The sequence below is a fragment of the Methylovorus mays genome (assembly GCF_020531915.1).
In the GTDB taxonomy this organism is placed as follows: domain Bacteria; phylum Pseudomonadota; class Gammaproteobacteria; order Burkholderiales; family Methylophilaceae; genus Methylovorus; species Methylovorus mays.
In genome coordinates, this window is record NZ_JAJAVG010000008.1 from 400,173 (window position 1) to 515,515 (window position 115,343).

The 115,343-nt window shown below is 55.1% G+C and carries 100 protein-coding genes (2 of these 100 cut by a window edge); 46 read left to right on the forward strand and 54 right to left on the reverse strand.

Translation table 11 applies throughout. From position 1 onward, the window contains the following. Positions 1-273, forward strand: the 3' end of a protein-coding gene (locus tag LG203_RS12355) for an efflux transporter outer membrane subunit (RefSeq protein ID WP_230346035.1). 1,152 nt of this gene lie to the left of the window's left edge; 273 of the gene's 1,425 nt are visible here — the last part of the coding sequence; the start codon falls outside the window, past its left edge; the stop codon is at positions 271-273. Positions 274-348: 75 nt separating this feature from the next. On the opposite strand, the gene LG203_RS12360 is transcribed toward LG203_RS12355, so the two are convergent. The 8 genes from LG203_RS12360 to LG203_RS12395 all read right to left on the reverse strand — a co-directional run bounded on the left by LG203_RS12360 (position 349) and on the right by LG203_RS12395 (position 11,323). Continuing rightward, positions 349-1,215 (reverse strand): AraC family transcriptional regulator, encoded by an 867-nt coding sequence (locus LG203_RS12360; protein WP_230346036.1) that lies wholly within the window; start codon positions 1,213-1,215, stop codon positions 349-351. A gap of 254 nt (positions 1,216-1,469) precedes the next feature. Further along, positions 1,470-4,712, reverse strand: a complete 3,243-nt coding sequence (locus LG203_RS12365; protein ID WP_230346037.1) for a type I restriction endonuclease subunit R — start codon at positions 4,710-4,712, stop codon at positions 1,470-1,472. 7 nt (positions 4,713-4,719) lie between these two features. Then, positions 4,720-5,742: a virulence RhuM family protein gene (locus LG203_RS12370; protein ID WP_230346038.1), complete on the reverse strand. Its 1,023-nt coding sequence runs from the start codon at positions 5,740-5,742 to the stop codon at positions 4,720-4,722. Between the two features lie 81 nt (positions 5,743-5,823). After that, entirely contained in the window at positions 5,824-6,351 is a 528-nt protein-coding gene (locus tag LG203_RS12375) for an REP-associated tyrosine transposase (protein ID WP_230346039.1), read from the reverse strand. Positions 6,352-6,518: 167 nt separating this feature from the next. Next, positions 6,519-7,697 (reverse strand): restriction endonuclease subunit S, encoded by a 1,179-nt coding sequence (locus LG203_RS14440; RefSeq protein WP_230346040.1) that lies wholly within the window; start codon positions 7,695-7,697, stop codon positions 6,519-6,521. Continuing rightward, a complete protein-coding gene (locus LG203_RS12385; protein ID WP_230346041.1) occupies positions 7,694-9,238 on the reverse strand; it encodes a type I restriction-modification system subunit M in 1,545 nt (514 codons plus the stop codon). Before LG203_RS12385 ends, LG203_RS14440 begins: the two co-directional genes overlap by 4 nt. Before the next feature lie 208 nt (positions 9,239-9,446). After that, the gene (locus LG203_RS12390; RefSeq protein WP_230346042.1) at positions 9,447-9,944 is read right to left on the reverse strand and encodes a single-stranded DNA-binding protein; all 498 of its coding nucleotides are present in this window, start codon (positions 9,942-9,944) and stop codon (positions 9,447-9,449) included. Between the two features lie 2 nt (positions 9,945-9,946). Further along, positions 9,947-11,323 (reverse strand): MFS transporter, encoded by a 1,377-nt coding sequence (locus tag LG203_RS12395; RefSeq protein ID WP_230346043.1) that lies wholly within the window; start codon positions 11,321-11,323, stop codon positions 9,947-9,949. A 227-nt stretch (positions 11,324-11,550) separates the two neighbouring features. Here LG203_RS12395 and uvrA point away from each other — a divergent pair, with 227 nt between their 5' ends. Continuing rightward, positions 11,551-14,364: an excinuclease ABC subunit UvrA gene (uvrA, locus tag LG203_RS12400; protein ID WP_230346044.1), complete on the forward strand. Its 2,814-nt coding sequence runs from the start codon at positions 11,551-11,553 to the stop codon at positions 14,362-14,364. A gap of 64 nt (positions 14,365-14,428) precedes the next feature. Here the strand turns inward: uvrA and LG203_RS12405 are convergent, their stop codons facing one another. The 4 genes from LG203_RS12405 to LG203_RS12420 form a co-directional block, all read right to left on the reverse strand. Continuing rightward, a complete protein-coding gene (locus tag LG203_RS12405; protein ID WP_230346045.1) occupies positions 14,429-15,256 on the reverse strand; it encodes an HDOD domain-containing protein in 828 nt (275 codons plus the stop codon). Between the two features lie 66 nt (positions 15,257-15,322). Then, complete coding sequence (mtgA, locus tag LG203_RS12410) at positions 15,323-16,015, reverse strand: monofunctional biosynthetic peptidoglycan transglycosylase (protein WP_230346046.1); 693 nt, start codon at positions 16,013-16,015, stop codon at positions 15,323-15,325. Further along, positions 16,012-16,836: a shikimate dehydrogenase gene (aroE, locus tag LG203_RS12415; RefSeq protein WP_230346047.1), complete on the reverse strand. Its 825-nt coding sequence runs from the start codon at positions 16,834-16,836 to the stop codon at positions 16,012-16,014. The genes mtgA and aroE overlap by 4 nt, the downstream gene beginning before the upstream one ends. A gap of 17 nt (positions 16,837-16,853) precedes the next feature. Then, positions 16,854-17,309 carry a rhodanese-like domain-containing protein gene (locus LG203_RS12420; RefSeq protein ID WP_230346048.1) on the reverse strand — a complete coding sequence of 152 codons (456 nt, stop codon included), beginning with the start codon at positions 17,307-17,309 and terminating at the stop codon, positions 16,854-16,856. A 267-nt stretch (positions 17,310-17,576) separates the two neighbouring features. On the opposite strand from LG203_RS12420, the gene glnA reads away from it, so the two are divergent. The 4 genes from glnA (at position 17,577) to ntrC (ending at position 22,231) form a co-directional block, all read left to right on the forward strand. Then, the gene (gene glnA, locus LG203_RS12425; RefSeq protein ID WP_230346049.1) at positions 17,577-18,986 is read left to right on the forward strand and encodes a type I glutamate--ammonia ligase; all 1,410 of its coding nucleotides are present in this window, start codon (positions 17,577-17,579) and stop codon (positions 18,984-18,986) included. A 114-nt stretch (positions 18,987-19,100) separates the two neighbouring features. Further along, complete coding sequence (locus tag LG203_RS12430; protein ID WP_230346050.1) at positions 19,101-19,592, forward strand: DUF4124 domain-containing protein; 492 nt, start codon at positions 19,101-19,103, stop codon at positions 19,590-19,592. A gap of 123 nt (positions 19,593-19,715) precedes the next feature. After that, the gene (gene glnL / locus LG203_RS12435) at positions 19,716-20,798 is read left to right on the forward strand and encodes a nitrogen regulation protein NR(II) (protein WP_230335398.1); all 1,083 of its coding nucleotides are present in this window, start codon (positions 19,716-19,718) and stop codon (positions 20,796-20,798) included. Between the two features lie 44 nt (positions 20,799-20,842). After that, a complete protein-coding gene (ntrC, locus tag LG203_RS12440) occupies positions 20,843-22,231 on the forward strand; it encodes a nitrogen regulation protein NR(I) (protein ID WP_230346051.1) in 1,389 nt (462 codons plus the stop codon). 39 nt (positions 22,232-22,270) lie between these two features. Here ntrC and LG203_RS12445 read toward each other — a convergent pair whose 3' ends face one another. The 11 genes from LG203_RS12445 to LG203_RS12495 all read right to left on the reverse strand — a co-directional run bounded on the left by LG203_RS12445 (position 22,271) and on the right by LG203_RS12495 (position 33,204). Continuing rightward, positions 22,271-23,428 carry a tetratricopeptide repeat protein gene (locus LG203_RS12445; RefSeq protein WP_268867399.1) on the reverse strand — a complete coding sequence of 386 codons (1,158 nt, stop codon included), beginning with the start codon at positions 23,426-23,428 and terminating at the stop codon, positions 22,271-22,273. Positions 23,429-23,520: 92 nt separating this feature from the next. After that, positions 23,521-23,769, reverse strand: coding sequence for a hypothetical protein (locus LG203_RS12450; RefSeq protein ID WP_230346053.1), 249 nt, complete (start codon positions 23,767-23,769; stop codon positions 23,521-23,523). A 68-nt stretch (positions 23,770-23,837) separates the two neighbouring features. Further along, complete coding sequence (locus tag LG203_RS12455) at positions 23,838-25,070, reverse strand: porin (RefSeq protein WP_230346054.1); 1,233 nt, start codon at positions 25,068-25,070, stop codon at positions 23,838-23,840. Between the two features lie 370 nt (positions 25,071-25,440). Next, on the reverse strand, positions 25,441-26,568 hold the full coding sequence (locus LG203_RS12460; RefSeq protein ID WP_230346055.1) for a deoxyguanosinetriphosphate triphosphohydrolase: 1,128 nt from the start codon (positions 26,566-26,568) through the stop codon (positions 25,441-25,443). Then, positions 26,565-27,644 carry a 3-dehydroquinate synthase gene (aroB, locus tag LG203_RS12465; RefSeq protein ID WP_230346056.1) on the reverse strand — a complete coding sequence of 360 codons (1,080 nt, stop codon included), beginning with the start codon at positions 27,642-27,644 and terminating at the stop codon, positions 26,565-26,567. The genes LG203_RS12460 and aroB overlap by 4 nt, the downstream gene beginning before the upstream one ends. Positions 27,645-27,649: 5 nt before the next feature. Continuing rightward, positions 27,650-28,156 carry a shikimate kinase AroK gene (gene aroK, locus LG203_RS12470; protein ID WP_230346057.1) on the reverse strand — a complete coding sequence of 169 codons (507 nt, stop codon included), beginning with the start codon at positions 28,154-28,156 and terminating at the stop codon, positions 27,650-27,652. Positions 28,157-28,221: 65 nt separating this feature from the next. Beyond that, positions 28,222-30,366 carry a type IV pilus secretin family protein gene (gene pilQ / locus LG203_RS12475; RefSeq protein ID WP_230346058.1) on the reverse strand — a complete coding sequence of 715 codons (2,145 nt, stop codon included), beginning with the start codon at positions 30,364-30,366 and terminating at the stop codon, positions 28,222-28,224. Positions 30,367-30,375: 9 nt separating this feature from the next. Beyond that, entirely contained in the window at positions 30,376-30,909 is a 534-nt protein-coding gene (locus tag LG203_RS12480) for a pilus assembly protein PilP (RefSeq protein ID WP_230346059.1), read from the reverse strand. A 14-nt stretch (positions 30,910-30,923) separates the two neighbouring features. Beyond that, positions 30,924-31,556 carry a type IV pilus inner membrane component PilO gene (locus LG203_RS12485; RefSeq protein ID WP_230346060.1) on the reverse strand — a complete coding sequence of 211 codons (633 nt, stop codon included), beginning with the start codon at positions 31,554-31,556 and terminating at the stop codon, positions 30,924-30,926. Further along, positions 31,553-32,134, reverse strand: a complete 582-nt coding sequence (locus LG203_RS12490) for a PilN domain-containing protein (RefSeq protein ID WP_230346061.1) — start codon at positions 32,132-32,134, stop codon at positions 31,553-31,555. The genes LG203_RS12485 and LG203_RS12490 overlap by 4 nt, the downstream gene beginning before the upstream one ends. Further along, on the reverse strand, positions 32,131-33,204 hold the full coding sequence (locus LG203_RS12495) for a pilus assembly protein PilM (RefSeq protein WP_230346062.1): 1,074 nt from the start codon (positions 33,202-33,204) through the stop codon (positions 32,131-32,133). The genes LG203_RS12490 and LG203_RS12495 overlap by 4 nt, the downstream gene beginning before the upstream one ends. 160 nt (positions 33,205-33,364) lie before the next feature. Between LG203_RS12495 and LG203_RS12500 the strand changes: the two genes are divergently transcribed. Both LG203_RS12500 and LG203_RS12505 read left to right on the forward strand, forming a co-directional pair. Further along, complete coding sequence (locus tag LG203_RS12500; RefSeq protein WP_230346063.1) at positions 33,365-35,728, forward strand: penicillin-binding protein 1A; 2,364 nt, start codon at positions 33,365-33,367, stop codon at positions 35,726-35,728. Positions 35,729-35,837: 109 nt separating this feature from the next. After that, a complete protein-coding gene (locus tag LG203_RS12505) occupies positions 35,838-36,497 on the forward strand; it encodes a hypothetical protein (protein ID WP_230346064.1) in 660 nt (219 codons plus the stop codon). Between the two features lie 32 nt (positions 36,498-36,529). Here the strand turns inward: LG203_RS12505 and hemB are convergent, their stop codons facing one another. The 8 genes from hemB to rpe form a co-directional block, all read right to left on the reverse strand. Beyond that, positions 36,530-37,534 carry a porphobilinogen synthase gene (hemB, locus tag LG203_RS12510; RefSeq protein WP_230346065.1) on the reverse strand — a complete coding sequence of 335 codons (1,005 nt, stop codon included), beginning with the start codon at positions 37,532-37,534 and terminating at the stop codon, positions 36,530-36,532. Between the two features lie 13 nt (positions 37,535-37,547). Then, positions 37,548-38,336 carry an indole-3-glycerol phosphate synthase TrpC gene (gene trpC / locus LG203_RS12515; RefSeq protein ID WP_230346066.1) on the reverse strand — a complete coding sequence of 263 codons (789 nt, stop codon included), beginning with the start codon at positions 38,334-38,336 and terminating at the stop codon, positions 37,548-37,550. A 42-nt stretch (positions 38,337-38,378) separates the two neighbouring features. After that, a complete protein-coding gene (locus LG203_RS12520) occupies positions 38,379-38,840 on the reverse strand; it encodes a DUF3465 domain-containing protein (protein ID WP_230346067.1) in 462 nt (153 codons plus the stop codon). Next, positions 38,837-39,862 carry an anthranilate phosphoribosyltransferase gene (gene trpD, locus LG203_RS12525; protein WP_230346068.1) on the reverse strand — a complete coding sequence of 342 codons (1,026 nt, stop codon included), beginning with the start codon at positions 39,860-39,862 and terminating at the stop codon, positions 38,837-38,839. The genes LG203_RS12520 and trpD overlap by 4 nt, the downstream gene beginning before the upstream one ends. Further along, complete coding sequence (gene pabA, locus LG203_RS12530; RefSeq protein ID WP_013443224.1) at positions 39,862-40,428, reverse strand: aminodeoxychorismate/anthranilate synthase component II; 567 nt, start codon at positions 40,426-40,428, stop codon at positions 39,862-39,864. The genes trpD and pabA overlap by 1 nt, the downstream gene beginning before the upstream one ends. A 2-nt stretch (positions 40,429-40,430) precedes the next feature. Then, positions 40,431-41,945 (reverse strand): anthranilate synthase component I, encoded by a 1,515-nt coding sequence (trpE, locus tag LG203_RS12535; protein ID WP_230346069.1) that lies wholly within the window; start codon positions 41,943-41,945, stop codon positions 40,431-40,433. A 144-nt stretch (positions 41,946-42,089) separates the two neighbouring features. Further along, entirely contained in the window at positions 42,090-42,782 is a 693-nt protein-coding gene (locus LG203_RS12540; RefSeq protein WP_230346378.1) for a phosphoglycolate phosphatase, read from the reverse strand. A 52-nt stretch (positions 42,783-42,834) separates the two neighbouring features. Further along, the gene (gene rpe / locus LG203_RS12545; RefSeq protein ID WP_013443227.1) at positions 42,835-43,533 is read right to left on the reverse strand and encodes a ribulose-phosphate 3-epimerase; all 699 of its coding nucleotides are present in this window, start codon (positions 43,531-43,533) and stop codon (positions 42,835-42,837) included. Between the two features lie 171 nt (positions 43,534-43,704). Here rpe and hemA point away from each other — a divergent pair, with 171 nt between their 5' ends. From hemA to prmC, 4 genes are read left to right on the forward strand one after another with little or no spacing between them, the layout of a single operon-like run. Beyond that, positions 43,705-44,952, forward strand: coding sequence for a glutamyl-tRNA reductase (gene hemA, locus LG203_RS12550; protein ID WP_230346070.1), 1,248 nt, complete (start codon positions 43,705-43,707; stop codon positions 44,950-44,952). A 9-nt stretch (positions 44,953-44,961) separates the two neighbouring features. Beyond that, entirely contained in the window at positions 44,962-46,044 is a 1,083-nt protein-coding gene (gene prfA, locus LG203_RS12555; protein WP_230346071.1) for a peptide chain release factor 1, read from the forward strand. 9 nt (positions 46,045-46,053) lie between these two features. After that, positions 46,054-46,494 carry a DUF2127 domain-containing protein gene (locus LG203_RS12560; RefSeq protein ID WP_230346072.1) on the forward strand — a complete coding sequence of 147 codons (441 nt, stop codon included), beginning with the start codon at positions 46,054-46,056 and terminating at the stop codon, positions 46,492-46,494. A 3-nt stretch (positions 46,495-46,497) separates the two neighbouring features. Further along, the gene (gene prmC / locus LG203_RS12565) at positions 46,498-47,391 is read left to right on the forward strand and encodes a peptide chain release factor N(5)-glutamine methyltransferase (RefSeq protein WP_230346073.1); all 894 of its coding nucleotides are present in this window, start codon (positions 46,498-46,500) and stop codon (positions 47,389-47,391) included. A gap of 126 nt (positions 47,392-47,517) precedes the next feature. Here the strand turns inward: prmC and LG203_RS12570 are convergent, their stop codons facing one another. After that, on the reverse strand, positions 47,518-48,063 hold the full coding sequence (locus tag LG203_RS12570; RefSeq protein ID WP_013443232.1) for a DUF6806 family protein: 546 nt from the start codon (positions 48,061-48,063) through the stop codon (positions 47,518-47,520). A gap of 41 nt (positions 48,064-48,104) precedes the next feature. Continuing rightward, the gene (locus LG203_RS12575) at positions 48,105-48,668 is read right to left on the reverse strand and encodes a gamma carbonic anhydrase family protein (RefSeq protein WP_159354948.1); all 564 of its coding nucleotides are present in this window, start codon (positions 48,666-48,668) and stop codon (positions 48,105-48,107) included. A gap of 28 nt (positions 48,669-48,696) precedes the next feature. On the opposite strand from LG203_RS12575, the gene metX reads away from it, so the two are divergent. Beyond that, entirely contained in the window at positions 48,697-49,836 is a 1,140-nt protein-coding gene (gene metX / locus LG203_RS12580; protein WP_230346075.1) for a homoserine O-succinyltransferase MetX, read from the forward strand. Continuing rightward, the gene (gene metW, locus LG203_RS12585; RefSeq protein ID WP_230346076.1) at positions 49,833-50,453 is read left to right on the forward strand and encodes a methionine biosynthesis protein MetW; all 621 of its coding nucleotides are present in this window, start codon (positions 49,833-49,835) and stop codon (positions 50,451-50,453) included. The genes metX and metW overlap by 4 nt, the downstream gene beginning before the upstream one ends. A gap of 31 nt (positions 50,454-50,484) precedes the next feature. Here metW and LG203_RS12590 read toward each other — a convergent pair whose 3' ends face one another. Next, positions 50,485-51,150 (reverse strand): sulfite exporter TauE/SafE family protein, encoded by a 666-nt coding sequence (locus tag LG203_RS12590; protein ID WP_230346077.1) that lies wholly within the window; start codon positions 51,148-51,150, stop codon positions 50,485-50,487. Between the two features lie 47 nt (positions 51,151-51,197). On the opposite strand from LG203_RS12590, the gene LG203_RS12595 reads away from it, so the two are divergent. Beyond that, positions 51,198-52,463 (forward strand): AmpG family muropeptide MFS transporter, encoded by a 1,266-nt coding sequence (locus LG203_RS12595; protein WP_230346078.1) that lies wholly within the window; start codon positions 51,198-51,200, stop codon positions 52,461-52,463. Between the two features lie 18 nt (positions 52,464-52,481). Here LG203_RS12595 and LG203_RS12600 read toward each other — a convergent pair whose 3' ends face one another. Beyond that, positions 52,482-53,276, reverse strand: coding sequence for an exodeoxyribonuclease III (locus tag LG203_RS12600; protein WP_230346079.1), 795 nt, complete (start codon positions 53,274-53,276; stop codon positions 52,482-52,484). Between the two features lie 6 nt (positions 53,277-53,282). Here LG203_RS12600 and pyrE point away from each other — a divergent pair, with 6 nt between their 5' ends. Continuing rightward, positions 53,283-53,942 carry an orotate phosphoribosyltransferase gene (pyrE, locus tag LG203_RS12605; RefSeq protein WP_013443240.1) on the forward strand — a complete coding sequence of 220 codons (660 nt, stop codon included), beginning with the start codon at positions 53,283-53,285 and terminating at the stop codon, positions 53,940-53,942. Positions 53,943-53,970: 28 nt separating this feature from the next. After that, a complete protein-coding gene (locus LG203_RS12610) occupies positions 53,971-54,504 on the forward strand; it encodes a DNA-deoxyinosine glycosylase (RefSeq protein WP_230346080.1) in 534 nt (177 codons plus the stop codon). A gap of 59 nt (positions 54,505-54,563) precedes the next feature. Here LG203_RS12610 and gatB read toward each other — a convergent pair whose 3' ends face one another. From gatB to gatC, 3 genes are read right to left on the reverse strand one after another with little or no spacing between them, the layout of a single operon-like run. Then, the gene (gatB, locus tag LG203_RS12615) at positions 54,564-55,994 is read right to left on the reverse strand and encodes an Asp-tRNA(Asn)/Glu-tRNA(Gln) amidotransferase subunit GatB (RefSeq protein WP_230346081.1); all 1,431 of its coding nucleotides are present in this window, start codon (positions 55,992-55,994) and stop codon (positions 54,564-54,566) included. 2 nt (positions 55,995-55,996) lie between these two features. After that, complete coding sequence (gene gatA / locus LG203_RS12620) at positions 55,997-57,460, reverse strand: Asp-tRNA(Asn)/Glu-tRNA(Gln) amidotransferase subunit GatA (RefSeq protein WP_230346082.1); 1,464 nt, start codon at positions 57,458-57,460, stop codon at positions 55,997-55,999. A 24-nt stretch (positions 57,461-57,484) separates the two neighbouring features. Further along, positions 57,485-57,772, reverse strand: coding sequence for an Asp-tRNA(Asn)/Glu-tRNA(Gln) amidotransferase subunit GatC (gene gatC / locus LG203_RS12625; protein WP_230346083.1), 288 nt, complete (start codon positions 57,770-57,772; stop codon positions 57,485-57,487). 199 nt (positions 57,773-57,971) lie between these two features. Here gatC and LG203_RS12630 point away from each other — a divergent pair, with 199 nt between their 5' ends. The 11 genes from LG203_RS12630 to lipA all read left to right on the forward strand — a co-directional run bounded on the left by LG203_RS12630 (position 57,972) and on the right by lipA (position 68,484). Then, positions 57,972-59,015 (forward strand): rod shape-determining protein, encoded by a 1,044-nt coding sequence (locus tag LG203_RS12630; RefSeq protein ID WP_013443245.1) that lies wholly within the window; start codon positions 57,972-57,974, stop codon positions 59,013-59,015. A gap of 127 nt (positions 59,016-59,142) precedes the next feature. Then, entirely contained in the window at positions 59,143-60,087 is a 945-nt protein-coding gene (gene mreC, locus LG203_RS12635; RefSeq protein WP_230346084.1) for a rod shape-determining protein MreC, read from the forward strand. 6 nt (positions 60,088-60,093) lie between these two features. Next, positions 60,094-60,570 (forward strand): rod shape-determining protein MreD, encoded by a 477-nt coding sequence (gene mreD, locus LG203_RS12640; protein ID WP_230346085.1) that lies wholly within the window; start codon positions 60,094-60,096, stop codon positions 60,568-60,570. Between the two features lie 6 nt (positions 60,571-60,576). Further along, on the forward strand, positions 60,577-62,508 hold the full coding sequence (gene mrdA, locus LG203_RS12645; RefSeq protein WP_230346086.1) for a penicillin-binding protein 2: 1,932 nt from the start codon (positions 60,577-60,579) through the stop codon (positions 62,506-62,508). Then, entirely contained in the window at positions 62,501-63,595 is a 1,095-nt protein-coding gene (gene rodA / locus LG203_RS12650) for a rod shape-determining protein RodA (protein ID WP_230346087.1), read from the forward strand. The genes mrdA and rodA overlap by 8 nt, the downstream gene beginning before the upstream one ends. Beyond that, the gene (locus LG203_RS12655) at positions 63,595-64,566 is read left to right on the forward strand and encodes a septal ring lytic transglycosylase RlpA family protein (protein WP_230346088.1); all 972 of its coding nucleotides are present in this window, start codon (positions 63,595-63,597) and stop codon (positions 64,564-64,566) included. The genes rodA and LG203_RS12655 overlap by 1 nt, the downstream gene beginning before the upstream one ends. Before the next feature lie 18 nt (positions 64,567-64,584). After that, on the forward strand, positions 64,585-65,721 hold the full coding sequence (locus LG203_RS12660; RefSeq protein WP_230346089.1) for a D-alanyl-D-alanine carboxypeptidase family protein: 1,137 nt from the start codon (positions 64,585-64,587) through the stop codon (positions 65,719-65,721). 4 nt (positions 65,722-65,725) lie between these two features. After that, positions 65,726-66,598 carry a D-amino acid aminotransferase gene (locus tag LG203_RS12665; RefSeq protein WP_230346090.1) on the forward strand — a complete coding sequence of 291 codons (873 nt, stop codon included), beginning with the start codon at positions 65,726-65,728 and terminating at the stop codon, positions 66,596-66,598. After that, positions 66,591-66,857, forward strand: coding sequence for an HP0495 family protein (locus LG203_RS12670; RefSeq protein WP_013443253.1), 267 nt, complete (start codon positions 66,591-66,593; stop codon positions 66,855-66,857). Before LG203_RS12665 ends, LG203_RS12670 begins: the two co-directional genes overlap by 8 nt. A 2-nt stretch (positions 66,858-66,859) precedes the next feature. Next, positions 66,860-67,501: a lipoyl(octanoyl) transferase LipB gene (lipB, locus tag LG203_RS12675; protein ID WP_230346091.1), complete on the forward strand. Its 642-nt coding sequence runs from the start codon at positions 66,860-66,862 to the stop codon at positions 67,499-67,501. Continuing rightward, positions 67,498-68,484, forward strand: coding sequence for a lipoyl synthase (gene lipA, locus LG203_RS12680; protein WP_230346092.1), 987 nt, complete (start codon positions 67,498-67,500; stop codon positions 68,482-68,484). The genes lipB and lipA overlap by 4 nt, the downstream gene beginning before the upstream one ends. Before the next feature lie 163 nt (positions 68,485-68,647). Here lipA and LG203_RS12685 read toward each other — a convergent pair whose 3' ends face one another. After that, positions 68,648-68,803: a hypothetical protein gene (locus tag LG203_RS12685; protein WP_230346093.1), complete on the reverse strand. Its 156-nt coding sequence runs from the start codon at positions 68,801-68,803 to the stop codon at positions 68,648-68,650. A gap of 688 nt (positions 68,804-69,491) precedes the next feature. On the opposite strand from LG203_RS12685, the gene LG203_RS12690 reads away from it, so the two are divergent. Both LG203_RS12690 and LG203_RS12695 read left to right on the forward strand, forming a co-directional pair. After that, a complete protein-coding gene (locus LG203_RS12690) occupies positions 69,492-70,832 on the forward strand; it encodes a sensor histidine kinase (protein WP_230346094.1) in 1,341 nt (446 codons plus the stop codon). Between the two features lie 62 nt (positions 70,833-70,894). After that, the gene (locus tag LG203_RS12695) at positions 70,895-71,530 is read left to right on the forward strand and encodes a response regulator transcription factor (RefSeq protein WP_230346095.1); all 636 of its coding nucleotides are present in this window, start codon (positions 70,895-70,897) and stop codon (positions 71,528-71,530) included. A 239-nt stretch (positions 71,531-71,769) separates the two neighbouring features. Here LG203_RS12695 and LG203_RS12700 read toward each other — a convergent pair whose 3' ends face one another. After that, complete coding sequence (locus LG203_RS12700) at positions 71,770-74,049, reverse strand: prealbumin-like fold domain-containing protein (RefSeq protein WP_268867423.1); 2,280 nt, start codon at positions 74,047-74,049, stop codon at positions 71,770-71,772. A gap of 426 nt (positions 74,050-74,475) precedes the next feature. Next, positions 74,476-75,969 (reverse strand): aminotransferase-like domain-containing protein, encoded by a 1,494-nt coding sequence (locus LG203_RS12705; RefSeq protein WP_230346097.1) that lies wholly within the window; start codon positions 75,967-75,969, stop codon positions 74,476-74,478. Positions 75,970-76,445: 476 nt separating this feature from the next. On the opposite strand from LG203_RS12705, the gene LG203_RS12710 reads away from it, so the two are divergent. After that, complete coding sequence (locus LG203_RS12710) at positions 76,446-78,317, forward strand: methanol/ethanol family PQQ-dependent dehydrogenase (protein WP_328487131.1); 1,872 nt, start codon at positions 76,446-76,448, stop codon at positions 78,315-78,317. 111 nt (positions 78,318-78,428) lie between these two features. Here the strand turns inward: LG203_RS12710 and LG203_RS12715 are convergent, their stop codons facing one another. After that, positions 78,429-78,662, reverse strand: a complete 234-nt coding sequence (locus LG203_RS12715; protein ID WP_013443261.1) for a DUF2171 domain-containing protein — start codon at positions 78,660-78,662, stop codon at positions 78,429-78,431. 274 nt (positions 78,663-78,936) lie between these two features. Here LG203_RS12715 and LG203_RS12720 point away from each other — a divergent pair, with 274 nt between their 5' ends. Continuing rightward, positions 78,937-79,263: a hypothetical protein gene (locus tag LG203_RS12720; RefSeq protein ID WP_230346098.1), complete on the forward strand. Its 327-nt coding sequence runs from the start codon at positions 78,937-78,939 to the stop codon at positions 79,261-79,263. 79 nt (positions 79,264-79,342) lie between these two features. Then, positions 79,343-79,534, forward strand: coding sequence for a hypothetical protein (locus tag LG203_RS12725; protein WP_230346099.1), 192 nt, complete (start codon positions 79,343-79,345; stop codon positions 79,532-79,534). 252 nt (positions 79,535-79,786) lie between these two features. On the opposite strand, the gene LG203_RS12730 is transcribed toward LG203_RS12725, so the two are convergent. Then, positions 79,787-80,782: a methyltransferase gene (locus tag LG203_RS12730; RefSeq protein WP_230346100.1), complete on the reverse strand. Its 996-nt coding sequence runs from the start codon at positions 80,780-80,782 to the stop codon at positions 79,787-79,789. 205 nt (positions 80,783-80,987) lie between these two features. Between LG203_RS12730 and LG203_RS12735 the strand changes: the two genes are divergently transcribed. The 8 genes from LG203_RS12735 (at position 80,988) to LG203_RS12770 (ending at position 96,775) form a co-directional block, all read left to right on the forward strand. Further along, complete coding sequence (locus LG203_RS12735) at positions 80,988-82,436, forward strand: iron-containing redox enzyme family protein (protein WP_230346101.1); 1,449 nt, start codon at positions 80,988-80,990, stop codon at positions 82,434-82,436. 483 nt (positions 82,437-82,919) lie between these two features. After that, the gene (locus LG203_RS12740) at positions 82,920-85,067 is read left to right on the forward strand and encodes an alpha-1,4-glucan--maltose-1-phosphate maltosyltransferase (protein WP_230346102.1); all 2,148 of its coding nucleotides are present in this window, start codon (positions 82,920-82,922) and stop codon (positions 85,065-85,067) included. After that, positions 85,068-88,667, forward strand: a complete 3,600-nt coding sequence (gene treS / locus LG203_RS12745) for a maltose alpha-D-glucosyltransferase (RefSeq protein ID WP_230346103.1) — start codon at positions 85,068-85,070, stop codon at positions 88,665-88,667. Further along, positions 88,639-90,591: a malto-oligosyltrehalose trehalohydrolase gene (gene treZ / locus LG203_RS12750; RefSeq protein ID WP_230346104.1), complete on the forward strand. Its 1,953-nt coding sequence runs from the start codon at positions 88,639-88,641 to the stop codon at positions 90,589-90,591. The genes treS and treZ overlap by 29 nt, the downstream gene beginning before the upstream one ends. Continuing rightward, positions 90,588-93,419, forward strand: coding sequence for a malto-oligosyltrehalose synthase (gene treY, locus LG203_RS12755; protein WP_230346105.1), 2,832 nt, complete (start codon positions 90,588-90,590; stop codon positions 93,417-93,419). The genes treZ and treY overlap by 4 nt, the downstream gene beginning before the upstream one ends. A gap of 283 nt (positions 93,420-93,702) precedes the next feature. After that, positions 93,703-95,145, forward strand: coding sequence for a hypothetical protein (locus tag LG203_RS12760; protein ID WP_230346106.1), 1,443 nt, complete (start codon positions 93,703-93,705; stop codon positions 95,143-95,145). Further along, complete coding sequence (locus LG203_RS12765; RefSeq protein ID WP_230346107.1) at positions 95,142-96,143, forward strand: hypothetical protein; 1,002 nt, start codon at positions 95,142-95,144, stop codon at positions 96,141-96,143. The genes LG203_RS12760 and LG203_RS12765 overlap by 4 nt, the downstream gene beginning before the upstream one ends. Before the next feature lie 182 nt (positions 96,144-96,325). Further along, entirely contained in the window at positions 96,326-96,775 is a 450-nt protein-coding gene (locus LG203_RS12770) for a hypothetical protein (RefSeq protein ID WP_230346108.1), read from the forward strand. A 94-nt stretch (positions 96,776-96,869) separates the two neighbouring features. On the opposite strand, the gene LG203_RS12775 is transcribed toward LG203_RS12770, so the two are convergent. Then, positions 96,870-97,445: a hemerythrin domain-containing protein gene (locus LG203_RS12775; protein ID WP_230346109.1), complete on the reverse strand. Its 576-nt coding sequence runs from the start codon at positions 97,443-97,445 to the stop codon at positions 96,870-96,872. A gap of 142 nt (positions 97,446-97,587) precedes the next feature. Continuing rightward, complete coding sequence (locus LG203_RS14380) at positions 97,588-97,710, reverse strand: hypothetical protein (protein WP_268867400.1); 123 nt, start codon at positions 97,708-97,710, stop codon at positions 97,588-97,590. A 343-nt stretch (positions 97,711-98,053) separates the two neighbouring features. Here LG203_RS14380 and ku point away from each other — a divergent pair, with 343 nt between their 5' ends. Next, positions 98,054-98,935, forward strand: coding sequence for a non-homologous end joining protein Ku (gene ku / locus LG203_RS12780; protein WP_230346110.1), 882 nt, complete (start codon positions 98,054-98,056; stop codon positions 98,933-98,935). A 9-nt stretch (positions 98,936-98,944) separates the two neighbouring features. Next, positions 98,945-101,545 carry a DNA ligase D gene (gene ligD, locus LG203_RS12785; RefSeq protein WP_230346111.1) on the forward strand — a complete coding sequence of 867 codons (2,601 nt, stop codon included), beginning with the start codon at positions 98,945-98,947 and terminating at the stop codon, positions 101,543-101,545. A gap of 36 nt (positions 101,546-101,581) precedes the next feature. Here ligD and LG203_RS12790 read toward each other — a convergent pair whose 3' ends face one another. The 3 genes from LG203_RS12790 to LG203_RS12800 all read right to left on the reverse strand — a co-directional run bounded on the left by LG203_RS12790 (position 101,582) and on the right by LG203_RS12800 (position 103,568). Beyond that, positions 101,582-101,944 (reverse strand): hypothetical protein, encoded by a 363-nt coding sequence (locus LG203_RS12790; protein WP_230346112.1) that lies wholly within the window; start codon positions 101,942-101,944, stop codon positions 101,582-101,584. Positions 101,945-102,183: 239 nt separating this feature from the next. After that, positions 102,184-102,987 (reverse strand): 2OG-Fe(II) oxygenase, encoded by an 804-nt coding sequence (locus LG203_RS12795; protein ID WP_230346113.1) that lies wholly within the window; start codon positions 102,985-102,987, stop codon positions 102,184-102,186. Positions 102,988-103,271: 284 nt separating this feature from the next. Next, positions 103,272-103,568 (reverse strand): hypothetical protein, encoded by a 297-nt coding sequence (locus tag LG203_RS12800; RefSeq protein ID WP_230346114.1) that lies wholly within the window; start codon positions 103,566-103,568, stop codon positions 103,272-103,274. 284 nt (positions 103,569-103,852) lie between these two features. Here LG203_RS12800 and LG203_RS12805 point away from each other — a divergent pair, with 284 nt between their 5' ends. Together LG203_RS12805 and LG203_RS12810 are read left to right on the forward strand one after the other, a co-directional pair. Further along, a complete protein-coding gene (locus LG203_RS12805; RefSeq protein WP_230346115.1) occupies positions 103,853-104,509 on the forward strand; it encodes a pyridoxamine 5'-phosphate oxidase family protein in 657 nt (218 codons plus the stop codon). Positions 104,510-104,620: 111 nt separating this feature from the next. Beyond that, a complete protein-coding gene (locus LG203_RS12810; protein ID WP_230346116.1) occupies positions 104,621-105,034 on the forward strand; it encodes an HIT family protein in 414 nt (137 codons plus the stop codon). 19 nt (positions 105,035-105,053) lie between these two features. On the opposite strand, the gene LG203_RS12815 is transcribed toward LG203_RS12810, so the two are convergent. The 3 genes from LG203_RS12815 to mpl are packed head-to-tail and all read right to left on the reverse strand — an operon-like array spanning position 105,054 to position 107,754. Beyond that, entirely contained in the window at positions 105,054-105,371 is a 318-nt protein-coding gene (locus LG203_RS12815) for a (2Fe-2S) ferredoxin domain-containing protein (RefSeq protein WP_013443281.1), read from the reverse strand. Between the two features lie 56 nt (positions 105,372-105,427). Then, positions 105,428-106,372 carry an energy transducer TonB gene (locus LG203_RS12820; RefSeq protein ID WP_230346117.1) on the reverse strand — a complete coding sequence of 315 codons (945 nt, stop codon included), beginning with the start codon at positions 106,370-106,372 and terminating at the stop codon, positions 105,428-105,430. Positions 106,373-106,380: 8 nt separating this feature from the next. Further along, complete coding sequence (gene mpl / locus LG203_RS12825) at positions 106,381-107,754, reverse strand: UDP-N-acetylmuramate:L-alanyl-gamma-D-glutamyl-meso-diaminopimelate ligase (RefSeq protein WP_230346118.1); 1,374 nt, start codon at positions 107,752-107,754, stop codon at positions 106,381-106,383. Between the two features lie 185 nt (positions 107,755-107,939). Here mpl and LG203_RS12830 point away from each other — a divergent pair, with 185 nt between their 5' ends. Beyond that, positions 107,940-109,208, forward strand: a complete 1,269-nt coding sequence (locus LG203_RS12830; RefSeq protein ID WP_230346119.1) for an EAL and HDOD domain-containing protein — start codon at positions 107,940-107,942, stop codon at positions 109,206-109,208. Between the two features lie 101 nt (positions 109,209-109,309). On the opposite strand, the gene metH is transcribed toward LG203_RS12830, so the two are convergent. The 3 genes from metH to LG203_RS12845 all read right to left on the reverse strand — a co-directional run. After that, entirely contained in the window at positions 109,310-113,179 is a 3,870-nt protein-coding gene (metH, locus tag LG203_RS12835) for a methionine synthase (RefSeq protein WP_230346120.1), read from the reverse strand. Between the two features lie 248 nt (positions 113,180-113,427). Beyond that, entirely contained in the window at positions 113,428-114,471 is a 1,044-nt protein-coding gene (locus LG203_RS12840) for a VIT1/CCC1 transporter family protein (protein ID WP_230346121.1), read from the reverse strand. A gap of 13 nt (positions 114,472-114,484) precedes the next feature. Beyond that, positions 114,485-115,343: the 3' portion of a YifB family Mg chelatase-like AAA ATPase gene (locus LG203_RS12845; RefSeq protein WP_230346122.1), read on the reverse strand. Its footprint extends 632 nt past the window's final position; 859 of the gene's 1,491 nt are visible here — the last part of the coding sequence; its start codon lies beyond the right edge, outside the window; it ends in the stop codon at positions 114,485-114,487.

Below are 115,343 nucleotides of genomic sequence, written 5' to 3' on the forward strand. Positions count from 1 at the left end.
GTGGAAAACAACCTGAGCGGCCTGCGCACGCTGGACCGGCAGATCGACTACCAGCGCCAGGCTATCGCCTCCGCCAGCGTCGCCGAGCGCCTCGCCAACACCCGCTACAAAAACGGCTCCGCCAGCTACTTTGAAGTCATCGACGCGCAACGCACCAGCCTCTCCGTGCAACGCGCCGAAGTGCAAACCGCCGGGCTCAGAATGCTGACGTCCGTGGGCTTGATACGGGCACTGGGTGGGGGATGGTCGGACACACCAGAAAAGTCCTCATGATGTAAACGGACTGATGTAAAAACAAAGGTGCAAGAGACTGACGTTTCTTGCACCTTTGTCTTTTTTACAACGGCTCTATTTCAATGGCAGATAGATGTCGGTTATCAAGTCGGCTTCAGGCGTCTCCGGCAACAGATTCACGTAATGAAAATAAAGCGGAAAATCACGCAGTTCCTCACCACTCTCTGGCAACCACTCCCGGTACAAGGGATAAATACTTTCCCCAATCCGCGTATGCGAGCCATGGTGCCGGACTCTTGCACAACGTCCACCCGGAATAGACTTCATCACAATCGCTTGTTCATTCACTGCGATATCGGTTTTGATTTCCCCGGCAATATCAAAGCGAAATTCTGAGGGCTCCGTCGTATCGGGGTTGTCATATGCAATACCAAATGTCCTGGAGCTGTTTTTAGGGGAAGACCCCGTCTGTTTGCGCCACGCAATGAAATCCCCAACAGAATGATTCAATTTATCGGGTGCGCCGCGATGCTCCTTTACGGCAATCATCGTCGTTTCAACATTCACAATCTCGACCTGCATTATTTTATTTCCTTCTGGTAATCGGAAGCTGTAGACCGCATGCCAGGCTTCCCAATCAGGATTCTTCCTGAACGCGGATGGGGATAGCCCAAAGATATTACCGAAGGCACGGGTAAAGGATTCCGGAGTTTCAAACCCGGCATTTAAGGCGATGTCGATAATTTTGACCTTTGCATCAAACGCCAGTTGATAAGACGCGTGGCGCAGACGCAGCAGCAAAATATACCGGGCAACGGTAATACCGATGTAATCGCCAAATTGCCGGTGGAAATGGAATCTGGAAAACCCCGCGATATCGCATAAAGCATCCATGCTCAAAGATTGATCCAGGTGCTGCTCAATGTGATCAAGCACCTTTTGAAATCTCATTGCATACACTTCTGCCCTGCGTTGACTCATGTTGGCTCCGTTCTCCACAAACCGAACTATGCCCAAGATGTTGGGCGAAAACCTGACCGAAATTGCTAATTCAGTCTTTAGGTGGGCTGACAATAGGAGGCTCAACGGTGAATGGTCGTTGCAATTAAATGTTGGGCCTCATCCTTCTGCCCAACCTGATGTGACTATTTGCTTTTGTATTGACCCCATATTTAAAAACCAAAGACCAGATTGACGATAGCCAGGGGAATCATCTGGCGATGGGGAATGTTGAATCAAGGCGCAAGACTAGAAGCAATCATTTCTGCTTGCTTTAATACTGTTTCTGTCGCCAATAACTCCATATCCGGTGGATAACCAAACTGCCGTAATGTCCGCTTAACCATCACCTTGAGCTTGGCTTTGACGTTTTCCTTGATGGTCCAGTCTAGCGTCGCATTTTCACGTACACGCTGAGTCAACACCACCGCCAGCTCACGCAGCTTGTCCTGTTGCATAAGTTCTCGCGCACTGTCGTTATTAGCCACTGCGGTGTAAAAGGCAAACTCCACCGGGCTCAATTTCATACGCTCGGCTTCGTTATCGCCATGTACGATTTCCTTGCTGATGCGTATCAACTCATCCATCAATTCAGCGGCGGTTAAAATTTTGTTCTGATATTTCTTAATCGCCGCTTGCAGCATTTCCATCAGGCTTCGGCTTTGTACCAGATTGGTTTTTTGGCGGACCTTGATTTCATCATTGAGCAGTTTTTTCAACACTTCCAGCGCGATATTTTTGTGCTCGTGATTCTTCAGTTCCAGCAAAAACTCATCACTCAGGATCGATATATCCGGCTTTTTAATGCCTGCGGCATCAAACACATCAATCACCTGCTCACTCACCAGTGCTTGATCAATCACCTGCCGAATCGTGGTTTCAATCTCCTCATTACTTTTACCCTCACCCGTCGCATCAAACTTGGCGAGCCGTGCTTTCACCGCCTGAAAAAACGCCACCTCATCCTTCACCGCAATGGCGCGCTCATGCGGGATAGCAATGGCAAACGCCTGCGAGAGCAAAGTCACTTCATTGATATACCGCTTTTTGCCATCGTCCAGCCCAAGAATATGCTCTTCGGCAGCCAAAATCAGGGATAGCTTTTTTGAAGTGTCAGCAGAGAAATACAGCTGATAATCAAAGCCATGATAAAACTGTTGCAGGACTTCCAGTTTTTCATCCATTAAACCAATCGCCTGCTCTTGCGCAATCGCAGGATCACCTTTACCGCCTGCGTCAGAATAAAACGAGAGCGCATGTTTCAAATCAGCGGCAATGCCCAGATAATCCACCACCAGGCCTGCCGGCTTGTCTTTATATACCCGGTTCACCCGTGCAATTGCCTGCATCAGGTTATGGCCTTTCATCGGTTTGTCGATGTACAGGGTATGCATGCTTGGCGCATCAAACCCGGTGAGCCACATATCACGCACAATCACCAGTTGCAGGGGGTCGTTGGGGTCTTTCATACGGTCTGCCAGCACGCGGCGCTGCTGCTTGGTCGTATGATGTGCCGCCAGTGCCGCCCCATCACTTGAGGCCGCTGTCATCACCACTTTAATCACACCCTGGTTCAGGTCTGACGCATGCCATTCTGGCTTAAGCTTGATAATCTCATCATACAAAGCAACCGCAATCCGCCGCGACATGCTCACGATCATGCCCTTGCCTTTAAACACCTCCTGCCGCTGCTCAAAATGGCTAACGATGTCGCGCGCAATATTGGCAATGCGTTGCTGGCTGCCAATCAAGGCCTCAATTTGAGTCCAGCGAGCTTTGGCTTTTTGTGTTTCCGTCAGCTCATCCTGTTCCAGCTCTTCATCCAGCTCAGCCACCAGTCTGCGGCCCTCATCAGACAAGGTCACTTTAGCCAGGCGACTTTCGTAGTAAATCTTGACCGTGGCACCGTCTTCCACCGCCTGCGCGATGTCATAAATATCTACATAATTGCCAAACACCGCAGGCGTATTCACGTCTGTGCCTTCAATCGGCGTGCCGGTAAAGCCCAGATACGTCGCATTGGGCAAAGCATCTCGCATGTACTTGGCAAAGCCATACACAATCTTTTGCCCAACCACCTCACCGGCATCATCCCGTTCTTCCACCGTTTTGGCTCTAAAGCCATATTGGGTGCGGTGCGCTTCATCGGCAATCACCACAATATTGCGTCGCTCAGAGAGCATGTCGTAAACATTGCCCGACTCCGGCTGAAACTTTTGTATGGTGGTAAAAATCACGCCACCTGCGGCCACTTTCAGCAGGTCTTTGAGCATCTGGCGGTCTTCAGCCTGTATCGGTGCCTGCCGCAACAATTGTTTGGAGGCGGCAAAGGTATCAAACAACTGATCATCCAGATCATTGCGATCAGTGATAACGACAATGGTCGGGTTATCCAGCGCCAGCACAATCTTGCCGGTATAAAACACCATGCTCAGTGATTTGCCACTGCCCTGTGTGTGCCACACCACCCCGGCCTTGCGGTCCCCCGCCGGTTGGCTATGCACCCCAGGCATGCCATAACTGGCCGGACTTTGTTCCACGCCAGGGCTATGTGCTGCTGCGCGCAAGGTTGAAGCCACGGCGGCATTTACCGCGTAATACTGGTGATATGCCGCCAGCTTTTTCACCGTGCTGATGCTGATCTGTTTGCTGACGGGGTCTTCTTTGGAGGATTTTTCAAACACAATAAAGTGGCGTATCACGTCCAGCAGGGTAGCCTTGTTCAGCATGCCGCTAATTAGCGTTTCCAGTTGCCCCGTCAAATTGCTGGCTTCGGTTTTGCCGTCGGCACTTTTCCACGCCAGATAACGGCTAAAGTCTGCTGAAATCGAACCCGCCTTCGCTTCCAACCCATCTGAAATGACATTAAAGGCGTTATAGGTAAATAAGCCGGGAATGGTGGATTTGTAGGTGCCGATTTGCTCATAAGCGGTTTTCACCGTGGCGTTTTCATCCGCCGGGTTTTTCAGCTCCAGCACCACCAGCGGCAAGCCATTCACAAACAGAATCACATCGGGACGTTTGTTCTGATTGTTTTCAATAATGGTGAACTGGTTCGCCACCACAAATTCGTTGTTGTCGATATTTTCAAAATCCACCAACCAGACCAGATCGCCGCGTGAGCTGCCTTCTTTCTGATAGCTCACATTCACGCCTTCCGTCAGCAAGCGGTGAAAGGCCTCATTGTTGGCAAGCATCTCCGGCGAGTTAATGCGCAGTATGGTATTGATCGCCTCGTCCAGGGAGGCAGGTGGCAGGGTTGGGTTGATGCGGGCAATGGCATTGCGCAGTCGCTTTGTAAGTAAGACCTCGGCAAAGCTTTCTCGCTCCGGGCTTGCGCCATACCCTAGGGCACCCTCTCTGGCACCGCCATTCACCTTGTCTGGCGCGATATCAGGGGCATACACATAGTCAAAACCCAGCGCTTGCAAGCGTTCAATCGCTAAGGTTTCAATGGCTGACTCTGTGAGTTTATGCATGCTTAATTTACTTTTTGTCTTTTTTTGCCACATCTGCAAGCTGATTAAAATAATCTGCTTCTGCCTGCTTTTCTTTTAAAGCGCGTCTTGATTCCGCAAACTTATCATATTCCAACGTCGCTTTAGCCTCCGCCTGCTTTTTACTCACGCGCCCAGCATTATTTAAAACCGCTCTATCGTTAAAGCGCAAAAAGTCATCCAGCTTATCTGACCAATCCTGCATAAATACCTGCTTACGCCTTGTTGCCTGGTCTTCTGCAAAATCGAGCCACATGGTGACGATGCGGTTTAGCTCACTCACTTCATTCTCGGCAAGATAATTTTTAGCAATCATCACATCGGTTTTGCGCACCTCATCTTTTTGCCAAGTATTCAAGCCCATATTCGGTTTGGCATGGTCAGCCCTGCTTGCAATCAACTCAGCCGCCGTCATCCCGGTGGCAGCAAAATGCAACTTGTTTTGAATCACACTAAAGAACCTCGTCGTTTCAGCCAGCGTGGGCGCATAGTCTGCCGCCAATGCAAAAATCTCCCGTACACGCAGATACATACGCCGCTCGCTCGCACGTATATCACGCACGCGCTCCAGCATTTCAGCAAAATAATCTGGTACAACAGACTGACCAACGGGGGGATTTTTCAGCCGCTCATCATCCATCACAAAACCTTTAATGATGAACGTTTTTAATTGTTGCGTAGCCCAGATTCTAAAGCGGGTGGCTATAACACTTTTAACGCGATAGCCAACGGAAATCACCATATCCAGATTGTACGTATCCAACTCTCGCTCTACTTGTCGTTGCCCCTCCTGGCGAACCCACAAGGATTTCTTGTGAGTTGCACTTTGCAACAACTCACCCTCCTCATAAATGTTTTGAATATGCAAACTTATGTTTTGCTGAGTGGTTTGAAACAACTCCGCCATTTGGCTTTGCGTCATCCAAAGAGTCTCATTTTCCAAACGCGTTTCGAGACGGATTTTTCCATCTTCGCTTTGGTAAATAATCATTTCAGATTGGCTACTCGTCATGTTTATCGACTTTTAGAAATTATTTATAGTTTAACTTGTAGGTTGGGCTGACTTCAGGAAGCCCAACATCCACCACACAAATCAACGCTCACCACCCGCTTCTATATTCACCATGCTATCGCCCCAATCTGCTGACAAAATCTCTCGCTCAACATATTTGTGAAACGTTGAAAACGGCCAATCAATCACTCGGCGCACATACCCATGCTTCACAGGGTTGTAATGAATATAATCCACATGCCGTTCAAAATCGTTTTCATCCCGGATGCAATGCTCCCAATACCGGCGTTGCCAAATACCACGCTCACGTTTTGCTAGGCGGCTGGCGCGTATCGTTTCAGTTTTAGCCATACGCCGCGAAAACCCCGCTTTAATCAAACTCCACCGCATGGGGAAATCCACATCATCGTGCGGCAAACGCCAAATCGCATGCAAATGTTCGGGTAACACCACCATTGCCTCAATCACAAACGGGTGCGCCTGCTTTACCTGCTGCATCACCTCGCGCAAGACATCAATATGGCGCGTGAGTAAATCGGCTTTTCTATCCGCCAAATTCACCGTAAAAAAATAAGTGCCGCCTGCCACATCTGCCCGTCGATAACGCAAAACATGACCTCCAAATTTTCCTCATTTTGTAGGTTGGGCAGAGGAACGAAGCCCAACGGTTAACCCAAACCGTATCACCCAACACCCTGCATTTGTAGGTTGGGCTGACATTTGGAAGCCCAACGGTTAACGTATGTGTCATTGTCTGTTGGGCTTTTCAGCCCAACCTACGAGTTAACCCTTACCTCTCCGCTCATCAGCTTGGGGAGCAAGTTATCACGGAGTTTTTCTAGGGTTTGGATTTGCTTTTTATTGTTATTTATTTTTATAAGCATTGGTTTTGTTAGGCTATTAAACTCAACTACCAAGTGCTCTGGCAATTTGGGAAAATCCAAAGCCTTGAGATTGCCTTGATTAATTTTTGGCTGAACAGCGCCAGTGACTATTTCATCAATGTTTTTCTTTGATAAATAGTTCCAAATTAAAAAATTGCTATAAGGTGGTTTTGCCTTTAATACATGCGTGTGGTTATTTACCCAGAATTTACCAGTTGCATATTGCAACACTGGAAACCCCTCATCGGTTCTAACTGTGCCATCCTCGCCCATTAAAATGTATTCACCATCAAAAATGTAGTCATTGATGTAATCCATTATTTGCGCGGCACCATAATAGGGATATAAAACACCACCTTTCTTTTTATCTCTTTCCATTTTTGAAAGTGGTATTCGCATATTATCAAAGATTTCCACAACCTCACCGAGCGTACCATCCTCCCAATCCTCCTGCACTTCTTCTACAAACCACTGTCTAAAAAGCGTTTCGGCCATGCGTTCTAGGGTGGTGTTTTGGCGGTGGAGCAGGTCGATTTTGTCATCCAAACTGCTGAGGACTGAGGCGATGGCTTTTTGTTCTTCGGGGCATGGCAATGAAATTGGAATTTGCTCAATATCCGTTTTGGATATGTTGGCTTGATTCGCGCTACCTGATGATTGACTAGCTAAATATTGATGTGTATTTTTATCAATTAAAAAGTAATAAATAAAATCTTGCGCTAAAAGACTTTCATCTTTTGTCACAATTTTCGCTACTCGTTGGTTAAGTAACGCTTTTTCATTTAGTTTGTATCGTGATGCAATTCCGACAACTTGTGACTCTGCTTGCGGGTGGTTACCAGTCAGTGCAATTAGTACGTCTTTGTTTTCAACTAAATACTTAGATAATGAAGCATCGAAAATATGATGTTGCGCGCCATTTAAATGAACATTTCCATTTGCTACATTCTTGATTTTAATTATGGGTAATGTTTCGCTTGTCCCTGCATCAAGAAAATTTGATGATTTAAAAGCGTATCCATTGATTACATTAATGTAATCGCCAAAGTAAGTTTCAAGCCATTCACTCACAGCCTCACCCTCGCCAAATTCTCTGCAATGGCTTTATTGAGTTTTTCTTCCTCCACCAACTGCGCTTCAAATTCTGCTTTTAAGGCGTTAAAGCGCTCTGCAAAGTTAAAGTCCTCTTCGTCATCGGGCAGGCCAACATAACGGCCTGGGGTGAGCACGTAATCGAGTTCTTTTACGCGCTCTAAACTCACAGAGGCACAAAAGCCTGCAATGTCTTGGTAATCCCCATTCGGGTTGCGCCAGTTGTGGTAGGTATTGGCGATTTGTTTAATGTCCTCATCGCTTAGTTGTTTTGTACGGCGGTTGATGAGGTGGCCCAGGTTGCGGGCGTCAATAAACAGAATCTCATTGCTGCGGTTTCTGAATTTTCCATTTTTACGGTTGCGGCTCATAAACCACAAGGCCGCGGGAATCTGCGTATTTAAAAACAGCTTGGCGGGCAGGTTGACGATGCAATCAATGACGTTGCCTTGCTCGATGAGCGCTTTGCGGATGTCACCTTCGCCGCTGGTTTTGCTGGTAAGTGCGCCTTTGGCCAGCACTACGCCGGCTTGGCCGGTGGGCGAGAGGTGGTAGATAAAGTGTTGCAGCCAGGCAAAGTTGGCATTGCCTGCGGGTGGGGTGCCGTATTGCCAGCGGCCATCGTTACGTAGCAGCTCGCCTGACCAATCACTGACGTTAAACGGCGGGTTGGCAATGATGTAATCGGCTTTGAGGTCTTTGTGGGCATCGTTTAAAAAGCTGCCTTCGTTGTTCCATAACACTTTGGAGGCATCAATACCACGAATGGCGAGGTTCATTTTTGCCAGGCGCCACGTGGTCTGGTTGCTCTCCTGACCGTAGATGGAAATATCATTGACCTTGCCTTGATGCTCCACCACAAACTTTTCTGATTGCACAAACATGCCACCAGAGCCGCAGCATGGGTCAAACACGCGGCCTTGGTAGGGCTCCAGCATCTCGACCAATAGCTCAACCACCGAACGGGGTGTATAGAACTGGCCGCCCTGCTTGCCCTCGGCCAGCGCAAACTCGCCCAGAAAGTATTCAAACACATGGCCAAGCACATCGGCGCTAAGCTCTTTTGCGTCTTGCAGGGCGATATTGCTGACCAGATCAATCAACTGGCCGAGGCTGGTGGGGTCCAGATTATCGCGGGCATAGACTTTGGGCAGCACGCCTTTGAGCGATGCGTTTTCACGCTCGATGGCATCCATGGCTTCATCCACGGTTTTGCCGATGGTGGGTTGCTTGGCGTGGCTTTGCAAAAACTTCCAGCGGGCTGAAGGCGGCACAAAAAATACATTCTCGGCGGTGTATTCGTCTTTGTCTTCGGGGTCTGCCCCGGCATATTCACCCTCGCCTGCCTGCAACTTGGCATGCTGCGCCTCAAAGGCATCGGAGATATAACGCAAAAATATCAGGCCCAGCACCACATGCTTGTATTCGGCGGCGTCTATGTTCTTGCGCAGCTTATCTGCAGCTTTCCAGAGTTGTTTTTGCAAAGGTTCTTGTTTGGTTTCTTTTGAAGCTTTTGCCATGCGGATTTTTCTTTATTTTCTTTTTTTGTATGACGGATTAAATAAATAGTACGGGGTAATGCTTTTTACATCATGTTTGGCGATGCTAACTCACACTTATGGGTAGCACAATGTAAACTGCCAGCCGAAAATAAAAAAGGCCCTTGCAGGGCCTTTTCCTTTTCATATCTGCTACTTAGACGTCCAGCTCTATGCTTAGAGGATGTCCTTAGAACGGAATATCGTCATCAAAATCATCAAAGCCTGAACCACCCGCTGGCTTGGATGCAGCCGCAGCTGGGGCAGGACGGGCTTGGGCTGGAGCGGCGGATTGACGTGGCTGGTAAGACGCTGACTGATCTTCGTCCATGACTTCGTAGGCATTGCCGCCGCCGCTGCGGGCGCCGAGCATTTGCATGCGGTCGGCAACCACTTCGGTGGTCTGGCGTTCGTTGCCTTCTTTATCCTGCCATTTGCGGGTTTGCAAACGGCCTTCGATGTAGACGCTGGAGCCTTTTTTCAGGTACTCGCCAGCGATTTCGGCTTGCTTGCCAAACATGGAGATGCGGTGCCACTCGGTGCGCTCCTGTTTCTGGCCGTTTTTGTCTTTCCAGGTGTCGGTGGTGGCGATGCTGAAGGATGCCAGCGCGTCGCCGGATGGCATGTAGCGCATTTCGGGGTCACGCCCCAGATTGCCGACCAGAATGACTTTGTTCACAGATGCCATGGTTAATCCCCTATTAATCTTAAAACTTCAGCTTCATCGAATGCGTGTTGCAGATCGACCTTGAGCATGAGCATGCTTTCGTCGGGCAGCACTACCACTTCGCGCACGCCACTGACGGCGGCCAGGCGGGTGGAAAGCTGCTGCGCATCCGCTGAACTCATATCGCGTAAATGATACATTTTACTCTTAACTGCGGGCGGGCTTGTCATACTCAAGGCAAAAATTAACCAAAGGCCCATCAGCACACTACAGAAAATGAAGACCGCGGCAAAGCCATGGTAGTGCGATAAATAGCCGCCCATCACACCGCCGAGAAACACCCCGAAAGATTGCGAGGTATTGTAAACACCGATGGCGGTGCCTTTGGAGGCGGCAGGCGCAATCTTGGAAATAATCGATGGCAGCGTGGCTTCCAGCACGTTGAAGGCAATGAAGTACAGCGCCAGTGAAGCGACGATGCCCCAGAAGTGGCTGATGGAGTTTGCCAGCATGAGCTGGGCAACCAGCATGAGGCCAATCGCAGAAACAAACACCTGCTTGAGCTTGGCGCGTTTCTCGCCATAAATAATGGCGGGCACCATGAGAATAAAGCCCACCAACACCACCGGCAGGTAAATCTGCCAGTGATCGTTTTCGCCCATGCCGCTGCTTTGCTTGATGGCAAAGGGGACGACGACAAACATGGCCATCTGCGCCGCATGCAGGGCAAAAATGCCGTAATTGAGGCGCAGGAGCTGGGTGTTCTTCAGCACATCGCGCAGCTTGGAGGTCGAGGCTTCGGCATCGGAGTGAAAGCGGCTGACGATAGGATCAGGCACCATGAATTTCACATCCAGAATCGCCAGCGCAGCGAGCGCACCGGTGAGCAGGAATATGCCTGGCACGCCTATCCATTGATTCAGCGCAGGCCCCAGCACTAGCGAGGCGGCAAATGTCACGCCTATGGTGCCGCCTATCATGGCCATGGCTTTGGTGCGGTGCTCTTCACGCGTGAGATCGGCCACCAGCGCGGTCACCGCGGCAGACACCGCCCCGGCGCCCTGAATGGCGCGGCCAATGATGACGGTGGTGAGGTCATGCGCAAAGCCTGCCACCAGACTGCCGATGACGAACAGGATCAAGCCGGCATAAATGACTTTTTTGCGCCCAAAGTGATCGGAGGCCATGCCAAACGGCAACTGGAAGATCGCTTGCGTCAAACCATAGGCACCCAGCGCCAGACCAATCATCAGATGGCTATCGCCCCCAGGCAGGGTTTCGGCATAAATGGCGAAAATCGGCAGGATCAAAAACATGCCCAGCATGCGCAATCCATAGATGGAAGCCAGGCTCATGCTGGCGCGCAACTCCTGGGCGGACATACGTTCATTAGATGACATGGAAATAGATTGGGTTGGGACCGAAAATTGCGTATATTAACAGGTTGCCTCCACTCAGCCCTAGATTCACTCGGGCTATTTTGGTTGCCGCCGAATATAAGCGCCTGGGGGCAGACCAGCCAGGCCGAATACATCAACAGTCATGGCCTGCACAAACATTAGTCCACAATTAGGGAAGCCTCTTCGGCTGCGGATTTTCACGGATTTGATTAGGTGATTGGATTTGCATGGAATACATACGGATACGCGGCGCTCGCACGCATAACCTGAAAAACGTTTCACTCGACCTGCCACGCAACAAGATGATCGTCATCACCGGGCTTTCCGGTTCCGGCAAATCCTCGCTGGCGTTCGACACGCTGTATGCCGAAGGGCAACGCCGGTATGTGGAGTCACTCTCTGCCTACGCCCGCCAGTTTCTGGCCCGTATGGATAAACCAGATGTTGACCTGATTGAAGGCTTGTCGCCCGCGATTTCGATTGAACAGAAATCCACTTCGCACAACCCGCGCTCCACCGTGGGCACGGTGACCGAAATTCATGATTACCTGCGGCTGCTGTATGCACGGGCGGGCGACCCGGAATGCCCGGATCATGGCATCAAGCTGGAAGCACAAACCGTCTCGCAAATGGTGGATAGCGTGCTGGCCTTGCCGGAAGAAACCAAGCTGATGATCCTGGCGCCTGTGGTCAGCAACCGCAAGGGCGAACAGGTGGACCTGTTTGAAGAACTCAAGGCCCAGGGCTTTGTGCGCGTGCGGGTGGATGGCGAGACTTATGAGCTTGACGCCGTGCCCAAGCTGGCAAAAACCACCAAGCATAATGTGGATGTGGTGGTGGACCGCTTGAAGGTACGCGCTGACATGAAGCAGCGCATTGCCGAATCCTTTGAAACCGCGTTGCGGCTGGCGGAAGGCAAGGCAATTGCGGTGGAAATGGATACCACCAAGGAACATCTGTTCTCGGCCAAATTCTCCTGCCCGGTGTGCGATTACTCGCTGGCCGAGCTGGAGCCACGCCTGTTTTCGTTCAACAACCCCATGGGCGCCTGCCCCAAGTGCGATGGCTTGGGCCAGATCAGCTTTTTTGACCCCAAACGCGTGGTCGCCTTCCCGCATCTTTCGCTGGCGAGTGGCGCCATCAAGGGTTGGGACAGACGCAACCAGTTTTACTTCCAGCTGCTGTCGTCCCTGAGCCAGCATTATGGCTTTGACCTGGAAACCGCCTTTGAAGAGCTCCCCGCCCATGTGCAGCATATTTTGCTGCATGGAAGTGGCAAGGAAGAAATCAGCTTTAGATACCTGAACGAGCGCGGCAATTTCTATCAGAAAACCCATACTTTCGAAGGCATCCTGAATAACCTGCAGCGTCGCTATCACGAGACCGATTCGGTGACCGTACGCGAAGAGCTGGCGAAATACCTCAACTCGCAGGCTTGCCCGGAATGCGGCGGCACCCGCCTGCGCCGCGAGGCCCGCCATGTCAAAGTCGGCGGTCGCAATATTCATGAAGTCTGCGAAATCGCGCTCAAGCATGCGCTGGTGTTCTTTGACTCATTGGAGCTCACCGGCCAGAAACTGGCGATTGCCGACAAGATCGTCAAGGAGATCAGCAGCCGTCTCAAGTTCCTGACCAATGTCGGGCTGGAGTACCTGTCACTATCCCGCTCGGCAGAAACCCTGTCCGGTGGCGAGGCGCAGCGCATCCGCCTGGCATCGCAGATAGGCTCCGGCCTCACCGGCGTAATGTATGTGCTGGATGAACCTTCCATCGGCCTGCATCAGCGCGACAATGACCGTCTGCTGGAAACCTTGATGCGCCTGCGCGACATCGGCAATAGCGTGATCGTGGTAGAGCATGACGAAGATGCGATCATGGCGGCGGATTATGTGGTCGATATCGGCCCGGGCGCGGGTGAGCACGGCGGGCATATTGTGGCGGCGGGCACTCCGAAGGAAATCCAGGACAATGCCAACTCGCTGACCGGCCAATACCTCAGTGGCAAAAAAGCCATCGCCATCCCCAAGAAGCGTCACCAGCCTGACCCGGAGCGCTGGCTGAAATTAACCCATGCCACCGGCAACAACCTGAAAGATGTCGATCTGGCTATCCCGGTCGGCCTGCTGACCTGCGTCACTGGCGTCTCCGGCTCCGGTAAATCCACGCTGGTGAATGACACCTTGTATCGCGTGGTGGCCAAGCATCTGTATGGCAGCTCCACCGAGCCGGCTGAATTTGCCGAGATTGATGGGCTGGCATTTTTTGACAAGGTGGTCGATGTAGACCAAAGCCCGATTGGCCGCACACCACGCTCCAACCCGGCGACCTACACCGGCCTGTTTACGCCCATACGCGATCTGTTTGCCGGCGTGCCGGAAAGCCGTGCGCGTGGGTATGGCCCTGGCCGTTATTCGTTCAACGTCAAAGGTGGCCGCTGCGAAGCCTGCCAGGGCGATGGCGTGCTGCGGGTGGAAATGCACTTCCTGCCGGATGTGTACGTGCCTTGTGACGTCTGCAAAGGCCAGCGCTATAACCGCGAAACCCTGGAAATCCAGTACAAGGGCAAGAACATCCACGAAGTGCTGGGCATGACGGTAGAGCAGGCACGCGCCTTCTTTGACGCCGTTCCTGTAGTGGCGCGCAAGCTGCAAACCCTGCTGGATGTGGGCCTGGGTTACATTACACTGGGGCAGTCCGCCACCACGCTCTCCGGCGGCGAAGCCCAGCGCGTCAAGCTGGCCCTGGAGTTATCCAAACGCGATACCGGCCGCACGCTGTACATTCTTGATGAGCCGACCACGGGTCTGCACTTTGCTGATATTCAGTTGCTGCTGGACGTGATTCATCGCCTGCGCGATGCGGGTAACACCATCGTCATTATCGAGCACAACCTGGATGTGATTAAAACCGCAGACTGGCTGATCGACATGGGCCCAGAAGGTGGGGATGGCGGTGGCATGGTAGTGGCAGAGGGCACGCCCGAGCATGTGGCTACTATTGCCAAAAGCTATACCGGCAAATATCTCAAGGATTACCTCTAATCATCAACAAAAAGCCCATGCGGCTCGCGCTGCATGGGCTTTTTTTAAACAGTCACGTCAGGTCTTAAAGAAAGCTTTCGGCTTCCGGTATCAGCGGACGATAACTGTCGATGCGCTCTATCCATTCAATACGGTCCACGCCCAGCGCTTTTGCCACTTCCGGCTTCAGCGTTTCGGCAATGTGCGCTGACTCTTCCAGATTTTCCAGACCAAACGCGATGTGCGCTGCCATGAACACCACGGGCGCCAGATCGCATGCCATTTTATCCAGCGGGTCAGCGTAGTAGCGAATCACGCGCTGAATATCCTCAGGGAAATTCCAGCGACGTGCCAGCTCGGCACCCACCTGGCAATGATCCAGTCCCAGCGTGGCGTTTTCCAGGGCTTTGCGCTCAATCACACTCAGGCCTTTGCACTCTTCATCGATCTCGGCCGCCTGGACGGGGAACACGATATGAATGAGCAATTGGCCGATGCTGTGCATAAGGGCGGCAAGGTAGGCAGTCTCGGTGGGCTTTTTCAGCTCCTGACTGATTTTGCCGGCAACGGCCGCAGTCACCAGACTATGGCGCCAGAAGCGATTGATATCGAGCCCGGGCAAGGTGGTGAATGTACCCGTCACACCAGAGGCAATCACCAGCGTCCGCAGCTTGCTGACACCGATCACCGAGATGGCATCGGGGATAGTCTTGATGGTGCGACTAACGCCGTAATAGGAAGAGTTGGCCATGCGCAGCACTTTGGCCGAGAGCACCTGATCATGCGCAATGCGCGCACCCAGCTGACCGAGGTCCACATCCTCATTGTCCAGCATCAGAATGACTTCCTGCACGACCTTGGGCAAGGTTGGCAGGTTGAGTATTGAATGGAAAAACTTGTCTACCACGTCCATCTTGAAATCACCCCCACTAATTGTTGTTGCCGGGATTGCTTCCGGTCTTCTGATTACGGCTGGCGCTCAAGGAACACTGACAGCATTCATCCGCGCCTGGATGATGCCGGTTTTTTTCAGCAAGCCGCGTGCATTTCGATGGCTGTCATAATAGCGCGGATTTGGCACCATGGCAGCGAGTTTGGCGGCTTGCGCCGATGTCAGGCCTTTTGCAGAAGTATGAAAGTAATACCTTGCAGCAGCTTCGGCACCAAATACGCCATTGCCCCACTCAATCACATTCAGATAAATCTCATAGATACGCCGCTTGCTCATCATTTTTTCCAGCATGAGCGTGATCATGGCTTCTTCCAGCTTGCGCCAAGGTGTGCGGCGCGTCGACAGAAACAGATTTTTGGAAAGCTGTTGGCTAATGGTAGATCCGCCCGCCACGATACGGCCTTTTTTCAGGTTTTTCTCATAGGCTTTCTGGATGCCATCCCAATCAAAGCCTTCATGCTCGACAAAACGCGAATCCTCGGCGGCAATCACCGCCCGTTTCAGATGGATGGATATCTGGTTATAGGGCACCCACTGATGCCGCAACTCGGCGCCGGGTTTGTCTTCCTGCAGCAACTCCAGGCGATCGCGCATGAAAGCACTGCTATCTGGATTGTGCTGCACCCACCAGCAGATATGCAGGAATATCCAGAGCTGATACAACACGATCAGCAAGAGCAAGGCCAGGAGGCCACGCCATATCCATTGGCGCCATGTCATGATTTGAAATGTGCAATCACGGGGGCGGTATCAGGCCGCACCTGACGCCACAGATAAAACGATTCGGCGGCCTGTTCAATCAACATGCCGAGCCCATCGACCACGTGCTCAGCACCATGCGCGCGGGCAAAGGCCATAAAGGGCGTCTCCCGGCCATACATCATGTCGTAGGCCAGGGATCCTGCCGCAAACATGGTGGGCGGCAAGGGCAACTGAGCGTCGGTCAATCCGGCAGAAGTGGCATTCACGACCACATCAAACGCCTGGCCCGGCAGATCTTCGAACGCCAATGCTTGTACCGAGACATAGAGCAGTTCACCCTGCGCTTCCACCTTGCGCACCATGGCAAGCGCCTTGTCCAGCGTACGATTGGCCACGATAAGCAATGCAGGCTGCTGCGCCAGAATGGGATGCAACACCCCTTCCGCCGCACCACCTGCACCAATCAGCAGAACCCGCTTGCCTTGCAGAGAAATCCCCAGATTATGCTGGATATCCTGCACCAAACCGGCGCCATCGGTATTATCGCCAATGATGTGCTCGCCCTGAAACATCAGGGTATTAACGGCGCCGGCATCATGGGCGCGCTCAGTCAGCTGCGTTGCCAATGCATATGCCTGCAGTTTGAATGGCACCGTGACGTTGGCGCCTTTATAGCCTTGGGCCCGCATGGCCTGCACAGTCTCAACGAACGCATCCAGGGGAGCCAGCACACGGCCGTATTCGAGTGGCTGCGAGGTTTGCTCGGCAAACATGTGGTGTATCAGCGGCGACTTGCTGTGCTCGACCGGGTTGCCGATCACGGCATAACGATCCATCATCACGACCCTGTCTGTATTTAACTATTCGTCCAGGGCAGGCCAGCCGCTTTCCAGCCATTAATCTTGCCACGCTGACCGGTTTGAGGATCAGTAGCACCTTCAAAACCTTCCAGTATGTTGTAAGCCTCGGTATATCCCATGGAATTAGCCAGCACTGCTGCATTGTGCGAACGGCCACCGGTACGGCACAAAAACATCACCAAGGCTTCGCGATCGACCTGCTTGTCGAGATGAGCAGCAAAATCAGGATTGGCTACCATGCCGGGATAAAATGCCCATTCAATGCTCAAGGCCTGAGGTACACGCCCCACCAACTCAAGCTCGGCGCGGCTTCTTACATCCACCAGACGGGCGCCTGGCGCAGATGACATGATGTACTGCGCTTCTTCGGGTGTCAGGGCGCCTGCGTAAGGCAAATTATTCGCCTGAGCACGCTGCTTGGCTTTTTGTAATATTTGATTGATAGTTTCCATAGTGCGCTCGAATATTCTGTAGATTTACCCCGAAGTATAGCGATAAATTTGCCGGACAAGTAGAAAGCACCAAATTGGTGCAATCAACCCATTGGCCGCCCCCATTCGGTGCCCAGCTTTTTTATTCTCTTTTCTAAGTGATTATGTGAAAATGAGAATCTCGGGGTTTCCGATGGCACGTTTCCTGCTAGATATATTCAGCAGTTTTTCTATCAAACCGTAGTGTTTGATTACTTAATTTACGCTTTTACGTTTTAGGAGAATGAAATGGCGGTAGCCGACGTAATGAAAATGGTGAAGGAAAATGACATCAAGTTTGTTGATTTCCGTTTCACCGACACCAGAGGTAAAGAACAGCACGTAACTGTACCCATCTCAGCGTTCGATGAAAGCAAATTTACCGAAGGCCACGCATTCGACGGTTCATCTATCGCTGGCTGGAAAGGTATTCAAGCTTCCGACATGCAATTGATGCCTGATCCTGAAACTGCCAACATCGATCCATTCATGGACGAACCTACTCTGATTCTGAGCTGTGACGTGGTAGATCCTACCGACGGCAAGGGCTATGACCGTTGCCCACGCAGCTTGGCAAAACGCGCTGAGGCTTATCTGAAGTCCAGCGGTCTGGGCGACACCGCCTACTTCGGTCCAGAACCCGAATTCTTCATTTTCGATTCCATTCAGTGGAATGCCAGCATGGAAGGCTGTTCCGTCAAGATCAACTCCGAAGAAGGTGCATGGGCATCTGGCGAGAAGTTCGAAAGCGGCAACACCGGTCACCGCCCTGGCGTCAAGGGCGGCTACTTCCCAGTACCTCCAGTCGATTCATTGCAAGACCTGCGTTCCGCCATGGTCATTGCTCTGGAAGGCATGGGCGTTCCTGTTGAAGTGCATCACCACGAAGTGGCGACGGCTGGTCAATGTGAAATCGGCACCAAGTTCAGCACCCTGGTACAACGTGCTGACTGGACCCAAGTGCTGAAGTATGTGGTACTGAACACCGCCCACGCTTACGGCAAGACCGCCACTTTCATGCCTAAGCCTATCGTTGGCGACAACGGTTCCGGCATGCATGTGCACCAATCCGTATGGAAAGACGGCAAGAACCTGTTCGCAGGTAACGGCTACGCTGGCCTGTCCGAGTTCGCCCTGTACTACATCGGCGGCATCATCAAGCACGCTCGCGCTTTGAACGCCATCACCAACCCAGGCACCAACTCCTACAAGCGTCTGGTTCCTGGCTTTGAAGCTCCGGTGAAACTGGCATACTCTGCCAAGAACCGTTCGGCTTCGATCCGCATTCCTTTCGTGCATTCCGACAAGGCTCGCCGTGTTGAAGCTCGCTTCCCTGATCCTACAGCCAACCCATACCTGGCATTCAGCGCCTTGCTGATGGCTGGTCTGGACGGCGTACAGAACAAGATTCATCCAGGTGAACCAGCGACCAAGGATCTCTACCATCTGCCTCCTGAAGAAGATGCAGCGATCCCAACCGTTTGTTCCTCACTGGAACAAGCACTGGAATACCTGGACAAGGACCGCGAGTTCCTTACCCGCGGTGGTGTGTTCTCCGATGACTGGATCGACAGCTACATTGCATTGAAGATGGAAGAAGTCACCAAGATGCGCATGACTCCTCACCCAATCGAATTTGCCATGTACTACAGCTGCTAATCACAGCATGTTAAAAAAGGCGGGGCGACCCGCCTTTTTTATTGTCTGTCACTCTTGCGCACATCTTCACCGGCGCGCGTTGCCACCTCGTAGCTTCTCATCTAAACTCAATGCATGAAATTTCTATTGCTGTGTTACGGCTTGCTGCTTTGTTTTACGGTGCAAGCGGCCGATATCTACAAGTGCGTTGATGAGTCGGGGCAACCGACATTCACGGACGCCAAGACTCGAACGCTCTACAAAAATTGTCATCTTTTCCTGAAGGGCGACAATGCCTTGCCCGTACCGCAAACAAAAAAAGAGCGAGCAAGAACACCCACACCTTCAGATTTTCCCAAAGTCGACAAAAACACCCAAACGCGACGCGATGATACGCGCAGGCAAATTCTGCAAGACGAGTTGGCCAGCGAAAAAAAGGCTCTGGAAGAAGCTCGACAGGCTTATGACGAGGGTAGCGCCAAGCCCGAGGTGTACCGCACTGCCGATGGCAAGACCCTCAGGAACGTAGCAAAATTTGAAGAGAAAATGCGCCGCCTCAAAGCGGATGTTGATACCCATGAAAACAATGTGAAGTTACTGCAAAAAGAACTTGATGGCATGAAATAAGCATATTTTTCATTGGGTTGCGTGTTGCACATGCACATTTAAAACTGAGGCGCCCTATCTTATGCAACGCTTTTCCTCCCATTCAAAGCCCGGCTCTGGCCTGGCTTTTGCTTAAGCACTGCCATGGTACATATTATTCCTCCTACATTTGCTGGTCTTGAACATCTCGCTACTGCCGTCATTCTTCTGGATGACTCCCGCAAGGTTCTATATGCCAATCCTGGCGCTGAAATCCTCTTTGCGCTAAGCGCAAAACAAATTACCGGACTGGATATTTTCCAGGTATTTCCTGAATGCGAAATCCTGCATTCAGCGGTGGAAAACGCCATTAGCAATCGCAGTCCATTCCGTGAACATGAGTTTCTGATTACCACCATGCGTCAAAACTCGGTGGCTGTTACCTGCACAGTAACCCCAGTCGATGTCAATCCAGCCTGCTTGGTGCTTGAGTTCCAGCAGATGGATCAGCAACTACGCATTGCGCGGGAGGAACGCATGCTCATCCAGCAGCAAGCCAACGCCGAGTTGCTGCGCAACCTCGCTCACGAAATCCGTAATCCGCTAGGCGGACTGCGGGGTGCCGCGCAATTGCTGGAGCATGAGCTCCCCCAGGTCAACCTGCGCGAATATACCCAAGTCATCATCAAGGAGGCAGATCGCCTGCAATCATTGATGGATCGTTTGCTGGTGCCGCATCGCGTACCCAAATATGAGCCGACCAACATTCATGAAGTACTGGAACGCGTGCGCAGCCTATTGCTGGCAGAGTCACCCAAAGCCATTATGGTCAAACGGGATTATGACACCAGCCTGCCCGAGCTGATCGGCGACCGCGAGAAGCTGATACAAGCCGTGCTGAATATTGCCCGCAATGCTGCACAGGCCATGCAGGGCACAGGGCAGATCACCTTGCGCACCCGCGCCGAGCGGCAGGTCACCCTGGCAAAGAAACGTTATCGCGTGGCCATCCGTCTGCAGATTATCGACAATGGCCCCGGCATCCCCCCCGATATCCGCGACCGCATTTTTTACCCATTGGTCTCAGGCCGCGAAGGCGGTTCAGGCCTAGGGCTGACACTGGCACAGACATTTATCACCCAGCATCATGGCATGATTGAATGTGAGAGCGAGCCCGGCAAAACCTGCTTCACCATTCTGCTGCCCATCGAAACGACCGCCATGAAAGGCTTTATTGCCAAGCAGTAAACTCACGTTGAACACATGAACGATTTTAAACACACAGGCAAGCTATGAAACCAATCTGGATTATTGACGACGACAAATCGATACGCTGGGTCTTTGAAAAAGCGCTGGCGCGCACCGACATGGATTTCAAGACCTTCGCCTCTGTACCCGAGGCACTCAATGCGCTGACCCGCGAGGAACCACAGGTGATTGTCAGCGACATTCGCATGCCCAACGGCTCTGGCCTGGATTTCCTGGATGAAGTAAAAAAACGCCTGCCTGAGATTCCCGTCATCATCATGACGGCATACTCCGATCTTGAGAGTGCTGTTGCGGCATTTCAGGGTGGCGCTTTTGAATATCTCGCCAAGCCTTTTGATGTGGACCAGGCAATAGAAATTATTCGACGTGCCGTGGAAGAAAGCATGCGGCAAGCCACAGAAACCGTCACGCCAGAAGCGACGCCGGAGATTATTGGCCAAGCCCCTGCCATGCAGGAGGTATTTCGCGCCATTGGCCGCCTCAGCCGCTCCCATGCCACCGTACTCATCAATGGTGAATCAGGTACCGGCAAGGAACTCGTTGCCAGCGCCTTGCATCGCCATAGTCCGCGCGCAGACAAACCGTTTATTGCGATCAATACCGCAGCGATTCCCAAGGATCTGCTGGAGTCCGAGCTGTTCGGCCATGAACGCGGTGCCTTCACCGGCGCCCAGGCTGCACGGCGTGGCCGCTTTGAACAAGCCGACGGCGGCACCCTGTTTCTGGATGAAATTGGCGACATGCCTTCTGATCTGCAAACGCGCTTGCTGCGCGTGTTGTGTGACGGGCAATTCTATCGCGTAGGTGGCCACCAGCCAGTGAAGGTCAACGTACGCATTATCGCGGCCACTCACCAGGATCTGGAAGAGCGCGTCAAACTGGGCCTGTTCCGTGAGGACTTGTTCCACCGTCTCAACGTCATCCGCCTGCGCCTGCCGCCATTACGCGAACGCCGTGAAGATGTGCCTCTGCTAGTCAAGCACTTCCTGCAACAAAGTGCGCAGGAGCTCGGCGTGGAAGCCAAACAACCGTCTGCAAGTGCGCTACGTTACCTCGCCACCATGAGCTGGAGCGGTAATGTGCGGCAGCTGGAGAATGTCTGCCACTGGCTGACAGTGATGGCACCTGGACAGAATATTGATGTAGCGGACTTGCCGCCAGAGCTGAAAGAAGACAGCAGCAAACCCACCACCGCCACTTCGTGGCAAGAAGCACTGGCAGCAGAAGTGATGGACGCCCTTAACCGCGGAGAACAGGAAATCCTGGAAACGCGCACCAAGGAATTTGAAAAAATCCTGATCAGCCGTGCGCTGAGCCACACTGGTGGGCGGAGGATTGAGGCGGCCACCCAACTAGGCATGGGCCGCAACACCCTCACTCGCAAGATTCAGGAACTTGGGATTGAAGAGTAAGCAAACCGCAACGTAGCTCGCCGAGATCGGGCCAGCAGATTAACGCTGGCCCACCTCGGTAATTTTCACCACCACTTGCTTGGTAAAGAAACTAACCGCCAGATATTGGTAGCGCCAGCCATAAGCGGCGACGGCTTCCTGGAAGGCCTTGTACTCATCCTCGCGCCAATGCTCGTTGCCGATGTATTCGTCAAATATGATCACCGTACCCGGGACAATACGCCGGGCCAACGTGTCCAGCACGGTTTTGGTTGAACTATAGATATCGCAATCGATGTTGATAAGGCGCGCAGGGCCCTCATGGTTTGTAACGAATGCAGGCAAGGCTTCATCAAACCATCCCGCATGCAGCTTGACCAAAGGTGGCACTTTGGGGATCACGCCCTTGGTGGAATAACTTCCGCGAGATTCCGCATGCCAATCCTCAGGCAAGCCTTGAAAGCTGTCAAAACCATGCGCCTCTTGCCCGACCAGCTGCACCAGCTGCCGGATACTGTTACCGTGCCTCACCCCAAACTCCAGAACCAAGCCCTTGATATTGGCTTGAGCAACGGCGCGTTTAAATGTCACAAGGTTGCTACCCGTTATCACGGGCTTCTCTGGTAACGCACGAAAATAATGCCAGGCATCCAGACGGGCTTTCATCAGCGGGCTCGTGATATCCAGCATCTGCTCCACCTGCAGGCTTTGATCCGGCTTGCCTGCATAGTCCAGCAGAATTGCCAGCATCAAGCGCGCCTCCTCGTCATGTGGATTCAAGACCAACACCTTGTTCAACGCCTCACAGGCCGAAAGGTAATCGCCGGGCCGAATCAACAACGCATGAAGGTTATACCAGGCATCAAGATAACGGGCATCCAGTGCAATCGCCGCCTGATAGCACTGCTCAGCCTCTTTGAGCTTACCCTGCTCGTGCCAGGCCAAGCCTAAATTGCTATGGAACTGCGGATTTTTGCCATTGATCTTGATGGCTTTTTGAAAATGCTGCGTCGCCTTTTCCATATTGCCATCTTGCAACGCAATAACACCAAGCAAATGAATGGCATCTGCCTGTCTGGGCTGCGCGGAAAGTATCTGCTGACACAAAACTGCTGCATCTTTTGCATTGCCTGACGCTTGCCACTGATGTGCAGTCCGCAATGCCAGCAAAAGGTTTGAGGAAGTTATCTCGAAAGACTGTTGTTGATGAAAGTCCATACCTGCTTAGATCCACCCAAGTGATGATGCACCATAACGTTTTCCACCGTTATGGTGCAGTTTACTACTGACAGTAAGCCATTAAGACTGACTCAGCGCACGCACTGAAACGTCAATTCGCGACGACCACCGACGGCACTTTCATTCTTCTTGATCGTTGCGTATTCGCCAGCACAAGCCTTGCGAGCTTTTACATGACAGGAATTCCAGTCTTCAACTGCACCACTGCATGAGGTGTAATACTCGCCATTACCCTTGGGGACTACTGCCTGCTGTTCGCCATGCATCAATTGCGCACAGCCCACAAGTAACAAGACAAAACCAATCAACATGAATTTCATTTTATATTCCCAAATAAAAAACGGCACCCGAAGGTGCCGTTCAAGCTTCAAGTCAACTAAGAATAATCTTAGAAGAACAGGATCGCGCCCAGAGACACGGTCTTAGCCTTGCCGTCTTGGCCAGCGCTGTAACCCATGTTTTCCAGCTTGTTGTCGGTGTATTCTGCAACCAGATTCAAGCTCTTGGTCAGAGGGTGGTATGCACCAACGATCCAGGACTTGTTCTCGAATTCAGCAACACCTTGACCAGCGGTTGGATCAGACTTGCTGACGCCGTAGGAAGCGCCCAGCTTGGTGCCAACGCCAGGCAATACGTAGGTAGCTTGTACGTAGCCGCCCTTGTCATCAGACTTGCCAACATTGCTGAAGAACAATGCGCCGTTAGGAATCAGAGCAGTACCACCAGCCAGTGTAGTGGTAGAACCGGACAGACCCTTACCATCGTAGTAGTAACCAACCAGACCGAAGCCTGCTACGTTTACCTTACCGCCGATATCCCAGCCGCGTGATGTGTAACCATCAAAATCGGAAGCAGGAGTAATTACTACGTTACCAGCAGAGTCAAGTGCTGCGGAAGCAGCAGTAGTACCGCTTTGATGCTTCTGGCTGATAGCACCCAACCAAACCTTACCAGCGTAATCGCCGGTCCACTCGTAGGTAACCTTACCTTCGTAGCCCATGTCCTTCTTAGTCGTGTCGGAACCATTAGTCCAAGGCTCACGAACACCAACTGCGAAGCTGAAGCCATTCCAGTTTGGAGACATGTAGGAGATTTGACCAACCCAGTCAGCGTACATGTAACCGGAACCGATACGACCCAGAGTGGATGAACCACCTGCGCCAGCACCAACACCAACACCCAGCAGAGTCATGTCAGACAGGATAGCGTCAGAAGCGAAAATGCCCAGATCACGACCACCCTTGATGGTACCCCAGCTCTTGTCACCGAAAGTCAAGTAAGCTTGACGAATGTTCAGGCTGTTGTTGCCCAAGCTGGTACCGCTACCGGAATCAGAGCCAGTGAAGAATGTGAATTGGAAAGCGATGTCCAGATCGTTTTGACGAGTCTTACCACCGATACCCAGAGCGGATGGCAGCAGACCGGTTTGTACGGTATTGGTCTTGTTCTCAGAACCAGTATCCAGATCGCCGGAAACTTTAGTGTGAGTGTAGTAAGCGTTAACGTTACCACCGATGTCGATTGTCCAATCACCAGCAGGGATGGTGATCGCAGCGTTAGCAGCAGATGCGCCAAATGCCATTACAGCACCAGCTACTGCCAGGCCCAGTTTCTTGTTCATATAAATCTCCTAATGCGTTTTATATTAACTTCCGTACACTTTTTGCATGTGCATCGAAAGAGTTCGCGAACTCCCCTTGCGAGAAGGTAGATGCAGTATGCCAAAGTCGAAAGTTGAGCCGCAAGACAAATATACGAATTAGTTACAATTTATTAACAAATGTTGTTTAAATGCAACATCATGAAAGTTTGTGTAAAGACGCACGATAAAAACAATAAGCGCCATCACAAAAAATTCATTCTTAATCAGATGATTAGATAATTGTTCTCATAGCCAAAAGAGGTGGCGCCAAGGAGAGCTGACACAGGCCATGTAATCCCTGCGAGAGGTATTCAATATGCCAGCGCGGGGTTTACATGCAAATTGTCAGCTACAGCTCTCGCTCAGAAATGGAAAAGAGGCGCTGATATTCACGCATGGCATAGCGATCCGTCATGCCAGCAATATAGTCGGCCACGGCGCGAGGCTTGTCCTGTTCTGCACGTTGCTGAAACTCGTCCGGCATGATGGTGCTGTCTTGAATGAACTCACGAAACAGTTCGGTGATGATGCGATGCGCCTTGTTGCTCATCCGATTGACGCGATAGTGACGATAAAGCCTGGTGCGCAAAAACTTCTTAAGCTCGGCTTGCTGTTTCGCCATGCCAGCACTGAAGCTGATCAGCGAGGGGGCCTGCCGAACATCCTCAATCGAGCCAGGTGCATGTTCGGTAATTTTCCGGCTGCTTTCCGTACACAAATCCACGATCTGGCTATTAATCATGCGACGTATGGTTTCATGTATCAGGCGGCGATCGGCCAGATTGGGGTATTTGTCTTTAACCTGCTGCAGGTGCTCGGCAAAAATGGCCACCTCGGAAAGCTGCTCAAGGGAGATGAGCCCTGAACGCAAGCCGTCATCCACATCGTGGTTGTTGTAGGCAATCTCATCCGCCAGGTTGGCTACCTGCGCTTCCAGCGAGGGCTGGGTTTTATTGATGAAGCGCTCGCCCACATCGCCCAGTTTTCTAGCGTTTTTCAGCGAGCAATGCTTCAGAATTCCTTCACGCATTTCGAAGGTCAGATTCAGACCATCAAACTCTGCATAGCGCTGCTCAAGATGATCCACGACGCGCAGGGATTGCAGATTGTGCTCGAACCCGCCGTAATCCCGCATGCATTCATTCAAGGCATCCTGCCCGGCATGGCCAAATGGCGTATGGCCCAGGTCGTGTGCGAGGGCAATACCTTCGATGAGGTCCTCATGCAGGTTTAAATTGCGGGCAATAGCGCGACCAATCTGTGCCACTTCCAGACTGTGCGTAAGACGGGTGCGAAACAAATCGCCTTCGTGATTAACAAAGACTTGCGTCTTGTATTCGAGCCGCCGAAAAGCGCTGGAGTGAATGATGCGGTCGCGGTCGCGTTGAAACTGGTTGCGCCCCTGCGGGTCCGCTTCGGCATGACGCCGCCCCAGACTCCGCTCGGGATTGGCTGCATAATTCGCCAGCCGGCTCATGCTGCCAACGCCAAGGTTGCTTGCAGAGCGGCTTTGTCGTAATCACTGGTCACCAGAGATTTCCCTATGCCTTGCTGCAACACAAATCGAATCTTGCCATCCACGACCTTTTTATCCAGCCCCATCAAATCCAGGTACCGCTCCACACCCAAATCTGGCGCTTCCACCGGCAATCCTGCTGCAACAAATATGGCTCGCATTCTGGCGACTTCAGCCTCGCTCAGCCAGCCCATACGACGCGACAAATCCGCCGCCAGCATCGTTCCGGCGGCCACTGCTTCGCCATGCAGCCATACGCCATAGCCCATGGCATTTTCCACGGCATGACCAAAGGTATGTCCAAGATTCAGCAGGGCACGTTCACCTGACTCACGCTCATCTTTGGCCACCACCTCCGCCTTGTTCTCGCATGAGCGATAGATCGCATAGCGCAATGCATCTTCGTCCAGCGCCACCAGCTCGGCCATATGTGCTTCGAGCCACTCAAAGAATGGCAAGTCCCGGATCAGACCGTATTTGATGACTTCGGCCAGCCCCGCCGATAACTCACGCGCAGGCAAGGTATGCAGGGTGGCAATATCAGCCAGCACCAGCTGGGGCTGATAAAACGCACCTATCATGTTTTTGCCCAGAGGATGGTTAATCCCGGTTTTGCCACCGACCGAGGAATCCACCTGCGATAACAGCGTAGTAGGAATCTGAATGAAAGGCACACCACGCAAATAGGTCGCCGCCGCGTAACCCGTCAAGTCACCAATCACCCCGCCACCCAGCGCGATCAAGGTGGTACTGCGTTCGCACCGGTGCTGCAGCAATGCATCATAGATCAGATTCAGGGTATCGCTGTTTTTGTACTGTTCACCGTCCGGCAGGATGATGGGAATGACGGCAACACCCGCGGCCTGCAATGGTTGCGACAGTTGTTCCAGATACAGCGGAGCGACCGTGGTATTGGTCACGATGGCCACCTGCTTGCGCTTGAGATGCGGCAAAATCAAATCTGCCCTTCCCAGTAGATGACTGCCGATATGGATAGGGTAGGCGCGCTCGCCCAACTCAACCTGTAATGTCTGCATATTCCTTAACCAATCAATGATTCAATCTGCTGAACAATGGTGTTAACCGACTGGCCGCCCGTATCCACCACATGATGCGCCACTTCGCGATACAAAGGGTCGCGCTGTTCGAATAATTGTTCAAGTCGCTTGCGGGGATCCGCAGTTTGCAACAAGGGGCGATTTTTATCGTTGCGCGTTCTGATCCACAACTCGTTTACATGCGCCCTCAGGTAAATGACGGTGCCATGCTGCTTGAGGTTCTTGCGGTTTTCTTCCAGCAGGACTGCACCGCCACCGGTGGCCACCACCACATCAGGCATGCGCACCAGCTCATCTATCATGGCGCTTTCACGTCGACGAAAACCCGACTCGCCTTCCACCTCAAAAATATAGGGAATACTGACACCCGTGCGGCGCTCAATCTCGTGGTCGCTGTCGTAGAACGCTTTATGCAGATGCTTGGCCAGCACACGTCCCACGGTGGTTTTGCCTGCACCCATCAGCCCGACAAAAAAGATGTTCCCCGCCATAAAAAATGCCTGTTATTTTCATAACAGGCATTTTAAGGGATTACGTTCGGACTGTCAGATATTGTCTAGCGGATAGACAGATTGTCATCCATGATCTTGGGCGTGATGAAAATCAGCAGTTCGGTTTTGTCATTCTGCTTCACACGGCGTTTGAATGCGTTACCCAGGAATGGAATATCGCCAAAGAACGGCACCTTGTCCACATCGTTACGTTCGGTTTGCTCGTAAATGCCACCCAGCACAGCCGTTTCGCCGTTGGATACCAGTACCTGCGTATCCACACTCTGCGTTTCAATCGACGGCACACCGGAGAAAATCTGGCCCACACGGTCTTTCTTGATGGTAAGGTCCATGATGATCTTGTCATCCGGCGTTACTTGCGGCGTGACTTCCAGGCTGAGCGTCGCATCCACAAACTGCACACTGGTGGCGCCACTGCTGCTGGCACGCAAATAAGGAATCTTGGTACCTTGCTGGATCTGGGCTTTTTTCTGATTGGCCGTGGTCACGCGCGGACTGGACACCACCTTGCCGCGTTTGTCAGTTTCCAGCGCCGACAATTCCAGGTTGAGCAACAGGCCGGCTGGCAGGCGCAGCAGGGTAAAGGCCAGGTTGCCGTAAGCATTCGAAACCGGCAGGTTGGACATCAGGTCAGGCTCGCCATCAGAACTGGTCGCCGTGCTGCCTGTGGTAGCAGTCTGAATAGTACCGTTGTGGGTACCTTGGGTGATGGTGCCATCGCTGGAAACTTCCGTAATACGGTTACCCAAAGTACCACCAATCACATTCTGGCCATCTGCACTCTGCTGGGTCATCCCAAACCGGGCACCCAGGCTCTTGCCAAACTTTTCGTCCGCAATCACCAGGCGCGACTCGATCATGACCTGCTTCACCGGAATATCGGTCTTGTTGATGATCTGCTGGATTTCTTCCAAGTGTCTTGCCGTATCCTGCACAAATACAGTATTGGTTCTGGGGTCCAGCACAGCGCTGCCGCGCTTGGACAATATCTTCTGCTTTTCATCGGTCAGAATATTCTTGAGCGATTCGGCCTTCATGTATTTCAGGGTAAAGACTTCCGTACGCACTGGCTCCAAGTCTTCAATCTGCTGGCTGGCTTCCAGGCTCAGCTTCTCTTTGGCTGCCACTTCCTCCATAGGCGCCACCATGATGACATTGCCGGATTTACGCTGCGTCAGCCCTTTGCTGGACATGATGATATCCAGCGCCTGATCCCAGGGAACATCTTTCAAGCGCAAGGTCAGGTTGCCGGAGACGGTATCGCTGGTAATGATGTTCAAGCCGGTAAAATCGGCGATCACCTGCAGCACAGAGCGCACATCAATATTCTGGAAATTCAAGGAAAGCTTTTCACCGGCATAGCCGGGCTTGCTGCCCTGTACCAGCTTGTTGGGATCTTCCACCACTGGACGTACATCAATAATGAATTTCTTGTCAGCCTGATAGGCAGACTGCTCCCAGTTGCCCTTGGGCTCGATCACCAAGCGGGTATTCTTGCCTTGCTGCATGGCATCTACATACAGCACGGGCGTATTGAAATTGATCACGTTCAGGCGACGTTGCAAGGAAGCCGCAATATCAGTATTCACGAAATCCACCACGATGGTTTTGCCCTGCTGGCGGATATCAATGCCGGCAGCCGGGTCAGACAAATCCACCATGACACGCCCCTCGCCATTCTTGCCGCGCATGAAGTCCACATTGGTCACACTATGCGATTTATCGCCCACCTTGGGCTCGGCAAAACGCGTCACCGTGGTCTGGTTGGCAGCAACTTCGCTGGTTTGCAGCAAGATGATCGTGGCGTTGCCATCGGTACTGGTGCTATAGCCCACAGACTTGCTGAGGTTCAGCACCATGCGAGTTCTGTCTTTTGCCTGCGCCAGGCTGACGCTTTTCAGCACGCCCTGCTCAGCGGTCACGCTACTGCGTTGCAATCCATTGCCAACCCCGGGAAAATCCAGCGCGATGCGGGAGGGGTTGGTCAGGGTAAAGCCGGCAGGCACATTGGAAAGTGGCTGGGTGGTCTGTATGCGCACCGCGACCCGCCCACCGGGCATGGCCGAAAACTCGACCTTTTCGATTTTGTTAGGGAATGCGCTCTGCTCATCCGCAGCCGCCGCGGGTGAAACTAGCGTCAACATCGCGAAGATGCCCGCCAGGCCGCTAAAAAATTTGCTGTATGTCATTTCACCACCCTATTCCTGCAATCCCATGCTTGAAGTTCTTTCCGTCCAGTCGCCGCTGAGCTCGTCCTGGACGATTTCTTTTAATACCACTGCGTCATCATTAATATCGGTCACAATCCCGAAATTTTGACCCACGTAATTGCCTATTTTTACTTGCTGGATATTTTCATCCGGCGTTTTTATCAGGGCATACTTCAAATTGGCTTTGCTGAGCGAGCCAACGTACTTGAGACTTTCCAGCGGATACCCCTCAAGCGGCTCACGCGTACGATTGAGATTAGGCTGCACACCGCGGCTGGACTGGGCTTTGCGCGCCTTGAAAGGGTCATGCAAAGTACCATCCGCGTTATATTCAAACGGGCTGTATGGCTTTACTTCGGGGATGGGTTCGATCTTTACTTTCATATCCTTGGCCGCGTTCTGCATGAACTGGTCCAGGTCATCCCCCTGGTCGCCGCCGCAGGAACTCAGCGTCAATGCAAGACACACTGCCCAGATGGCGGGCAAGGCTGCCAGGACTGAAGTTCGGGAGTGATTCATCATATTGGCCGTGTCCCTTATTTCTTGTTCGCTTTTTCAGCGGCTTTTTTGGCGGCCACTTCATTGGCATCAAGATACCGATAAGTCTTGGCAACGGCTTCCATCACCAGCTTCGAATCTTTGCTATCCTTGTTGGCGCTGCTGATCGCAATATCATTAAGTGTCACGATGCGGGAAAGGCGCGAAACGTCCGCCGCAAACAGGCCCAGATCATGATAATTGCCTATCACCTTGATCGAGATGGGCATCTCGGCATAGAAATCCGCCACCACTTCCTGTCCGGGTTTGAAGAGTTCAAACTCCAGGCCGCGCTCCAGGCCTACCTGGTTGATATCGGTCAAGAGACCATCCATCTGGGATTTATCCGGCAACTGCTTCAGCAATGCGCCAAATGTTCTTTCAATCTCCACCATCTGCTTTTTGTAAGCATCCAGATTGATGGCCTGGCGCTTTTTGCTGACAAACACTTCACGCAACTGGCCTTCCTTCGCTTTGGCCTGATCCAGCTCCTCCAGCGATGGGCTCCAGACAAACCAGTAGCCAGCGGCCACAATCAGCAGCAGCATTACACCCAGCAATACCGCCTTCACTGGCAATGGCAGGTTGCCAGCGGTCTTTAGATCAATCTGGTTGAAATCCTGTAAATTCATGAGATTTTGCCCTCAGGCTTATCAGCGCTATCAGGCTGCCGGGTCTTGATGTTGACGTTCATGATGAAGTCATTCTGCTTGAGGCCATTGACGGTAGCGGACTTGATTTCAACCAGACCAGGCGATTCCATCGCAGGGGAAGACGAAAGGTTGCGCACCAGCGCGGCAACACGGGCATTGGTATCGGCGATACCTTCAATCGTGATCAATGCGCCCTGCTGCTTGATGGATTTCAGGAACATCCCTTCCGGCAGCTCACGCGACAGTTCATCAAGCACCATCACCGTCTGGCTGCGATTGGTTTGCAAGTTTTCCACCACTTGCTTGCGTTCAAGCACGGCACCGATTTCATTTTTCAGCTCCTTGATCTCGGCAATCTGCTGATCAAGCTGGGTGTTTGCCTGCTCCAGCCGCGTATTACGGCCTACCTGGGCATCGATACTGGCGCCGATAAACGTCTGTACCATAAAGACAATAACCACCCCCAGAATCAGCGTCCCCACCAGCATGAGGTTGAATTCGCGCTGACGTTCCGCGCGCTTGATCTGCCGGTGTGGCAGCAGGTTGATTCTGATCATGCATCCACCCCGCGCATCGCCAGTCCGCAAGCAATCAGCAAGGATGGCGCATCGGCCACCAGTTGCTGCTGCTTGATTTTGGGATTAATCGTCATGCCGGCAAACGGATTGGCGATGATCGCATTCACTTGCGTGCGCTCTTGCACCAGTGCATCAATACCTGGAATCGCGGCACAACCGCCCGCCAGGATAATGTGATCGACCCGATTGTACTGGGTAGAGCTCGTGAAGAACTGCAGGGCACGTGCCACTTCAAGCGCCAGGGTCTGCATGAAAGGCTGCATGACTTCGGACTCGTAGCTTTCAGGCAAGCCGCCTTTGCGCTTGGAGATTTCAGCTTCTTCTGGCGTAAGGCCAAAGCGGCGCTGAATTTCCTGGGTTAGCTGGCCGCCGCCGAAGGTCTGCTCACGGATATATACCGACTGATTGTCATGCAGAACATTGATGTGCGTCATGACCGCGCCGATATCGACGATCATCACGGTTTGCTCACGCCCATGATTGGGCAATTGATTAGCGATCAGCGTGTAAGCTGCCTCGGTAACGTAGGTTTCCACATCCACCACTAGCGCCTTGAGGCCAGCGCCTTCGACAGCAGCAACACGATCTTCGATTTTTTCCTTGCGAGAGGCCGCGATCAGGACTTCCACTTCATCCGGACTATTGGTCGCAGGACCCAGCACCTGAAAGTCGATATTGACCTCATCCAGCGAAAAGGGAATGTATTGATTGGCTTCGCCTTCGACTTGCAGCTCCATCTCTTCTTCGCGCAAGCCGCCAGGCATGAGGACTTTTTTACTGATCACCGCAGCAGCTGGCAAAGCCAGTGCCGTGCGTTTTTCACGTGAACCGAGGAGCTTCCAGGCGCGCTTGACGGCATCAGCCACCTGCTCCAGCCCGGCGATGTTGCCATCGACGACGGCATCTTTGGCCAGCGAGGCGATAGCGTACCCCTCAAGGTGATACCCCCCCTTGCTTCCCGTCGACAGCTCGACCATTTTGACGGAGCTAGCGCTTATGTCCACCCCCACCAACGGCTGCGTCTTTTCTTTGAAAAAGTCGAATTTCAAAATGAAATTCCCTTTCTTTATTGAGTAGTTACGCGCAACACTAATAATTTACATTAAATGCTAGCAACAAGTTTAAATAGTGTAAAGCGAATTATATTTTTCCATTTGGACGATCAGACTCATATAATGTCTTCACATCGTTTACTGATTAAATCTCTCCATGCTTCCCAAAAAATGGTGGCAGTTTCTGATTCTGATTGCCCTGGTGCTCGGATTGGTTTTCACTGCGCTCATCGGCCTCGCGGCCACCCTTATCTATCCAGAACTACCCTCGCTTGACGCCCTGACGGATTACAAACCCAAGGTGCCATTACGGGTGTACTCCGAGGACAATTACCTCATCGGTGAATTTGGTGAAGAGCGCCGTGCCTTCATCAAAATCGAGGATGTACCCGCCTCCCTCAAACATGCCATTCTTGCCGCTGAAGATGAGCGCTTTTACAAGCACGGCGGGGTAGACACCATGGGCATCCTGCGCGCCGCCATTGCCAATGTCACCTCGGGCAGCTTCAAGGAAGGCGCCAGCACGATTACCATGCAGGTCGCCCGCAACTTCTTCCTCTCCAGCGAAAAAACCGCCTCGCGCAAACTCAGTGAAGCCCTGCTGGCCATCAAGATTGAACACAACCTGACCAAGGATCAGATCCTTGAGCTTTACATCAACCAGATTTATCTGGGGCAGCGTTCGTATGGTTTTGCCGCAGCTTCACAAGTCTATTACGGCAAGCCTTTAAATAAATTGAGTGTGGCGGAGGCCGCCATGCTGGCCGGACTGCCAAAAGCGCCATCGCGCTACAACCCTTTTGCCAACCCAAAACGTGCCACAGCGCGCCAGCACTACGTTTTGCGACGCATGAAGGAGTTGCGCTACATCGATGAAAATACTTACAACAATGCTTTAAAAGAGCCGCAAAAATTCCGTCAGACCAAGCAAGTGCGTGACCTGGCTGCCGATTATGTGGCCGAAATCGCGCGGCAAATGATGTATCAGCGTTACAAGGATGACATCTACACCAGCGGCCTCAAGGTCTACACCACCATCCGCAAATCCAATCAGGAGGCCGCGAACAAGGCCGTACTGCAAGGCATACTCGATTACGACAGCCGCCATGGCTATCGCGGGCCGGAAAAAGTGATTCACCCCCCGGCACACGGGACTGAAGAAGAAGCCAACTGGGTAGACAAGGCGCTGGATGAAATAGAAGTTTCCAATGGCCTGATCCCCGCCATGGTCATCAACCTGAGCCCCAAGCTGGTCACCGTGCACTCGCAGAGCGGCGAAGATATCCAGATCACCGGCAACGGCCTGTCACTGGTACAAAAGACCTTGAATGAGAAAGACCCGAGCAAGCGCAAGCTGCAACCGGGGGCCATTGTTCGCATCGTCAAGACCACCGATGGCTGGCAGATTACGCAGCTGCCACAAGTGCAGTCGGGCTTTATTGCGCTGGATCCTTCCACCGGGGCGGTACGTGCGCTGGTCGGCGGCTTTGATTTCAACCGCAACAAGTTCAATCACGTTACGCAAGCCTGGCGCCAGCCAGGTTCCAGCTTCAAGCCCTTCATCTACTCGGCTGCGCTGGAGAAAGGCTTCACCCCTGCCAGCATGATTGAGGATGAACCCATCACGCTTTCTGCAGCAGAAACCGGCAGCGGCTCGGCCTGGGAGCCCAAGAACTTCGACAACACATACGAAGGCCCCATGCGCATGCGTACCGCGCTGACCAAATCCAAGAATATGGTCTCCATCCGCATACTGCAGAGTATCGGTGTGCGTTACGGCCAGGATTACATTACCCGCTTTGGCTTCTCGCCCAAGGATCACCCGCCGTATCTGGCCATGGCACTAGGTTCAGGCTCGGTCACCCCATGGCAGATGGCTGGCGCTTATGCGGTATTTGCAAATGGCGGCTATCGCGTGCGTCCTTACCTCATCAGCAAGATCGTGGACCCGCGCGGCAAGGTAATCGAAGAGACCAAGTTTGATGAAGTCGGCAAAAATGCCGTGCGGGTAATTGATGCCCGCAACGCATTCATCATGACCTCCATGATGCAGGATGTGGCACGCATCGGTACTGCCGCAAAAGCCCGCCAGATTGGCCGCTATGACCTCGCAGGCAAAACCGGCACTACCAATAGCCAGGTAGATGCCTGGTTTGCGGGCTTCAACCCGAAACAGGTGGCCATCACCTGGATCGGTTATGACCAGCCACGCTCGCTCGGCAGCAATGAAACCGGCGGCCGCGCTGCCCTGCCCATCTGGATTGACTATATGACCACAGCCCTGCGCAATGTGCCGGATGAACCATACTCCGTTCCACCAGGCATCACTTCGGTCAAGATCAACCCACACACCGGAATGCGGGTGAGCGATGATGAAAGCGGGATATATGAATACTTCTATCAGGAATTCATGCCGCCAGAAACTGAAGACAATACCTTCAGTCCAATTCCAGGATTCCCGACCAGCAAACCAGCGGAATCCACAGCGACGGACCCCACCCGGGCTGATCAATTGTTTTAGGTGATCCGTTACCACAGGGAATAAGCAAGACAGGTATGTTCTGGCGAGCGATTTACAGGGATTTATAAAGCGTTAGCAATGCCCCGACGGGCGAGGTAGAGCAAGCATCATGGCAAAAGACAGTTCAGGCCGACAGCAGCATCTGAGACAGCTGATTGCACAGCAGGCGGCCCGCATGATGGCCGAAGAAGGAATATCCGACTTCAGCCATGCCAAGCGCAAGGCGGGCAAGCAACTGGGAGCCACCGACATCAACTGCCTGCCGACCAATAGCGAGATTGAGGAGGAGATCCGGCTCTATCACGAGATCTACAACAGTGAGGATCAGCCGGAAAATCTGCGCCAATTACGGGCGGATGCCGTTATCGTGATGCGCCTGCTTGAACGCTTCAACCCGCACCTGACGGGTCCGGTACTGGACGGCACCGCCGGCAAATTTGCCGAAACCCATATTCATCTTTTCGCCGACAGCCTCAAGGATGTCGAGATGTTCCTGCTGAATCAGCAGATTCCGTACGAAACCAACGAAAAATCCTATCGCATCAATGACAGACGCAGCAGTGACCGTAAAGGCGGCGACCGCAAGAAGGTTCCGGTATTTACACTGGAAGGGCCGCATGGCCTGATCAGGCTCAGCGTATTTGAAATTGACGACCTCCGCACCCCCACCCGCAGTCCGGCAAACGGACAAGCGTCTACTCGTGTCAACCTGGATGGCCTGAAAGCGTTGATCGCCTTGTCCCGGTTAAATCCGGAACTTGAAATGTAGTTGTTGAATTGGCGCGTTTTTTAAGAAACGCGCTAGCCACGCAACCAGCGCGCCACATCCATCGCAAAGTAAGTCAGGATACCGTCAGCACCTGCACGCTTGAAAGCCAGCATGGCTTCCATGACGCAGGCCTGCTCATCCAGCCAGCCATTTTGCGAGGCCGCTTTCAGCATGGCGTATTCGCCGCTGACCTGATAGGCATAGGTCGGCACCCCAAATTCATCTTTAACACGACGCACAATATCCAAATATGGCATACCGGGTTTCACCATCACCATATCCGCCCCTTGCTCTAGATCTAGCGCAACTTCAACCAATGCTTCATTTGAATTGGCAGGGTCCATCTGATAACTGTACTTGTTGCCCCGTCCCAGATTTGACGACGAGCCAACCGCATCCCGAAACGGCCCATAAAACGCGGATGCATACTTAGCGGAGTAAGCCAGGATGCGGGTATGAATATGCCCATGCTGCTCCAAGGCCTCGCGAATGGCACCTATTCGGCCGTCCATCATGTCTGATGGCGCTACCACGTCAGCACCTGCCTCAGCATGGCATAGCGCCTGGCGGATCAGCACTTCCACGGTTTCATCGTTCAGCACATAGCCACTGTCATCAATCAGGCCATCCTGACCATGCGTGGTGTAGGGGTCCAGCGCCACATCGGTGATGATGCCAAGCTCGGGGTGCGCCTGCTTGAGGGCACGCACGGCGCGCGGCACCAACCCTTGCGGGTTATAGGCTTCATTGGCATCCAGGCTCTTGCCCGCCTGATCCACCACGGGGAACAAGGCCAGGGCCGGAATGCCCAGACGCACGCACTCGGCCGCTGTTTGCAGCAGGTGATCTATGCTCTGCCGCACCACTCCCGGCATGGAGGCCACCTCTTCCTGACGTTGCTCGCCATCCAGCACAAACACCGGATAAATCAGATCGTTGGTCGTGATGACGTTTTCGCGCATCAAGCGACGCGAAAAGGCGTCCCGACGCATGCGGCGCGGACGGCTCATGAGGAATTGTTTGCTGGATGCGGACATGGGGTGATACTCCTCAGGCAAATACACGGGCGAGTTCGGCACCTGGCTCAGGCTGGCGCATGAAGGCCTCGCCCACCAGGAAAGTATGGACATCATGCCCACGCATCAGGGCTACATCTTCCGGCGTGAAAATACCGGACTCGGTGACGACGATTTTGCCCGCCGGAATACGAGGCAATAATCCCAGCGTGGTATCCAGTGTCACTTCAAATGTCCGCAGATTGCGGTTATTGATACCGAGCAAAGGCGTCTCCAGCTGCAGTGCCAGATCAAGCTCCTCACCATTATGCACTTCCACCAGCACCGCCATGCCCAGATCATGGGCAATGGTTTCCAGCTGGCGCATGCGTGGCAGATCCAGGGCGGCGGCGATCAGCAGTATGCAATCAGCGCCCATGGCACGGGCTTCGTACACTTGATAGGCCTCGATCATGAAGTCCTTGCGCAACACAGGTAAGGCACATGCGGCCCGCGCCTGCTGCAAGTATTCTGGCGAGCCTTGGAAGAAGTCGCGATCAGTCAGCACGGAAAGACAGGCAGCGCCTCCCTTTTCATAGCTTGCCGCAATCTGGGCAGGCTGGAAGTCTTCGCGAATTACCCCTTTGGAGGGGCTGGCCTTTTTGATTTCGGCAATCACCGCCGCTTGGCCTGCGGCCATCTTCTGGCGAATGGCGCCCACAAAGTCACGCGGCGCTGGCATGGCCTGCGCGTCGCGCTGCACCATGACGAGCGGATGGACGGCCATGGCGGCCTGCACTTCCGCCTGCTTTACGCGGAGGATTTTATTCAAGATATCGGACATGCTGGTTCCAATTGAAAAATTCGCTAATGGATATTCGCTTGCTTACTGATACGTTTTGCCCTGGTATTCGAGCCAGCCGGGCGTATGGCGTTGCTGCGGGTCATGATGCGTCCAGTGCACCACACCGCCCTTGGCATTCCAGACATATTCACCAAAAAACGCCAGCTCGTCGCCAACCGCCAGTGCCGGAATACGCGGGGCGAGATCAATATTATGGGCAATCAGCACGGTGATGCCGTTTTCAAGGCGAACCAGTATGCGCTGATGCCGTGTACCGTCGTTGTCATCCTTGAGCACCTTCATCACACGGCCACGCGCCTTGACCTGCACATGGCTGAGCCTGTGGTCAAAGGCCTGACGGATAACCGCATCACCATCCTGCCAGGTCGCGGGCCGCGCCAGCTCAATGGGCTGGGCAACCGGCGCCACTTCCGTAGCGGCAGAGGAAAAATGCCAAACGGTATACCCAGCGGCAATCGCCGCTGCCAGTATCAAGCGCTTCATGCCGATGCGGCCAGGCTACGCAGGGCTTCCAGTTTTTGCATGGCGGCGCCGCTGTCTATCGCCTCGGCAGCACGCTGAATCCCTGCCTGCAAGGTGGCGGCCTGACCGGCCACATAAATCGCCGCACCCGCATTCAGCAGCACGATATCGCGCGCAGGACCTTGTTCACCGCGTAGGACAGCCTTGATCAACTCGGCAGATTCCGCCGCATTTTCCACGCGTATGCTATCCACATCATGCAATGGCATCCCGAAATCACGCGGGTTCAGCGTGTACTCGGTGACCACACCGTCTTTCAGTTCCGCCACATAGGTATCGCCAGAGAACGAAATTTCATCCATCTCGTCGGCGCTGAATACCACCATGACATGCTCGCTGCCCAGTCGCTGCAGCGCATGCGCCAGCAAGGGCACCAGGTCTTTATGGAATACGCCCATCACCTGGCGTTTGGCACCCGCCGGATTGGTCAGCGGTCCCAGAAGATTGAACAGTGTACGCACGCCGAGCTCACGCCGCACCGGACCCGCATGTTTCATGGCGCTATGGTGATTAGGCGCAAACATGAAGCCGATGCCAACCTCATTCACGCAGCGAGCGACCTGCTCAGGCTGCAAGTTGATATTGACGCCCAGCGCCTCCAGCACATCCGCACTGCCAGTCTTGGACGAAGCCGCCCGATTGCCATGCTTGGCAATGCGCGCCTGTGCACCAGCCGCGACAAATGCAGAGCAGGTCGACACATTGAAGGCCTTGTTCACCGCCCCGCCCGTGCCACAGGTATCAATCAGATAGGCGTCATCCGCCACCACCACCTTGGTGGAAAGCTCGCGCATGACTTCGGCAGCTGCGGCAATCTCATCCACCGTTTCGCCCTTGACGCGCAAACCGATCAGCAGCCCGGCAATCTGGGCAGGCGTGAGTTCGCCGCCCATCACCTGCCGCATGATGGAGAGCATTTCACCGTGGGTGAAATCCTGATGCTGGATCAGCTTTTGCAGCGCAGCCTTGACGGTCATGTCCATCAGTAGGCTTTCAGGAAATTATTCAGGAGATCGTGTCCGTGCTCCGTCAGGATGGATTCCGGGTGAAACTGCACGCCCTCTACCGGCAGGGTTTTATGCCGTACGCCCATGATCTCGCCGTCATCAGTCCATGCCGTGATTTCCAGGCAATCAGGTATCGTCTCACGTTCAATCACCAGCGAATGGTAACGGGTTGCCGTAAACGGATTGGGCAAACCGCTGAACACCCCGACATTGTTATGGGATACCTGCGAGGTCTTGCCGTGCATCAGCTGCTTGGCGTGAATGATGCGCCCGCCAAACGCCTGACCTATGCTCTGATGGCCCAGGCATACCCCCAGCAAGGGAATCTTGCCCGCAAACTCATGGATCAGCGGCACTGAAATACCCGCCTCATTTGGGGTGCAAGGGCCAGGCGAAATCACAATGTGATCCGGCTTCAGTTCAGCCACCTTGGCCAGGTCAATTTCATCGTTGCGATAGACCTGCACATCCTGGCCCAGCTCACCCAGATATTGCACCAGGTTATAGGTGAACGAATCGTAGTTATCGATCATCAGCAGCATGATTACTCCTTCCCTTGAGCCAGTTGACCGGCATTACTGTCCAGACCGGCGAGCACAATCTCGGCGGCGCGAATCACGGCTCTTGCCTTGTTCTGCGTTTCCATCCATTCGCTCTCGGGTACCGAGTCAGCCACAATACCGGCACCGGCCTGCACATAAAGCGTCTTGTCCTTGATCACGGCGGTACGAATGGCAATCGCCAGGTCCATATCGCCATTGAAGCCGAGATAGCCAACGGCACCGGCATAAATGCCGCGCTTGGAAGGTTCCAGCTCGTCTATGATTTCCATGGCGCGCACCTTGGGCGCCCCGCTCACCGTACCGGCAGGGAAAGTGGCTTTCAGCACATCAATCGCCTGCATGCCGGGTTTGAGCTGGCCTTCCACGTTGGACACGATATGCATGACATGCGAATAGCGCTCAATCACCATGCTGTCTGTCACCTTGACCGAGCCCGTGACTGCCACGCGGCCCACATCGTTACGGCCGAGGTCCATCAGCTGCACATGCTCGGCACGCTCCTTGGGGTCAGCCAGCAACTCTTCGGCCAGAGCTACGTCGTGCTCGCGCGTCTTGCCCCGTGGACGGGTACCGGCAATCGGGCGGGCAGTGACCATATCGTTTTCCAGCCGCACCAGTATCTCAGGTGAGGCCCCCACCACATGGTGATCTCCCATGTCGTAGTAAAACATGTAAGGCGATGGGTTCAGGCTGCGCAATGCGCGGTAGAGCGACATGGGGGATGCAGCAAACGGTTGTGACAAGCGTTGCGCCAGCACCACCTGCATGATGTCGCCATCAAAAATATAGCGCTTGGCCTGATCGACGGCCGCCTTGAAATTGGCTTCGCCAAACTCTGACACCGCTTCACTCGGCGCCATCGCAGGCGCTTGAGGAATGGCCACCGGCTGGCGCAACTGCGTCAGCAATTGCTGCAGGCGCTGATGCGCTGCCTCGTAGGCGTTATCCGTCGCGGGGTCCGCATACACGATGAAATAAAGCTTGCCTGACAGGTTATCCACCACAGCCAGCTCTTCGGAGACCATGAGCAGAATATCGGGCACACCCAGGGCATCGGTTTTGGCATGCGCGTTGCGCGTGAGCCGTGGCTCGATATAGCGCACGGTTTCATAGCCGAAATAACCGGCCAGACCGCCGGTAAAGCGCGGCAACCCCTGGTAAGGCGGTGTTTTGAAACGCGCCTGATACTGTTTGACGAAATCCAGCGGATTGATATCCGCCGCGGATTCAATCACGAGATCATCCTGCAATACCTTGATATCGCGATCATGCGCCACGATACGGGTACGGGCAGGCAAACCAATGATGGAATAGCGGCCAAATCGCTCACCGCCCTGCACGGATTCCAGCAGGTAGGAGAAAGGGCGATTCGCCAGTTTCAGGTAGAGAGAAAGCGGGGTATCGAGGTCGGCGAAGGTTTCGACGACCAGCGGAATACGGTTATAGCCCTGGTCCGCCAGGGCCTTGAACTCGTGCTTAGTGATGGTTTGTAACATAGTAATTCCCAAGTCTTGTATGTGCGTCAGGCGCAGCTGTGCGCCCTCCAGATTCGTCCAAACGGACGTTCGTCAGAGTTCAGCGCCACCATCGCCAGCTGAGCTGGCATTTAAAGTCCTGGAAATTCATCTATTTACCCTGGATCACACGTGTTGATCATACGTTAATAAAAAAGCCGCCTCTTGCAGGCTGTCAATCACCGCATCTGCCCCCAGCATATTGGCGGGCTGCCCGCGATTATACCCATACGAAACCGCAATCGCCGCACATCCAGCGGCACGCGCCGCACCGACATCTGCCGAGGAGTCGCCTATCATCACCATCTGCGCGGGGCTGACACCAAACATTTCGGCCATATGCAGCAATGGCAGGGGATCCGGCTTTTTCCGCGGCAGACTGTCTCCCGACAGCACCAGTGAAAAATACGGCAGCATGCCCATCGCTTGGAGCAGTGGCAGCGTAAAGCGTTCCGGCTTGTTGGTAATACAGGCCAGCTTGTAGCCGGCCTGATGCAATTGCCTTACCCCATCCATTGCGCCGGGGTAAGGCGCACTGCGCCGCGTCAACACCTCGGCATAGTGCTCAAAAAACAAATTCTGCGCCTGCTCGAATAGCGCTGCATCCGGCTCGGCGTCCATGTCGCCGGTCAACAAACGCTTGACGAGTCGCGCGGCGCCATTACCCACATAGGTCATGACCAGAGCCTCAGGCAGGACTGGCCGACCCATTGCATTCAGCATGCGATTGGCTGCATCAGCGAGATCTGGCGCGGTATGCAATAAGGTACCGTCCAGATCCAGCGCCACGGCCCGCACCGGAATCGGGAAATTCACTATGGGAATTCCGCAGAGCGCTCCATACGCCACCGCTTACGCGATGGCAGCAGGATTACACCTTGGCCAGCTCAGCGCGCAGGTTGCCGATGATGGTGTCGTAACGGTTAGGATCGGTATCCTTGCCAGCACCGAACACGGCAGAACCAGCCACGAAGGTATCAGCACCGGCACGGGCGATCTCGGCGATATTGGCCGTATTCACACCCCCGTCGATTTCCAGCCAGATTTCACGGCCCGTCTTTTCGGTGTAGGCATCAATACGGGCACGGGCCTGGCGCAGCTTGTCCAGGGTGCCAGGAATAAACTTCTGACCACCAAAACCAGGGTTAACCGACATCAGCAGAATCATGTCGACCTTGTCCATGACGTAGTCGAGGTAATCCAGCGGAGTAGCAGGGTTGAACACCAGGCCGGACTTGCAACCCAGTTCGCGCACCAGCGACAGGCTACGGTCAATGTGGTCGGAAGCTTCAGGGTGGAAGGTAATGATGTTGGCGCCAGCCTTGGCGAAGTCAGGGATGATGCGATCCACTGGCTTGACCATCAAATGCACATCAATGATGGCATCGGTCACTGGGCGGATGGCCTCACAGACCAAGGGACCAATGGTCAGGTTGGGAACGTAGTGGTTATCCATTACGTCGAAGTGAACGATATCCGCACCGGAAGTGATGACATCGCTGATTTCCTGGCCCAGCTTGGCAAAGTTGGCGGAAAGAATACTTGGGGCAATTCTGAATGGTTTGGCCATGGCTACGAATCAATCAGTTGAAAAACCCGCATTTTACCCGGATTTGTGACGTCAAGACAGCCCTTTAGCCCCGCCAGAGGTCAACATTTCGCCCAACTGGCCGTTACTAGGGAAGATATCTATCTGACTGAAATTGTTGCTTATGCTGGCGCGATACTGGAAAATTACGAAATGCATCTATTCACCGTCGGTGTGAACCACACCACCGCCCCCATTGCGATCCGCGAGCACGTAGCCTTTCAGAGCGAAACCCTGGAAGAAGCCCTGCGCGATCTCAGCACGCATGGCGTGCGCGAGGCGGCCATCCTGTCCACCTGCAACCGGACAGAGCTTTACTGTAATACCGACGACCCGCAAAAAGCCCTGGACTGGCTGGCAAAATACCACCAGCTGCAAACGCACAATATCCAGCCTTACATGTATACCCTGCCCAGCGAAGATGCCGTAAAGCACGCCTTCCGCGTGGCCGCAGGGCTGGATTCCATGGTACTGGGCGAAGCGCAGATTCTGGGGCAGATGAAGCAGGCAGTAAAAATCGCCGAACACGCCGGCACCCTGGGCACGCTGCTGCACAAGCTGTTCCAGCGCACCTTTGCCGTCGCCAAGGAAGTCCGCACCACCACCGACATTGGCGCCAGCTCCATTTCCATGGCCGCGGCCTCGGTCAAGCTGGCGCAGCGCATCTTTGGCAATCTGCATGGACTGCATGTACTGTTCATCGGCGCGGGCGAAATGATCGAGTTATGTGCGGAGCACTTTGCCACGCACAAGCCTGCCTCCATCACCGTGGCGAATCGCACCATGGAGCGCGGCAGCGAACTGGCTGCCCGCATCGGCGGCCACGCCATGCTGTTGGGCGATATTCCGGACCGCCTGGCCGATTTTGATATTGTCGTCACCTCCACCGCCAGCCAGCTGCCCATTGTCGGCCTCGGCATGGTGGAGCGTGCCATCAAGACCCGCAAACACCGCCCCATGTTCATGGTGGACCTCGCCGTACCACGCGACATTGAAGCCGAAGCCGCCGAGCTGGATGACGTCTTCCTCTATACCGTGGACGACCTGGCGCAAGTGGTGCAGGAAGGCCTGGTGAATCGCCAGGAAGCCGCACGCGAAGCCGAAAAGATCATTGCCCTGCGCGTGGACAATTTCATGCACTGGCTGAAAACCCGCGATGCTGTTCCCACCATACGGGCGCTGCGCGATCAGGCCGAGCATTTCCGCCGCAGCGAGCTTGAAAAAGCCCAGAAACTGATCGCCCGCGGCGAAGACCCGATTGCCGCCCTGGAAGCGCTGAGCACCGCGCTCACCAACAAACTTTTGCACGGCCCCAGCCACGCCCTGAATCAAGCCCATGGCGACAACCGCGAACAACTGGAAAACCTGTTGCGCCAACTCTACCAGCTCCACCACGATTAAGAATCCGTAATGAAACCCTCCATGCTGAAAAAGCTCGCCACCCTGAGCGAGCGCCTTGATGAACTGAACCGCCTGCTATCCAGTGAAGACGCTACGTCGGATATGGAGAATTACCGCAAGATTTCGCGCGAGCACGCCGAAATCACGCCCATCGTCGAGCAATACCGCGCCTACGAGCAATGCGAGAACGACCTCAAGGAAGCCCATGCCATGCTGGCAGACCCTGAGATGAAAGCCTTTGCGCAGGAAGAAATCGAGGCAGGCAAAGCACGGCTGGAAGAGATTGCCATGGCCCTGCAGAAACTGCTGCTGCCCAAGGATCCCAACGACGAACGCAATATCTTCCTCGAAATTCGTGCCGGTACTGGCGGCGATGAATCGGCACTGTTTGCCGGTGACCTGTTCCGCATGTATTCCCGCTATGCCGAACGCCAGCGCTGGAAAGTGGAAGTGGTCTCCGCCAGTGAGTCCGAAGTCGGCGGCTACAAGGAAATCATCGCCAAGATTGAAGGCTTTGGCGCTTACTCCAAACTCAAGTTCGAGTCGGGCGGCCACCGTGTGCAACGCGTGCCGGAAACCGAAACCCAGGGCCGCATCCACACCTCGGCCTGCACCGTGGCGGTATTGCCTGAAGTCGACGAGGTCAGCGATGTCACCATCAACCCCGCTGATATCCGCATTGATACCTTCCGCGCCTCCGGCGCCGGTGGTCAGCACATCAACAAAACCGACTCCGCCGTGCGCATCACCCACTTTCCTACCGGCATTGTGGTGGAATGTCAGGATGGCCGCAGCCAGCACTCCAACAAGGCGCAGGCCATGCAGGTGCTGGCAGCCCGCATCAAGGCCAAGCAGGTCAACGAGCAGCAGAGCAAGATTGCCAGCGAGCGCCGCAGCCTGATCGGCAGCGGAGATCGCTCCGAACGCATCCGCACCTACAATTATCCGCAAGGCCGCATCACCGACCATCGCATCAACCTCACGCTGTACAAGATCGATGCGATTACCGAGGGCGACATGGACGAGCTGATCAACACCCTTGCCAACGAGCACCAGGCCGACCTGCTGGCCACGCTGGGCGAAGACAACTAGGCGACGGCCATGAAATCCGCCGCCAGCCTGCGCAGCATCGCCCTGCTGGAAGCCGCCAAAGGCGCCCTGATCCTGCTCACCGCCCTTGCCGTGCTGACGCACTTGCATACCGACTGGCAAGCCGCTGCCGAGCAACTGGTGGCGCACTTCCATCTGAATCCCGCCCGGCAAACCCCGCGCTTTTTATTGCAACTGGCCGCCGATGCCAGCCAGCCGCGCCTGCTGGCCATCACCGCTGGGGCCCTGGTTTATGTGGGACTGCGCTGGGCAGAAGCCTATGGACTTTGGCACGACCGGCCATGGGCAAAATGGCTGGGCTTGGTCAGTGCCGGTGTCTACCTGCCGTTTGAATTCATTGAAATCCTGCGGCAACCCTCCATGCTGAGTTACGCCCTGCTCCTGCTCAATCTTGGCATAGTCATCATCCTCTGGCGCCACCTGCGCAAGTAAGTCATGCCCACCATTCAACAAGCGCTGCGCGAAGCCCAGCAGCAACTCTGCTCCAGGCTGAACCTGGAAACGCGAGAAGCGCGCAATGAAGCCCGCATGCTGATGAGCCACGCCCTGGGCAATGTCGAGCATGCCTGGCTGATCGCCCATGAAAGCGATGCACTGCCCCCCGAGATCGCCTCCGCATTCCAAGATTTACTGCACAGACGCCTGGCGGGCGAGCCCGTTGCCTATATTCTCGGCAACCGCGAATTTTTTGGATTACGTCTCGCGGTATCGCCCGCCACGCTGATTCCACGACCAGATACCGAAACGCTGGTAGAAACCGCCCTGGCGCGCATCCCGAGTGAAGGCGCTCGCGAGGTGCTTGATCTCGGCACTGGCACCGGCGCCATCGCACTGGCCATAGCCGCGCACCGCCCACAATGCCGCGTGGTAGCTGTCGATGCATGCGCGGCGGCCTTGCAGGTTGCTAGGCAGAATGCCGAAATGCTGGGGTTGGCCGCCACCGAATCCGATGACCATGGCATGACAAAAGGGAATGTGGAATTCAGACTGGGCAGCTGGTTTGCCCCGCTCGCCGATTTGAAGTTTGATGTCATCGTCAGCAATCCACCCTATATTCGCAACGACGACCCGCATTTGCAGCTGGGTGATCTTCGCCATGAGCCCATCAGCGCACTGGCTTCCGGAGCGGATGGGCTGGATGACATTCGCATCATCGTCCAGCATGCCCCGGCACACCTCATGCCATCAGGCTGGCTGCTGCTGGAGCATGGCTACGATCAGGCCGACGCCGTCGCCACCTTGATGCGCGATACTGACTTTGCAAATGTTCAGCATGCACACGACCTGGCAGGCATAGCCCGTGTGACGCTCGGGCAATGGATCGGCTAGATCATGCTGGCGCGGAAAATATGCCGGCAGCCGACCCCACCAGCATTCAACAGTAAAAAATAGGGATCGAGAAATTCAGACACCCACACACCGACGAAACATACCCGGCGTGCGGGAATAAAGAGATTAGTGCAAGCGACGGCGATCACTGCCGCCAGGTGTCAGGCCCACACTGAAATCATTGGCTTGCAGGGCATGGCCCTGACGCCGGAACAGCTGATCGACCAGCCCCAGCACCTCATCGATTTCACCCTGACCAAAATGCCGCGCCAGCAGGCCACCTACATCCGCCAGCATTTCGCGGCGCTGTGCATCCAGAATCGCAGCTGCCGTCGGGCCAACAAAGATAAGCTGCAGCTCGTCGCGCCCATCTTCATGGTAGGTACTGACCTCGACTGGCGATGCCTTTTCGCATAAAGGCCCCAGCGCCACCATGGCGGCTTCCAGCGCCTTGAAGAAAGTCTCTTCCACTTCCAGCGTGCAGCACATCTCCAGCGCCCAATTGCCCGCATTGTAGAAAAAGCCGGGCTGTTCGGGCTCCATGCTTTTCAACTCGCTCAGGTGCGCCACTTCCATTTCCTGCAGCAAAGGACGACAGGCATCCTCCACCTGGCGCGCGCTCACGCCCTCAACCAGCTCAAGATAGCCATGCACATGGACTTCGGTAGGCATGCCCACTCCTTCATTCAAATCAAGGGGATGATTATACCTGATCAGGCCGTCGCATCTGGATGCAGATAGCGATCCTTGAGCCGCATGTAGTGCTGGGCAGAATAGCTGAAATGGGCGATCTCCGCCTCGGTGAGGGCACGCACCTTTTTGGCCGGGCGGCCGATATACAAATAGCCGCTTTCCAGAATCTTACCCTCCGGCACCAGACTGCCAGCGCCCAGCAATACATGCTTTTGCACCACGACCTTGTCCATGACAATACTACCCATGCCGATCAGGCACTCATCTTCCAACGTGCAGCCATGCAGGATCACGCTATGGCCGACCGTGACATGGTTGCCGATAATCAGTGGGGCGCCAGGCGGATCCCAGCTCGATTGATGGCTGACATGCAGCATGCTGAGATCCTGGATATTGGTGCCATGGCCGATACGGATGAAATTCACATCGCCGCGTATCACCACCCCAGGCCATACGGAGGCATCATCACCCAGGCTGACCTGACCAATAATGGTGGCGGCATCATGCACAAACACGCGGGAACCGAACTCGGGAAAATGGCTCTGAAAAGCACTGATAGACATGTTGTTATCCAGATAGGGCATAGGGCTTTAGCCATAGTATAATCGCGAAATGTCAGAATCCTCCTCCATCGGCATTGTAGCCCCACAGATTGCGCACTTCACTGAACCGCTGCCCCTGAAAAGCGGCGAAGTCCTTCCGCAATACGACCTCGTTTATGAAACCTATGGCACGCTGAACGCGGACAAATCCAACGCGGTGATGATCTGTCACGCGCTGTCCGGCCATCACCATGTGGCAGGCAAATACGCCGACACCGACAAACATGCCGGCTGGTGGGATAATCTGATCGGCCCCGGCAAGCCTCTGGATACCAACCGCTTTTTCGTCATCGGCCTCAACAACCTGGGTGGCTGCCATGGCAGCACCGGCCCATCGAGCATACATCCGCAAACCGGCAAGCCCTGGGGATCGGCTTTCCCGCTGCTCACGGTGGAAGACTGGGTCACATCGCAAGCACGCCTGGCCGATTATCTGGGCATCAAACAGCTGGCCGCCATCGTCGGTGGCAGTCTGGGCGGCATGCAGGCCTTGCAATGGACCATCAGCTATCCCGAACGGGTGCGTCATGCACTGGTGATTGCCGCAGCTCCCAATCTCACTGCGCAGAATATCGCCTTCAATGAGGTGGCACGCCAGGCCATCATCACCGACCCTGAATTCCACGGCGGTGATTACTATGCGCACAAGGTCGTGCCACGCCGCGGCCTGCGCATTGCCCGCATGCTGGGGCACATCACCTATCTATCTGACGATGCCATGGGCGCCAAGTTTGGCCGCAAACTGCGTGAAGGCGAGATCAAGTACAGCTTTGACGTCGAGTTCGAGATGGAGTCCTACCTGCGCTATCAGGGCGATAAATTCGCCGGTGAGTTTGATGCCAACACCTATCTGCGCATGACGCGCGCGCTGGATTATTTTGATCCCGCTCTGGCGCACGATGGCGATCTCTCGCGGGCACTGGCGCCTGCCCAGGCAGATTTTCTGGTGATTTCATTCACCAGTGACTGGCGCTTCTCGCCAGCACGCTCACGCGAGATCGTAAAGGCGCTACTGGATAACGAGTTGTCGGTAAGTTATGCCGAAGTGACAGCGGCCCACGGCCATGATGCCTTTTTGATGCAGGATGCCCATTACCACGCCATTCTGCGCAACTATCTCAAGAAAATTAAAGTCGGAGGCCCAGCATGAGCAATACCTCCATCAAGTTTGCCGATGCTGCAAAATCAAGACACGACTTTGCGCTGATTGCCAAGTGGATCAAACCCGGCGCCAAGGTGCTAGACCTGGGATGCGGCGACGGCACCCTGCTCGGCTATTTGCGCAACACCTTGCAGGTGCGCGGTTATGGCGTAGAAAAAGACGATGCCAACTGGCTGGCCAGCATGAGCAATGGCGTCGACGTCATCCAGATGGACCTGGAAGCGGGCCTGTCGGGATTTGAAGCCAAATCATTTGATGTAGTGATCTTGTCGCAGACCTTGCAGGCGGTGCTCAATACCGAAGGCATCGTGCAGGAAATGCTACGCGTGGGTCATGAAGCCATCGTCACCTTTCCCAATTTTGGTTACTGGCGTCATCGCTTTCAGCTGATTGCCGGGCAGATGCCGGTTTCCAAGAATCTGCCTTACCAGTGGTATGACACGCCTAACGTGCATCTGTGCACCATCAAGGATTTTGACGAGTTCTGCATCAACCACCATATTGAAGTGATGGAGCGGCTGGTGCTGACTGAGCAGGAGCCCATCAACATGATGCCCAACCTGCGGGGCAGCCTGGCCATGTATCACCTCAAGCCAGCAGAGTAAGCATCACCGTTGATGCTTGCCCTGCGCGCGCTCAAAGCAGCACGCGATAAAGCCCGAACAGGCCAAACAGTATTACCGCCAGCCCACTCAGCTTTCTGAGCCAACCTTGCTGCAAGACTTTTTTCAGTTTCACCGCCGCCATACCCATCGCCAGCAAGGTGGGCAAGGTGCCCAGGCCAAACGCCAGCATAAGCAAGCCGCCCTGCACGGCATCTCCCGCAGCCAGCGCTGCCACCAGCACGCTATAAACCAAACCACAGGGCAGCCAACCCCATACCGCGCCCAGCAATATGGCCTGCCAGGGCGACTGCACCGGCAACAAGCGTCTGGACAAGGGCTGCAACTGCCGCCATAGCACACTGCCCAGCCGCTCGACATAGGTCACGCCGTGCCACACGCCTGCCAGATACAAGCCCAGCAACACCAGCATCAGGCTGCTGAGTCCGTAGAGTATTTTTTGAATGGGGAGGATATGTCCCAGAAAAAAGCTGCTGGCGCCGAGCGCGCCCGCCAAGACCCCGGCCAAGGTGTAACTCAAAATACGCCCGCCATTGTAGGCCAGCAGAAATGGCAAGCGTGGTCGCGCGCCCGGCAAGCTCATGCTGACCGCGCCGACGATGCCACCGCACATCCCGGCGCAGTGGCCGCCACCCAGCAAGCCCACCATGAACACGCCAAATAAAGTGAATTCCAACATCCTGATATTGTGGCATGCGGCACCCGATTTCGGGTAATGTGTCGCCCATGAACGCACAACCCACCTGGCTAAAGGCGCTGCTCAATCGGCGCATGCTGATCTGCATTTTCACCGGCTTCAGCTCCGGACTCCCCTTATTCATCCTGATCAGCCTGCTACCAGCATGGCTGCGTTCCGAAGGGGTCGACCTCAAGGCCATCGGCCTGTTTGCCTTGATCCAGCTGCCCTTTACCTGGAAGTTCATCTGGGCTCCGCTGTTTGACCGCTACATTCCGCCCATGGGCAGGCGGCGTGGCTGGCTACTGGTGACGCAGGTTGCCCTGCTGGTCAGCATTCCCCTGTTCGGCAAGCTGCATCCGGTGCTGGATATCTGGACCATCGCCTATCTGGCCGCGGTGGTAGCGTTTTTCAGCGCCAGCCAGGATGTGGTGATTGATGCCTATCGCCGTGAAATCCTGCCCGATGCAGAGCTGGGCCTGGGCAATGTGATTCACGTGAATGCCTACAAGATTGCCGGCCTGATCCCGGGCTCGCTATCGCTGATCCTCGCCGACCATATGGCATGGGATAGCGTGTTCATGATCACCGCGCTTTTCATGCTGCCCGGCATGGTGATGACGCTGCTGGTCAAAGAGCCCGAGCTCAAGCCCGGGCGGCCAAGAACCCTCGCCGCCGCCGTCATCGAGCCATTCAATGAATTCATCCACCGCAATGGCTGGCGCTCCGCGCTGCTAATTCTGGCGTTTATCTTTTTATACAAGCTGGGTGACAGCATGGCGGTAGCGCTGGCCACGCCGTTTTATCTGGACATGGGGTTCAGCAAGACGGAAATCGGCCTCATCGCCAAAAATGCCGGGCTGTGGCCGAGCGTGATAGGCGGCCTGCTGGGCGGCATCTGGATGGTGCGGCTCGGCATACACCGCTCGCTGTGGCTGTTTGGTGCGGTACAAATGCTGGCGATTCTGGGCTTTGCCTGGCTGGCCGTCGTGGGGCACGACCTGCTGTGGCTGGGGGTTGTGATTGGCGTGGAAGCCTTTGGCGTAGGCCTGGGTACCGCCGCGTTCGTCGCCTATATCGCCCAGACCACGCATCCGCTCTATACCGCCACCCAGTTTGCGTTGTTCACCAGCCTGGCGGCGGTGCCACGCACCTTTGCCAACGCCACCACCGGCTATCTGGTGGATATGCTGGGCTGGGTGAATTTCTTCCTGCTGTGTTTTGTGGCGGCAATTCCGGGCATGCTGTTGCTGCTCAAGATCGCGCCATGGCATGGCAAGCCGCTTGCCACGCCTTCTATCCGCGACCCCGAGTAAAGGTGCACCGAAAGCAGCTTAGCGCTGGTAATCAATAATCAGCGGCGCATGGTCGCTAAAGCGTTCCAGTTTGTAGATACTGGCTGCTACCGCCTTGGCAGCAAAATCCGGGGTCGCAATCTGGTAATCAATACGCCAACCCACGTTCTTGGCCCAGGCCTGCCCGCGATTGCTCCACCAGGTATAGCATTCGTCGGTGGTATCCGGATGCAGCACCCGGTAGACATCCACCCAGCCCACGCGGTCAAACAGATCCGTCAGCCAAGCGCGTTCCTCTGGCAAAAAGCCTGAGTTCTTTTTGTTGCCTTTCCAGTTTTTGAGATCGGCCTCTTTGTGCGCGATATTCCAATCGCCACAGATCACCACATCGCGACCGGCAGCCCGCAAGGCTTCGAGATGCACCAGGAATCGCGTCATCACACTGAACTTGAAGGCCTGGCGCTCTTCGCCGCTGGAACCGGAGGGCAGATACAGCGACACCACGCTGAGATTACCAAACTGCAGCTCCAGATAGCGGCCTTCGGCATCAATATCGGCTATCCCCAGGCCCACAATCACCGCATCCGGCTGCATGCGGGTATAGATGCCCACGCCGCTGTAGCCTTTCTTTTCGGCGTAGTGAAAATAGCCAAAATAGCCTTCCGGGTTCAGCATTTCCGGCGTCATGTCCGCCAGTTGCGCCTTCAGCTCCTGCATGCAGACGATGTCAGCATTCTGCTGTTGCAGCCAGGGGTAGAACCCTTTATTGGCCGCGGACCGGATGCCATTCAGATTTGCAGATATAATTCGGTACAAGCTCAACCCCTTTTCCATATTCTCATGTCTGATCAAGCCCTCGATTTTACGCAACAATTCATTGCCTTTGCCATTGATAAGCAAGTATTGCGCTTTGGCGAATTCAAAACCAAGGCTGGCCGCCTCAGTCCTTACTTTTTCAATGCGGGTCTGTTCAACGATGGCGAAAGCCTGATGAAGCTCGGCGAATATTATGCCGCCGCTATTGTGCAGTCCGGCATCCCTTTCGACATGCTGTTTGGCCCCGCCTATAAGGGCATCACCCTGGCCGCCAGTATCTCGATTGCCCTGGCGCGCCGTGGCGTCAATGTACCGTATGCCTACAACCGCAAGGAAGCAAAAGACCATGGCGAAGGCGGCACCATCGTCGGCGCCCCGCTCAAGGGTCGCGTGCTGATTGTGGATGACGTGATCTCGGCTGGCACCTCGGTGCGGGAGTCCGTGGAAATGATACGTGCGGCAGGTGCCACGCCCGCAGCGGTTGCGATTGCCATTGACCGGCAGGAACGCGGCCTGGGGAGCCTCTCTGCCGTGCAGGAAGTCGAACAGCAATCCGGCATGCCCGTGATCAGCATCGCGAGCTTGAGCAGCCTGATTGATTACCTCAAACATGCGCCGGAGCTTGCCACATTCCAGCCCGCCATTGAGGCTTACCGCAACGAGTACGGCGTGAGCTGCGCTTAATCTCCGACACGGCGGGCATCCTTGCACCATGGCCAGCATTGAAGGTTTCCCCGCCGTTGCCCAGGACGATGCCCGCGTTCTGATCTTGGGCTCCATGCCCGGCATTGCCTCGCTCACGCAGCAGCAGTATTACGGCCATCCGCACAATCTGTTCTGGCCCATCATGGGCGAGCTGGTCGGGGCTCACCCCCATCTGCCGTATGCAGAGCGTCTGGCCCAGCTAACACGCCACCACATTGCGCTGTGGGATGTCATGCATCAATGCTTTCGCCCCGGCAGCCTGGATAGCGCCATTGATGAAGGCAGCATTGTCGCCAACGACTTCGCCGGTTTTTTTGCCACACATGCGCAGATCCGCCATGTGTTTTTCAATGGGCAAAAGGCGGCGCAGGCATTTCAGCGCCATGTGCTCAAAGCAGAAAAGTTAAACAAGGATGCGCTGGCAAGCCTGAGGTTTACCACCTTGCCATCCACCAGCCCGGCGAATGCCAGCATTCCGCAAACGACAAAACGGCAGCAGTGGCAAAGCATCCTGCAGGCACTAGCAGACAGCGCGATGTAAAAATGAAAAAAGCCGGGACATCCCGGCTTTTTTCATGCGCGCAAACTATTGCCAGCTGATCAGGCACCCAGTTTTCGGCGCAGCACCTCATTTACCTGTGCCGGGTTGGCCTTGCCCTTGGAAGCTTTCATGGCCTGGCCCACCAGCGCGTTGAAGGCTTTTTCCTTGCCGGCGCGGAACTCTTCCACCATGGCAGCGTTGGCAGCCAGCACTTCATCGATGATGGCTTCGATGGCGCCGCTATCCGTCACCTGCTTCAGGCCTTTTTTCTCGATGATACTGTCGGCATCGCCTTCACCAGCCCACATCGCGTCGAATACTTCTCTGGCGATCTTGTTGGAGATGGTGTTGTCGGCAATGCGCTTGAGCAACCCGGCCAGTTGCAGCGGGCTCACCGGTGAAGCGCTGATATCCTGATCCTGCTCGTTGAGCTTGGCCGCGACACTGCCCATGACCCAGTTGGCCGCCATTTTAGGCTCGGCACCCTGCGCTACCACGGCCGTAAAGTAATCGGCAATGCCACGCGAAGATGTCAGGCCAGATGCGTCATAGGCTGAGAGCGAATACTCACGTTCGAAGCGTTCTTTCATGTCGCCCGGCAGCTCGGGCATCACGGCTTTCACCTTGGCAATGTCTTCCAGCGTAATCTGCAAAGGCAGCAAATCAGGGTCAGGGAAGTAACGATAGTCGTTGGCTTCTTCCTTGCTGCGCATGGCGCGGGTTTCACCGGTATCGGGGTTGAACAGCACGGTGGCCTGCTGGATGGTGCCGCCGTCTTCCAGCGTCTCGATCTGCCAGCGGGTTTCGTATTCAATCGCCTGCTGCATGAAGCGGAAGGAGTTGAGGTTCTTGATCTCGCGGCGCGTGCCGAGCTTGTCGGAACCCTTGGGGCGTACCGAGACGTTCACGTCGCAACGGAAACTGCCTTCCTGCATGTTGCCGTCGCATATACCTATCCACTGCACCAGCTCGTGCAGCTTTTTGGCATAGGCCACGGCCTCGGCGGCCGAGCGCATGTCCGGCTCGGTCACAATTTCCAGCAGCGGCGTACCGGCACGGTTGAGGTCTATGCCCGACATGCCAGCCGACGCGCCATGCACCGACTTGCCCGCATCTTCTTCCAGATGCGCGCGGGTAATGCGGATGGTCTTCTCCTGATCGCCCACCTGCACGGTGAGCGATCCCTTGCCTACCACGGGCAGCTCGTACTGGCTGATCTGGTAGCCCTTGGGCAAGTCCGGGTAAAAGTAATTCTTGCGGGCAAACACCGAACGCGGCGCGATCTCGGCATTCACCGCGAGGCCAAACTTGATAGCGCACTGCACAGCTTCCGCATTCAGCACTGGCAACACACCAGGCAAGGCGATATCCACCGCGCTGGCCTGGGTATTCGGCTCAGCACCAAAGGCAATGCTGCTGCCGGAAAAAATCTTGGACCTGGTTTGAAGCTGGGTATGTGTTTCCAGCCCGATAACAACTTCCCACTGCATGATTAAAGCCCCTCCGGCATACGGGTATGCCAATCCGTCACTTGCTGATAGGCGTGGCCTACATTCAGCATACGCGCCTCGTCAAAATAGTTACCGATCACCTGCAGACCGACTGGCAGTTGCTTGCCATCCACACTGGCAAACCCGGCAGGGATGCTCATGCCAGGCAAACCGGCCAGATTGACGGCGATGGTGTAAAGATCTTCGAGGTACATGGCCACCGGGTCATTTGCTTTTTCACCGCTACGGAATGCCGTGCCTGGCGCGGTGGGCCCCATGATCACATCACACTGGGTGAATGCCTTGGCAAAGTCCTCGGCAATCAGGCGGCGGATTTGCTGCGCCTTGAGGTAGTAGGCATCGTAATAGCCTGCCGACAACACATAAGTACCGATCAGGATGCGGCGCTTGACCTCGGCACCAAAGCCTTCAGCGCGGCTCTTGCAATACATATCCAGCAGATCGTCATACTCTGCAGCGCGGTGCCCGTAGCGCACACCATCGAAACGCGACAGGTTGCTGGAGGCTTCCGCCGGGGCCAGCACATAGTAAACCGGAATGGATAATTGGGTATTGGGCAGGCTGATCTCGACAATCTCGGCCCCCAGCTTGCGATATTCGGCAATGGCCGATTCCACCACGGCAGCGACTTCGCTGCTGAGGCCGTCAGCAAAAAACTCCTTGGGCAGACCGACGCGCAGACCTTGCAATGGCTTGCCCAACTCACGCTCGTAATCTTCCTTGTCGCGTTGCAGACTGGTGGAGTCACGCTCATCAAAGCCGGTCATGACATTCATCATCAGCGCCATGTCTTCACAGGACTTGGCCATGGGGCCTGCCTGATCCAGGCTGGAGGCAAAGGCGATCATGCCATAGCGCGACACCAGACCATAGGTCGGTTTCAGGCCGGACAAGCCGCACAGCGAGGCTGGCTGGCGGATGGAGCCGCCGGTATCGGTACCGGTCGCCGCCGCACAGAGGCGCGCTGCCACGGCAGCCGCACTGCCGCCAGAGCTGCCGCCCGGTACGCGCGTGCGATCCCATGGGTTTTGCACCTTGCCGTAGTAACTGGTTTCGTTGGAAGAGCCCATGGCGAACTCGTCCATATTGGTCTTGCCCAGGTTCACTGCGCCGGCCTGATCAAACAGCTTGATCACGGTGGCGTCGTATGGCCCGATAAAGTTGTCCAGCATTTTGGAGCCACAGGTGGTTTTCCAGCCATTGGCGACAAAAATGTCTTTCTGCGCAATCGGAATACCAGTGAGCGGCTGCGCATTGCCAGCGGCGATGCGTGCATCGGCGGCCTTAGCCTGGGCGAGGCTGCGCTCAGCGTCTATCGTGATATAGGCATTGATCTCGGGGTTATGATCATCAATGCGCTGCAGGAACGCCTGCGTCAGTTCGGTACTGGATATCTGCTTCGCCTGAAGCATGGCACCCAGCTGTTTGAGGCTGCTGTTTATCATGGAGTTGATTCGCGAACGTTAGGGTTATTCGATGACTTTGGGAACGAGGTAAAGTCCGTTTTCAACGGCAGGCGCAATCGCCTGGAAAGCGGCACGCTGATCGTTTTCAGTGACCACATCAGGACGCAAGCGCTGCACCACATCCTGCGAATGCGACATGGGCACGATGCCGGTGGTATCCACCGCCTGCATCTGTTCAATCAGCCCAAGAATGCCGGATAACTTCTGCAAGGTGGCTTCAGCCTCCTCATCGCTCACCTCAATTCGCGCAAGATGCGCGATGCGCTTTACATCTGAACTGCTCAGTGACATGGGTTTATTCCAGAACGCTTAAAGATTAAGCCGCCTTGGCGGCCAATGTGGACAGGGGAGCAACGGCCCGCCAGCCCAAATTTAAAACTAGTCTTAAAATTCGCGACTATATCGGGTATTATAACTTGATTTTATGCACATCTTCAGCCACGACTTGCCTCAGCCAAGGCGTGGCCGTTCGTTCAGGATACAGACAACCATGTTCGGTCTTTTAAATAGTTACTTCTCCAACGATCTTGCGATCGACCTCGGCACCGCCAACACCCTGATTTACGTCCGCGGCCGCGGCATCGTCCTCGACGAACCTTCCGTTGTTGCCATCCGCCAGGAAGGCGGCCCCGCAGGCAAGAAAACCATGCTGGCCGTTGGCCTGGAAGCCAAGCGCATGCTGGGCCGCGCCCCAGCCAACATCACCGCGATCCGCCCGATGAAAGACGGCGTGATTGCCGACTTCACCATTACCGAGCAAATGCTCAAGTACTTTATCCGCAAGATTCACGAATCCCGTTTGTTCAGCCCCAACCCGCGCATCATCATCTGTGTGCCGGTAGGCTCTACCCAGGTTGAGCGCCGCGCGATCCGCGAATCTGCCATTGGCGCCGGTGCCCGTCAGGTTTACCTGATTGAAGAACCGATGGCCGCCGCGATTGGTGCTGACATGCCGGTAGCAGAAGCCACCGGCTCCATGGTGGTCGACATTGGCGGCGGCACTACCGAAGTGGGCGTGATCTCGCTGGGTGGTATCGTTTACGCCAAATCCGAACGCGTGGGCGGTGACAAGTTTGATCAGGCCATCATCGATTACATCCGCCGCAATTACGGCATGCAAATCTCCGAGCCAACGGCCGAACTGATCAAGAAGAAAATCGGCTCCGCCTTCCCTGGCTCCGAAGTACTGGAAATGGAAGTCACCGGCCGCAATCTGGCAGAAGGCCTGCCACGCAAGTTCACCATTTCCAGCAATGAAATTCTGGAAGCGCTGACCGAGCCATTGAACTCCATCGTGGGCGCAGTGAAGTCTGCCTTGGAGCAAACCCCGCCCGAACTCGGCGCTGACATTGCCGAAAAAGGCATGGTGCTGACCGGCGGTGGCGCCTTGCTGCGCGACCTGGATCGCCTGCTGGTGGAAGAAACCGGCTTGCCCGTCATCGTGGCCGAAGACCCACTCACCTGTGTTGCCCGCGGTAGCGGTCGTGCACTGGAAGAAATGGACAAGCTCGGCAATGTATTTGCCAGCGAATAAGCAGATCCGCGTATCTGCATAACCGTAACAGGCCGGCAACGGCCTGTTTTAATTGATAAGCGTAGTTTGTTGGTGCCCAGCCTGACGGGCCCTCAACTACAGGATAGACTCAGGGCTGAACCTATCGATGCCGCGTCCGCTTGAACCTCAACACTCACCGGCCTTCTTTGTCCGCGGCCCCAGTCCGTTTGCCCGCCTCATTTTCTTTGCCGCCGTCTCGCTCACCCTGATGGCCACCGATTCGCGCCTGCATTATCTGGTCGAGGTTCGTCAGGGCTTCAGCGCCTTGATGCATCCCCTGCAGGTGCTGGCCAATGCGCCATCAGACCTGATGCACGATGCCAACGAATACCTCACCACGCACAGCACCCTGCTCAAGCAAAACAGCCGATTGACCGAGCAGGCCTTGCTGCAAAGCGCAGAACTGCAACGCTTCCGCTCACTGGAGCAGGAAAACGAACACCTGCGCAACCTGCTGGGTGCCGCCCGCAATTCGCCACAAAATGCGCGCCTGGGCGAGATTCTGCATATCGGCCGTGACCCCTTCACCCATCGCGTGGTGATCAACCTGGGCAGCCGCCATGAGGTGATCGCCGGGCAAGCCGTGATTGATGCCGATGGCGTCATCGGACAAGTCACCCGGGTCTACCCGTTTACCAGCGAAGTCACGCTGATTACCGACCGCGAACTCTCCGTGCCCATTCAGGTGGAGCGCAACAGCTTGCGCGCCATTGCCTTTGGTCATGGGCGCGACACCATGCTCGACTTGCCTTACTTGCCAGCCAATGTGGATATCCGTCAAGGTGACCGACTGGTGACCTCAGGAATTGATGGGGTTTATCCCATGGGGCTGGCAGTTGCAGTAGTCGTCAAGGTCGAGCGCAATCCCAACTCGCCATTTGCGCATATCGTTTGCAAACCTCTGGCGGGCATCGAAAATCACAAACAGGTGCTGCTGCTGGATATGCCAAAACCTGAACCCGTGGTTAACCAGAAAAAAACGGCAGCATCTGCGGCGACTTCTGCGAGCCAGAAAACCCCGGCCCCTAAAACCCCGACAGCTCCCCAATAATCTGACATGCGCCCCAACCTCAGCACCATCTACCTGACTCTACTTGCGGCCCTGCTGTGCCAGCTTCTGCCTTGGTCGGGCATCGCATTGACCATGCGCCCGGACTTTGTCCTGCTCGTCTTGCTTTATTGGCTTTTGCGTGCGCCACATTTATGCAACATCGGCACCGCATGGTTCGCGGGCCTGGTGATTGACCTGGCGACTGGTGGCCTGTTTGGCCAGGCAGCGCTGGCATATGCTCTAACGGCGTTCTTTGCCTTGATCTATCAGCGCCGCCTTACTCTGTTCAATATCTGGCAACAAGCAGCCTATGTATTTGCTCTGCTGGTGTTCAACCAGGGTACGCTGCTCATTCTCAAGATGTTTGCCGGTGGCGAAAGTCCAGGCTGGGGCTATTTCTACCCTTGCATTACCGGCATCATGCTATGGCTGGCAGTGATTTTCACCCGGCTTGGCATTCAAGGCCACACGGATCAGGACTAAGCCCGATTGAACTACCGCTCCGAGCTCCGCAACTACCAGCTGGAACAGCATAACTTCCGCCTGCGCCTGGCGTTTATGGCCGTGCTGGTGCTGGTCTGCTTTGGCATTCTGGGTAGCCGCTTCTTCTTCCTGCAGATGATGAAGTACGATTATTTCCAGACCCTGGCGGAAAACAACCGCATCTCGCTGGTGCCTATCGTCCCCAATCGCGGGCTGATCCTGGATCGCAATGGCGTGATACTGGCGCACAACTTCTTTGCTTACACGCTGGAAATCACTCCCTCCAAAGTTAAAAATGTAGAAGACACCATCAACGAAATCAGCGAATTCATTGAGGTCAGTGCAGCTGACCGCAAGCGCTTCAAGAAGCTGCGTGCGCAGAGCCACAGCTTTGAGAGCGTGCCAATACGCACACATTTGAACGAAACTGAAGCGGCACGCTTTGCCGTCAACCGTTACCGGTTCCCCGGGGTTGAAATCCGTTCGCGCCTGTTCCGCCACTATCCGGAAAACAATCTCGGTGCGCACATGATTGGCTATATTGGCCGCATTAATGACCGCGATTTGACCGCCTTGTCTGAGTCCAACGAGTTATCCAACTACAAAGGCTCCGATCACATCGGCAAAAGCGGCCTGGAGCAGTATTACGAACGCCAGCTGCATGGCACCACCGGTTTCCAGCAAGTGGAAATCGATGCCGACGGTCATGCCGTACGTGTATTGTCCAGCACGCCGCCAGTACCAGGCGACAACCTCATCCTGAGCATGGATAGCAAGCTGCAACGCATAGGTGAAGAAGCCTTTGGCGATCATCGAGGGGCCCTCGTTGCCATCAACCCGAAAAATGGCGAAGTGCTGGCTTATGTGAGTCAGCCCACGTTTGACCCCAACCTGTTTGTAGACGGCATCGACAGTGAAAGCTGGAAGGCCCTCAACGACTCCATCGACAAACCCTTAATCAATCGCCCCATGCGCGGCATTTATCCCCCTGGCTCCACCTTCAAGCCATTTGTGGCGCTGGCCGGACTGGAGGCGGGCAAGCGCGAGCCGCCTTTCAGCATCAGCGATCCCGGCTATTTCATGCTGCCCGGCAGCTCGCACCGCTACCGCGACTGGAAACCAGGCGGTCATGGTCAGGTTGATGTACAACGTGCCATTACCGTATCTTGCGACACGTTTTTTTATGGCCTGGCGCTGGATCTGGGCATTGAACGCCTGACTTCATTTGTCAGCCACTTTGGATTTGGCCGCAAGACTGACATTGACATGAAAGGCGAAATGAGCGGCCTGCTGCCTACACCAGAATGGAAATGGAAGCGCTGGAAACAGCGCTGGTTCCCAGGTGAAACCGTGATTACCGGCATTGGCCAGGGCTACACGCTGGTCACACCACTGCAGCTGGCTCAGGCCACCGCCATCCTGGCCAACAAGGGTGTCGCCATGCGGCCGCGGCTGGTAAACAGCATTCAGAATGCACGCAATGGCGTGACGACACCCAACCCAGCGGTGGTCGTTGATCGCGTAGCACTGGATCCGCACCATGTGGAAATCGTCACCCAAGGCATGGTTGATGTCACCTTGCCTGGAGGTACTGCCGCGAGCGTGGGTGCAGGCAGCCCCTATGCCATCGCCGCCAAGACCGGTACAGCGCAGGTCATCGGCATCAAGCAAAATGAAAAGTACAACGAGAGCAAGATCAACGAACGGCATCTGGATCATGCATTATTCATTGCTTATGCGCCGGCCGATGACCCGACAATTGCCGTCGCTGTTATCGTGGAAAATGGTCGCCATGGCGGTTCAACGGCTGGCCCGATAGCACGCAAGATCATGGACTATTACCTGTTGGGCAAGGAACCCTCGCCACCCGTGCCCGCTGCTGGCCCTGCGGTGGTCAATAGCCCGGAACCCACGCACGAGGAAGAATTGCATGATTAGTCGCTTCGGCTCTTATGTTGTCAGACATATCGACTCCTTCCTGATGGGCAGCCTGCTGTTTACCATGCTGGTGGGGCTGTTTGTGCTGTATAGCGCATCTGGCCAGAATGTGGACCGCGTGCTTTCACAAGCTGCCAACATGGGCGCCGCACTCGGGATCCTGTGGATAGCCGCCAATATCGCGCCGCAGCATCTGGAACGGCTGGCTTTGCCGGTTTATATCCTGGGTATGGTGTTATTGGTAGGCGTATTCTTTTTTGGCGAGATCAGCCATGGCGCCCGGCGCTGGCTGCACATAGGTCTTGTGCGCATCCAGCCTTCCGAGCTGATGAAGATCGGCGTGCCCATGCTGCTTGCCTGGTATTTTTCGCGGCGCGACAACACACTGCGCCTCAGCAACCATGCCATTGGAGCACTATTGCTGGCGATTCCGGTGGCATTCATCATGAAGCAACCTGACCTTGGCACCTCACTGCTGATCGCCTCTTCCGGCTTTTATGTCTTGTTTCTCGCAGGCTTGAGCTGGCGCCTGCTGATCGGCCTGGCCGTATTTGCGGGGGTCATGGCGCCCATCTTCTGGACCATGCTGCATGACTATCAGCGCAAGCGGATTGAAATTCTGTTTGATCCCTACCAGGACCCCCTGGGCGCTGGCTACCACACCATCCAGGCCACCATTGCCCTGGGCTCTGGTGGCATGGCGGGCAAAGGCTGGCTGCACGGCACGCAGTCACAGCTGGATTTTCTGCCGGAGCGCACGACCGACTTCATCTTCGCCGTGTTCGGGGAGGAGTTTGGCCTGATGGGCAATCTGCTGTTGCTGCTGCTGTTCACGCTGATCATCGGCCGCGGCATGGTGATCGCAGCTCAGGCACAAAACATGTTCTGCCGATTGCTCGCAGGTAGCATCACCCTTACCTTTTTTACCTATGTTTTCGTCAATATCGGCATGGTCAGCGGAATTTTACCGGTCGTTGGCGTTCCATTACCATTGATCAGCTACGGCGGCACCTCACTGGTGACCCTGTTGCTGGGTTTTGGTATTTTGATGAGCATACACACCCATAAAAAACTGGTGACTTCCTGATGAGCCTACCTCGCTATCTGATTGCCCTTGCCATTCCACTCTGGTTAAGCGCCTGCGGCGGCAGCACCAGCGTCAAACCCGAGAGCGCTACGCCCGCTGCCAGCAAACCAGGCACCAGCACCACCGCCCCTCCCAAGCGCGGCGGCTACTACCTGGATGATGGCCCTGGTGATAACCCTCCAGCCGACATCGATGCCATTCCTGATGCGGTACCCCGCGCCGAAGCCCTGTTGCCCCGCGCCAATCGCCCTTACATTGCGCTCGGGGTCTCGTACAAACCCATGACGGAATATCAGCCTTACAAGCAGCGGGGCATTGCCTCCTGGTATGGGCGTCGCTATCACGGGCAGAAAACCTCGAGCGGCGAAATCTACGATATGTATGGCATGACGGGTGCCCACACCACCCTGCCGTTGCCAAGCTACGTGCGGGTCACCAACCCCGACAATGGCCGCTCGGTGATCGTACGCATCAACGATCGTGGCCCATTTCACAGCGACCGTATCATTGATCTTTCCTACGCGGCGGCCTACAAACTACGTCTGAGCGAAAAAGGCAGCGGACTGGTTGATGTCGAAGCCATCGACACGCGGCCAGGCGCAAAACCCTTGCCATCCGTGGTCACACCCACCCCGGCGGTGCCCACCCCACCACCCGGCGCGCCAGTGGCTGATACTCCATTGCCGCAGCCAATCACCGCCAATGCCCTGCCGCAAGTGGACAATACGGCCAGCATTGCCAGTGGCGATTACGTGCAGGTTGGCGCATTCAAATTACAATCCAACGCAGACGCATTGAGCAGCCGAATCAGGGAGCAAGGCTTGGCCGGCAATGTCGCCACCCAGAGCTGGTATAATAACGGCACCTATCGAGTGCTGCTGGGGCCATATAGCAGCCGGGCGGAAGCTGACCGCGCTGCAGCCAACATCAAGCAGACGCTGGGCACCACCGCCATCGTCATCCGCAAGTAATTTTCAAAGTAGGAAGCCATGTCTTATTTTTCTCGCATTTTTACCTTGGTTGCCGCCATTTGCAGTATTACCGCTCAGGCCGCAGAGATTCCACCACCACCTTCGCTCGCTGTTAAATCGTATGTGCTGCGCGATTTCAACAGCCAGTCCACCATCGCCCAGCAAGCAGGAGATGAGCGGGTTGAACCCGCCTCACTGACCAAGCTGATGACGGCCTATCTTTCATTCAAGGCAGTCAAGAATGGTCATCTGCAGCTGACCCAGACGCTGCCGATCAGCGTCAAGGCCTGGAAAGTGGAAGGCTCCAAGATGTTTGTCGAGCCGAACCGTCCAGTGACGGTAGATGAGCTGATGCATGGCATGATCATCCAGTCTGGCAATGACGCATCGATTGCGCTAGCGGAAGGCATTGCGATTACCGAAGAAGCCTTTGCTGACCTGATGAACAAGGAAGCGGCACGCCTGGGCATGAAAAATACCCATTTCATGAATGCCACGGGCCTGCCTGATCCGCAGCATTACACCACGGCGTATGACCTGTCACTGCTGGCATCCGCGCTGATTCGCGACTTCCCTGAAGATTACAAGCGTCTGTATTCGCAAAAGCAATACAGCTACAACAACATTACCCAGCCTAACCGCAATCGTCTGCTATGGCTGGACCCGTATGTGGATGGCATGAAAACGGGCCACACCAAGACCGCTGGTTATTGTCTGATTTCTTCCGCCAAACGTGGCGAGACACGGTTGATTTCGGTCGTGCTTGGCACCCCTTCGGACAGCGCCCGTGCCACCGAAAGCCAGAAACTGCTGAACTATGGCTTCCAGTTCTATGAGTCACACCTGGTATACAAGCGTGGCCAGCCGATCAACCAGCTCAAGGTATGGAAAGGTCAGGACAATGTCGTCCCGGCCACGGTCCCCGCTGACCTGTCGATCACGTTGCCCAAGGGCGAATACGCCCGTGTAAAAGCCAAGGTGACCAGCCGTCAGCCTTTGATTGCCCCGATCAGCGCCGGTCAGAATGTGGGCACCATCGAATTCTTCCTGGATGACAAGTTGATCGACAAGCGTACCCTGGTCGCGGCCAAAAACGTGGAAGTGGCCGGCCTGTTTGGTCGCCTGTGGGATACGATCAAACTCTGGTTTGCCTAAATTCATGTCGCAGATCGTGTACCTGAACGGCGCCTTCATGCCGATAGAAGAAGCCCGCATTCCGGTACTCGATCGTGGCTTCATCTTCGGCGATGGCGTGTATGAGTTGATCCCGGTTTACTCGCGCCACCCCTTTCGCCTGCAAGAACATTTGCGCCGGCTGAATGCCAGCCTCAGCAGCCTACGCATACCCAATCTGTACGACAGCGCTGCCTGGAGCCGCCATGTGGAAGAGCTGATCAAGCGCAATGAAGCAGAAGACCAGTCCATCTACATTCAGGTCACGCGTGGGCCTGCACCGCGCGACCATGCATTTCCTGCGCATGTGGAGCCTACCGTTTTCATGATGAGCAATCCGCTGATCACGCCGCCTGCCAGTCTGGTGGAAAGCGGCGCCGTCGCCATCAGCAGTCAGGATATCCGCTGGGATCATTGCGACATCAAAGCCATCTCATTGCTGCCCAATGTGTTGCTGCGTCAGATGGCGGTGGACGAAGGGGCGGTCGAGACTATTCTGTTCCGGGACGGTGTGCTGACCGAAGGGGCGGCCAGCAATATCTTTGCGGTCGATAATGGCGTGATACTGGCCCCGCCCAAAGACCAGCACATGCTGCCTGGCATTACCTACGATGTGATCTTGGAACTGGCGGCAAGCGAAGGCATTTCCGTTGATATTGGCTATTTCCCTGAGGCACGCATCCGTAGCGCCGATGAACTATGGATGACCTCATCGACCAAGGAAATCCTGCCCATCGTCAAGTTGGACAATGCCCCCATTGCAAACGGCCTGCCTGGCCCCATATTCAAGCGCATGTATAAAGCCTATCAGCTTTATAAAAACCACATAATGCGTAGCGCGGAGACACCCCATGGCTGATCAAGACACTCTGATTGAATTTCCTTGCGACTTCCCCATCAAGGTGATGGGAGAAACGCACGAGACCTTTTCCGACACCGTGGTGGATGTTATCCGGGTGCATGCGCCCGAATTCGATGCTACCCGCGTCGAGATGCGCGCAAGCTCTGGTGGACGCTATATCAGCCTGACATGCTATGTGTATGTGACTTCCAAGCCCCAGCTCGATGACATCTATCGCGCATTGACTTCGCACCCTAGCGTCAAGGTTGTGCTCTAAGCATGCCCTTGCATATTCGCCGGCTCGGCTTGAGCGGGTATGAAGACACCTGGCATGCCATGCAGCATTTCACCGCCAGCCGCGGCGCTGACACGCCGGATGAGCTGTGGCTTACCGAGCATGCTCCCATCTACACCCTAGGGCTGAACCGGCGCGATGCGACGCCCCCGTTACGTTCCGACATCCCGCTGTTGCCGGTAGATCGTGGAGGAAAAATTACCTACCATGGCCCTGGTCAAGTTGTGATTTATCTGCTGTTGGATCTGGGACGACGCAACTGGACCATCCGGCATGTCGTGGATGCCATGGAAAACAGCATCGTCGCCTTGCTGGCCGAGCATGCAATAGAAGCCCATGCCCGCGCGGATGCCCCCGGCGTCTATATCGGCGAGGCCAAGATCGCCTCCCTGGGCCTGCGGATAAAGCAGCAGCGCTGCTATCATGGCCTAGCCTTGAATGTGGACATGGACCTTGCCCCTTTCAGCGCGATCGATCCTTGCGGCTATAAAGGCATGCCTGTTACACAAACACGTGACCTTGGCCTGCCCCTCACCCCAGCGCAGGCAGGCGAGCGACTGCTGAAATTGCTGGCTGGCAAGCTGGGGTATACTGAAAACGAATTCTTAAGAACCGAAGCCCTATGAGCGACACACTGGAAATCATCCCGCCCCCGGCCACTCCCCCACGCAAGGTAGCGGGTGTCAAAGAAACCGGTGCGGCAAAAACAGCGCGTATTCCCATCAAGATTGTGCCGCAACCTGCTATGCGCAAACCGGAATGGATACGTATGAAAGTGCCAGATAGTGCGCGCTTTCAGGAGATAAAACAGGTATTGCGTGAGAACAATCTGCATACCGTCTGCGAAGAAGCATCCTGCCCCAATATCGGAGAATGCTTTAGTGGCGGGACTGCCACTTTCATGATTCTGGGAGATATCTGCACGCGTCGCTGCCCATTCTGTGACGTTGCGCATGGCAAACCACTGCCGCCAGATGTCAACGAACCTGAGAATCTCGCCCGCACCATTGCCCAGATGCGCCTGCGCTATGTCGTGATTACCAGTGTAGACCGTGACGATCTCAAGGATGGCGGCGCCCAGCATTTTGTCGACTGCATACGCGCAGTCCGCAGCCAATCCCCCGCCATCAAAATTGAAATTCTGGTGCCCGATTTTCGCGGTCGCCTGGACCGTGCAATGGAAATCCTGTCGCAAGTCCCGCCCGACGTCATGAATCACAACCTTGAAACAGTGCCACGCCTTTACAAGCAAGCGCGGCCCGGTTCTGATTATCAGAACTCCCTGGACCTGCTGAAAGCCTTCGGCGACCAGCATCCTGATACTCCCACCAAGTCTGGACTGATGCTCGGCCTCGGCGAAACCGACGACGAGATTCTGCAGGTAATGCGGGATCTGCGCGCGCATGGTGTCACCATGCTGACACTGGGCCAATACCTGCAACCCAGTCCGCACCATTTGCCCGTGGTCAGATTCGTCACACCGGAACGATTCGCCCAGTTTGAGCAAGAAGCTCTCGCCATGGGCTTTGTCAATGCCAGCTGCGGCCCCATGGTACGCTCGTCCTACCACGCTGACGAGCAAGCACACGCAGCAGGTACTCCACTCTAACGCCCCCCGCCACTATGCTTAACCTCCATCCGCTCACCGGAAGGAGGTTAGCGCATCTTCCTGCTTTATTCGCACACCACTAACGTGGAATCTCCCTGATACAGCAGCCTCGACATTCCACATGCGTGCAATTTCCGTCGCCATCCATCAAAGCCTTAACACCTCAATCCCCAGCTAGATTTAACTCCTGTTGCAGAACTTTTTCTTCAAGCATGAATAGGCATGATGACTTTATTAATTCATCATTATCACATCCTGCTTTTTCCTCATAACTTCTCATCCAATTCACTTTTATCAAGAAATTAAGCACTTCTTCCATTGCAAAAACCCAATAAATTATGGATTAATCTTAAACTGAATTTCAGTCATTACTATTATTCATGCTGGGGCAGAATTGATTAGATAGAGAGCAAATTGTAAAGGTTAGTTAAAAACTTATTCAAAGAAATATTATGCAACCAGTCATGATTTTGGCGCATAGCATTACGCATATCAGAGGGAGAAAAAAAGTAAATTTGCATCAGATCATTAATGCAAAATTTCATGTCTCCCTACAAAGCACTATTTGGATGCAATTTGCGGACTTATGAGGTCTGCAGACTGATTGGCACGCGCACGCCACATAGCATTGTGATGATTAATATACAAAATATTAAGATGCCAATTTGTTGCCGGGGAGCATCCATTAATATGAAAAATGCCTGGTCAGCATTTGCCATATGTCGCATTCAACAAAAAATGTGACCCACCATCACAGGGGAATTGATAAAGCCACCGTGGAGAAGCAGCAACTTTCCACATGATCACAGCTAAACGTCATCATGCCGTCCTAAACTTATCCTCCACTTAATATTTCACTTTTTCACATGAGAGACGGCAGCACCTGCCCCAAGGGGATATTACCCTGCAGGGCAAACCTATTTATCGTTAGACACGAAAGCTAAGAAATTAAAAATGAAATGGGGAAAACAAAAATGGAGATAGGCCCAACAAGTCCAGACTTCTTAATGGCCGCCTTAATCGCATGGCTTTTGCCTGTCATCTCTTGGGGCTTGATGCAAAGCCAGTTTTCCATGTCAAAAAAATCCTGGTGTCTGGGCCATCTATTACTGGCCATTTCCCTGCTGCAGCTTCTCGTATTCCCAGGGTCAACCCTTCATTGGGTCACATTCATCTGCATCCTCATCGCCAATACCTTGTGCGCTTACAGCTTGGCGCTGGAACTCACCAATATCATTCAATGGCGAATGTGGGCCATTATCCTTGGCGTGGTCTGCGCTGCCTATGCCCTGATCCAGCAGGCAGGTCATCGCGAATTGAGCGTGCTATTCACGCAGTTCATATTCGCATTACAACTTTCCGGATTGTGCCTGCTTGCATTCAAGTTACACAAACAAGCATCCCTGGAGAATGCAAAGTGGCTGGGATACAGCTATACCCCAGCGCTTATCGGCGTGCTGGAGATGCCAGACACGCCTCTATTCAATCATGTGCCATTACCCATGAGCATGCCATTAGACGGCGACCTGTTCTATATCTGCCTGCTTTCCTCCAGCATCTTCTCGCAATTCGCCTATCTTGCCCTGATTTATGAAAAAGGGGCCGCAAAAAAAGTAACGGGACACATGAAGGAAGCCGACGCAGATGAGCTTCATCATCTGAATGAAATCGCCCATAACGCCAGGCAAGAAGTACTGCTCGAACTCACGCCTTACCTTGCCCATGAACTCAGCCAGCCACTCTCCAGCATATTGCTTGAGATACAGTACATTGAACGGTTACTACCCAAAGAAAATGCCATTGATCAGGAAATCCTTGCTGCCACGAATCGCATCTCATCCGCAGCTCAAGCAGCATCCCGCATCGTCAACAATATCCGTTCCTTTATTAAACCTTCGGCAACCACCCATCGCAAAGTTTCCATTAATGAGCTAATCGCCAAGGCCCATGATCTTGTTCACGCGTATGCGGGAAAAGCCGGCGTGAATTTTGTATTTACCCCGCCCGAACACCCGATGTTCATTATTGGTGACCAGGCCATGCTGATCCAGGTGCTCGTCAATATTTATCGCAACAGCATTGATGCAATGCGCGACGCGCCCAACAAGATCATCCATGTTAGCGCGTATATGCAGGCGATATTTCCCTGTATTGAAATCACAGATAGCGGTGATGGATTTAAAAATCTTGAAACACTCGGCACGCCATTCATGACCACAAAAGAAAATGGGCTTGGACTGGGACTTGCTATTTCAAGCTCAATCATGCGGTTGCATCAAGGAGAGATTCTTTTTTCAAACGCTAAGGAAGGGGGCGCAAAAATCAAGTTACGTTTCAGAAGTAGTTAACTTATGTAATCCATCGAAAAACATAAATCCAAAACACTCTCTCGGGGAAAGTACTTATTAATATGGAACTACTCAATAGCCATAGTAAGAACGTCATCATCATTGACGACGATCCAGCGATCAATGCATCCATGTCGCGCTTTTTGACATTGGCGGGGTACCAATGCCACGTATTCGGTTCGGCCGTCGGTGTAATCAGCTTCATCAAAGAACATACTGAGTTTCTGACGACCCCTTCATGCATCGTTTGCGACAACCAGATGAGCGGCATGACAGGGTTGCAGCTCCAGGAAGCGTTGCAAGACAAGGACATTAACGTACCATTAATTCTGATCAGTGGAGAAAGCGATGTTCACGAAGTCGCCAGCGGATTCAGAAAGGGGGCAATTGACTTTCTGATCAAGCCGCTAGATGTTAACAAGCTTGAACAGGCCACCGAAAAAGCCCTGGCCTACCACTCCACACAATTGCAATCGACCAGCAGCAAATCCATCCTGGCCAGCCGGGTGGCTTTGCTTACGCCACGTGAACGCGAAGTGGCACGTCTGGTGGCTAAAGGGCACACCAACCTTGGGGTGGCATTAAATCTCAATATTGCATTAAGAACGGTTAAGCTGCACCGGCACCGTGCATTAAAAAAGCTGAACGCTTCGGGCCTGGTCGATCTGGTGAAAATCAGTGAGCTAGTAGATTTGTAGATATCGTGCTGATCAATAGAAATAACACCTCATGACGCAACACCCAGGGTCGTTTCCGTACTCGTTATTGCAAGGCAACCAACGCTGCATATGCATTGGTTGCCAACACACAGTCTTTCGTCTCGCCGGATACCAGGCTACACGCCCAGGCTATGTGGCATTTCCCAACTCCGCGTAGCCCACCAAACCCTCGGCCTCAGCTACGCGATTCCACCTGCAGGCATTCTCTCGTCCGTCTATCACTCCACCTGGACCTGGAAGAGTACATTCCCACTGGCAGACGGGTTGAGGATCCCATCAAAACTCCATTGCATTTCCCCCTTGCCACCCTTTGACTGCGTGGCCGAGCAGGCTACCGGTGTGCTGGTGTTCTGGGGGGTTGTCTTCAGGCAGTTGCCTAAGTCCGGCGGCGTCGTGCCCGCACTCGCCGACTGGAAGATCGTATACGCCGGCGTGCTGTCCGAGATCACTATCGTGCTCATCGGGCTGCTGCTCTTGTTGGTGTAGGTAACACGGTATTCCAGAATGTCTCCGCTCTTGGCTTGGTTCTTGGTGCCGAAGGTGCCACTGTTTGTCACGTTACGAACCTCTTTCACCAAGGAGAAGGCATTGTTGCCCACCGTGGTAGTCTCTGTGACGCTGTAGCTGGCACTCAGGCTGGGGCTGGCGTTGCTGAAGCTGAACGTGCCGCTGAGGGTCGTGATGTTGCTGTTGCCGTTCATTGCGGTGGCGGGAACGCTGACCACACTCACCAGGCACATAACCTCACCCTGTATCACCGTGACCGGCCCGGTAATGAGGCTGGCATTGCTTTGACGACTACCCGTGCAACCCGTGTCAGTGTAAAGCGCGTTATTCCAGCCGCTGATCGTGGGGGTGGAGACTTGGCTGCTGCTGAAGCTGACGCTGCCCCCTGTGCCCGCCGTGAAGGTGTGGCTGTAAGAGACGGTTCCTCCGGCTTGGCCGGACTGCGTGCCGTTACTGGTGAAGGTGCTGACCGGGACCAGGCCGAAGTTGAGAACGGCAGTACCGCTGGCGGGGGCGCTGAAGCTGATGCGCTGGGTGCTGCGGCTGTAGGTGTAGCTAATGCTATTGACGTTAGTGGCGGTGTCACTCGGCAACACGGTGCCGTTGGCGTTGGCGCCTGTGCCCAGGTAGGTGTTGGGTGCCGTGACGCTGACGCAGAGCGGACTGCCTGCCGTGACGCTACTGGGGATGTTGAAGGCCCAGGCGCCGTTGCCGTCGGTGGTGGTGGTGCCGTAGCTGGTGCTGCCGCAGTCACTCAGGCTGAGGCTGAGGTTGCTGATGCCGGCCTCATTGCCGTTACGCAGGCCGTCGTTCGGAGTGCCGGTGTTGCTGGTGCCGTTAGGGGCACCACCGTCATTGAACACGACGCCGGAAAGACCGTTCAGCTGGTTGACAATAGTGCAGGTGAAGTCGGCATTCGCCACCATTTTATTGGCAGGGATGGTGAGCACGCTGCCCGTGAGAGTACCAATGGCGCCGGTGCCGTTATTGTCGGTGCTGCCGTTGGCGTCTACGCAACTGGCGGAGACTGGCTGCTTGGACCAGCCGAGCGGACCGGCGGATTCGGTAATGGTGGCTTCCTGCCCGGCGGTGCCGCTGAAGGTGGTGGGGTGCTGCACAGCGGTGCCGGCGGTCACCGTGGTGATGCTGGCGGTGGTGGCCGAGAGGCCTTTCAGCTCAAACGTGAAGGTGCCAACACCGCCTTGCGATTGCTTGGCGATCTTCACACGCGGATTAACCAGCACGCTGATCTCGTCGTTGGTGCTTTGCCAGACGGTGTAGGCGGCAGCGGTGCTGCCCATTGTGATGAGGTTCATCGGGGCAACACCGATGGTATTGCGTGTCCCGTTGGTGAAGGCCGTCGCGAAGAGGTGATCGCTGTCTTTGGTCCAGTTGCTCACCGTCAACGCATAGCTGTTGAGGGTAAGGGTGGCGACTTTCAAGCTGGCAAAGCCGCTGCTGTCCAGGTCGATGGTACTGGCCGCGTTCTGGCTTAAGGTGCCCAGGCTGATCGTCTTGCCACCAGCGATCTTGAGCGTACCTCCAACCAGGACGATATTGACGTTGAGGTTGGTAAGGTTGTCTGTCAGGATCAGTGTGGCGCCACTGTTGACCGTGATGGTGCCGCTGCCGGTGATCGTGCCGACGCTGAAGGTGCCGCTGGTGAGTGTCACACTGGCATTGGTGCCAAGCGCGAGTGTGCCACTAATGCTGGTATTGGCGCTACGCGTCACGCTTTGGCTGTTGATGTCGAGCGTGGCACCATTATCTACCGTCACCACGCTGCCAGCGGGCACGCCACTATTGCCACCGTAGCTTAAGGTACCAGCGCTCACTGTGGTGTTACCACTGTAGGTATTTGCGTATGACAGGGTCACCTTACCAGCGCCAGTCTTGGTGACTGTTCCGTCATTCCAGAGCAGAGCACTAACTAATAGAGTGGCGCCAGATGCGGCAATATGCGACCCGAAAAGCAAGGTAAACCTGGGCATACAAATGGGGGGAAGTTGGCGATTGCTCACCTACTTTTTATGGAAATGGGAAGGGTGAAGGGAAGTGAACTAAGGCGCAGATTCTGATTGTCTTAAATATGAAATATGACTTTTCTCATGGACTGAATCAGTTAGTTGAAGTTTCTGAAACTTGGAATGAAAATACTATCTTAACTTTATGTTTATATTGTTTTTTTACAAAAACTTACCAAGCACCCTCATGCTGAGGCATATCGAAAATGGGGGACGATAAGAACTAAAAAAAAGTGGGGATCCAGAGAAAAATGCAGGGGACGTCGGGTACTCAAAATTGACAGCCATGGCATGTTTATTTTTTGAGATTCCCGCTTTTTTGCAGCGATTGGAAAATGCAAATTTTTGGCTGTGGATGACAGCCTTGAGTTTTTTATTTTGTGGTGACCTAAATCACCGTGTAAACAGCCCTATCACATGCTTAATCTTCAGGATGAGCTCCTTCATCTGAAACTCGTCCAGATGGGAATAGCCTAAAAGCACGCCCGGCAGGCGACTGCTTTCGGCCGCGTAATGAATATTCTGGACCAGCTGAATGCCGGCTAGCTTTACATGCTCAGCCCAGACAACAGGCGGGATGGAAAGTTTAAACCCCAACCAGAAAAACAGGCCAGCCTCTGGCATACGAAATGACACCAGTTCGCCCAGCTCATCCAAAAGCAGGTTGGCGGCGTACAAGCGACGTTGGTTGTAAATACGGGAGGCACGACGCACCAATCGGTGGAATTCCCCATTCTGGATAAGTTCGGTAATGGCTGACTGACTCACCGGGTCGTCTACTTGCCCCATCAACTGGCGTTGGCGTGCGCATTTATCAATGAACTGCGGCGTATTGGCGATGTAGCCTACTTGGCGATCAGCAGGCAACACGCTCGGCAGCGCGCCGAGATAGATGATCCGTTTGCGCATATTGCCCGTCGCGACGGGCGGAAACGCAGGTCTATTGAAAAAGAGATGCTGGGAATAATCAGCCGCAATAATGTGAAAATCCAGCTCATCGGCGACCTGCAGCAGTCGTCGTCTACGCGCAACGCTCAGGGAGACGGTAGTCGGGTATTGCACCTGATGAGTGACAAAAATGGCCTTCACCGGATGATGGCGGCAAAGTGCTTCTATCTCGTCATCTTTCACCCCAGCCTCATCAATATCGGCAAACAGAATACGCGCACCTAGCGACTCAAATACACTCAAGGCTTCCGCGGGGGCCCAACGTTCAAAAATCACGTAATCGCCAGGAGATAGTAAAGCACGCGCGCTGATATAAATGCTCTGTTGTAATCCGCGTGTCAGGCAAAGCTGATCAACCGCCACATTAAAGCCACACTCCTCATGCAATAAACCAGCTACGGCCTGCCGGAACGTGGGGTGCCCTCTGTAGTCGGGTGCTTCCATATAGGAGGCACGCGCGACTTTAGCCATGGCACGCTTGGAGGCCCGGATGTAGGTTTCATATGGAATAACCCGTTTGTCCGGCAATCCCTCGCCCAACAACAGCATAGGGGTTTGCTGCGGCGTAATTGGCATGGACGCGCTGGCGGAGAATGCCAAGTCCAGTGCCGGGACCTCCAACAGCTGGGTTTTTGCAGGATAAGGCAGAGCCTCAGAAACAAAGGTTCCTCGTCGATGCTGAGTGGTAAGCCAGCCCTGAGCAATCAGTTCGTCGTATGAAAGTACAATGGTTTTGCGGTTAACGTTCAGCATCGCCGCTAGCTCGCGGCTGCCTGGCATGACGGTATTGGGTGGCAGTCGCCCCTGGCGGATTTTTTCAACGATTTGCTCGGCAATTTGCAGGTAAAGCGCCGTGCCAGGCTTGAATGGACTGAAATCAATATTCAGGTTCCAGGTACGACGTAAACTTTGGCCATGTGACGACATAGTGCGCGTCATGCCATACGCACCTGTTGCACATCTGGATCGATCAGTGTTGCAGCGTTAAACATGGGAAATTTCATCAGGGATCAGCCCCTGAATTGTCGCTCATTGACCCCTGGTAAAATTGTAGCAATTTGTATATTAAATGTTACAATTTGTTGGCATTCACTTGCCCGCATGTTGCAGCATGTATGTGTACACTTCACGCCAAAACCTGATACATCCAAGCTAACAAGGCAAACTAGGATTGCCACAGTCCACTGCCAGCTTAATTTCTCACTGCCTGGCCCCCAATGATGATCGCCATCTGGACCATTTGGACCCTTAAAGTTATTTCATCTGGCTCACGCCATCCATTTTACGTTTCGTTACAGTCTTTCGCTTCAAACCTTAATTTCTCGTTACATATTTGAGGTTTGGTCAGAAAAAGGGGCTCAACCCCATTCCCACAGCTATGGTGGCGTAAGACTTAAACAATGGAGATTTTAAAGATGAGCAAGATGAAATTGGCACTGGGCGCCGTGGTCGGCATGACCGTCGCCCTGCCCATGATGGCATTTGCTGCAGCCGATCAGGAAGCCGCAATGGCCAACCCTGCCAACTGGGCTGGCCCACGTGGTCAGTACAATGGCCAAGGCTACAGCACGCTGAACCAGATCAACAAATCCAACATCAAGAGCCTGAAATCGGCATGGACTTTCTCTACCGGTGTTAACCGTGGTCACGAAGGCTCCCCCTTGGTGATCAATGGCGTGATGTATGTGCACACTGCGTTCCCGAACAACGTTTACGCGCTGGACCTGAACGACGACCAGAAGATTCTCTGGACTTACTTCCCCAAGCAAGACCCCTCCGTACAAGCAGTGCTGTGCTGCGACAACGTCAGCCGCGGCCTGGGTTTTGGCGATGGCAAGATTTTCCTGCAACAGAATGACGGCATGCTGGTTGCCCTGGATGCCAAGACCGGTGCCAAGGTTTGGGATGTGAAGAACACCGACCCCAAGCTGGGCGCCAGCAACACCAACGCACCTCACGTATTCAAGGATAAAGTGCTGACCGGTTGCTCCGGCGGCGAGTTCGGCGTGCGCTGCTTCCTGGCTGCTTACAACCTGAAAGATGGTTCGCTGGCCTGGAAAGCTTACTCCACAGGTCCTGATAGCGAAGTGCTGATCGGCGAAGACTTCAACAAGGCTAACCCGCACTACAATGCGCTGTCTGTATACCAGGACGTGAACGGTGGTAACAAGGAAGGTGGCTCGTTCAAGGCACTGACCAAGGACCAGCTGAAGTACCCTGAAAAAGAACTGGGCACGCGCACCTGGCTGAAGCCACAAGCCACCAAGAATGGCTGGGAGCACGGCGGCGGTTCCGTATGGGGCTGGTTCTCCTATGATCCCAAGCTGAATTACGTGTACTACGGCACGGGTAACCCATCTGTCTGGAACCCGGACGTACGTCCTGGTGACAACAAGTGGTCCATGACCCTGTTCGCACGTGACTTGAATACCGGTATCGCCAAGTGGGGTTATCAGATGACCCCTCACGACGAGTGGGACTATGACGGCATCAACGAAATCGTCCTGTTCGACAAGGGCGACAAGAAGTACGCTTTCCACACAGACCGTAACGGTTTCAACTACACCCTGGACCGCACCAACGGTACTCTGCTGGTGGCTGAGAAGGCTCACCCCTTCATCAACTGGGCGACCAAGGTTGACCTGAAGTCCGGCGTGCCACAAAAAGATGCGCGTTACTCCACACACGAAGACTACAACGCCAAGGGTATCTGCCCGGCCGCGCTGGGTGTCAAGGACCAACAGCCTATGGCTTACTCGCCACGCACTGGTCTGATGTACATCCCGTTGAACCACGTTTGCATGACCTACGAGCCCGTGGAATCCAAGTATGTGGCTGGCCAACCATGGGTGGGTGCAAGCCTGACCATGTTTGCTGGTCCAGATGGCGTAATGGGCGGTTTCGAAGCCTGGGATCCATTGAAGGGCAAGGCCGTCTGGTACAACAAGGAGAAGTTCTCCTCATGGGGCGGCGTACTGGCAACAGCTTCTGACCTCGTGTTCTACGGCACTCTGGAGCGTGACTTCAAGGCCGTGGATGCACAAACCGGCAAGTTGCTGTGGAAGTTCCAGGTTGGTTCTGGCGTGATCGGCAATGCCTTCACCTACAGCAACAAGGGCAAGCAATACGTTGGCGTACTGTCCGGTATCGGCGGTTGGGCTGGCGTTGCGATGAACCTGGGCCTGGATAACGACTCCGACGCACTCGGTGCCGCAGGTGGTTACAAGGAACTGACCAAGTACAACGCGGCTCCTGGCGGCGGTGCACTGAACGTGTTCAGCCTGTAATCAAGCTGCTGTTTTCAATCGCCTGGTAACGGGCATTGATAATAAAAAACCCGCCTCACATCGAGGCGGGTTTTTTTATGACCAGAACCAATACAGCCAAAAGCCGTGGCTTCAGTTGGGTTGGGTCAGCCACTCTGAAACAGCGCGCTTTTCATCGCAAGAAAGTTTTACTTCAGCATTATCGGTAGAAGCCACCCAGTCCTTGGGAATGTAGTGATGTTGGCCCTGCTCATCCTTGGTGAGTTTGATGAGATTGGTCCCTTCCAGGCCATCGACGGTACCCACTTTGGTGTTCTGGGCGGAAAGCACCGGCATGCCGGGCAAAATAGCGTGAGAAACTGACATATCAAAACCTCCATATCGTCTAAAAGTCATCTGGTGCGTAGTGCAGTTGCATGCGACATGCAAACCATGGATTCACGATGACAGATCAGACGCGTGCTCAGCGAGAGAGTCACGTCCTATAGTGCTGTAGGACTTTATTAGCCGGTCATGTCCGATTTAGATTTTCCTACAGCACAATAAGAAATACCTTGATGTTGCAGGTGGCGCTTAGCTTTCACGATACATCCTTGCACAGTCAATACATCCCATAACTCAAGACTTCAAGGAGATCATCATGAAAATCAATATCTACGGAAAATACCTCGGCCTTGGCATTCTGCTCGCCTGCCTGCAAACGCCATTGGCCTTTGCCGGAGGCACCAACAGTGGCTCGAATACCAACGCCACCCCGGGCGACAACAGCACCTCCACATCAACCCCGGCCGACGGCAGTGGTAGCCAGCGCAAGGGCACCCACCAGCCAGAAAAAACACAAACACCCAAGCGTTCGGATGAACTGAATTCAAACCGCGCGGGGACAGGAACCGGCAATAATTCTGGCACTGGCAACAGCTCGTCCGGCAGCTCCAGTGGTTCAGGCAGCAGCTCTGGCTCGCATTAAGCAAGCACTTGCCGCCTGCTGGTTATTCCTGGCGGGTGGCGGTCAACTATTCAGCCAATCTCATTTCAGGAGAATTCGTATGGGTTTGTTCTACATAAGCGCGTGGGATAAATCCGCCCATCGTGACACCCCCATCTGGGAACATTCGCTGTCTGCCAAGGATATCGATGAAGCATATCGCATCGGCAAAGCGCAATTTCAAACCGAACGGCCGGAGCTGGACCTGCGTCAGTTCCGATTCGAGGCCACCTGGGGTTCGGTTGAAAAATAACAGCTGACACATGGGGATATAGAGGTCCCATCAGGCATCGATATATCCCCATTTGCGCAACAAGTTCAGTTCTCCATTCTCCAGGCGCTGGCCTATATCGTTGCGGTAGCGCAGATTAGGCACAATCACCTTGCCCGCCAGCACATAGGCACGCGCTGGTTTGTTCCACTGTCAGAACCGTGCCAGTAGCCACACGGCTGTACATGCCAGGGAGGTCACAGTATTCACCTATCGCCAATGTGCGCATGGCGGCTATGGCTCGCGCTTCAGGGTGAGCACCACGGCCGCAATGCGGTCCGCGATGTCATAGGGTGGCAGGTCCAGCTCCTCCCCAAAAATATCGGGGTCAATTTCATCGTAATGCCAGGAAAAACCAGATCGGTTTTGCAGACGCGCCTGCACGTCAGCAAAAAAAGGATCAGCTCCCTCCACCATGGCAACGCCGGTATACAGCAACAGCACACCACCCGGCGCCAGGCGCGCCATGGCAGCATCGACCATGCTCAGCGAAAGCTCGGCACCCAGCGCCCCTCCACCATGGCGGTAACTGCGCTGAGCGGCATCGACCAGATACGGCGGATTGGCAATAATGAGATCAAACTCACCAGGCACATCCTGCAATAAATCACTGTGCAGCATCTGCACCCGCTCGCAGCCATTGGCTGCGGCATTCACCCGTGCCAGCGCCAGCGCATGCGGGTTGATATCCACCCCCAATACCTCGGCATTCGGGAACAAACCGGCCAGCGCAATCGCCCCGACGCCGCTCCCTGTTCCGATGTCCACTGCTCGCCTGACCATCGGCTGCTGGGTCCTGGCATATTGTTGTACGGCCCGGATAAAGCGGTAAGTATCCGGACCAAAAAATACCGACGACGCCTCCAGCGTGGGATAAGCCGAATGCAGGAAGAGCTGCCCGTTCAGGGACGCCACCCGTACCTTGCTGCGCCAGCCCATTTCCACGGGTTGCAGCACATCGCCAGCTTCCATCAGGCCAAATAACGGCTCACCGGCCACATCCGCATGAAAGGGCCGCCCCCAGCCCACGATGTCGCGTACCGTTTTAGCCCAGGCCTGGGCATCTCGCTTGTAAATGCGCGAATGGCTCAAGGGAGTAATCGCCACATGCTGGTAATTCACGCCTCGTAGATAAACAAGCAAATCCCGCAACGCGGTCGCTTGCTCGGAAGACATGATCTGTTCGGAGTTGACGGGCTCTGGCTGGTTCGCGGGTTCATCGGGGTTCAAAGCTGGCCTCTGGTTTCAATGGGATGATCAAACAGCGTCCTGGCACCTCTTTTGGAGCTGGAGGCGCCGACCTATTCATGGCTCAGCTTAACAAAAGCCACTGGCACCGTCTGTAAGCCGCGTCTTACAGCAATCTCGGAGCCGGGCGGATAAGCAGAAGAGGCGACTCCGCCCATACTTTTCGCATTAAGAAGAAGGAACCAACATGCCCGGAGACCCAAGAATATTTGACGAGGAAGCTGTCACGCCGCCTGCGCCTGCCAAGGCGCCCCTCGCCATTAAAACGCTGTACTTTGATTTGCTTAATCCCGACCTGTCGGCAGAGCGACATGTGGACTCTTCACACCAGGCTAATGCCTTTCTGACTCAGCAACTGGCGCAGATAGATGCGTCGTCCATGGAATCAGACCCCGAATTAATCGAAGCCCTGTTGGCAGACTCGCCCCATGCCCTGCAGGCGTGGATACAGCGCAATGCGCAGGCCACAGGTCGGGAGTATCAGGAATACCTGGAAGGCCGCAAACGCGGCGAGCCCCGTCGCTATTTTTCATGTAAGTCGCATGCACTGAATTTTCTGTTGCAGGTGGCCCCCACCAAGATGGTGGACGGTGCCTGGCTTTATGGCCTCACACGGCAGTGGGATGATCCGCGTTATGCCTCCCTGATCAAGACCTATCTGGAAGAGCTGGGCGAAGGCCGCAGCGACAAGAACCATGTCGTGCTATATCAGCAGCTATTGCGCCGCTATGACCTCGATACCGAGTGGCATGCCCTGGATGACAGCCATTTTGTGCAAGGACTCACGCAGCTGGCGCTGGGCCATCATGCAGAAAGCTATCTGCCCGAAGTCATCGGCTTCAACCTGGCCTATGAGCAATTGCCGCTCCATCTGCTCATCACCACGCACGAGCTGGAAGAGCTCAACATCGACCCCTATTACTTCATGCTGCATGTCACGGTGGATAACGCCATGACAGGCCACGCCATGCGTGCCGCCTGGGCGGTATTTGAAGCCTTACCCAGACGCCAGCAACGCCAGGCATTCATGATGCGCATGTTGCGCGGCATGGCGCTTAACTCGGTGGGGCTGGCAACCCCTACGCTCATCCAGCAGTTTGATGCCGAAACCGAAATCACCGCTGTGTTTCTCAAAAAAGCCTCGGTGGGGAAATTCATGCACGCCAATCAGTGCAAACTCGGCGCTTACAGCATCAATGAATGGCTGTCTGATCCGCAAAAAATCCCCCAACTGCTGAATGCGCTGGTAGACGCCGGCTGGATGACGCGACACCAGGACCCTGCGCAATCGCGCTTCTGGAAATTGATGGAAGGGGAACATGCCAGCATGTTCGGGGTATTCACCCCCTATGAAAAACAGCTGATGTATGACTGGATGGCTGGAGAGGTGCTGGATACGCTGCCGCGCCAAGCCAGACTTGGCGAGCACTGGCGCAAGAGAGGCATGGCGGAAAGCAGCCAACGTCCGGCAGATACCTCCTATGCCACCTTGCAGTCGCTGATAGAGCCTGCCTTGCTGACCCAACCGAGCCGCCAGATGCACAACATGGCGAAATGGCTGGCTCCGGGACAACACCACACGTCTGCCGGGCTCGCCGCCACGCGCCTTTACATGCAGCAAACGGGCCTGAATTAAGCCAATAAACCAAGGTTCGTTTACATGTGCATGGCACAGTCCCGTTCTGCCAATCCACATGATTCAAGACATTTCTGCTGATCGTTATGTATGGCAGGCGCCATGTTCCAGATGCCGCAATTGATTCATTCATCAAATGCGGCTTTCTTTCCGTGGGCCAAGCCTGCGCGTCCATAAAAACCGCCTCAAACTATCCTTACAGACGTTTCCAATTTTCTCCTACAGCCCTTCCCAGCCCCAGCCTTTAGGCTACAAGTGCAAGCCCTGCGGCCTGAGTCAGGCGATGAATACCACACTTAACCTGAGGTGATGTACCCCTCCAGTTAAGGCATTCGACCTGACACATCCAGCCCAATTACTCCAGCCCCTTTGCATGAAGCGTCCGTCATGTCCCTCTCTCAGCAGAGCCATGGCAGGGGAAAAGGCGGCTTGCTGATTGCCCCTCATTTTTCAACAGGATCTCAGCCTGGGAAAGCATTGCAGATGATGTTACCGGAAGACCTAGATCACACACCCGACCCCTTGCAGCAAAGCAAGGAAGCGGCAGTACTGGAATATCGGTTTGCGATATTGCATCGCTCCCGCATTGCCATTGAAAACGTCACCCCGTGCGTGGATAACGGGCGTTTTGCCGTCAAGCGCAAAGAGCAAGAAGCCGTGGTAGTGAGTGCTGACGTGTTCATGGATACCCATGACCTGTTGCGCGTGTGCCTGGCCTGGCATAGCGGAGAAGACGGACGGGTGCATTACATCGCCATGCAAAGCCTGGGAAATGATCGCTGGCAGGCCAGTTTTGTACCGCCAGACATTGGCTGCCACTATTTTTTCGTTGAAGCCTGGCACGACGAATTTGGTACCTATGTATCCCATCTGCGCAAAAAAGCGCAAGCACGGCTGCCAGTGGAACTCGAAATCGAAGAAGGCCGCCTGCTCATTGCCAAATACCTCGCCAATTCGAATGGCGGGCCTGCCGACCAGCAGGATGCGCTGCATGCCAAGGAGTTTCTTGCGCGGCTGGTCTGCGCACTGGAAGCGCCAGAAATCACGGCTGCCTGCACCATGCAAGGTGAGCTGCAGCAGCTGGATACCAGCGACCTCTCTACCTATTCCGGGCGCGATCAGGTCAAGCTCAGTCTGCTGCTGTCCGGCGATGTCGCATACATGATGGATGCGCTGGACCCCAGGAACTTCATGGCGCGCAGCATCAAATTCCCCCTCATGGTGGAGCGCAACGCCGCCGCCTTTGCCAGCTGGTATGAAATGTTCCCGCGTTCGCAAAGCGGGGATACCGAGCGCCATGGCACCCTCAAGGATGTCGTCGCCCGTCTGCCGGCCATCCGCGACATGGGCTTCGATGTGCTGTATTTCCCGCCGATACATCCAATAGGGCTCACTCATCGAAAAGGCCGCAACAATGCACTGGTCGCCCAGGCCAATGATCCCGGAAGTCCATATGCCATTGGGTCGCATGAAGGTGGGCATGATGCCTTGCATCCGCAACTTGGCACCTGGGAAGACTGGGATCACCTGCTGGAACAGACACGCCTGCATGGCATGGAAATCGCGCTGGATTTTGCCATCCAATGCTCCCCCGACCACCCGTGGATATCGCAACACCCGGAATGGTTTGACTGGCGGCCGGACGGCTCGCTACGCCACGCCGAAAATCCGCCCAAGAAATACGAAGATATTGTGAATGTGGCGTTTTATGCGTCCGAAGCTATCCCGCATCTGTGGCGGGCCTTGCGCAATATCCTGCTGCATTGGATCGCCAAGGGCGTGAAGATATTCCGCGTGGACAATCCACATACCAAGCCACTGCCCTTCTGGGAATGGTTGCTGCGTACCGTGCGTGAACAGCACCCCGATGTCGTGTTTCTGTCCGAAGCCTTCACCACGCCCAAAATGAAGTATCGGCTGGCGAAAACCGGCTTCAGCCAATCCTATACCTACTTCACCTGGCGTAACGACAAACAAGGCTTGACCGATTATCTGCAGGAAATGGCGCAGGGCGAAATTGCCGATTTCTTCCGACCCAATTTCTTTGTCAACACACCGGATATCAATCCGGTCTTCCTGCAGGAATCCGGCCGGCCAGGCTTTCTGATCCGCGCCGCACTCGCCGCCACCCTGTCAGGCTTGTGGGGGATTTCGTCCGGCTTTGAACTATGCGAAGCCGATGCCGTGCCCGACAGCGAGGAATTCAACCATTCGGAAAAGTATGAAATCCGCGCCTGGGACTGGCAACGCCCGGGCAATATCGTGGCCGAGATCAGTCGACTCAACCAGATTCGCCGCGAAAACCCGCAACTGCAAACACACCTTGGGGTGCGTTTTCACCCCAGCAGCAATGATCAGGTGCTGTTTTTCTCCAAGACCGGTCAGCGCGACGTCACCCGCCCCAGCGCAACGGTAGTGCTGGTCGCCATCAATCTGGACCCGCACGCCACCCAAAGCGCCACGCTACAGATACCGCTTTACCTGCTGGGCCTGGTGGACGACGCCGATGTGGACGTGCTGGACCTGTGGGAAAACCAGCCCACCCGCTGGCAGGGCAAATTCCAGACCATCACCCTGGACCCTGCTGATCGCCCCTTTGCCATTTGGCGTATGGACGCCGGGAACCGATAAATGCCTACCTCCAAACATACAGACAAGAAGACCACCGACAAGAAACGGACCGATCGCCGGAGCAGCGCGCTGCAATTCACGCGCGACCCGCTTTGGTACAAGGATGCCGTGATTTATCAAGTGCACGTCAAATCCTTTTTTGACGGCAACAATGACGGCATAGGCGATTTTGCCGGCCTGATCCAGAAGCTGGATTACATTGTCAGCCTGGGCGTGAATACCCTGTGGCTGTTGCCCTTCTACCCCTCACCCCGCCGCGATGATGGCTACGATATTTCCGACTATCGCGGTGTGCATCCGGATTACGGCAACCTGTTTGACGTGAAGCGCTTCATCGCCGAAGCCCACAAGCACGGGCTGCGCGTCATCACCGAGCTCATCATCAACCATACCTCGGATCAGCACCCCTGGTTTCAGCGAGCACGGCAGGCCAAGCCTGGCTCGGCTGCCCGCAACTTTTATGTGTGGTCCGATACCGATACCGCGTACAGCCAGACCCGTATCATTTTCACCGATACCGAAAAATCCAACTGGACCTGGGATCCGGTGGCTAATGCCTTCTACTGGCACCGTTTTTTCTCGCATCAGCCCGATCTCAATTACGACAACCCCCGCGTATTCAATACCGTCATGAGCATCATGGAGTTCTGGCTGGACCTGGGCGTGGATGGCCTGCGGCTGGATGCCGTGCCCTACCTGATTGAACGCGAAGGCACCTCCAATGAAAACCTGCCGGAAACCCACCAGATCCTGAAAAAAATCCGGCAGTTCATTGATCAACGCTACCCCGACCGCATGCTGCTGGCCGAGGCCAATATGTGGCCGGAAGATGTGCAGTATTACTTCGGCAATAACGATGAATGCCACATGGCATTTCACTTCCCGCTCATGCCGCGCATGTACCTGGCACTGGCACAGGAAGACCGCTTTCCCATTACCGATATTCTGCAGCAGACGCCGGATATCCCCAGCGATTGCCAGTGGGCAATTTTCCTGCGCAATCACGATGAGCTGACGCTGGAAATGGTCACCGATAATGAGCGCGCCTACATGCTCAACTTTTACGCGGCGGATAACCGGGCGCGGCTCAATGTTGGCATTCGACGCCGCCTCGCCCCGCTGTTGCAGCGTGATCGTCGTCGCCTGGAGCTGTTGAACAGCCTGCTGCTTTCCATGCCCGGCACGCCGGTAATCTATTACGGTGACGAAATCGGCATGGGCGACAACATCCACCTGGGCGACCGCGATGGCGTACGCACGCCCATGCAATGGACCCCGGATCGCAATGGCGGCTTTTCCCTCACCGACCCGGCACGCCTGGTGCTGCCCTTGAACATGGACACCCTTTACGGCTACCAGGCCGTGAATGTGGAAGCGCAAAGCGCAGACCCGCATTCCCTGCTCAATTGGATGCGCCGCCTGTTGGCCGTGCGCAAGCAGTTCTATGCCTTTGGCCGCGGCAGTTTCCGGCTGTTATACCCGGCCAACCGCAAGATTCTCGCTTATCTGCGCGAGTACAAGCCGCAAGATATTCTGGCGCATGGCAGCCCCAACACCGCGTTTGACCCGACAGCCGACGCACGGGCGAGTAGCGCCCCGCCCCCGGAGAAAACCCAGGGAGAGACCAAGCCGGGCGAGACAGCCGCAGACCAGCCAGCCAGCATCAAGGCCCTGAGTGACGAGATTTTGCTGTGCGTGGCCAATGTCGGCAGTACCGCGCAGGCGGTAGAGCTCGACCTCTCGGAATACGCAGGCTATACGCCCACCGAGCTGATGGGGGGGGAAAAGTTTCCCGTGATTGGCCCTTCCCCGTATGTGCTGACGCTGGCGCCCTATGATTTTTACTGGTTCCGTCTCAGCAACGAGCAAAGTCCGCTGGCCACGCCTTCGCGTCTGAGTGCCGTGCCTTTCATCGCCCCCGAATACCGCACCCTGGTGCTGAATGCCGGCATACATGACCTCATGCAGCCCCGCTTGCAGCAACGCCTGGAAACCGAAATATTCCCGGCCTACCTGGCACGTCAGCGCTGGTTTTCCAGCCAGGCTGAGAACACTAAAAAGTCTGCCGGCCCCGCAAAAGGGCCGATGACTGTCCACCTGCAATACCTTACCCAGCTACCGAGGTCAGGTAATAGGGGAACAGATTTTCTGTTGGTAAGCGTCGCCGCCAGCGATAGCAATGCCTGGTTTTTCATGCCGCTCGGCATTGTCCCGGAAGAGACGTCCACCTCCACAGTGATACAGCAACACGTAATCTGTCGGGTACGTCAGGGCCCCAAAGTCGGCTTGCTGGTCGATGCCTATTGCATGGATGAGTTTGCGCTCACCCTGCTGGAGCAGTTCCGGCATTACGGCCAATATCGTGAAGGCGCTCGCGAGCTGCGCTTTGAATCCACCGCCAGCTTTGACGCGCTGGATTTCAAGAGCAGCGAGGGCAAACCGGGGCTCGTTATCCGTCGCCCGCATGCCGAGCAATCCAACAGCTCGCTGATTATCAACGATCTTGCCATCGTCAAAATGGTGCGGCACTTCCAGCCCGGCACGCACCCCGAGCTGGAAATGGCCCAGCGGCTGGATGAACTGGGTTACCACAACACGCCCGCCTTGCTGGGGCATATGGCGTTTACCAATGCCGAGGGCGAAAGCTATACCCAGATCGTCATGCAGGCCTATGTGCACAATCAGGGCGATGCCTGGCAATGGACCATCGATCGCCTGGGCATTGCCATCCAGCAGCTGAATGCCGCGGATATCGCCGCGCAAGCCTTGGCGCCGGAAGACACCAATGCCATGAAAGAGCTGCAGAATTTTGCCGCCACGCTTGGCAAACGGCTGGCCGAGCTGCACAACCTGCTTTCACTGCCCACCGTGCATGAAGCCTTCAAACCGCAACAGCTGGGCAAATCCGACATTACCGCCCTCAAGCAGCGCATCGTCCAGCAATGGCGGGAGGCATTTTCCGGGCTGGCGCATTTCAAGGCAGACAATCTGGCAGATCCGCAATTGCTGCCAGATATGCTGGGACGTCAAAAAGAAGTGTTTGCCCGCGTGGAGGCGCTGATAGACCAGGCCCGTGGTCAAGCCCTGACACGCATTCACGGCGACTTTCACCTCGGCCAGGTTCTGGTAGTGGGCGAGGACGTGCTGATCATTGACTTTGAAGGTGAACCAGCACGCCCGCTGCCCGAGCGGCGGCAGAAAGACAACCCCTTGCGCGATGTCGCTGGGCTGATCCGCTCGTTTTCCTATGTCGCAGCCTTTATCGAGAAAAGCGAACTGTACGCCAGCAGTGGTGGCAGCCTGCCCCGCCGGCAGATTCTGCAACGCTACAAGGACATCTCCGAAACAGCCTTCCTGCAAAGCTATTTTGACCACGCCCTGCCTCACCCACTAAGTCAGCCAGAGCAGAGCCTGAATGCAGGGGCTTATGCCCATGCCTCGGATATGGCGCTGCTACAGCTCTACAAGCTGGAAAAAGTAGGCTATGAAATCGCCTACGAACTGATGCACAGGCCCTCCTGGACCGAAGTGCCACTGGAAGGCCTGAAGTCTTTGCTGGAAGAGTTGGCGCATGACAAACCTCACCATGATGAAAAGTAACCCCAAGGAAAACGTGATGCCCACCCCAGCCCACCCCTGTTCCGAGCATACATCTGACCAGCCGCGCAATACCTTCAACTATCGGCTTGCCGGTGGCGCCCGCCTGCTCAGTCTGGCAGAAACCGAGTTCCGCCTGTGGGCGCCTAATGCACGCCAGGTCGACCTGATTCTAGACAAAGGCACCGTCATCCCCATGCAGCAGGAGGCCACCAGCGGCTGGTTCATCACACAGGCAGAATGTGGCCCGGGGATAGAGTACCGTTATCGCGCCATCAATAAGGAGGGCAACGAACTCCTGGTGCCCGATCCCTACTCGCGCAGGCAAACGGGCAGCGTGCATGGCAGCAGCGTGGTGGTCGATCCACAAAGCTATCGCTGGCGTCATCTGCAATGGAAAGGTCGGCCATGGCATGAAACCGTGATCTACGAAGCCCATGCCGGCGTGATGGGCGGCTTTGTCGGGGTGCGTGCCAAATTGGCTGAACTGGCGGCCATGGGCTTTACGGCGATTGAGCTAATGCCGATTGCAAGTTTCCCCGGGGCACATAACTGGGGGTATGACGGCGTACTGCAATTTGCCCCTCATGTGAGTTATGGCTCGCCGGATGAACTCAAGGCTCTGGTGGATGAAGCCCATGCGCTGGGCATGTCGATTTTCCTGGATGTGGTCTACAACCATTTCGGTCCCGATGGCAATTACCTGTGGCACTATGCGCCCGAATTTTTCAACCATGCCTACAAAACGCCCTGGGGCGATGCGATTGATTTTGCCGAGCCGCATGTCCAGCAGTTTTTTGTCGACAACATTTACTACTGGCTGGAAGAGTATCGCTTTGACGGCCTGCGCTTTGATGCCTGCCACGCCATCTGGAACAAAGCCTGGCTGGGAGACACGATCAAGCAGGTACGCGAGCACTATCAGGGCAAACGCCATGTGCATCTGGTCGCAGAAAACGACGACAATGCGGCCAGCCTGTTGGGAGACCGCTTTGTTGCCCAATGGAATGATGATGGCCATCATGTGCTGCACGTGCTGCTGACCGGCGAAACCGAAGGCTATTACTCGGATTACGCAGAACATGCCGCGGAAAAACTGGCGCGTTGCCTGGCAGAAGGCTTTGTCTACCAGGGCGAGGTCTCGCAACATCGGCAAGGTGAGGGGCGGGGCGAAAACAGTCAGCATTTGCCACTGAGCTCCTTCGTGCTCTTTTTGCAAAACCATGACCAGATCGGCAACCGTCCCTTTGGCGAACGCCTGACCACGCTGGTCCCCGAGCCTGCCTTGCGGGCGGCCATGGGACTGGTGCTGCTAAGCCCGCAGATTCCGCTGCTGTTCATGGGCGAAGAGTTCGGTGCCACCCAGCCTTTTCTGTACTTCACGGATCATGAAAACCCCGAGCTGGCGGCGGCCGTATGGGAAGGGCGGCGCCGTGAATTCTCCACCTTCGAGAAATTTAACAAGGCGAGCTTTGCAGAAAAAATCCCCAACCCGAATGACATCGAAAGTTTTAACGCGTCCATTCCCCGACCAATAGGTAGTCATGACCCCGACATCAATCGCGCGTCGGAATGGCAAGCGTGGATACGGCAGTTGCTGAGCCTTCGCCACCAGCATATTGCCCCTTATCTGGAACACACCAGAACCTTGTCGGCCTATGCCATTGGCCCGGCAGCGGTAAAGGCACGCTGGCGTCTGGGCAATGGGGCCACGCTGGAAATCCTGCTGAACCTGGGCGATAGCCCCGTGCATTTCGGCGAGCAGTGGCCTGAAGACAAACTGGCGCAGACCCTTCTGAATGTGGGCAACCGTCATGAAGCATTAATGCAGGGCTCTCTGGGCGCTTATAGCTGCCTGGTACTGCTGGAAGGCCCGCTAGGCACGGATAACGAAGCCAGCTTCGGCGCCGGAGAACCGCGGCCATGACACCTCAGCATCCACTATCCACCCTGCGCCTGCAGTTTCACAAGGGCTTTACCTTTGCCGATGCACTGGAACATGTGGGGTATTTTTCCTCACTGGGTGTCAGCCATATTTATGCATCGCCCATTTTTACGGCGCGGCCCAATTCCAGTCATGGCTATGACATTGTGGATCCGACGCAGATCAACCCCGAGCTGGGCGGGCGTAAAGGTCTGGCCCGACTGGTAGAAGCGTTGCGCCATGCCCACATGGGCCTGATCGTGGACATTGTGCCCAATCACATGGGGGTAGGCGGTGCCGATAACCCTTGGTGGCAGCATGTATTCGAGTGGGGGCGCCATAGCCCGTATGCCATGTGGTTTGATATCGACTGGCATTCGCCCGACCCTTACCTGCACAACAAGATTCTCGCGCCTTTTTTAGGGGATGCTTATGGCGCGGTGATCGATCAGGGGGATATCCGCCTGGAATATGACCGCCAGACCCAACGCATACAGGCACGTTATTTTGATAATGCCTTTCCCATTGCGCTGGCTGACTATGCGGATATTTTGCAAGGGGTCGATCATCCAGGCGTGGCAAGGCTGCTTGCGCAGTTTCGCCGGATAGACTACAGCCTGCCCTTTCTGGACATACAGTCGCAGGTCAACCAGGTGTTGGCCGCGCTGGCGACCCTCAGTCTGCATCCGGAAGTCGAGGACGCCATCAACACGGCACTGGCGGCCTACTCTGACCAGGGAATAGCGAAGCTGCATCCTTTGCTGGAAAAACAGCACTACCGCCTTACCTGGTGGCGCAATGCCTCGGACCAGATCAACTGGCGCCGCTTTTTTGAAGTGAGCGAGCTGGCTGGCGTGCGGGTGGAACTCGATGAAGTGTTTGAAGCCACGCATTCGCTGCTGTTTGAGCTGTACGCGCAGGGCCTGATCGATGGGGTGCGACTAGACCATATTGATGGGCTGGCTCAGCCGCAGCATTATTGCCGCAAGCTGCGGGCGAGACTGGAAAGCCTGATGCCGAACCGGCCGCCGCATCTGCGCACGCCGCTCTACATGATTGCCGAAAAAATCCTGGCGCCCGGCGAATGGCTGCGCGAGGGATGGGGACTGGACGGTACCACCGGTTATGAGTTCATGGATCAGGTATCAGCGCTGCTGCATGACCCGCAAGGGGATCAGCCATTGAACGCCTTGTGGCATCAGTTAAGCCAGGATGAGAAATCCTTTCATCAGCATGTAGAACAGGCACGCCGCCAGTTGCTGTCGGAAAATCTGGTCAGCGAATTTGAGGCAGCAGTGCATGCCCTGCATGCCATCGCCCGCGCTGACCTGCATACGCGCGATTATTCGCTGGCCTCGATCCGGCGCGTGTTTACCGAGATTCTGGTGCACTTTCCGGTGTATCGCAGCTATGTCACGGTGGATGGCATGGATGCCCAGGATCAGGAGCTGTTTGAAAGCACGGCCATCAAGGCGAGACGCACATTGGGCCATGTCGACAAACCACTGGTGGACATCATTTTCAGCTGGTTGCGCGGGGATCTGATCCATAACGCACCGTCACCAGAAATATCCGACCTGTCGCAGCGCGCCATTACCCGCTTCCAGCAACTGATGCCGCCCTTGTGCGCCAAATCCATGGAAGACACGGCGTTTTATCGCTTCGGCAGGCTGGTCTCCCGCAATGAAGTCGGCAGCGACCCCGATATGTTCACGCTCGATATAGCCGCGTTTCATGATGCCTGCCAACGGCGGCTGAACCTGTATCCAGCCAACCTGCTCGCCACCGCCACGCATGATCATAAGCGTGGGGAAGATGTGCGCGCCCGTATCGCAGTCATCAGCCAGGTGCCCGCGCAATGGGAGCTTCAGGTAAAGCGGTGGATAGAGATGAACCGCCGCTTTCACAGCCGGGTCTTCCCCGATGAAATGCGATATGTGGCATATGAGGCGCCGCGCATCACGCATGAATACATGCTGTACCAGATGCTGGTGGGCGCTTGGCCGTTTGACTTGCAGGTGAATGATGTCGCAGGCTTGAAGGCTTATGGCGAGCGCATGGAAGCCTGGTTCATCAAAAGCATACGTGAGGCAAAATGGATGTCGAGCTGGGTACAGGCCAATGAACCTTATGAAGATGCCTGTGCCGGCTTTTTGAAGAGTATTCTCGACCCGGCGCAAAGCGGCGAGTTTCTGGCATCGGTCGCCCAGTTCATTGCGATGATCGCCCCAGCCGGGGCGATGAATGGCCTGGCCCAGACTGTATTGCGCATGACAGTGCCTGGCATACCCGATCTTTACCAAGGCACCGAGCTCTGGGATTTCAGCCTGGTCGATCCGGACAATCGCCGCCCGGTCGATTACCTGCAACGCACGCAGGCGTTGCATGCTTCGCCCGCGTTGGCAGCCCAGCTTGCCAACTGGCGTCAGGGCACTATCAAGCAGACCATCATCCACCAGCTGCTGCGTTACCGCCAGCAACATCCACGCCTGTTTGAAGCAGCCGATTATCAGCCGCTGTATGCGCAAGGCATCTACAGCGACAACATCGTGGCATTTCAGCGCCAACATGGGGAGCAATGCCTGTTGGTGGTGGTGCCCCGCTTTTGCCATGCATTGCTCACCGACCATGGCGCCTTGCGTCTGGGCAACTGGCAAGATACTTATCTGAGCAATGGCTTGCACTTGCATGGGCGCTATCGCGACATCCTGAGCGGTACCCATCACACGGTGACTGACAAAGGCCTGACCATCACCCAGCTTTTTTCCACATTACCACTGGCCGTATTGGCGCTGGAACCGAATCCACCAGACGGGGCCCTGCTGTCGTGAGGCACTGATATTTATTATTTGCCAAGGTCGGGCTGGTCCGCGAGCAGGCCTTGGCGAACCGTGACAAGGTCTGATTGAAGGTCTCTTAGCCCTTTAGGGCAATGCCGCCATTTAAAAATCCTATGCATCATCGTCTTGCACAGGCCAGTCATGTTGACTCGCCTATCAACTGACGGAGACGATGCATGCCCTTCACCAGAATTCTCCCTTCACTTGCCACTTTTCCGTTTTCCCGTCCTGCCATTTGCGGCAGGCATATCCAACCCGCGGGGAGGACATGAGTATGTGGGAACAGCTGAAAGTGGCATTGGCGACCCTGAAAGCAGCCCCTGTCGGATGGGTGGATGGTATTAACGAAGGCAGCGAGCAGACAGTACAGTGGATGTGGGAAGTGCTACAGGGGGATTTCGGCGAAGCCGAGCAATCCAGCGCCCAACTCGCTACCGGCACTCTCATTTCCATGGTCCCGCTGATAGACCAGGTCTGCGATGTGCGCGATCTGATCGCCAATTGCAAGCAGATCAATAAAGACCCCAATAACGGCTGGCACTGGTTTGCGCTATGCCTCACCTTGCTGGGGCTTTTCCCCACGCTGGGCTCGCTACTCAAGGGTTGCCTCAAAATTCTGTTTGGCTATGCCCGACATGGCATCCCCAAGGCCATGCGCACTAATGCCAATGTGTGGGATGCCCTGTCTCCTTTCGTGGAACGCAGCATTCAACGGCTCAATGTGCACCTGAGCAGCGGCATCGTCAGAAAAACCCTCAAAACCATGCGCATCACCAACCCCTATGGCTGGCTGGCAACACAGGTAAGGGCGCTCTCAAAATCCATCAACTCGCGGGAATTACTGGCGGCCTTTGATCATCTGCATCAAACCTTGAGCGAACTGCTGGATTACATCAGTCGCTATGGCAACACCACCACCCAACATAAGGTCGTGCAATTGCTGCGCGAGATCAAGGCCGTGCGTGAACGCGCCAACGGCATCATGGGCCGCATGGTGAGACCTTTGCAGGAATGGCTGGAGAAACTGGCCAAACGGCTGGATGAAGAGCAGGCACGGACGCTCAAAAGCACGGCGTCGGCAGCCCAGGGGCCCAGGCTCCTGCATATGGAAAAAGAGGCCATGGACAAGGCCAAGCCTACCTGGGTGGACAAGGGGTTCATCCGCCCCCAGTACCCTGGCCTGGATGACATGCCGGGGAACGCTGAAGAGATGATACAGAAGGGCTATCCACGCAATATCCAGTATGAGTTTGCCAACTTCCACGGCAATGTGATGCCAGCGAAATACCCGCCAGGCACCGTGCTGTACCGGATTGTGGACCCGGCGGAAAAATCGTTTGCAAGTGGTCAATGGTGGACCAGCAAAACCGAATTTGATGCCATCAGCAGCAAGGATGGGTGGCGGCGCAAATTTGGCGTGTGGCGCATCTGGAAAAGCAATGGCGAATTCATGACCTATCAGGTACCCGAAGGCACTGTGCTCAAAGGCTGGCAGGGCATCAGTGCCTCGCAGGAAATGTATGGCACAGCCTATACCCTGGAGGGGGGAGCCTTGCAAATCCTGCTGGACCCTTACGATCTCAAAAGTGAAAGCCTGCAAAAACGATGGCCGACGCATTGGGGCTACAACCCCTACAATCCTGGCAACCCAAAACTTATCGGCGTGCCGGTATTGCAGCACAAATGGCCTCCCGCTTCCGACAAGGACCCAACATGAGCAGCATGGACCTCAAGACTCCCTTGATCCCCCAGGAAATCTGGCTACAGGAGCAATACAGCAGCCCGCGGTATTTCGCCAGGATGCTGAATGCCTGGGAACGCATGGTGGAGGTGGCCGAACTGGCTTACGACGATTACATGCGGCATATCCCTTCCAATTTCCGCCTGCGCGAGCCGGGAACGCAGGTGGATATCGTATGGGGAAACCGGATATTGCCCAATTTCATCCGGACCTTGATGCAGATGCGTGAAATTCATCATCGCATCAGCAAGGGTGACCTTGGCGTGTGGGCACCTGCCGCCATCCAGAGCGATATACGCGGCGCCAGCGATTACTGGCATGGCTGGATGGAGGAACCCGCACTGGTCGCGCGCCTGGGCTTCAATCCCTTGCAGGAGTACTATCGGCAACAAGGCATTGCGCAAAAATACGCCGCCAATATCGGACCCACGTTTCGTTATGGCTGGAAACGCGGCGATCTGCTGGGTGACCTGAAAGAAAACGGGCGCGGATGGGATATCAGCCTGCCCCAGGAGTGGCCTGCCTATCAACTGAATCCGCAATATCAGTGTGCCACTGGCGAGGAAGTCCCCAGACCTGGGATTTATCTGCCGGATATCGCCTATAGTTGCGCGCAGCTGATTGTCCCGCTTCCTGATGCACCCGAGGCCAGCATGGCCAATGTGGGGCGTACTCCCGATGGTATCCGTTACAACCATCTGGAGCCTGCCGTGTGGACATTGGTGGAGCGTGTCTCCGATACCGGTGGGGGACTGGTGGATACGCGCCTGATCACCGCAGCCCAGGAACACGCCTCGGATGAGGAAACCTGGCTGTCCGCTCTCGCCGGGGAGGCATGTCCGCGCGAAGGGATATGGCTGTGCCCGCGCATCAATATGCGCGAAGTGCGATTGCGTCTTGGTGAACCCATGCCAGGTGCCGGTGAACCAGGTTTGTCAGGCAGTTTGATCTGGTACTGGAGATCCGGCCTGTGAGCGAGCCGGCCCCGCACGTGCGCCGCTAAAGGCCTTCGCCGGCTGTTCTCGTGCTTTGCAGATGTTCCTGCCGGGCAGGTGCTTACATAAAATCTGACGTCGATAGCAGCCGCTCTCCGATGCCCGCCATGCGAACCCATGCTTAAGGTGTATGCCTGATTCCTCACCTTATGGAGATCATCATGCATTCAGCCCTCATGGCAGGCTCCCCCGCCTCCAGCTTTGAATATCATCACAACTGGCAATTTCCGTCTGACCATTTCATGGATGATTCTGGCATCTGCCCCGCCGATGCAGCCTCACGGAATGACGACGACAATCTTGAAAATGAAAATGTATCCGGCGGCCAGGCTTTCCCAGATGCAGGCAAGCATCATCGTGACAGGCAAGCTGAGAAACAGCCGCCATCACCGCCCGATCTGCTTGATCAGCCCAACCCGCCCACCGCGGATCCCGACTACCGCCAGCATCCCCCTGAAACCGTGACTCCCGATCCGCACAAGGCATATCCGCCCACGGATCCTGAGCACACCCAGCCCGAGCCAGAAATCATGGATGATGAGACGGTCAGGGACAAGCCCAACGTCATACCGCCACCCGATGGGTTTTTCATCCAGAAAACTACCAAATAGCGATTTATCCTCAGCGATTCATGGTCAGGGGCATAAAAAAAACAGGAGCCACGGGCTCCTGTTTTTTGGCTGAATCCACGCTAATGTCAGGCGCTTAATGTTTGGGCATCGATTGCTGGACAGCCGCTTTCAGCTTCTTGATATCAATATCCCCTTCGGCATTGACCACTTCCGCCATCAGCTGGCCTTTGCGCTTGCTTAATTCCACTTCCAGCTCTTCCAGGTCCACCTTGGCTTTTTTGACCTTGGGGAACATTTCCTTTTCCTCCTCCTCCACGTGATGCTCAATGTATTCGCTAAGCACCGTCATCTTGGCGTCGTACATGGGGTCTGCCGGGTTCATGGATTGAATCTGCCCGATCAGGCTCTTGGCACTGCTATGCTCCACCACCGCCTCATTCAACAGATCATCATCATGAATGGCAGCCCGGGCGGCAGGATAAAAAATCTCCTCCTCCACTCGTGTGTGCACGGTGAGCTCCAGACATATTTGGTTGGCAATGGAGGCTTTGCCTTCGATATCATCCTTCTCGGCCAGCTTGGTATATTGCTTGAACAGTTTTTTCACATTCTTGTGATCATCTGTCAGGTGCTGGATTACGTCTTTCTTCTGCGCCGTGCGGCGGGTGGTGGATTTCACGGTCGCATCGGCTTGTCGTGGTAACGTCATTTTCATCTCCTCAAGGTAGGTTTTTTTAATGCCCCTTCAGAGTGTCACTAGCGGTCACGCTCAACCAGCGGATAAAGCTGATTGCCATGTAGGAAATACTGTAGAGATTGGCGTGGAAGAACATCAGGGCAAGGACGAATGGTCACGCGAAGAAATGATTCAGTAGTGCCATGAACAGCAGAAATACGGCAATGCATACCTCCACAAAATAGAGGTGATACCACTTTGCAGGTTTTTCGCTTGGCTCGGGATCGTCGTTCAACATGATATGCAGAATGCCTTCTCATTCCTGATTGTTGAATAATCTGGGTGGCTAACTTGCATAATATTTTAGTTATTCACCGATCGGGCTGGCAAGCACTCCCACACACGCCATAACCCTTTATATTCATTAAGATAAAGTCATTTTCCGCATGCGGTTTATATTGTGGCGGCGCCTGATTTCCTATTCAACCCACCCCGACCTCTTAGGGATATTCCGACACAGATTTCAGCCCAGGACTACTAGGGGCTATCTGTGCCAACGAATAGGATTCCATCATGCAGTCACTTTGTGCTGCCTGTGTCTGCACCTCATTTATTCCTTCTGTTCACGTTCAGGAAACGATATGCCACGCGCTCTATGGAAAGGTGCCATCAGCTTTGGCCTGGTACACATACCGGTTGAACTTTATCCCTCGCACAACGCCCCCGGGATAGATCTGGACATGCTGGACCGGCGTGACTTTTCGCCTGTGGGATACAAACGTTATAACAAGACCACGGGAAAGGAGATTCATACCGAAGATATCGTCAAAGGCTATCAATACGAAAAAGGGGAATATGTCGTGCTGACGGATGCCGAGATTCGCCAGGCAAACAAGGAAGCCACCCAGACCATTGATATTCAGGCCTTTGTGAAAGTGAATGAGATTTCCCCCCTGTATTTTGAGCAGCCGTATTACCTCAAGCCCGCCAAAGGCGGCGAGAAAGTGTATGCCTTGCTCCGCGAAACCCTCAGAACCACGGACCGCATTGGCATTGCGCAGATCGTCATGCGCACTAAGCAGCATCTGGCGGCCCTCATGGTGGTGGATCAAGTCATCGTGCTCAATATGCTGCGATATGCAGAGGATATCCGGCCGCCAGAAGAACTGGGGCTGCCTGGAGAAGATGCGCCCAAGGTGCGTGTGAGTGACAAGGAAATCAAGATGGCCCATGCCCTGGTTGAAGACATGACGGAACCCTGGGACCCGGAGCAGTTTCACGACCGTTTTCGTGCAGACATCATGGCGCTGGTGAAAAAGAAAATCCGCAACAAGCAGACACATGCACTGATGGAGCCGGAGGATGAAGTGCCTGCGGATAACTCCGCCAGCAATATTGTGGATCTGATGGCGCTGCTGAAAGAAAGCATAGGCCGCCGCATGAAGCCAGAAAAAGAACCGTCTGGCAACAAGACGGATACAGCTGAGGAACCACCCGCACGCCGTAAAGCCACTCGCCGATAGGAGCGTATCATGGGTCTGAATCATTACTGGCAAAAGCGTAACTTCAACATCACCCCGGAACCGTCAGGCCAGGTCGCCGAGGCTGGCGACACGCTGGCGTTTTATATCCAGCGCCATCATGCGCGGCGGTTGCACTATGACTTCCGTCTGGAGCTGGATGGCGTGCTGAAAAGCTGGGCAATACCCAAAGGCCCCACTCTGGACCCCAAGGAAAAGCGTCTGGCGGTGCATGTGGAAGATCACCCGCTGGAATACGGGCACTTTGAAGGGCAGATTCCCGAACACCAATACGGCGCAGGCAAGGTCGTCTTGTGGGATTGCGGCACCTGGGAGCCGCTGGAAGACCCACATGCCGGTTACCAGAAGGGCGCGCTCAAATTCATGCTGCATGGCGAAAAACTATCTGGTAAATGGGCACTGGTGCGCATGGGTAAAAAACCTGCCGAGGGCTCCTCTGAGAAGGAAAACTGGCTGCTGATCAAGGAAAAGGACGAGGTGGCGCAAAGCGGCGAACAGGCCAACATCACCGAAAACCGGCCCGAGAGCATACGCAAACTGTTCAGTGGCGATGCTCACCGGCCATTGAAGGGTTCCGACAAGCCCAGCCGGGTCTCGGTGGCATCCACATCGGGCAGCCGCCGCTCTGCTGACGCGCACCACACCTCCCCGGACCGCGGCGGCAAAGAGGGGAAAACACAGCCCATGCCCGCCTCCATGCAGCCTCAACTGGCGCTGCTGGCGAAAAAATCCCCTGTAGGTGAGCACTGGCTCACGGAAGTGAAATTCGACGGCTATCGCATGCTGGCGCGCTGTGAGGACGGTGAGGTGAAGCTTTACTCGCGTAATGGCCACGACTGGACAGCGAAATGGAAAGGTATTGCCGATGCGCTCAAACGGTTGCCCATAGATCAGGCCTGGCTGGATGGGGAGCTCGTGGCCTTGCAAGCCAATGGCAAAGTGAGCTTTCAGGCGCTGCAGGATGCCATGCAAACCAATAGTGCCGCGACACTGGCCTACTTTGTGTTTGACCTCATGTATCTGAATGGTCACGACCTGCAACAGTTGCCCCTGATCAAACGCAAGGCCTTGTTGAAAACAGTGCTGGCGCACTCTGCCGAAGATGGCCCACTCCATTACAGCGACCATATTATCGGCAATGCTCCTGAAGTATTCGACCATGCCTGTCTGCATGATCTTGAAGGCATCATTGCCAAGCGCGCGGATTCCCCTTATCAGCCGCGGCGCACGGAGGACTGGCTGAAAATAAAATGTGGCTTGCGGCAGGAATTCGTCATTGGTGGCTATACCGACCCGGCGGGTAGTCGCCAGGGATTTGGTGCGCTACTGCTAGGCGTGTATGACGCCGAAGGTGCCCTGCATTATGCCGGGCGCGTAGGAACGGGCTTTACCGAAACCACGCTAGCCCAAGTGAGCAAGCAGTTCAGCCGCCTGCAGCGCGCAAGTTCGCCGTTTACTGGCAAGCTGACCGGCTTGCAAATGCGTGGCGTACATTGGCTCACTCCCAAGCTGGTGGCAGAAGTGCGTTTCGCACAATGGACAGACCGTCAGATCGTACGTCATGCCGCTTTCGTCGGGTTGCGTCAGGACAAGCCGGCCCGCGAGATCGTGCACGAAACACCGGCCAACCCACCACCCCCAACCGGGGATACGTCTTCGTCCTCAGAACACCCACGACAAGAACATCCGCAGCGTAGCGGCTCCGTCCGCGAGATCGCCGGTGTACGACTGACCCATCCGGGCAAGATTCTGTTCGCGCAGGCCGGACTGACCAAGCAGGATCTGGCGCATTACTACAAAGAAATTGCCCCATGGATATTGCCCCAGTTGCAAGGGCGCCCCTTGTCGCTGGTGCGCTGCCCGACGGGTGCAGGCCAGCAGTGTTTTTTCCAGAAACATGCCGCCATGACCATCCCGGACAATGTCAGGCGCATTCAGGTGCCAGTAAGCGGATTTTCGGATGACTACATGGTGGTGGATGACCTGCCAGCGCTGATTTCCCTGGTGCAAATGGGCGTGCTGGAGATACACACCTGGGTCTCGCGCGAGGAGCATCTGGAGCAGCCGGACCGCATTATTTTCGACCTTGATCCGGACGAAGCCCTCCCATGGACCACCGTAGTGGAGAGTGCGCAACTGGTGCATGCATTGCTGCAGGCGCTAGGCCTGGAGAGTTTTGTCAAAACCACCGGTGGCAAGGGGATACACGTGGTGATCCCCATTGTGCCCGACCACCGCTGGAAGACGATCAAGGCCTTCAGCAAAGCTGCCGCGCAGTATCTGGAACAACAATTGCCGGACCGCTTTACTGCAAACATGGCCAAGCAAAAGCGCACAGGCAAAGTATTCATCGACTATTTGCGTAATGCGCCAGGCGCCACCGCGATCGCCGCCTACTCCAGCCGGGCGAAACCGACGGCAACCGTTTCCGTGCCTATTTCGTGGGATGAGCTGAATATGGGGATACGCTCTGACACGTTTACCGTCGCCACTCTGCCAGAACGCCTGGCAAGCCTGAAACAGGATCCCTGGCAGGAATATGAACATCTGCGGCAACGCATCACCTCCGCCATGCTGGAAATGTTTACCTGACGAGAAAATAAGGACAGGCCTTTCTCCCTAACCATCTCACCAGCAAGGCGAAAACATCCAGGCTACTATCCAGAGCACCAGTACCAGCAAGGCGAACAGTAAGCCGCTCCAGACGCCGAGGTAAGCCACAAAATTAACGGGAGTCGGCTGTGGAGCGGATGCATGAGCGCCGGTTTTCTCCAGCTTTCTGGCAGCAGCGGTCATGCGCCGCCAAAGACGCCAGGCATGCATGGCGATGAAAAAATTCACTATAAATGCCAGGAGTGGCAAGCTCTGCAACAGCAGCTCTGGCACATGCAAGGGAGGCCCGTCACAGGCAGGCATCGCCAAGACATATAGCAAGCTCAGGCTGATGAGGGCAAGGGTGGGGGCCAGCAGCAAGGCAAGCCAGCTGCTCACGGCGCGCTTCCTGCGTAATCTGGCTTGGTTTGAATATTCATGTTCCTTCCCGATACGGCGACTGTGTTGTTGATGATGACGTGCATGGCAGGCGCGCGATATAAGCCCTTGCCTGATCGGCATGTCGGATAATTTCATGACGGACCGGGTTTTCAGCCTGAGATTTGCTGCAATCCCCGCGCCATAAACGAAAAACGGGGCTACTGTGAGCCCCGTTGTCATCTTGTTAACACCGCAGATTAACCACGATTGGGTCGCACACGCTCCCATAAATAGCGCAGGCTGAATCTGTCGCGCGGGCGCGGCTTGTAGTGGGTCTTGTGCACTTCAATATCTTCGTAAATACGCTTGGACGCCGTGTAGTAGTAAAGCGCCATGGATTTGCGGGTAACACCATCCGGGGTGTTGAGCGGCTCAGGGTGCCCGTGATTGCTATCTTCATCGGTATTGAACACCACACAGCGATTGAAAATGGGCGCCACTTTTTTCAGGCACTTGGTCATTTTCGTGTCCCACAATTCCAGATCGCCACCGTACTCCGGCTGCCAATCCTTATTGAGGTAAATAATCATGTTGAGCCTGCGCTCCAGGTGCATGGATTTGTTGATGCGGAAATCCGAATGCACACCGAGCAGGCCGCCGCGACTGGTCTCGTGAAATCCGCCCCCGTTGAAATAGGGGTCGGGGATCAGGCCGTCTATGCCCGTCATTTTTTGCAGAAACATCAATACGGGCGCCGAGTTTACAAAGGCAAACACCTCACGCAACTCTCGGTTACAGGCCTGAGGACTGATCTGACGTTTATGCAGGCCGCGATAGCCACGCTCGTAGACTTTTTCATTGCTAGTCTGTTCGCGCGGGAACTGGTCGAGGATGGACTGAGCCAGCGCTTCCGGTAAAAAATTATCAATGACGATATGCGGAAATGGCTCACCTGACTGGTACTGGCTGGCCAGTGTTTCCCCGCAGGCGATGGCTTGTGACTCTTCCAGATAGGGCCCATCCTGTGTATCAATCGGAAGGGTCAGGCTGACTGTTTGCATCAATGCTCCTTGCATCTTTCGTAGTGCAGGCACACACCATGATGTGCGATAGACGATGGTTATTAAGCGGGCTTACGCCCTGTCGATAAAGCAAAGCCCCTCACATGCGCAAGGGGCAGAACCGTCATCCAGTTCGATATACGGCCATTACATCTGCAAAAACCGTAGCGCCAGCGACTCACTGCTGACACAACAGCTAGCGAAATTATCCCACCAAACCCTCTCAGCTTAGAACAGAAATTACAGCTTCCGGCGTTAAAAATGTCTGGCGAGAGGGGCAAGGATCAAGCCCCCTTGCACTCCAGACCAGGGTTCAGCATTTTGAGTTGCTCAATGGCGGCTGCAATGGCACCCTCTGCGCCACCGGGAGCCTGCACTTCATCGGGCACCAGCGCCGGGGCATCGTCCGACAGGGGGGCGACTTTGGCCACACCATAGCCACTGGGGGCTTCATTGGGCAGGGCTGCACGACCGCTGATCTGGTAACTGCGGTAAATGGAGGGAATGCCTTCTTCATCCAGCGTGTCGCTAGTGAAAAAGATGCGTATAGATACAGCGGGCAATGAATTTTCGGCTGTCATGTCAAATCTCCATAAAATGCATAATGATTGCTGAGCCTACGATGCAAGCTGAATAAAACATCATACTACTGACAAGGGGCGTTTTACTCGCACGCCCGGGACTCTGATCTCAAGAATATAAGCGATGGCGTCTCGCCTTAGCTGTGAGTCCCGCCCGGCGCTTGCGTTCCCTGCTCGCACCTGCAAAGGCAGCAAGCCCTGCATTTGCAGGCTGCTCACGGCGTGGAAAATGAGGTTAGAATGCCTGTCCAGTCGCTTAACCGTTAGTTTTTTGGAGGGTGAACATGAGTGATCTTTATGGCGCGCAACACCGCGTGTTGCAGCAGCAGTTTGATACCGTCAGCATGGCAGACCGGGTAAGCGAGTTTATCGTCGTTCCCGAGATTAGCGATGAGCATCGTGGTTTTATCGAAAGCCGCGACATGTTTTTTCTTTCCACCGTGGATCACCGCGGCTTCCCCACCTGTTCTTACAAAGGCGGCAGCACTGGCTTTGTGAAGGTACTGGACAGCAAGACCCTGGCTTTCCCCAGCCTGGATGGCAATGGCATGTACCTGTCCATGGGCAACATGACCCTCAACCCGAAAATCGGCATGTTGTTTATTGATTTTGAGCATCCGCACCGGGTACGCGTGCATGGTACGGCGCAGATTGTGCTCAATGACCCCTTGCTGCAGGAATACAAAGAGGCGGAGCTGGTGGTGCGGGTGACAATAGAGGAAATATTCATCAACTGTCCGCGCTACATTCATCCCCATCAGCGCGTTGCCACATCGCGCTATGTACCGCAGCCGAATTGCCCGACACCATTGCCACAATGGAAGCGGATTGACGGTCTGCAGGATGCCTTGCCAGCACGCGATAAGGATGTGGCGGAATCGCTGGGCGGCACGATCAGTTTCGATGAGTATGCCGAGCTGGTGATGAAAGGCGAAGGTTAGACGACAGTCTTAGCGCCCATCTCGCCCGACATGCGCTGCGTCTGCAGGCGGGCGCTATAATGCCAGCTGGCATATCAGGCGCATCAGGCGCCAGGAGCAACAGGGATAACAATGGCAAGTTGTGAATTATGTGCAGTGCCGGGGGGCGAGTTGCAATGGCAGGATGAATTCTGCCGGGTGGTACGGGTGGAAGATCAGGATTATCCGGGCTTCTGCCGGGTGATACTTAACCGCCATGTCAAAGAAATGACGGATCTTGCCAGCGAGGATCAGCTACGCCTGATGCAAGTCGTCTTCATGGTGGAACAGGCCGTGCGCAAGATCATGCGGCCAGACAAGATCAACCTCGCGAGTCTGGGCAACATGACGCCGCATGTGCACTGGCATGTTATTCCGCGTTATAAACGTGACCGGCACTTCCCGGCCGCGATATGGGCTCCCGCACGCCGCGAGACCATGGCGCATCCGCTGGATGCCGCGACAGCCAGCGCGCTGAAACAGGAAATCCAGCAGAGGCTTGGCTAGCAGCTGAGCCTGAAATGCTCTAGCCCTGCAGTATTAGTCGCTCAACCGGCTTGCCGTTGATGAGATGCGACTCGATGATTTCATCAATGTCTTCGTTGTCCACAAAACCGTACCAGACGGCTTCCGGGTAAATCACCATCAGCGGGCCTTCGCTGCAGCGATCCAGACAGCCAGCACGATTGATACGCACATTACCCTTGCCACTCAGCTTGAGCTTCTTGATGCGCGATTTCATGTAATCAAAGGCTGCCTCCGCGCCGTGATTGGCGCAGCAATCGGAGCCGTCCTCGCGCTTGTTGAGGCAGAAAAACACGTGATGCTGAAAATAAGGTGTCATGGCGTTCATTTTCATGAGGCTAGGTTATGAAAGGCATGGCCGCGCAATGAAGACGGCTACTCCGTGGTCAGACTGTCCTGGCGGGTAAAGTTCCAGGTGCGGGTCACACTCAGGATATCCGTATCGGCGCGCACGTTTTCCGGAAACGGGGCAAAGGGTGCCGCCAGTTCCACAATGCGCCGCGCACCGTCATCCAGTTCTTTATAGCCGGAACTCTGATTGATTTCGATCTTGTCCAGGCTACCATCGGCGCGGATGGAGACGGTCATGGTCAGCTTGCCATACAGTTTTTTATCCTTGGCGGCTTCGGGATAATTGAGGCTGCCGACCTTCTCGACCTTCTGCCGCCAGTTATCCACGTAAGCGGCAAAACGATACTCCTGGGCGCGGGCACCGATAAACTTGCGCTTGGGCCGCTTCTGATACTCATCCTGCTGCTTGGCAATTTGCGCTTCCAGTCGCGCCATATCCAGGCTGCTTGCCAAGAGGTCAGCGGCTTTGAGCGATTTGCTGCTGGCCGCCTGCTCACCGGTTTCCGGCTTCACAGCGGCGGCTTCCTGCATGGGGCGGGTATCCACCTTGTTGGTCGATTGCATCTGATGCATCAGCTCCTGCACCTGCTTTTCCAGCTCGGCGACCTTTTGCTGCCTGCGCTCGGCTTCCGAGGTGGCCGCAGATGCCTGCATCGCACTTTGCCGCGATTGCGCTTCAGGCTTGGGCGTGGTTTCCTTGGGAGGCTGGTCAGGCGGCGGCAAGGCCGACTTCATGCGCCGGTCAGCATCGGTATTACCGCCGCGATTCAGGTTGGCTTGCGCCAGCGCATCGGCTTTTTCCGGCTTGCTTTCCGTTCTGGTATTCACCAGCACGACGTCCATGGACGACATCTTGTCCTTCAGCACCTGCAAGTCAGGCGCCTTGAAATCCAGGCTGGCAATGAGCGCAATATGCAACACGGCCGACACCAGCAAGGTGACGCCCAGCGCATCAAGGCGGCTCAACATGCGCAGGTTCAAGCCGCCAGCCTTTCCAGCAGTTTCTGATGGATACCGCCAAAGCCACCATTGCTCATGATCAAAATATGGTCACCGCTGCGCGCTTCATGGGCAATGGCTTCTACCAGCTTCGTCATGTCGGTTTCCACCACTGCAATATCCCCCATGCCCTGCAGGGCTTCGGCGGCATCCCAGCCCAGATTGGCGCCATAGCAATAAACGCGATCCGCTGCAGTAAGGCTGGCGGGCAAGGCGGCTTTCATCACCCCTAGCTTCATGGTGTTGGAGCGAGGTTCCAGCACCGCCAGGATACGCGACGAGCCGACTTTGGCGCGCAAACCTTCCAGCGTGGTGGTAATGGCAGTCGGGTGATGCGCGAAGTCATCGTAGACCGTAATGCCTTTCACCTCGCCGCGTACTTCCATGCGACGTTTCACATTCTGGAATTCGGCAAGCGCCGCAATGCCGCCCTCAACTGGCACACCCACATGGCGCGCAGCCGCCAGCGCGGCCAATGCATTCATGCGGTTATGCTCGCCCAGCAAGCTCCATTGCACGCGGCCCAATACCTGCTCGCCGTGTATGACATCAAAACTGCCCTCGGCATCGGCGGCGCCAGCATGCCAGCCATGAGCATCGCCGAAGGTTTCCACCGGGGTCCAGCAGCCACGTGCGATCACACGCTGCAGGCTCTCCTCACGTCCATTGGCGACTACCAGACCCTGCTGTGGCACGGTGCGTACCAGATGGTGAAACTGGGTTTCAATGGCGGCCAGATCGGCAAAAATATCAGCATGGTCAAACTCGAGATTATTGAGCACGGCCGTGCGTGGGCGATAGTGGACAAACTTGGAGCGCTTGTCGAAAAACGCCGTGTCGTATTCATCAGCTTCAATCACGAAAAAGGGTGAGCGGCCCTGTGGCTCCTGACGCGGAGCGCCGGGCAAGCGGGCAGAGATATGAAAATTCTGCGGCACGCCGCCAATCAGAAAGCCAGGCGCCAGCCCGGCGTATTCCAGGATCCAGGCCAGCATGGAACTGGTGGTGGTTTTGCCATGCGTGCCCGCCACTGCGAGCACCCATTTATCGTGCAATACATTCTCGGCCAGCCACTGCGGGCCCGAGACATAGGGCAAGCCACGATTGAGGATTTCCTCCATCAATGGGTTGCCACGCGAGACCACATTGCCAATGACGTAAATATCGGGATTGAGCGCGGTTTGCTCCGGGGAAAAACCTTCGGTCAGGTCTATGCCCTGCGCCTCCAGTTGCGTGCTCATCGGCGGGTAGACATTGGCATCGCAACCTGTCACGCGATGGCCTGCGGCTTTGGCAAGCACTGCAATGCCGCCCATGAACGTACCGCAAATGCCGAGGATGTGAATATGCATGATGTGTTCTTAACGAGTGATGACGGGATAAGGAATGTTTCTTAGTTGTAAAAACTATTGCTTAATGATCCCGTTAGCTTTTAAAGTATTTAAAAAATAGTGTCCTGTACCATTTTATGCATAATGATAAGCGATAGCAGGACTAAAAGGCAGTCAGTATCACTTGAATATGGGGAGCACCGTTGATGAGTAGCGCAGTAATCGAGCCATTAGGCTCAGGAGGGGCCGATGTCTTTCTAGGACGCCAGCCCATATTGACTGCGAATCGAAAAATCATAGCCTATGAGTTGCTGTTCCGGTCGGAAGCCAGCCTCTCGGCTGACGTGGTGGATGATGTGCTTGCCACCTCCACCGTCATCGTCAATATGCTGAGTGAATTCGGCCTTGAGCTGGTACTTGGCAGTGAAGATGCCTTTCTGAATGTCTCCGCCAGCCTGCTGATGAGCGAGACGCTGGAATTGTTACCGCCAGAACGTGTCATTCTGGAAATTCTGGAAGATGTTCCCATCAATACACAAATCGTCGAGCGCTGTGCGGCCTTGAAAGAAATGGGCTTCCGCATTGCGCTGGATGACTTCCTTTACCGCCCGGAATATGACCACATTCTGCCTCTGGTCGATATCGTCAAGGTCGATCTGACACTCACCCCTCTCAAGCACATGGCGCCCTCGCTGACCGTGTTGCGCAAGCATGACCACATTCAACTCCTTGCCGAAAAAGTCCAGAACGAAGAGGAATTTGAAGCCTTCAAGAAACTGGGGTTCGAGTTGTTCCAAGGCTATTTTTTCGCGCAGCCCGTTATCCTGCAAGGCAAAAAACCCCAGCCTAACCAGATGACGCTGATGCGCATCATGGGCATGCTGATCAGTGATGCCAATCTGCAAGAACTGGAAGAGCCCTTCAAGCAAAGCCCTGATCTCTCGGTCAGCCTGCTGCGCCTGGTGAATTCGGTGGGTATCAGTGGGGGACGCCAGCAGGAAATCGGCTCCATACGCCAGGCCATTGCCGTGCTGGGCCAGCGGCAACTCCTGCGCTGGGTGCAGCTCCTGCTGTATGTATCGCCCGAAGCAGGTAATGCCAGCAACCTGATGCAGCAAGTCGCCAGCCGCGCGCGCCTGATGGAACTCATCGCGCTCAAGCTGCAATCGCCAGAACCTCGTTTCAGTGATCAGGCGTTCATGGTCGGCATGCTGTCGCTGGTCGATGCCGTACTGCAGGTGCCTATCGAGAAAATCCTGAATGAAATCGGCCTGATGGAGCACCTGAAACAGGCGATCCTGGCGCACGAAGGCCCGCTCGGACAGTTATTGCAACTGGCGCAGGAAATAGAACGCACCGACTTTGAAGCCGTACGTGCCGACCTTCATGCATTGGGCATCAGCGTCGGTGACTTTACCGCTATCCAGCTGCAAGCCATGCAATGGGCCGCCGAGCTTAACAAGCAGGCAGCCTGAGCAAAGGCGATGTCACGAGAGTGGCATCGCACGCCCCACAAAAAAGCCGGCAATCAGCCGGCTTTTTTATTGCGCTGCCTTGCAACAGGGCAGGCTAAAGATTACAGATTGGGCGCGAGCCAGCGCTCCAGATACTCCTCCGAAAGCCCGCGTCTTGTCGCCATGTCCTTGAGCTGATCCTGCCCTATCTTGTCCACGCTGAAGTACTTGGCATCAGCATGGGCCAGATAAAAACCGGAGACAGCTGCGGCAGGCATCATGGCCAGCGACTCGGTCAGTGTCATGCCGATTTCCTCGCACTGCATGACCTGGAACATATCAGGTTTGACGGTATGGTCCGGACAGGCCGGGTAACCGGGCGCCGGGCGAATACCACGATACTGCTCCTTGATCAGCGCATCATTATCCAGTTGCTCATCAGCGGCATATCCCCAGAGATCAGTCCGTACCCGGGCGTGCAGGTACTCGGCAAACGCTTCCGCCAGTCTATCGGCCAGCGATTTCAGCATGATGCTGCTGTAATCGTCATGGTCGTTCTCGAAGCGTTCGAGGTATTTGTCGATCCCCAACCCACCCGTGACAGCAAACATGCCGATGTAATCGGCCACGCCAGATGCCTTGGGCGCAATGTAATCGGCCAGACACTGATTGGGGCGTGCCACGCCATCAATCACCGGCTTGGCCGTCTGCTGGCGCATGCCATACCAGGTAAAGGCGACCTGGCTGCGAGTATCGTCGGTGTAGATTTCAATATCGTCATCGTTGACCGTATTGGCAGGCAATAAGGCAACAACGCCGTTGGCGGTCAGCCAGCGCCCTTCGATAATTTTTTTCAGCATGGCCTGGCCTTCTGCCAGCAGCTTGGTGGCCGCTTCACCAACCACGCTATCGGTCAGAATGGCCGGATAAAAGCCAGCCAGATCCCATGTCTGGAAAAATGGGCCCCAGTCGATGTATTCAGCAATGGTCGCCAGATCAATATTCTTGAACACGCGTCGACCAATAAACTTGGGTTTCACTGGGACATGTGTGCCATCAAATGCGGCTTTAACCTTGTTGGCACGGGCCTGCGCCAAGGTCAGCATGGTCGGGCCTTTTTTATTGGCATGCTGGGTACGCGCGCGGTCGTAATCTGCCGCAACTTCGCTGATATAACTCTCCCGCTGTTCGGGCGTCAGCAGCGACTGCATCACGGATACCGAGCGCGAGGCATCCGGCACATAGATCACTGGCCCTTCGTAATTTGGCGCGATCTTGACCGCAGTGTGCGCACGGGATGTCGTCGCACCACCTATCAACAACGGTATCTTCAGCATGCGGAAGTGCGGGTCGCGCTGCATTTCCTTGGCGACATAGGCCATTTCTTCCAGCGACGGCGTGATGAGGCCAGATAAACCGATGATGTCGGCATTCTCGACCTTGGCCGTCGCCAGGATTTCCGAGCATGGCACCATCACGCCCATGTTCACCACTTCGAAGTTGTTGCACTGCAACACCACCGACACAATGTTTTTGCCAATATCGTGCACATCGCCTTTTACCGTCGCGATCACCACCTTGCCCTTGGGCTTGGCCGCCACCCCAGTGCGCTTTTCTTCAGCGGCTTTTTCTTCCTCAATAAAGGGAATCAGGTGGGCCACCGCCTGCTTCATCACGCGCGCAGATTTCACTACCTGCGGCAGGAACATCTTGCCCTGACCAAACAGGTCACCCACCACATTCATACCGTCCATCAGCGGGCCTTCGATCACATTGATCGGGCGCCCCCCGGCGGCCATCACTTGCTGGCGCGCTTCTTCGGTGTCTTCCACAATAAATTCGGTAATGCCATGCACCATGGCATGTTCCAGCCGCTTGCCCACCGATACCGGCTGTTCAGGTGTGCCGCGCCACTCCAGCGTGGGCGCTTCTTTCTTGCCGCCAGCGGTCAAGGTGGCCGCAAATTCGATCATGCGCTCCGTCGCATCTTCACGGCGATTCAACACCACATCTTCCACACGCTCGCGCAGCTCGGCAGGCAAATCATCGTACACACCGACCATGCCGGCATTGACGATACCCATGGTCATGCCCGCCTTGATGGCGTGATACAGGAACACGGTATGGATGGCTTCGCGGGCCGGGTCATTGCCGCGGAAGCTGAAGCTCACATTGGAAACGCCCCCGGAAATCTTGGCGTAAGGCAGGTTTTCCTTGATCCAGCGCGTGGCGTTGATGAAATCCACCGCGTAGTTGTTGTGCTCCTCAATACCGGTGGCAACAGCAAAGATATTGGGGTCGAAGATAATGTCTTCGGGCGGGAAAGCCGCCTCATTGACCAGCAAATCATAAGCACGTTTGCAGATCTCGATCTTGCGCTCATAGGTATCCGCCTGGCCTTTTTCATCAAAAGCCATGACGATGACCGCGGCGCCATAGCGGCGGCACAGGCGCGCCTGCCGCAGAAACTCGGCTTCGCCCTCCTTCATGGAGATGGAGTTGACGATGGACTTGCCTTGCACGCACTTCAAGCCTGCCTCGATGACTTCCCACTTGGAGGAGTCGATCATGATGGGCACACGGGCAATGTCAGGCTCGGAGGCAACCAGATTCAGGAAGTGCGTCATCGCCTTCACCGCGTCCAGCATGCCTTCATCCATGTTGATATCGATGACTTGCGCGCCGTTTTCTACCTGCTGACGTGCCACCTGCAGGGCATCCTCATATTGTTCGTTGAGGATCATGCGGGCAAAGGCCTTGGAACCGGTGACATTGGTACGCTCGCCTACATTCACAAACAGGGAGCTGTCATCAATGATAAAAGGCTCAAGACCGGCCAGCAGCGTGGCATGACGAGGTGCCGGCACTTGGCGTGGAGCGATATTTTTCACCGTCTCGGCAATGGCCTGGATATGCGCAGGCGTGGTGCCGCAGCAGCCGCCTGCCACATTCACAAAACCGCTCTCGGCAAACTCCTTGAGCAGGCTGGAAGTATCTTGCGGCTCCTCGTCAAAACCGGTGTCCGACATGGGATTAGGTAAACCGGCATTGGGGTAAATGCAGACAAAGGTATCGGCGATCTTGGACAACTCTTCGGCATAAGGCCGCATCAGCGCGGCGCCCAAGGCACAGTTAAGACCGATGGTCAGTGGCCGGGCGTGGCGCACGGAATGCCAGAAAGCAGGCACCGTCTGACCTGAGAGTATGCGTCCGGAGGCATCTGTTACCGTGCCGGAAATCATGATGGGCAGGCGCTTGCCGCTTTGCTCAAAGTAGGCATCAATCGCAAACAGCGCGGCCTTGCAGTTCAGCGTATCAAAGATGGTTTCGACCAGCAGGATGTCGGCACCGCCCTCCACCAGCGCAATGGTCTGCTCCAGGTAAGCCTTCACCAGCTGATCAAAGGTAATGTTGCGGGCGGCCGGGTCGTTAACGTCGGGGGAAATGGACGCGGTTTTGGGCGTAGGCCCCAGGGCACCTGCCACAAAGCGCGGTTTGTCCGGCGTGCTGTATTTGTCGCACGCGGCGCGTGCCAGCTTGGCGGCTTCCACGTTCATCTCAAACGCGAGATGCGCCATGTGGTAATCCTCCTGCGCAACCGTGGTCGCCCCGAAGGTGTTGGTCTCGATAATATCGGCACCTGCGGCCAGATATTGCTCGTGGATTTCCTGGATGATGTGCGGCTGGGTCAGCGTCAGCAGCTCATTATTGCCTTTGACGAACAGTTCGCGCGCCTCGCCTTCCGCAGGCGCTGCATGCGGCTGACCACACCCACAGCCATCGCCATTGGGGCAGAATGCCAAGCCTGGCTTGAAATCGGCAAACCGGCCCTGCGGGCCACCGCGATAATCTTCCTCTGTCAGCTTGTAGCGCTGAATCATGGTCCCCATGGCGCCATCCAGAATCAGGATGCGTGCTGCCAGCAGCTCGCGCAGGCGAACCTCAGTAGCAGAGATGGGAATGGCAGTGGATAACGTAGACGGCTGGTTCATGGGGCGCTCATATAGTGATGGCTAGTCTGGCATGACAGCCATGCGCAGACCTTGCGGTCAGCAGGTATTAAGACAAAGGCGTCATTATAAAACAGGCACTGCTCTCAGGCACAGGCGATTGTTTATGAGCAGCTTTCTCTGGCTCATGGCAGGCAACGAGGGTCATAGGACTACAATTGCGCTATCGGGTTCAGATCAAGGCATTTTTGAGACATGATTGCCTGTCACTGCCAGACATCACCTCTGGTTCAAACCACCGTGGTGCCCAACAAGCTGCCTATCCAGTAGGTCATGGCTCCTGCAGCGCTACCAATCAACAGCATGCGCAGGCCACCCTGCCAGGCATTTCGTCCGGTAAACAGGGATAAGGCAGCGCCTATGCCAAACAAGGCAAGCGCCGTCAGCGCAATGGCTCCCTTTAGTGCATGCGCGCCGCCGCCCAGCAAATAAGGCAGCAATGGCACCAGTCCGCCCAGGGTAAACGCCAGAAAGGAGGATAGGGCCGCCGTCCAGGGAGAGCCCAGCTCATCAGGGTTCAAACCCAGCTCTTCCCGCGCCAGGGCATCCAGGCCTTTTTCCGGGTCGGCCACCATGCGCTCGGCCAAGGCCCGCGCTTCGGCTTCATTCAAGCCTCGGGCCTGGTAAATCAGCTGCAGCTCACGTGCCTCCTGTTCTGGGTATTGCGCCAGCTCATCGCGCTCCAGCCCGATCTGATACTCAAACATTTCACGTTGCGATCGCATGGAAATATACTCGCCCGCCGCCATGGAAAATGCCCCAGCCAGCAAACCCGCTACGCCAGTCATGAGGATGGTCGACACATTGGCCGCCGCTCCGGCGACGCCCATCACCAGGCATGCGATCGATACCAGACCATCATTGACACCAAACACGGCAGCACGCAGGCCGCCGCTGGTACCCGCATTACGATGACTAAGCTCAACGTCATTAATGGAAAGAGGTGTCGGATGTCCATTCTGCTGCCGCGGCTGCCGGTAAACGGATAGGCCACGTATCTTGATGGCGGCCAGCAAGGGCTTCAATCGCTTCACCCCCAGTTTCCGTAACAGCAACAAAACCAGGCGAGTACGTAAATCCGGCTGATATATCTCGGGTATCGCCAAGCCTTTGGCAGTGCCTTGCTTGCGCCATATCCCGGCTTGAAACTCCGCCTCGGTCGCCAACTTCCTGAACAGATCACGGTGCGCCTCGACGGGCTCCTGCGCTGACATTTGCTTGTAAATGCAGGCAGATCGCATTTCTTCAATCCAGGCGGAGTGGTATTTTTCCATGAGTAAAAAGCCTCTATATTTCGTGCTTGCGGTACTGAATGGCCTCGGCCACATGCGAGGTAGCGATATCTTTGGCGCCCGCCAGGTCCGCAATGGTGCGCGCCAGCTTCAATATCCGATGATACGCCCGTGCTGACAGATTAAGCCGATGGATTGCCTGCTTAACCAGGGCTTGACCATTGTCATCCAACTCGCACCAGGCATCTATCTCGTGGCTTTCCAGCAAGGCGTTGGCTTTACCCTGACGCTGCATTTGCAGCGCACGCGCCGCCTCGACCCGGCTGCGGATCACTTCACTGCTTTCACTGCTTTCGCGCGTCAGCAACTCCTCATCACGCAAAGCGGGCACTTCTATATGCATGTCGATACGGTCCATCAAAGGCCCTGAGAGGCGATGACGATAGCGCGATACCTGGTCAGGCGTGCAGCGGCATTTGTTGTTGTAATGCCCGAGATAACCACAGGGGCAGGGATTCATCGCCGCCACCAGCTGAAAGCGCGCCGGAAAATCCGCCTGCCGCGCCGCCCGGGAAATGGTAATGCGGCCGGATTCCAGCGGCTCACGCAGTACCTCAAGCACCTTGCGATCAAACTCAGGCACTTCATCCAGAAACAGAATCCCATGATGTGCGAGGGATATTTCGCCTGGACGCGGCACACTGCCCCCGCCCACCAGCGCCACCGCCGACGCCGTATGGTGCGGCGCGCGATAAGGGCGCTGTCGCCACGCGCTGGCCCGGAACGCGCCATTGAGGGACTGAATGGCGGCAGACTCCAGCGCTTCCTCTTCTGTCATGGCAGGCAAAATACCGGGCAATCTGGCTGCCAGCATGGACTTGCCAGTGCCAGGCGGCCCCTGCATCAGGATGCTA

What these genes read in the sequence shown, in the direction of transcription:
- LG203_RS12360 (WP_230346036.1), bottom strand. Translation starts at nt 1,215, where the DNA reads ATGAGTCAACGCAGGGCAGAAGTGTATGCAATGAGATTTCAAAAGGTG.
- LG203_RS12365 (WP_230346037.1), bottom strand. Translation starts at nt 4,712, where the DNA reads ATGCATAAACTCACAGAGTCAGCCATTGAAACCTTAGCGATTGAACGC.
- LG203_RS12370 (WP_230346038.1), bottom strand. Translation starts at nt 5,742, where the DNA reads ATGACGAGTAGCCAATCTGAAATGATTATTTACCAAAGCGAAGATGGA.
- LG203_RS12385 (WP_230346041.1), bottom strand. Translation starts at nt 9,238, where the DNA reads ATGGCAAAAGCTTCAAAAGAAACCAAACAAGAACCTTTGCAAAAACAA.
- LG203_RS12390 (WP_230346042.1), bottom strand. Translation starts at nt 9,944, where the DNA reads ATGGCATCTGTGAACAAAGTCATTCTGGTCGGCAATCTGGGGCGTGAC.
- LG203_RS12395 (WP_230346043.1), bottom strand. Translation starts at nt 11,323, where the DNA reads ATGTCATCTAATGAACGTATGTCCGCCCAGGAGTTGCGCGCCAGCATG.
- uvrA (WP_230346044.1), top strand. Translation starts at nt 11,551, where the DNA reads ATGGAATACATACGGATACGCGGCGCTCGCACGCATAACCTGAAAAAC.
- LG203_RS12405 (WP_230346045.1), bottom strand. Translation starts at nt 15,256, where the DNA reads ATGGACGTGGTAGACAAGTTTTTCCATTCAATACTCAACCTGCCAACC.
- mtgA (WP_230346046.1), bottom strand. Translation starts at nt 16,015, where the DNA reads ATGACATGGCGCCAATGGATATGGCGTGGCCTCCTGGCCTTGCTCTTG.
- aroE (WP_230346047.1), bottom strand. Translation starts at nt 16,836, where the DNA reads ATGATGGATCGTTATGCCGTGATCGGCAACCCGGTCGAGCACAGCAAG.
- LG203_RS12420 (WP_230346048.1), bottom strand. Translation starts at nt 17,309, where the DNA reads ATGGAAACTATCAATCAAATATTACAAAAAGCCAAGCAGCGTGCTCAG.
- glnA (WP_230346049.1), top strand. Translation starts at nt 17,577, where the DNA reads ATGGCGGTAGCCGACGTAATGAAAATGGTGAAGGAAAATGACATCAAG.
- LG203_RS12430 (WP_230346050.1), top strand. Translation starts at nt 19,101, where the DNA reads ATGAAATTTCTATTGCTGTGTTACGGCTTGCTGCTTTGTTTTACGGTG.
- glnL (WP_230335398.1), top strand. Translation starts at nt 19,716, where the DNA reads ATGGTACATATTATTCCTCCTACATTTGCTGGTCTTGAACATCTCGCT.
- ntrC (WP_230346051.1), top strand. Translation starts at nt 20,843, where the DNA reads ATGAAACCAATCTGGATTATTGACGACGACAAATCGATACGCTGGGTC.
- LG203_RS12445 (WP_268867399.1), bottom strand. Translation starts at nt 23,428, where the DNA reads ATGGACTTTCATCAACAACAGTCTTTCGAGATAACTTCCTCAAACCTT.
- LG203_RS12450 (WP_230346053.1), bottom strand. Translation starts at nt 23,769, where the DNA reads ATGAAATTCATGTTGATTGGTTTTGTCTTGTTACTTGTGGGCTGTGCG.
- LG203_RS12455 (WP_230346054.1), bottom strand. Translation starts at nt 25,070, where the DNA reads ATGAACAAGAAACTGGGCCTGGCAGTAGCTGGTGCTGTAATGGCATTT.
- LG203_RS12460 (WP_230346055.1), bottom strand. Translation starts at nt 26,568, where the DNA reads ATGAGCCGGCTGGCGAATTATGCAGCCAATCCCGAGCGGAGTCTGGGG.
- aroB (WP_230346056.1), bottom strand. Translation starts at nt 27,644, where the DNA reads ATGCAGACATTACAGGTTGAGTTGGGCGAGCGCGCCTACCCTATCCAT.
- aroK (WP_230346057.1), bottom strand. Translation starts at nt 28,156, where the DNA reads ATGGCGGGGAACATCTTTTTTGTCGGGCTGATGGGTGCAGGCAAAACC.
- pilQ (WP_230346058.1), bottom strand. Translation starts at nt 30,366, where the DNA reads ATGACATACAGCAAATTTTTTAGCGGCCTGGCGGGCATCTTCGCGATG.
- LG203_RS12480 (WP_230346059.1), bottom strand. Translation starts at nt 30,909, where the DNA reads ATGATGAATCACTCCCGAACTTCAGTCCTGGCAGCCTTGCCCGCCATC.
- LG203_RS12485 (WP_230346060.1), bottom strand. Translation starts at nt 31,556, where the DNA reads ATGAATTTACAGGATTTCAACCAGATTGATCTAAAGACCGCTGGCAAC.
- LG203_RS12490 (WP_230346061.1), bottom strand. Translation starts at nt 32,134, where the DNA reads ATGATCAGAATCAACCTGCTGCCACACCGGCAGATCAAGCGCGCGGAA.
- LG203_RS12500 (WP_230346063.1), top strand. Translation starts at nt 33,365, where the DNA reads ATGCTTCCCAAAAAATGGTGGCAGTTTCTGATTCTGATTGCCCTGGTG.
- LG203_RS12505 (WP_230346064.1), top strand. Translation starts at nt 35,838, where the DNA reads ATGGCAAAAGACAGTTCAGGCCGACAGCAGCATCTGAGACAGCTGATT.
- hemB (WP_230346065.1), bottom strand. Translation starts at nt 37,534, where the DNA reads ATGTCCGCATCCAGCAAACAATTCCTCATGAGCCGTCCGCGCCGCATG.
- trpC (WP_230346066.1), bottom strand. Translation starts at nt 38,336, where the DNA reads ATGTCCGATATCTTGAATAAAATCCTCCGCGTAAAGCAGGCGGAAGTG.
- LG203_RS12520 (WP_230346067.1), bottom strand. Translation starts at nt 38,840, where the DNA reads ATGAAGCGCTTGATACTGGCAGCGGCGATTGCCGCTGGGTATACCGTT.
- trpD (WP_230346068.1), bottom strand. Translation starts at nt 39,862, where the DNA reads ATGGACATGACCGTCAAGGCTGCGCTGCAAAAGCTGATCCAGCATCAG.
- pabA (WP_013443224.1), bottom strand. Translation starts at nt 40,428, where the DNA reads ATGCTGCTGATGATCGATAACTACGATTCGTTCACCTATAACCTGGTG.
- trpE (WP_230346069.1), bottom strand. Translation starts at nt 41,945, where the DNA reads ATGTTACAAACCATCACTAAGCACGAGTTCAAGGCCCTGGCGGACCAG.
- rpe (WP_013443227.1), bottom strand. Translation starts at nt 43,533, where the DNA reads ATGGCCAAACCATTCAGAATTGCCCCAAGTATTCTTTCCGCCAACTTT.
- hemA (WP_230346070.1), top strand. Translation starts at nt 43,705, where the DNA reads ATGCATCTATTCACCGTCGGTGTGAACCACACCACCGCCCCCATTGCG.
- prfA (WP_230346071.1), top strand. Translation starts at nt 44,962, where the DNA reads ATGAAACCCTCCATGCTGAAAAAGCTCGCCACCCTGAGCGAGCGCCTT.
- LG203_RS12560 (WP_230346072.1), top strand. Translation starts at nt 46,054, where the DNA reads ATGAAATCCGCCGCCAGCCTGCGCAGCATCGCCCTGCTGGAAGCCGCC.
- prmC (WP_230346073.1), top strand. Translation starts at nt 46,498, where the DNA reads ATGCCCACCATTCAACAAGCGCTGCGCGAAGCCCAGCAGCAACTCTGC.
- LG203_RS12570 (WP_013443232.1), bottom strand. Translation starts at nt 48,063, where the DNA reads ATGCCTACCGAAGTCCATGTGCATGGCTATCTTGAGCTGGTTGAGGGC.
- LG203_RS12575 (WP_159354948.1), bottom strand. Translation starts at nt 48,668, where the DNA reads ATGCCCTATCTGGATAACAACATGTCTATCAGTGCTTTTCAGAGCCAT.
- metX (WP_230346075.1), top strand. Translation starts at nt 48,697, where the DNA reads ATGTCAGAATCCTCCTCCATCGGCATTGTAGCCCCACAGATTGCGCAC.
- metW (WP_230346076.1), top strand. Translation starts at nt 49,833, where the DNA reads ATGAGCAATACCTCCATCAAGTTTGCCGATGCTGCAAAATCAAGACAC.
- LG203_RS12590 (WP_230346077.1), bottom strand. Translation starts at nt 51,150, where the DNA reads ATGTTGGAATTCACTTTATTTGGCGTGTTCATGGTGGGCTTGCTGGGT.
- LG203_RS12595 (WP_230346078.1), top strand. Translation starts at nt 51,198, where the DNA reads ATGAACGCACAACCCACCTGGCTAAAGGCGCTGCTCAATCGGCGCATG.
- LG203_RS12600 (WP_230346079.1), bottom strand. Translation starts at nt 53,276, where the DNA reads ATGGAAAAGGGGTTGAGCTTGTACCGAATTATATCTGCAAATCTGAAT.
- pyrE (WP_013443240.1), top strand. Translation starts at nt 53,283, where the DNA reads ATGTCTGATCAAGCCCTCGATTTTACGCAACAATTCATTGCCTTTGCC.
- LG203_RS12610 (WP_230346080.1), top strand. Translation starts at nt 53,971, where the DNA reads ATGGCCAGCATTGAAGGTTTCCCCGCCGTTGCCCAGGACGATGCCCGC.
- gatB (WP_230346081.1), bottom strand. Translation starts at nt 55,994, where the DNA reads ATGCAGTGGGAAGTTGTTATCGGGCTGGAAACACATACCCAGCTTCAA.
- gatA (WP_230346082.1), bottom strand. Translation starts at nt 57,460, where the DNA reads ATGATAAACAGCAGCCTCAAACAGCTGGGTGCCATGCTTCAGGCGAAG.
- gatC (WP_230346083.1), bottom strand. Translation starts at nt 57,772, where the DNA reads ATGTCACTGAGCAGTTCAGATGTAAAGCGCATCGCGCATCTTGCGCGA.
- LG203_RS12630 (WP_013443245.1), top strand. Translation starts at nt 57,972, where the DNA reads ATGTTCGGTCTTTTAAATAGTTACTTCTCCAACGATCTTGCGATCGAC.
- mreC (WP_230346084.1), top strand. Translation starts at nt 59,143, where the DNA reads ATGCCGCGTCCGCTTGAACCTCAACACTCACCGGCCTTCTTTGTCCGC.
- mreD (WP_230346085.1), top strand. Translation starts at nt 60,094, where the DNA reads ATGCGCCCCAACCTCAGCACCATCTACCTGACTCTACTTGCGGCCCTG.
- rodA (WP_230346087.1), top strand. Translation starts at nt 62,501, where the DNA reads ATGATTAGTCGCTTCGGCTCTTATGTTGTCAGACATATCGACTCCTTC.
- LG203_RS12655 (WP_230346088.1), top strand. Translation starts at nt 63,595, where the DNA reads ATGAGCCTACCTCGCTATCTGATTGCCCTTGCCATTCCACTCTGGTTA.
- LG203_RS12660 (WP_230346089.1), top strand. Translation starts at nt 64,585, where the DNA reads ATGTCTTATTTTTCTCGCATTTTTACCTTGGTTGCCGCCATTTGCAGT.
- LG203_RS12665 (WP_230346090.1), top strand. Translation starts at nt 65,726, where the DNA reads ATGTCGCAGATCGTGTACCTGAACGGCGCCTTCATGCCGATAGAAGAA.
- LG203_RS12670 (WP_013443253.1), top strand. Translation starts at nt 66,591, where the DNA reads ATGGCTGATCAAGACACTCTGATTGAATTTCCTTGCGACTTCCCCATC.
- lipB (WP_230346091.1), top strand. Translation starts at nt 66,860, where the DNA reads ATGCCCTTGCATATTCGCCGGCTCGGCTTGAGCGGGTATGAAGACACC.
- lipA (WP_230346092.1), top strand. Translation starts at nt 67,498, where the DNA reads ATGAGCGACACACTGGAAATCATCCCGCCCCCGGCCACTCCCCCACGC.
- LG203_RS12685 (WP_230346093.1), bottom strand. Translation starts at nt 68,803, where the DNA reads ATGGAAGAAGTGCTTAATTTCTTGATAAAAGTGAATTGGATGAGAAGT.
- LG203_RS12690 (WP_230346094.1), top strand. Translation starts at nt 69,492, where the DNA reads ATGGCCGCCTTAATCGCATGGCTTTTGCCTGTCATCTCTTGGGGCTTG.
- LG203_RS12695 (WP_230346095.1), top strand. Translation starts at nt 70,895, where the DNA reads ATGGAACTACTCAATAGCCATAGTAAGAACGTCATCATCATTGACGAC.
- LG203_RS12700 (WP_268867423.1), bottom strand. Translation starts at nt 74,049, where the DNA reads ATGCCCAGGTTTACCTTGCTTTTCGGGTCGCATATTGCCGCATCTGGC.
- LG203_RS12705 (WP_230346097.1), bottom strand. Translation starts at nt 75,969, where the DNA reads ATGACGCGCACTATGTCGTCACATGGCCAAAGTTTACGTCGTACCTGG.
- LG203_RS12710 (WP_328487131.1), top strand. Translation starts at nt 76,446, where the DNA reads ATGAGCAAGATGAAATTGGCACTGGGCGCCGTGGTCGGCATGACCGTC.
- LG203_RS12715 (WP_013443261.1), bottom strand. Translation starts at nt 78,662, where the DNA reads ATGTCAGTTTCTCACGCTATTTTGCCCGGCATGCCGGTGCTTTCCGCC.
- LG203_RS12720 (WP_230346098.1), top strand. Translation starts at nt 78,937, where the DNA reads ATGAAAATCAATATCTACGGAAAATACCTCGGCCTTGGCATTCTGCTC.
- LG203_RS12725 (WP_230346099.1), top strand. Translation starts at nt 79,343, where the DNA reads ATGGGTTTGTTCTACATAAGCGCGTGGGATAAATCCGCCCATCGTGAC.
- LG203_RS12735 (WP_230346101.1), top strand. Translation starts at nt 80,988, where the DNA reads ATGCCCGGAGACCCAAGAATATTTGACGAGGAAGCTGTCACGCCGCCT.
- LG203_RS12740 (WP_230346102.1), top strand. Translation starts at nt 82,920, where the DNA reads ATGATGTTACCGGAAGACCTAGATCACACACCCGACCCCTTGCAGCAA.
- treS (WP_230346103.1), top strand. Translation starts at nt 85,068, where the DNA reads ATGCCTACCTCCAAACATACAGACAAGAAGACCACCGACAAGAAACGG.
- treZ (WP_230346104.1), top strand. Translation starts at nt 88,639, where the DNA reads ATGACAAACCTCACCATGATGAAAAGTAACCCCAAGGAAAACGTGATG.
- treY (WP_230346105.1), top strand. Translation starts at nt 90,588, where the DNA reads ATGACACCTCAGCATCCACTATCCACCCTGCGCCTGCAGTTTCACAAG.
- LG203_RS12760 (WP_230346106.1), top strand. Translation starts at nt 93,703, where the DNA reads ATGTGGGAACAGCTGAAAGTGGCATTGGCGACCCTGAAAGCAGCCCCT.
- LG203_RS12765 (WP_230346107.1), top strand. Translation starts at nt 95,142, where the DNA reads ATGAGCAGCATGGACCTCAAGACTCCCTTGATCCCCCAGGAAATCTGG.
- LG203_RS12770 (WP_230346108.1), top strand. Translation starts at nt 96,326, where the DNA reads ATGCATTCAGCCCTCATGGCAGGCTCCCCCGCCTCCAGCTTTGAATAT.
- LG203_RS12775 (WP_230346109.1), bottom strand. Translation starts at nt 97,445, where the DNA reads ATGACGTTACCACGACAAGCCGATGCGACCGTGAAATCCACCACCCGC.
- LG203_RS14380 (WP_268867400.1), bottom strand. Translation starts at nt 97,710, where the DNA reads ATGTTGAACGACGATCCCGAGCCAAGCGAAAAACCTGCAAAGTGGTAT.
- ku (WP_230346110.1), top strand. Translation starts at nt 98,054, where the DNA reads ATGCCACGCGCTCTATGGAAAGGTGCCATCAGCTTTGGCCTGGTACAC.
- ligD (WP_230346111.1), top strand. Translation starts at nt 98,945, where the DNA reads ATGGGTCTGAATCATTACTGGCAAAAGCGTAACTTCAACATCACCCCG.
- LG203_RS12795 (WP_230346113.1), bottom strand. Translation starts at nt 102,987, where the DNA reads ATGCAAACAGTCAGCCTGACCCTTCCGATTGATACACAGGATGGGCCC.
- LG203_RS12800 (WP_230346114.1), bottom strand. Translation starts at nt 103,568, where the DNA reads ATGACAGCCGAAAATTCATTGCCCGCTGTATCTATACGCATCTTTTTC.
- LG203_RS12805 (WP_230346115.1), top strand. Translation starts at nt 103,853, where the DNA reads ATGAGTGATCTTTATGGCGCGCAACACCGCGTGTTGCAGCAGCAGTTT.
- LG203_RS12810 (WP_230346116.1), top strand. Translation starts at nt 104,621, where the DNA reads ATGGCAAGTTGTGAATTATGTGCAGTGCCGGGGGGCGAGTTGCAATGG.
- LG203_RS12815 (WP_013443281.1), bottom strand. Translation starts at nt 105,371, where the DNA reads ATGACACCTTATTTTCAGCATCACGTGTTTTTCTGCCTCAACAAGCGC.
- LG203_RS12820 (WP_230346117.1), bottom strand. Translation starts at nt 106,372, where the DNA reads ATGTTGAGCCGCCTTGATGCGCTGGGCGTCACCTTGCTGGTGTCGGCC.
- mpl (WP_230346118.1), bottom strand. Translation starts at nt 107,754, where the DNA reads ATGCATATTCACATCCTCGGCATTTGCGGTACGTTCATGGGCGGCATT.
- LG203_RS12830 (WP_230346119.1), top strand. Translation starts at nt 107,940, where the DNA reads ATGAGTAGCGCAGTAATCGAGCCATTAGGCTCAGGAGGGGCCGATGTC.
- metH (WP_230346120.1), bottom strand. Translation starts at nt 113,179, where the DNA reads ATGAACCAGCCGTCTACGTTATCCACTGCCATTCCCATCTCTGCTACT.
- LG203_RS12840 (WP_230346121.1), bottom strand. Translation starts at nt 114,471, where the DNA reads ATGGAAAAATACCACTCCGCCTGGATTGAAGAAATGCGATCTGCCTGC.